Below are 115343 nucleotides of genomic sequence, written 5' to 3'. Positions count from 1 at the left end.
CACTTCCTCAACCACTTCACGATGAATGCCACCTACAGCTACGTGAACGTGAGCAAGACGGATGGCATCCAGGTGAACACCACTTCGCCTCATGCAGCTACGGCGAGCCTCGACTATAAGTACAACAAGAAGAACTACCGACTGGGCGCCACCTTCTCGGCAAGCTACATGGGTGAGAAGAAGTTTGATGTGCAGGACCGACTCTCTGTAAACGGTGAGAGCCACGATGCCTACTTCCGCTGCCAGTTGCCTCAGTATGTATTGTGCAACCTGTCAGTGATTCAGACCTTCTGTAATAAGGTGAAGGTGACGGTGGGTGTGGATAACATCTTTAACTATGTGCCAAAGACCCTGGGTTCGGGCATCACCATGTTTAACGTGCCAGCCACGGCAGGAGCCAAGGCGCATGTGCAGGTGGAAGTGTTGGTAGATGAATTGGTAAAAGCATTTAGAAAGAAAAAATAATGAAGAAAGCATTGCTATATATAATAGGTATGGCAGCCGCAATGACGAGCTGCGTATCTTATGAGGCTGAGGACTTCACAGGTCATACCTTGCCCCGAAAAACAGGTTATAGCACGGGTGTTACCAACGACTGGCTCTATTTCGACCTGAAGACGGGACATCGCTATAATGTGCTGAATCCTAACCAGAGTGTCATCGCCTTTATTGATGGCAAGCCAATAGAGGAGTATTTCCATTACAACGGCACTACAAAATTGGTAAAGTATTGGAGCGAAGGTGTGCAGAAGAACATCTTCGAGGATGCAGAGCGTGATGCAAACGGCGATACCATCTTTACCAAGAATCAAGCTACAGGCAAGTTAACCTATAAGACGGTGAAGTGCCAGGCAAGCAGCATTATGGTGATGGAGAACATGGAGGATGACCCCAATACGATGGCTTATTCTGCTACGGAGTGGGACCTTGCCTTTGATGGTTACCAGCTGCGAACCAACAGTGGAACAAGCGGCATAGGCAAGGGCGGTGCTGCCGACCTGGGCTATGGCGAATATGACAAGTGGACGAGCAAGGCGCAGGTGGATGCTTATCTGGCTGAACACAACATGACTTTCGCCGTGGATGATTCAGCAAGCGTCTATGTCACCATGTCGCAGAACGACTGGAACAAGTATTGCATCGCCAACAAACTGGATATGAAAGAGAACCCTTGGTTCGACCCGAACAACGGACCTGCCAAGCAGTTGGTAAGCGGCAATCCGGTGCTCGAAAAGGCAATGACCTTCTCTGGTCCACCTCCAGTATATACTCCTTCTTTCCATACCTACGTAATCCGTTCGTGGGATGGCGAGAGATATTACAAGCTCCAGATTATCTCCTGGTATGATGCCAATGTGCAGATAGGTGATGAGGGAGGAAGAATCAGTTATTACTTAGACGAACTGAAATAATTCAACTGTTCATGATAGGGCAGATGTCTCTTCTTCTTACCTATAAATAGGTATTTTCGGGCGAATACCTACTTTTTATGGTGCCCAAAATTTGGTGGTTTGCCAGATAATACTTAAATTTGCACTCAGAAATCAGATCTGAAATAAGATCAGAAATAAGAAATGTTTAATGTAATTAAAAGTATTATAGTATTATGATTATCGAAAATGTTCATGCAAGAGAAATCTTGGATTCTCGTGGCAATCCTACAGTAGAGGTTGAAGTTTCATTGAAGTCAGGTGTCGTAGGTCGTGCATCGGTTCCTTCTGGTGCATCAACTGGCGAGAACGAGGCTTTGGAACTTCGTGATGGCGACAAGAACCGCTATGGCGGCAAGGGTGTCTTGAAGGCAGTTGAAAACGTGAATCAGGTAATTGCTCCTGCTTTGGTTGGCTTCTCTGCCTTGGAGCAGCGTGCCATCGATTATAAGATGTTGGAACTCGACGGCACCAAGACCAAGTCTAATTTGGGTGCCAATGCCATCCTCGGTGTTTCTCTGGCTGTGGCTCATGCTGCTGCTGAGTATCTCCACATCCCATTGTATCGCTACATTGGCGGTTGCAATACTTACACCCTTCCTGTTCCTATGATGAACATCATCAATGGTGGTGCTCACTCTGATGCGTCTATCGCCTTCCAGGAGTTCATGATCCGTCCTGTGGGTGCTCCTTCCGAGAAGGAGGCTATCCGTATGGGTGCAGAGGTGTTCCATGCCTTGGCTAAGCTCCTGAAGAGCCGCGGTCTTTCTACTGCCGTTGGTGATGAGGGCGGTTTCGCTCCTGCACTCGATGGTATAGAGGATGCGCTCGACAGTATCTGCCAGGCTATCAAGGATGCCGGTTATGAGCCAGGTAAGGACGTGAAGATTGCCATGGACTGTGCTGCCAGCGAGTTTGCCGTTCAGGAGAATGGTGAGTGGTTCTACGATTACCGCCAGTTGAAGGATGGCAAGAAGAAGGATCCTAATGGTAAGAAACTGACTGCTGCCGAGCAGATCAAGTTCCTGGAGGAGCTGATTACCAAATATCCTATCGATTCTATCGAGGATGGTCTTGATGAGAACGATTGGGACAACTGGGTGAAGTTGACCGCTGCCATCGGTGACCGCTGTCAGTTGGTGGGTGACGACCTCTTTGTTACCAACGTGAAGTTCCTTGAAAAGGGTATCAAGATGGGTGCTGCCAACTCTATCCTCATCAAGGTGAACCAGATTGGTTCTCTTACCGAGACTTTGGATGCTATCGAGATGGCTCACCGTCATGGTTATACCACCGTTACTTCCCATCGTTCTGGTGAAACCGAGGATACTACGATTGCTGATATTGCCGTAGCAACTAACTCCGGTCAGATTAAGACGGGTTCTATGAGTCGTACCGACCGTATGGCTAAGTACAACCAGCTTATCCGCATTGAAGAGCAGTTGGGCAATAACGCAGTTTACGGTTATAAGAAGTTGAAATAGGTGCAATTATGCGAAATTGGAGAAAAACCAATTTCACCATGACATACACATTTTATAAAAAATAGAATAGATCAGATACGAAATAGATGGGCATGGATGACCGTGAGGGTTGTCCATGCATTTTTTCTTCTATGATGTGTCTGAATCTTCACATACTTTACTGGATAACTTCGATATATTTTATGGATTATGACAAACGTATTGATTAGTGCTGCCGGACTTTGCGGTGCCACGATTATCGGTGCCATTTTGGGTTTCTTCGTCAAGGAATTGCCCCATAAATGGAACGATGCTGTGTTGGGATATTGTGCCGGAATTATGCTGGCGGCTTCTACGTTGGGACTGATAGTGCCAGCCTTCGAACAGACCAGTCTATGGTGGCTGGTGGTAATCGGTGTGATGGCAGGTGCTCTGTTTCTGAACGTGCTCGATCTGGTTACTCCTCATCTTCATCACATCACCGGACTCGATCCCGAGGAGCATCGCAACAATGCCAGGCTCAGCCATGTGATGCTTTTCGTGATGGCGATAGCCCTGCACAAACTGCCAGAGGGAATGGCGGCAGGTGTGAGCGTCTGTTCTACAGAAGGAGCAACGGAGTGGGGCGTTTCCTTCGGTATCGCCCTGCAGAATATCCCCGAGGGAATGGTCATCATCGCTCCTTTGATGATGGCTGGTGTTTCTGCAGCCCGTACCTTCTTTATCTCCATCTTCATCGCCCTACTCGAAGTGGTAGGCATCCTGTTGGGTTACGGCTTGGGTTCTGCCTCTTCCACCTTCCTCCCCGTGATGCTGGGTTTTGCCGGTGGTGCTATGCTTTATGTAACGAGCGATGAGATGATTCCCGAAACCCATGCCCATGGCTTTCAGAAGCAAGCCACCTACGCTCTTCTCCTGGGCTTCATCACTTTTGTGTTGATGGAGAAATGTGTGTAGTCAGATTCTGATACCGAGGCAGGTAGTATTTCCTAAATACAGAGTGTACTTAGGTGTAGCCTTTTTTGGGAAAAAAAAGCGGAGCGTGATTTCACAACCACACTCCGCGCAAACTTAAACAACCAATAAAAGAAATAGATTGATCGTTCAATTGTTATATCTGATGAAGAGTAGCTCTTTTTAGAGCTTTTTTTATTTCGATTTGAAGATAATGACCTTAGCGGATGAAGAGAAGCTCACGATACTTAGGCAATGTCCAGAGCTCATCGGCTACTGCCAACTCCAACTTGTCAATCTGATAACGGATTTCCTCCATCTTTGGAGCTACCGTGTCATGATAAGCTATCGCCTTATCGTGCTCATTCTCAATCTTGTTGGCCACCTTGCGGGCATTTACCAACTCCTCAACACCGGTCTCGATAATCTGAGTGCGCTCGGCAATCTTCTTGATGATATTGATGTTGCGGGCAGTCAACTTCTTGCCTTCCTCGTCACCGAAGATGTCAATCATGTTCTCCACATTCTTAGCCAACTGACTCTGATAGTGAGTAGCCACTGGGATGATGTGGTTCATGCTCAAGTCGCCCATTACACGAGCCTCAATCTGAATCTTCTTGGTGTAGGTCTCCCATTTCACCTCGTTACGGGCTTCCAGCTCGTTCTTCTTCATGACACCCATGTCCTCGAACATCTTGATAGATGCAGGGTCGAGATAACGCTCGAAAATCTTTGGACAGCTCTTCTCGCAGTCCAGACCACGCTTGGCAGCTTCCTCTACCCACTCATCTGAGTAACCGTTGCCGTCGAAACGGATAGGCTTGCAGGTCTTCAAATCCTGACGAACGATATCGATGATGGCAGAAGTCTTGTCCTCACCCTTGGCAATCAACTCATCCACACGCTTCTTGAAGTCGGTCAAAGCCTCGGCTACGGCGGTGTTCAATACAATCATTGCTGATGCACAGTTAGCCTCAGAACCTACAGCACGGAACTCGAAACGGTTGCCGGTGAAGGCGAATGGTGATGTACGGTTACGGTCGGTGTTATCAATCATCAACTCAGGAATCTCAGGGATATCCAACTTCATGCCCTGCTTGCCAGCCACGGTGAAGAGATCCTTCTTGTCGGCTTTCTCAATGTGCTCGAGAAGGTCGGTCAACTGCTTGCCGAGGAATGAAGAGATGATTGCTGGAGGTGCCTCGTTGGCGCCCAGACGATGAGCATTGGTAGCGCTCATGATAGAAGCCTTGAGCAAACCATTATGCTTATATACACCCATCAAAGTCTCTGTGATGAAGACTACGAAGCGGAGGTTGTCCTCTGGTGTCTTGCCTGGACCATGGAGCAGGATGCCGGTATCTGTAGCCAGACTCCAGTTGTTGTGCTTACCAGAACCGTTGATGCCTGCGAATGGCTTCTCATGGAGAAGTACGCGGAAACCGTGATGGCGAGCTACCTTCTTCATCAAGCTCATCAAGAGCATGTTGTGGTCAACGGCAAGGTTGGTCTCCTCGAAGATAGGTGCCAACTCAAACTGGTTTGGTGCCACCTCGTTATGACGGGTCTTGCAAGGAATACCGAGCTCAAGAGCCTGGATTTCCAAATCCTTCATGAATGCCTGAACACGCTCTGGGATGGCGCCGAAGTAGTGGTCGTCCATCTGCTGGTTCTTTGCAGAATCGTGACCCATCAGGGTGCGACCTGTCAGCATCAGGTCAGGACGTGCAGCATACAAGCTTTCATCTACCAGGAAGTACTCCTGCTCCCAACCGAGATTGGAAATAACTTTCTTGACATCAGGGTTGAAGTAGTGGCAAACCTCTGTTGCTGCTACGTTTACAGCGTGCAATGAACGGAGCAATGGAGCTTTATAGTCGAGAGCCTCACCTGTGTAAGAGATGAAGACGGTAGGGATACAGAGTGTATCGTCGATGATGAATACAGGCGATGTAGGATCCCATGCTGAATAACCGCGAGCCTCAAAAGTAGAGCGGATACCGCCAGATGGGAAAGATGATGCATCAGGTTCCTGCTGAACGAGCAACTTACCTGAAAATTCCTCGATCATACCACCCTTGCCATCGTGCTCGATGAAGGCATCGTGCTTCTCGGCAGTACCTTCTGTCAATGGCTGGAACCAGTGGGTGTAGTGGGTTACGCCATTCTCGTCAGCCCACTGCTTGATGCCTTTGGCTACGGCGTTGGCGATGTTACGGTCGAGACGAGCTCCGTTGTCGATGACATCTACCAGTTTCTCATAGACATCTGCAGGGAGATACTTGTACATCTTCTGTCGGTTGAATACCTTCTTTCCGAAGAATTCACTTGGTCGCTCGCTAGGAGCGGTTACCTCAACAGGCTTTCTCTTGGAAGCCTCTGAAACAGCTTCAAATCTTAAGTTGCTCATACCTTATATATTTTAAAATTTTTGATATTCAATGTTTAATAATCTGTTGGAATGTTTATTTTCCCAGCCACTTGGCAATTCTCTCCATGGCTTCCTTGCAGTCCTCATGCTCGCCGAAGGCGGTGAGACGGATGTAGCCTTCGCCTGAAGGACCGAAACCTACACCTGGTGTGCAGACTACGCTGGCACCATAAAGCATCTCTTCGAAGAATTTCCAGCTAGGTGTGTTGTTTGGCGTCTTCACCCAGAGATAAGGTGCATTCTCGCCGCCATATACTCTCAAGCCGAGTTTCTGGAGTTCGGCTCTCATGAAGTGGGCATTCTCCATATAGTAATTGATGGTTGCCTTCACCTGTTCCTTACCCTCAGGGGTGTAGATGGCTTCGGCAGCACGCTGGCTGATATAGCTTGTACCATTAAACTTGGTGCACTGGCGGCGGTCCCAGATAGGATTCAATGCCACTTCCTCACCTGCCAATGTCTTTGCCTTCAACTCTTTAGGAACGATGGTGTAACCACAACGCACACCGGTGAATCCGGCAGTCTTCGAATAACTGTGGAATTCTATCGCTACCTTTCTGGCCCCACGAATCTCGTAGATAGAATGAGGAATTGATGGGTCGGTGATATATGCCTCGTAGGCTGCATCATAGAGGATGATGCTCTCGTTCTTGATAGCATAGTTTACCCATTTTCTGAGTTCTTCTTTCGAGATGACCGTACCCGTAGGGTTGTTTGGATAACAGAGATAAATCATGTCCACACGGTGGTCTGGAATCTGAGGGATGAAATCATCGCTCTCATCGCAAGGCATGTAGGTTACGTTACTCCACTTGCCATTCTCGAAGACTCCGGCTCTACCTATCATCACGTTAGAGTCTATATAAACCGGATAAATCGGGTCGGTAACGCCGATGTTGTTATCCCATCTCAAAATCTCCTGGATATTTCCTGTATCACTCTTGGCTCCATCGTTTACGAATACCTCGTTGGCGTCAAGATGAATGCCACGTGGCAGGAAGTCGTTCTTGATGATAGCCTCTCGGAGGAAATCATAACCTCTTTCCGGTCCATAACCTCTGAAAGAAGCCTGTACTGCCATCTCATCCACCGCCTTGTGCATTGCCTTGATGACGGCAGGGCAGAGAGGTTGGGTTACGTCACCGATACCTAAGCTGATAACTTGCTGCTTAGGGTGAGCAATCTTGTAGGCTTTCACCTTCTTTGCGATGTCGGCAAAAAGATAATTGCTTGCCAACTTCAGGAAATGTTCATTTACTAATGCCATATTGTTGTTCTCCTTTTATTGCGATCTTTAAGAATTGTCTTTTCAGATATTTCTCTTAGACCATTATTATTTAAGTTTGCGTTCTTTTTATTTTAATGTTAAATGCTAAATGTTTAATGTTAACTTCGTGAATGCAGCTAAATTTCTCATTTCTCATTTTTAACATTTCTCATTCCACCTGAATCTCACCCTCGAATACGAAGGCTGCAGGACCAGTCATATATACGTGTTCGTCTTCCTCGTTATATTCGATTTGCAAAGTTCCTCCATCCATCACGATACTGCTTTTTCGTCCAGCACGCTTGGTAAGGAATGCGGCTACGGCCGTGGCACAAGCCCCTGTTCCACAGGCCATTGTTATTCCGCTTCCTCTTTCCCAAACTCGTGTTCTAATGATGTCTGTATCTGTCAATTGTGCAAATTCGATGTTACAGCGTTGAGGAAAGGCTTGGTCTCTTTCGAGGATTTTTCCATAGTGGGCGATGTCGATAGTATCGATGTCATCCACGAAAGTTACGAAATGTGGATTTCCCATACAAACGTAAGTGCCTTCAAAGATTCTTTCGTCTGCAGCAAGTACAGAAGGACCTATGAATTGCTCAGGATTTTCCAATTTGGGTTTCAGCATATCTACTGTTACCGAATCTACAATTTGATGATTATCCTGAATATGCAATTTCAATATCTTGATGCCTGATAGTGTTTCAAGCCGTATGGTGTCTTTTCGGGTCAATCCTTTTTCATAAAGATATTTTCCGATACAGCGACTTGCATTACCACACATCATGGCTTCAGAGCCATCAGCATTGAAGATGCGCATGGAGTAGTCTGCTCTTCTGCTATCCTTTGGTTTGCCGATAAGAACCAGTCCATCGCTTCCAATACCTGTGTGATAAGCACTCCAGGCTATAGCTGCCTTTTCTGGGTCGGGGATGTCGTACAACTGGGTATCTACATAAATGTAATCATTTCCAGCTCCATGCATCTTTGTGAAATGAACTGTTTCTTTCATATTGTGTTGTCCTTTAAGTTTGATACTTCTCGCATGAATCCTGGTTTCTCTTGCATGAGATCAGAACCTATATGCGATTGATAATCTCTTCATTCTCTTGTTTTATCCCTTTAAAGAAGTTAAATTCTTTTGCGGAAATTAACATAGTGATAGTCATTTTGTTATTTTGATGACTATTTGCTTGTTTACGACTGCAAAGATACGACGTTTTGTCGAAAAACAAAGAAAAAATAATCTATTTTTATCAACTATTTTATGAGTTCTTTTGATTTGTAAGCAATAGGGTATTTAATTCTTTCAGATTGAAAGTGATTTTGTTTTATATGTGATAAAATATCAATAGAATAATTGCTTGTAGTGTCTTTGTGTTCTTTTATATCGAGTTTTGCTTGCAAAATGTTGGTATTTTGGGGTTAATGTAGCTCAAAGTGTAAGGCCAAATCTGCGAAAATCCACGAGTAATCATCTGTGGAACAAGAATGTTCCGTAAACTCTGCGTAATCCGATGAATAAAAACTATGAAGAAACGAAAAAGAGAGTGTGCCATAAGTTCATGACACACCCTCTTTTTCGTAGAAGTGGAGCTGGAGGGAATCGAACCCTCGTCCGCACAAGGAAACCATACGCTTTCTACACGCTTATTCCAGCCTTTGATTTTCGAAGTATGACAAGACCTGGACCACCAATCATACCCTTATCCTCTAAAATTTCACCCGAGCATCGAGGCCTACCCGAGCTATTTCCGATTTACCTGCACCGCTTGACCAACAAGATTCGGAACTACATCCGTTGAGCGATGTCCCGTTCCATCACCTAGTGACGGAATAAAGCTAATCTACTGTACTTCGATTAGGCAGCGAGAGCGTAGTTATTTTCGCCAATTAATTTTTTGTTCACTAAGATTTAGGAGGTAGCCAACGAGCCTCCGCGTGCTTACGTACCATTTCATCTCGCCGTCAAATCCAGTCAACCCCGAATCTGTCTTTTCTCAATGACGATACCAAAACATCCCAATCCATAAGCCTGAAACTCTTGGATTGGGATGCAAAGATAAAGCGATTATTTGAAATCTCCAAATATTTTGCTACTTTTTTTGTTAGAAACCATAAAATATCGCTCTTTTATGCGATTATAGTTCCTTGATTACTTCTTGGTAGCTCTGATAAAGAAACCTATCAAGAGGATATAGGCTATGAGCGAACAAACCTCTGACATAGGGTTGACCCACCAGTTTTCTGCGATGCTGGCTTCAATGCCGCCAAATTTGAGCAGCGCACTTACTACACCCATCAGGGCACCACCGGCAATAAAACCGCTGGCGATGAGTGTACCCTTTTCGCCGCGTTCATTATTCACCTTAGCATCCTTAGAGCGGGAAGTTACATACCAGTTGATGGCACCACCTACCAACAGTGGGACATTCAGCTCCAATGGAATGAACATACCGAGCGCAAAAGCCAATGCTGGAATCTTGAAATAGGTGAGTACGATGGCGATGACTGCACCGATGCCGTAGAGTACCCAAGGAGCACCCACACCGTTCATCAATGGGTCGATGACGGCAGCCATGGCATTTGCCTGAGGAGCAGCGAGAGAACCGGATGCAAAACCGTAAGTCTCATTCAGAAGCATCATCACACCGCCTACTGTTGCAGCACTTACCAGAGTACCGAGGAATTTCCAACCCTCCTGTTTTTTAGGAGTGGTACCAAGCCAGTAACCTATCTTGAGGTCGGTGATAAATGAACCTGCCACTGATAATGCGGTACAAACCACACCACCCATGATTAGCGCTGCCAACATACCGCCTGGGCCTTTCAATCCTACAGCCACCATCACTACAGAAGCGAAGATGAGTGTCATCAGGGTCATACCTGATACAGGATTAGAACCTACGATGGCAATAGCATTGGCTGCCACGGTAGTAAAGAGGAAAGCGATAACAGCTACCAGCAGGATGGCGATGACGGCGAAGAGGAGATTGCCCTCCATCACACCAAACCAGAAGAAGAGGAAGGTGATGAGGATGGTTACAATCGAACCGATAGCGATAATCTTGAAAGAAATGTCACGCTGAGTACGCTTCACATTTTCGTCCACATCGCTCTTGCCCTTCAGTTCTTGTGCTGCCAAACCTACAGCGCTCTTGATGATACCCCAACTCTTGATGATACCGATGATACCTGCCATGGCAATGCCACCGATACCGATACTGCGGGCGTACGCTCTGAAGATTTCTTCAGGACTCATAGCTCCTACGGTCTTCACGATACTTGGATCCCAGGCACTCAGCACACTGTCGTGGAAAGCAATGCTCATACCTGGTACGATCAACCACCATACGACGAGTGAACCCAAGCAGGTGTAGAAGGCATATTTCAAACCGATGATGTAACCCAGACCGAGTACGGCAGCTCCAGTATTCACCTTGAATACGAGTTTTGCCTTGTCAGCAAGGTCGCAACCCCAACCGACTACACGGGAAGTAAAGTTTTCGTTCCACCATCCTAAGCTGGCAACGATGAAGTCATAGAGACCACCTACCAGACCAGCGATAAGCAAAGGTTTTGCCTGATCGCCGCCCTTGGCACCACTTACCAGTACCTGTGTGGTAGCAGTCGCTTCTGGGAAAGGATACTTGCCGTGCATATCGCTTACGAAATACTTGCGGAAAGGTATCAGAAACAAGATGCCGAGCACACCACCGAGAGCCGAAGCCATGAAAATCTTCATAAATGAAGTTGTCATGTCTGGATACTTTGCCTGCAGGATATAGATGGCAGGTAAGGTGAAGATAGCACCTGCTACCACAGCTCCTGAACAGGCACCGATACTCTGGATGATGACATTCTCGCCAAGAGCCTTGCTGCGCTTGGTAGCGGTGCTGACACCTACTGCGATGATAGCGATAGGAATGGCTGCCTCAAAAACCTGACCTACCTTCAGACCCAGATAGGCTGCGGCGGCAGAGAAGATGATCGCCATCACGATACCCCAAGTCACTGACCATCCGTTCACCTCAGGATAAACTTTGTCGGGCGACATCAGCGGCTTGTACTCTTCCCCGTCTTTCAGCTCTCTGAAAGCGTTTTCGGGGAGGTTCATTTCTTCTTTCATTTTTTGTAATGTTTAATGTTGAATATTAAGTTGTTGTATGTTATTTTTCGATTCTAATAATATACTCACTCATGAAACTTGCTCCTGGCTGGAGGCGGTTCATCAGATATTTGTCTTTAAATTCGCCTTCAAACTCTGCCCAGTCGCTCAATCCATACCATGGTTCGATGCAGACGAATGGAGCATGCTTGCCTGTTGGATTCCAGATACCTACGGCAGGAGTCTTGAATTCTAATGTTACGTGAGGTTCACCCTGTTCGTTGAGAATGCTCACCTGCTTTACCTGGCTCTTGTCGAAGATTACCGCATCCTCTGCAAATGTCTCCTCGTTTACTTCCCAGATACCCTTCTCAGTTTTCACGGTCTCCTTAGCCTGGCGGTCGATGCATCCGCTCACGTTACCATACAGGCGAACAGGTGCTTCGTTGTCGAGCTTCAGGGTAGCCTTCATCTCCTCGCCCTTCTTGCAACCTGGAACCAGGAATGCTGGGTGACCGCCAATCTGGAACATGATTTCCTTGTCATCGGTGTTTTCTACATGCCAGATAACGTGAATCTCGTTGCCTTCCAGACGGTAAGAGATGGCAAGATTGAAATGATAAGGATAATTCTTCAGGGTCTCCTCATTATCGATGAGGGCGAAGGTGAGACGGTCAGCAGTTTTGCCAACCAACTTGAACTCTGTATCACGGGCGAAGCCATGACGTGGGAGTGTATATTCCTTGCCGTCAATGCGATAGGTGTCCTTCCACAAACCGCATACGATAGGGAAGAGGATTGGTGAGTGGCGATTCCAGTACTTCTCGTCACCATCCCAAAGATATTCATTACCATTGGCATCCTTGATACTCTGAAGTTCTGCGCCGAGAGATGAAATCTCCAATGTGAGCTGATCGTTTTTAATCTGTTCCATTTTCTTTTGTTTTTTAGTCTTTAATGTATGTTTAAACTTTATTGTTTAATTCTTTGTTGTTTATATTTTAGATTCATCTATATGAATGCATTTGCCCTTGAAAGTATCCTTATGACACTTTCAAGGGCAAAGATACTACTTTTTTTCGTAAAAGAGATAAAAAATGAATTATTTTTCATTTTATCTATCATTCTTCTTTCTATTTGCCATTTTCTTTCTGGTTTTCTATTTGTCAAATCCACAGTCGGCTTGCGGAATTGCTTCATCATGGTCGTTGAGATACAGCAGAGGCTCTGGATGATAGCCCGAATTTGCTACGGAATATCTGTCTATACGGTATCGGGTGGCAATACCGCCGAGCTGTAGCATCGTGTGGAAGGCAGAACGGCTGCTTTGTATCTCCTTATGTTTATTCTGGGAGAGAGCCGCATCTACTCTTGGTTCCTGATGCTCATAACTCCTTGATGTCCAAATCAGGAAAGGTACGTCCAGTTCATAATGCGAAGCACGTGGCGCGGCATGTAGGAAGAGTTTCCTGCTGTCATCGAAGATATTCTCTCCGTGGTCGCTTGTATAGAGCATGGCACTCATGCCGCCTTTCTTCTGCAGACGTTCGATGATGCTGTGCAATACGTAGTCGGTATAGCGGATGGTATTGTCGTAAGCGTTCAACAGGTCGCGGCGGTTTTCTGCTTTGGCATCACTCTGGCTGTCTGGCAGGAAATGCGCCATGTTTCGCGGATAGCGTTCCATATAGTTGAAGTGTGATCCGTATGTATGGAGCACGATGAAGAGTTTCTGATGTTTTCTGCTCAGTATCTGGTCGAGAATTGGCAACAGGTCTGCATCATAGACATTGCCTTTTTCGTCCATCTTGGCCAGTTTCCCCTGCCCGTACATTTTGTCGAATGTTTGACCATACGTCTTGTCGAATGCCTCGTTTCTGTCTCCGGTCTTGATGAAAGCCCATTCGTCAGCCTGTTCACCCAGGAAGTCGATGAAGGAGTGGTTGGGGAGTTGATTGCTTAGGAAAACGGTATGAAAACCGGCTTCCCTGAAGGCTGCCAGGATTCCCTTCTCGTGGAACAGACGCTCGAAGTCGCTGGCTGAGGCTGCCGAAAGGAGCATCGGCACGCTCTTGTGGGTTGTGTTCGACTGGGTTGTCACCTTGTCGAATGCCACGAGTCCTGCTGTCTTGCTGAGCAGTGGATTGGTATCACGTTGGTAACCATAGAGGCTGAAATTGTGTGCTCTGGCTGTTTCGCCCACTACCATCACATATACTTCACTGGAATCGGCTGGATGGGTAGAAGTGGCATTGAATCGGAAATTCTGGGAGGCTTCCTGATAATTTACTGAGGCGTTGTTGCGCTGCACGGCTAAGCCGAGATTGTAGAACACATTGGCAGGGTAGAGCTGATCCTGTAACTTGTAATCATCTGAAAACCAGTATGTAAAGCCCAGGAAGAGCAGACCTGTTATAGTTGTTGAGGCTCCCCATTTATGCATTCTTCTCTGCCAATTGCTCGATAGTGGAGCCCACCGTTTGCTTCTGATGGATATGATTCCTAAGATGAGCAGCGGTAGATATACGATGAATACTCCGGCCACGGCTGGTACCAGATTGTCGAGCAGTTCCATAGCCTCACCAGGATTGGTGGTCACGAGGTTGAGGAACATATCCACGGCTATCACTCCTTTACCGAAGAGGTAGAGGAGTACCAGTTGGAATGCTGCAAAGAAGATCAGGATGAAGCATATCCATATCATCTTGCCCGTTTTCTTGTAGAGTGACATCAGTAGCATATAGATGCCCAATGGCAGTATGATATTGGTGGCACTCGCCCAGAGTGACAGGCGCTCCGTGATACAGAGAGCGATGTTGGGCAACAGTAGTGCCAGCGTCGCATAGATATAGAGTAGCTTATTGAAATTGTCTTTATTGATAAAGTTCATTATTTTTTTTGATTAAAATGCCTCGTTGATACTAAACAGGAATCCAGATTGTCCTGCTTTTCCGAATCCGTAGTCAAGGCGTACATTTACATTCTTCTTGAATTCCCAGCGGTATCCCAATCCGTAGTTAGGCAGGATGTGTCGGGAACGGATGTTGCTGAACTTGCTGAATACGGTTCCGGCACCTACCCAGATGGTCAGACTGTTGCGCTTCCATATATGTTGGCGAAGTTCCACCTGCGCCTCTATCTTATGTTTGTCCCTATATCGTCCTTCGTAGTATCCGCGCATGGAGTTGCTGTTGCCCAAGAGAGCCATCATGCCCCAAGACGGGTTGCCGAAATTGAGCATTGTACGGAAATCCTCTGCCAGGATGGCGCCCTTCCATACTTTCTGGTAGGCATCCACTTGTAGTTCGGTGGTACTGAAAGCATAATCGTTGCCCATGAACCGTGGTCGGAAACATTGGGTCAGATTGATGTAGAGGCCCTGATGTGGGTAGGTAAGCACATCTCTTGAATCATAGACGGCAGAGAAACCGGCACCTAAATTCCAGGTATGCCTGTCCATGCCGTTGAGCAGTTCTGGTCGTTCTACGTTTTTACCTATCACATAGTCATAGCTCACCATGGGACCGATGTAGAAGTTGCTTCCCAGGTGGAAGAGAAAATTACCCTTGATGCGGGCTTGCCATCGCTTCATCTCACTTTTGTTACTGTCGTCATTTCCCATGTTGTATCCCATGCCCCAGTAGTCGCAGGGAAAGGAATAGAAATAGACGGTATAGTCGGCACGATACTTATCCTGTGGAAAAATGTGGGTACCCCTGATGCCTAACATGTAGAATCCTACAGTGCTTACATCACTGAAGAGAGACACGTTGGAAGGAGGCAGGATCGTATCATTGGGGTTGGTACGATAGAGTCCTGCAGCCACAAGTCCTAACCCTAGTTTGGTGTCGGTACTGTAGTGTGGACCGCCGATGATGCTGAAGTCGAATTTCTTATGCTTCTTGTTTTTGTTGGCATCATTGAAATAGTCGAGAAATCTCGTTATGAGAGATTTCTTTTTCTCAGAAGTATGGAGGGTATCAGACTCCTCGGTAGTCATCACATGGATGCTGTCTTCTGGAAGATAATCTGTTATCGCTTTGGCACAAGAAGGTTCTGACAAAGCAAGCCAGATGAGGCACATGAGTAGATGCTTCATGAAACTATTTTTCCTAAATAAGATATTGTTGCTTCTTATATATATAATAAGGTGTGGGACGCGATTAATAAACGAGTCCCACATTGTCTATCCAGAATGTGTTTCCTGGAGTTCCGATATATGCTCCGCCATGAGAGGAAGAGAACTGTAATACGAGATGAGTTGGAGTTTCATTGGCAGCTGCCCATCCTACTTCCTTTACAGGTACGCTCTTGCCCTTGCTGTTGCGTGCATAGTCGGTAGTACGAAGTCCCATAAGAGATGCATTATATCCTGCCATGTGGCGGATATCGCCATAATGTATCTCGTAAGTGGCATTTTCCACCCATCCACTGGTACTCTTGCCATATTTCACCACTACGGTACCTACGCGCTTGGCGGTAATATTGCCTCTGGCATCCTCATGACGTTTCTGCAGATAAAGGAGAGTTACGGCATAGTCATGCCCCGCTACGGTAGAGGCACTGCTGAACCCCGTCTGCTTGATGCGGTTAGGACTGGTGCTGAGGTGAGTCTTGTAGTCGTATCTCAAAGCCTTTGGACGGGCGGTGAAAGGAATACCCCAGTTGATAGCCTTCGGACCATCCTTGGTACCCGTGATAGGTTCACGTACATCGCCCAGAAAGAGAGAACCGGCTGCCAGTACCTTGATGTTGATAAGGCCGAGCACCTTCACCTTCTCGATATGGGTGACGAGTTTGGCACAATGGCCATGACCGGCGTGGGTATCACGATATACAGAGCAGTTGGTCTTGTAGATACCGGATACATGAGCCAGGACATTGGAGGTTCCCCAAGGAGAGCCGCCTTTGTTGGTATATGGGTTGTTGCCAGAGAGCGACATGTTGGGACCTACCTCATAGAGCGTCTTTTGGTTGCCACCAATAATTCCTGATTCCTTAATACTTCTTGTTACCCATTGATCCATGTTTCCATACTTAAATGGAACAAATTTACCCGCACCCTGTGCTCCCATTGTTATGGTTGAACAGAGTGTCATAGCTAAGATTAATCTTTTAAATTTCATACTGTAACTTTTATTACTTTTGTATTTCGGCTGCAAAGATAGAAAAATATTTTTGTATTTCGAGTTTTTCTATAGAAAAAAATGCAGAAAAGAATGAATCTGTAGCCAAAAAGGTAAATCTCCAGTGGATATATGTTTACTTGATGGAAAATGATGGATTTTTATGGGAACATCGGGTAGTCGTCAAAGTTTGGTTTGCGCTTCTCCAGGAATGCCTTACCACCTTCCTGAGCTTCATCCATCGTGTAATAAAGCATGGTGGCATCTCCAGCTAGTTCTTGAATACCAGCCTGTCCGTCAAGTTCTGCATTCAGACCTGCCTTGATCATGCGGAGGGCGAGAGGAGAGCGTTCCATCATGATTTCTGCCCATTCCACACAGGTATCTTCCAGTTGGTCGAAAGGCACTACCTTGTTCACCATGCCCATTTCTTCTGCTTCCTTGGCAGTATATTGCTTGCAGAGGAACCAGATTTCGCGTGCCTTCTTCTGACCTACCATGCGGGCAAGGTATGAAGCACCGAAACCGGCATCGAAACTGCCTACTTTTGGACCTGTCTGGCCGAAGATGGCATTCTCTGATGCAATAGTCAGGTCGCACATGACATGGAGCACATGACCGCCACCGATGGCATAACCGTTTACCATGGCGATGACTGGTTTTGGCAAGCGGCGTATCTGCATCTGCACGTCGAGTACGTTGAGACGTGGTACTCCATCGGAACCCACATAGCCACCACGGCCTTTCACGTGCATGTCGCCTCCCGAACAGAATGCCTTGTCGCCTGCTCCTGTCAGAATCACGACACGGATGCCCTGGCACTCACGGCAATAGCTGAAGGCTTGTGATATCTCCCAGGTGGTGAGTGGGGTGAAAGCATTGCGGTAACGCTCACGGTTGATGGTAATCTTTGCGATGTGATTGTATTCTTCGAAGATGATTTCCTTGAAATCAAATCCTTCTATTTTCTTCCAATTTCTCATATGTTATGAATGTTTGTTCTAATTCTCATGGATGGGATTGAATGTATCCCGTTTTATAAACTTTTGAAGTAATCTTCCAGTGCCCGGTTGTCTGCATCGATGTCGGTGAATACTTCGAGAAGCATCGGTCTCTCTGAGTCAGAATGGATGAGTTGGTCAATACCATACTTCATCGTTTTCATATTGTCTGCTCCCAGATAGGTGATATCGTTTGCCTGACAGATGTTGACAGCTGAAGTCTGGTGTTCTGCCATCACGAGGTTTTCTCTGGCTGCACTTTCCTTCAGTCCTTTGAACTTGCCGAAGATGGCGCCACCGCCATTATTGAGTACGATGATGCGGAGACTGCCGTTGAGGTTCTGGTTCCAGAGGGCATTCTGGTCGTAGAAGAAACTCAGATCGCCCAGGATGCAGAATACCTTCTGTTGTTTTTTGGCATCTGGATGATGATATTCCGAGAGATAGATGGATAGTCCTGCTGCTGCGGAGAGTGTTCCCTCGATACCATTCACGCCTCTATTGCAGAATACGTATTGATGCGCATAGATACAACCCAGGCGTATTGCCATACTGTTGCCATAGAATACGCGGCATTCTCTGCTGTCCTTCTTGGAGTTGGCATGAAATTCCTGTTCAAAATACCTGACGGTAGCCATGCTGCTGTATTCCGGTTTATAATCGTAGGCGTGCCGTTTGGCATGTCGTAAGGCTGTCGTCCAGAGGTCCCGGTAATCATTCACCTCATCTGGATATTTCTGCTCGTAGGAGGTCATGGCATCTGCCAGCTGATGCACATTTGCCTGGAAAATCCGGTCGGTTCGCATGAAGGTGTCGATATAGTCGCCGTCCTTGCTCACTCGCCATACCTGTGCCTTTTGGGCTGCTTTTCTCAGAAACTGCTTGAGTCGCTTGCTGACGATGTTGCCGCCTGTATAGAGAATGAAGTCTGGCAGGTAGGCTTCTTCATCGAAATCCGGGTCTTCTGCTTTTTTGACTTCTATCTGATAGAGTACTTCTTCAAAGTTAGTCATCAGTTGGGATGTCGAAAATTTCCTGTCAGCAGGATCCTTACTGTCGAGTCCCAAAGCGGTTGGTTCACAGAGTATGACTGCCCAGTTCTGAATATTCTTGATGCCATAGAGTATGGAGGCAGGATAGTCTTGTCCGATGACTATCATCGGCTTTTTGGCTTCGAGAAAGTCAAGCAGATCGCCATAGTGGAAATCTCCGCTCCACATTCCCGAACGGATGTAATCCACTTTATGGGCTTGTGGCAGTTGACGGCATGTAAACTCATAGAGGGGTTCCGGTATCGGAATATTGATGTGTACCGGTCCTATCTTGCGGTGTTTGCAGTCGATAAGGGCTTCGTTGACCAAGCGCTCACAAAGCCATGCCTGTTCATCGTGCATGCTGTTGATAGCTTCGGCATTTGCAGGCAGGCATCCTTCTTCGCTATGAATGCGAGGAGTGATAATAGGCAGGTTCACGCTCTTGTTGACCATTGTTCCGAAAACATCCGGTTGTGGAAGGGTCTGCCCATCTTGTTGCCCGATCCATGCGCCCGGCCGGTCTGCTGAGATGAAGATAACTGGCAGTTTCTGATAGTATGCTTCTGCTACCGCTGGGTATAGGTTGAGTAATGCAGAACCAGAAGTGACGCATACTGCTACTGGGTCTGGACAGGGTGAAGGGTCACCCAAGGCCATTCCTAATGCTACGAATCCCGCACTTCTCTCATCCGTTACGGGATAACAGGTGATGCCGTCTATCTCATTGAGGTTATGCACCAGAGGTGCGTTGCGACTGCCCGGACATACCACAACTCTCCTAACTCCATGTCTTTTCAGTACACTGGTCAGTATATTTACATTCTCAATATTGCTAAACACGAATCTGCTTTTTTTAATGTATGATTACTTGATGATAACAGCTCTCATGGTTCCTAATTTTGCCTCTGTTTCTTCCCATTCCTTCTGCATTTCACTTTCTGCAAGCAGTCCTCCGCCTGCATACAGTTGGAAGTTGCCACCCTGGTGTATATTCATGCATCTGAGTGAAACATAGAGTTGGGTTTCTCCCGAAGGCATGAGGGGACCCACGAATCCGCTGTAGTATTTGCGGTTGATACTTTCATGATCCAGGATGTATTGGCGGGTTTCTTCCTTGGGAATACCGCAGATAGCTGGGGTAGGAAAGAGTGCATCCAGTACATCGCCTAAGCAGTCGGTATCTTCCAGTCGGAAGAGAAAATCAGTACGAAGATGGTAGAGGTTGGCAGCCATTGTGGTGAAGGGACCTTCCTTGCTGTATTCATCCGTAAATTCTGAAATGACTTCCTCGATGTAGTCGGTTACGTACTGCTGTTCTTCCTGTTCCTTCTTCGTCCAGTCTGTTTTTTCTCCGGCATGTGTACCAGCCAGGGCCATGGTCTTGAATTCGCATCCGTTTCCACTGAGCAGTATTTCCGGCGTTGCCATGAGCCATGTGCCCGATTGGGTTGTGGAGATGAGCGCGATAAAGAGGCGTGGGTATATCTGGCAGGCCTTCTTGAAGAGTTCTTCTGCCTTCAGTCCTTTGGCTTCAGGTGATTTCAGGTGTGAGCAGCGAGCCAATACGATTTTGTCGAATATTCCCTTGGTCAGTTGCTGATGGAAATCTTCGAAATCTTTCTGGTATGCTTCTTTCTCGCTGACAGATTCTGGAAAATGAATCTTCTTATTGTCTGTTGTTACTTCCTGGATAGGGAAGTGCTTGACCACATCGGGGCGCATCAGGAGAATAGGACATTCTTCCGAAGGCATGAAAGGGGCGATGACGAAACCATGTTTCCCATTCAGTTCATTGACGGAATTGAGTTTTTCGGGATCATCATCATGCTGCATCACCAACGTATAGTGATCTTTATAGGGGAGTCGATAAAATGCAAATGCTGACATGCTGTTTTAGTCCTCCTGATTGGTTGATGGGTTTTCTGTTGCTTGCATAGGGGTATCATCTTCCTGTAGCGGTTTATCCTCAGCATCCTGCAGGTTTACCTTCTTTCCGCTGTCTTTTTTAGGAGTGAAGACGTAGTTGGTTACCTGTACAGTACAGATGATGTCTCCAGCTGAGTTCTTGATATCTATTTTCCATGTATGCAGGGTTCTTCCCTTATGGATGAGCTTACCGAATGCAGTAACGGTATCGCCCTCAGAAACTGCCAGAACATGGGTACCGCTTACGTTGATGCCCACGGCTATTTGGCCCGGACAAAGTGCCAACGAACCTACACCTGCCAGATTTTCTGCCAGTGCAAGTGAGGCACCCCCACTGAGGAATCCGAAAGGTTGCTTGTTTCTTTCATCCACTTTCATGGTGGCTTGGAGCGTGTCAGGCTCTGGAGTTGATATAAAATGCATTCCGAGGGTCTGGGAAAGACCATCTGTTTTTTCTATTCTATCAATAAAATGTTCTATATTCATAGTCTTAATTCCTTTTTGGTTCTGTTTAAAGGCAAAGATACAACAAATAATTGAAATAGGGAGAGAAAAAGAAGAAAAAATCATTAATAAAACAAAATATGCCATCAAAAATGAGAAAAGATATTTACATCTTTGTAAAGGACAGGACATTTATCTGAAGCGCTTCTTTTCCGAGAGTCATGACCCACTTTTATTTTTCCCTGTCCAGGGAATCAATTTTCATGATATCATTTTATTCATCTTTTTTTGTCGGTTTTCTTCATAGTAATAAAAACTATGAAGAAAAAAGTGGACCTGAGAAGCATTTTAAGCAACCCAGGTCCACTTTTATAATTGAGTCTTGTTCTTTTTGATGAAATAAGGCTCTATTTGATTTCTACTTCATGCAAATCCACAAATTCGCCGTTCTTCTTCTTTCTTTCCACAAGCATATTGAAGAGCTTGCGCTTGCGGTTGTCTGCAATAAAGCGGCGGAAGAAGACATTCGGAATGGCTACACCCAGAGCGATGCAGATGATAGCAAGCGATGCCTTGATGGCATTGTTCATACCTACCGTAACCTCACCTACCACACCGTGCATATCAATGAAAGCAAAGAGTGCACGATACATCAATACACCCGGTACCATAGGGATTACACTTGGAATCGTGATACACTGGTGAGGAGTGTGGAACCAGTGACGGGCCTTGATGACAATGATACTGATGAGGGCTGAACCTGCCAATGAGCCGATGCTCAAACCCATATCCAGACCGATATTGCCATTGCTTGGACCGAGGTTCACAAAGTTACGGAAACATACGGCGATGATACCTCCTACGGCTACTGCTGGCAACAGTCTTCTCGGAATACTGAAAATGGTAGAGAAACCCATAGCTGATACGGCTGCTGCGATGGCAAATTCCCAATATTCGTGGTGAGGAGTCATGGTGAGATCCGTCACAAAGTTGTCGATGTGACATACTTGGATGGCAAATGCAATACCGAATGCCATAGACAGAACCATCAGCAACGTGTTGAGTGCTCTTACCATACCCACCTCGATATATCCATCGAGCATATCACTCACAAAGTTGATCAGTGGCACACCCGGTACGATAAAGAGGGCACACGCCATCAGTGGATGCCAAGGAGTAGCAGAATGCATGAAATCTGGCAGGCTGTTGGCAATGCTTGGATTGAGCGAAAGGAAAGAGGTGAGCCATGCGATGAGAGTAGCAACAAATGCTGAGATACCGATAGCCACATAGTTATTGCAACCTTTGGAAGGCAGGAACATACGAAGGCGGAAACCGAGGATGGCTGCCAATGAACAATAAAAGAATGCTGGCCAGTCACAACCGAACTGAATGCAGAATCCACCGCAGGCAAATCCACCGCCGATGGCTACCTGCCAAGGGGTGAAACTGCGTGGAGTTGCCTTTACCTCGTTGAGTGCTGCCTCATATTGGTCGAGCGAATAGTCTTCCTTGATGGCACGCCAGGTCAACTTACTGATCATTGAAATGGATGTCAGGTTGATGCCGTGCTTCTCGCAGCGCTGGAACTTAGAGAACGAGTGCTGCTCGTCACTATAGTTCACCATCAGGACGTTCCAGTTGATGTAGAGATGCAGGTATTTCTCGTCGAGTCCTAAGAAAGCAGCAGCTCGTTTCATTGTGCGCATGATGCGTGAGGTGTCGGCTGCGCTCTCCATGAGGATGCTTCCTGTACGGAGCAGAAGGTCGAGTTTTCTACGAAGTTCGGCCTCGGAAATCTCCATACACTTGCAGTTGTCTTTCTCGTTACCACACTTGCATGTCTTGTTTTCTTCTGAATTGGCTAAGATTGCCCCTAATTCATTCTCCTTTTCCATGAATGTCTTTTTTTATCCTTAATAATCTTTTTATAAAGTGGGTCCGTTTTTATCCGAACACGAAAATAATAATCTGTATAGTTACAATGCGCAGGAACATGGCAAATGGATATACATTCGCATAGCCTACGGTTGGTGAATCGGCTGAGGTCTGTTCTCTTACGTATGCCAAAGCCGATGGGTTCGTGTTGGCGCCAGCCAATACGCCAAGCAGGGTGAAGTAATTGATGTGGAACAGGTAACGGCCGATGATACCGCCCAACAGGATTGGAATCATGGTGATGCCGATGCCATAGAGAATCCAGATCATACCCTTCTCGGTAGCCACCGTCTCAATGAACTGCTCTCCTGTACCGAGTCCAACACATGCCAGGAAAATACAGATACCTATCTCTCGCAACATGAGGTTGGCGGATATCGTATTGTAAGTCACGAGGTTGTACTTCGGACCGAAATAACCTATCAGGATGGCTACTACCAATGGTCCACCGGTCAGTCCGAGACGCAGGTTCTCGTTGATGCCTGGGATGAAGAAAGGAATATTGGCAACGATACAACCGAGCATGATACCCAAGAAGATAGGAATCAGGTTCGGGTAGTTGAGTCGCTTCATCTGGTTACCCAATACTTTTTCTGTATGACTGATGGCGAGTTCTGTACCTACTACGGTAACACGGTCGCCCAATTGAAGTTTCAAATTTGGTGTGGCTATTAGATCGACGCCTGCACGGTTTACACGAGTGATGTTGGTACCTAAGTTAGAGCGAATCTGCATCTGTGAGATGGTCTTTCCGTTGATGCCTGGCTTGGTAATACGAATACGGCGGGTAATCAGCTCATTACCAAACTCCTCCCATGCCATATCTATTTTTTCACCGCAGAGTGCGATGAGAGGCTCCTGTACAGTAGGGTGAGCCACAACATAGATGATGTCGCCCTCGTTGAGTACAGTCTGTCCGTTGACCATTTCCTTGTTGCTGTCGTTGTCAGGACGGTGTATCTGCGAAATCATGAAGTCACGGTCCAAGATATGGCGTACCTCTTTCACGGTTTTACCAAAAATCATTTTGTTGGTAATCTTCACAGAGAATGTGTTGAGGGTCATAGCTTCCAGATGTCCGAATCCGCGCTTAGCCTGTGCTTCTTCTTCATTCTTGTCGATGCGGAGCGCAAATCGCAGGATGACGAAAGAGAGGATGACACCCAGTACACCCATCGGATAGGCGATGGCATAGCCGGCTGCGATGGACGGAGCATCGATATGGCGCAAATCGCTGAATGCCTGTTGTGCCGCACCGAGACCAGGTGTATTGGTTACTGCTCCAGAGAGAATACCTGCCATCGAAGTGATAGAGGTGTCAGAGATGGAGTAGATGCCGAGCGTGGTGATGATACTCAGGGCAATGACGATGATGCTGAGCAGGTTGAGACTCTTGCCACCGTTCTTGAAGGAAGAAAAGAAACTTGGTCCCACTTCCAGACCGATGGAATAAACGAAGAGTATCAGACCGAACTCTTTGAGGAAGTGGAGCAGGTGCTCATCCAGATTGAGCGAGAAATGCCCAAAGATAAGACCGATGAAGAGAATCCATGCCAAGCCAAGGGAAACACCTTTCACCTTAATCTTGCCGAGACTCAAGCCCAGTGTGATGACCAATGCAAGTATCATGACAGAATGGGCTACACCGCCTCCCCAAAGGTCAGGGAAGCCGTAAAATAGATTTCTTAAGATATCCATAACTACTTGTAAAATTGAAAATTCGAGTGCAAAGGTACTAATTTTTATTTATTTATAGTTAGGTATCGCACTTTTTTTGTAATTTTGCACGCAATTAATTCATAAATAAGAAGAAATGACTGAAAATATCATAGACAAGCGTATTGCGGTGCTGCTTTCGGGCGGAGTAGATAGCTCAGTGGTGGTATGGGAACTTACCCAACTGGGTTTGCATCCCGACTGTTTCTATATCAAGATCGGTCCGGAAGAAAAAGAAGAGTGGGACTGCTCTTCTGAGGAGGACCTGGAGATGGCTACTGCCGTGGCTCGCAGATATGGTTGTAAACTCGAGGTGGTGGATTGTCATCAGGAATACTGGAATGAGGTTACCCGATATACAATGGAGAAGGTGAAGGCTGGATATACGCCTAACCCGGATGTGATGTGCAACAGACTCATCAAGTTCGGTGCGTTTGATAGAAAGATGGGACACAATTATGACCTCATCGCTACAGGTCACTATGCCCAGACCGAAATAGATGAGAATGGGGATAAGTGGCTCGTTACCAGTCCTGACCCGGTGAAAGACCAAACCGACTTCCTGGCCCAGATAGAGAGTTGGCAACTCAAGAAGGCTATCTTCCCAATCGGTCATCATATCAAGAACGAAGTGCGTGAAATCGCAGAAAGAGAACATCTCATCAATGCCAAGCGCAAGGACAGTCAGGGCATCTGCTTCCTCGGACAAATCAACTATAATGACTACATCCGCCGCTACTTAGGTGACCTGCCGGGAGATGTCATCGAACTGGAAACAGGCAAGCGCATCGGTGAGCACAAGGGACTGTGGTATCATACCATTGGTCAGCGTAAGGGACTGGGCTTCGGCGGCGGTCCTTGGTTTGTCATCAAGAAAGACGTAGAGAAGAATATCCTCTATGTGAGTCATGGCTATGACCCTCAGACAGCCTATAAACAGGAGTTCCCGCTGCATGATTTCCATTTCCTGACTCGCGAAGTGCCGATGTCACGGGTCACATTCAAGATCCGTCATACCCCGGAATATCATCCTGCTACCATCGAAAAACTGGAGGATGGCAGATGGATGATCCACTCGGATGAGGCTATTCATGGAGTGGCTCCTGGACAGTTCTGTGTGGTTTATGATGAGAATCACCACCGCTGTTACGGTTCGGGAGAAATCACGGTTTAGGACGATAAAACAAAAAATGTACGTGAAAAATTTGGTTTTCTCCTAAAAATAAGGTAATTTTGCAAACTAAAGAGAGAAAATAATATATGGAGAATATAAATAATATAAGAAATTTCTGCATTATTGCACATATAGACCATGGTAAAAGTACCTTGGCAGACCGTTTGTTGGAGAAGACCCAGACGATTAAGATCACAGAGGGTCAGATGCTCGACGATATGGATTTGGAAAGAGAGCGCGGTATCACAATCAAGAGCCACGCCATCCAGATGGAGTATCAAGCAAAAGATGGACAAACATACATCCTCAATCTCATTGATACTCCGGGACACGTCGATTTCTCCTACGAGGTTTCTCGTTCCATCGCTGCTTGCGAGGGAGCGCTCTTGGTCGTAGATGCCACACAGGGTGTGCAGGCACAGACCATTTCCAACCTATATATGGCTATAGATCATGACCTGGAGATTATTCCGGTCATCAACAAGATAGATATGCCTTCGGCTATGCCGGAGGAGGTAGAAGACGAAATCGTTGATCTCATTGGTTGCGAGCGTGAAGACATCCTCCGTGCGTCGGGTAAGACCGGTGAGGGTGTAGAAGATGTTCTTGAGGCTGTTGTCAATCGTGTTCCTCATCCAGAGGGTGATGACAAGGCACCTCTTCAGGCTTTGATTTTCGACTCCGTGTTCAATTCCTTCCGTGGTATTATCGCTTACTTCAAGATCGAGAATGGCGTCATCCGCAAGGGTGATAAGGTGAAGTTCTTCAATACGGGCATGGAATATGATGCTGATGAGATTGGAGTACTCAAGATGGACATGATTCCTCGCAAGGAATTGGGTACCGGTGAGGTGGGTTACATCATCTCTGGTATCAAGAATGCGACCGAGGTAAAGGTGGGTGATACCATTACCCATATCGCACGTCCATGCGAAAAGGCTATTGCTGGTTTCCAGGAAGTGAAGCCGATGGTCTTTGCGGGTGTCTATCCGATAGACCCGAGCGATTATGAAAACCTTCGTGCTTCGCTGGAGAAATTACAGCTCAATGATGCTTCCCTTACCTTCTCGCCAGAGAGTTCGGTGGCCCTGGGCTTCGGTTTCCGTTGCGGATTCCTCGGTCTGCTCCACATGGAAATCGTGCAGGAGCGATTAGACCGCGAGTTTAATATGGATGTCATCACCACGGTGCCTAACGTTTCCTATATGGTATATGACAAGCAGGGCGGTGAGAAAGAGGTTCACAATCCTTCGGGATTGCCTGATCCTACGATGATAGACCATATTGAGGAACCCTATATCCGTGCCACCATCATCACGGCATGTGACTATATCGGTCCTATCATGAAATTATGTCTGGATAAGCGAGGCGAACTCATCAATCAGGAATATGTGAGTGGCAATCGTGTGGAACTGCATTTCATGCTGCCTCTCGGTGAGATTGTCATCGACTTCTATGATAAATTGAAGAGTATCTCGAAGGGTTACGCTTCCTTCGACTACCATATCGACTGCTTCCGCCACTCTGATCTGGTGAAGCTCGACATCCTGCTCAATGGTGAACCAGTGGATGCCCTGAGTACACTGACCCACCGTGACAATGCAGTGGCTTTCGGTCGCAGAATGTGCGAGAAACTGAAAGACCTGATTCCACGCCAGCAGTTTGATATTGCTATTCAGGCAGCTATCGGAGCGAAGATTGTGGCGCGTGAAACCATCAAGCAGGTACGTAAAGACGTTACAGCCAAATGTTATGGTGGTGACGTGAGCCGTAAGCGCAAATTGTTGGAGAAGCAGAAGAAGGGTAAAAAGCGTATGAAACAGATTGGTAATGTAGAGGTGCCTCAGAAGGCTTTCCTCGCAGTACTCAAGTTAGACTAACCATACAATATTATAAATTTCCCTCATCTGTAGAGCATATGGGGGACCAAAATAAGGAGGATTGTAGAAATGCAAGAATTTAAGAACATGCCCCTGACGCGAGATATCGCAAGAGAGCTTGCCCGTAAGTACAGTACCATGACTTACGATGAATTAGATGTGCTGGAGAGTCTGCTCGTTCCTATCAAATATGGTAAGGGCGAAAAGATTCTTCAAGAGGGTGAGGTGTGTCGAAACATTTCATATATAGAGAAAGGATTAGTACGCCAGTTCTATTTTAAGAATGGTAAGGAAGTGACCGAGCACCTGGGTGTAGATCACTCTATATTCATGTGTATCGAGAGCTTGTTTAAGGAGGAACCTTCCCGTTTGCAGGTGGAGGCACTGGAACCTACATTGGTCTATGCTTTGCCGAAGGCGAAACTGGAGGCTGCTGCTATGCGCAATGTCAATATCCAGATGCTTTATCGTAAGATTCTGGAAGAGAGCTTGATTCAGTCGCAGATTCATGCCGATTTGGTCCGCTTCGAGTCTGCGCCTAATCGCTATAAGCGACTTTGTGATCTGAGTCCGCAGGTGGTGCTCCGTGCTCCGCTTACCTACATCGCCAATTATCTTCAGATGACACCGGAAACGTTGTCACGTATCCGTTCTGGTGTCCTTTTATAAGATATGTTATATGAATATCAAGAAATGAAAAAGAGGGTGTGTCATAAGTACATGACACATCCTCTTTTTTAATGTTTATTTCTTGATGTCTTATTCTGCAGTATAGAGGAAGCGCTTGATACTCTTCTTAGGAGTCTTCTCAAACTCTTCGTCGTGGATGCGAATCTCGCTGATCTTGCTGTAGGCAGGAATCATGGCGTTGAGCTCCTGACGGTTCTGCTCCATAATCTCCTCCAACTCTTTTCTACCCAAGTTCAAAGACTGCGCTTCGTCGAAATCTGGATGAACCAGACCGATGAGCTTGTTGCCCTTCTGAACCACTACGCTTTCGCTGACGAGCGCCAAAGAGTTGAGCTTATCTTCGATTTCCTCTGGATAGATATTCTGCCCCGATGCACCCAAGAGCATGTTCTTGCTGCGGCCTTTGATGAACACATTGCCATCACCGTCCATCGTGCCGAGGTCGCCTGTATGATACCAGCCTTCCTTGTCGAGGGTAGTAGCTGTAGCTTCCTCGTTCTTGTAATAGCCGAGCATCACGTTAGGACCCTTTGCCAAAATCTCGCCTGGTACATTCTCTGGGTCTGGACTGTCTATCTTCACCATCATGTTTTTGGCAGCCTTACCACATGAACCTGGTACGAAGTGCTTGTAGTCCTCATAGCAGATGATAGGAGCACACTCTGTGGCACCATAACCTACGGTATATCTGAAGCCGATGCTATGCAGGAAACTCTCCACTTCCTGGTTGAAAGCAGCACCACCGATGATAATCTCATAGAAGTTTCCTCCAAATGCCTGAGTCACCTGATCGCATATCTTCTCGCGTACCTTCTTGTTGATGACAGGCATGTGGAGAAGCATGCGCATGCGGTTGTTCTGTATCTTAGGGAAAACTTTCTTGCGGATAATCTTCTCGATAATCAGAGGCACAGCGATGATAACGGCTGGCTTGATGCGGCTGAATGCCTCGGCGATAATAGCCGGACTTGGGATGCGGGTGAGGAAGAATACGTGGCAACCGGTGATAAACTCAAACAGGAACTCAAATGCCATACCATACATGTGAGCCATCGGAAGGATGCTGATGATAGAGTCGCCAGACTTGACCTCCTTCGGCAATACGTGCTGGGCGAAGTCGATGTTGCTCCAGAGCGCACGGTAAGGTACCATCACACCCTTGGAGAAACCGGTGGTTCCGCTGGTATAATTGATGAGCGCCATCTCCTCTGGATTCTCATCTATATAATAATGTACGTGTTCCTTACGGAAATACTTAGGGAATTTGATACCGAACATCTCGTTGAGGTGCTCACGGGCATAGGTCAACTTGTCTGTGCGGGATACCACCAGTGAATAGTCTGGAATGTAGATGATACCTTCCAAACCAGGCATCTTAGTAGCATCAACCTGGGTAGCCACAACATCACCCACAAAGAGCAGTTTGGCATCGCTGTGGTTTACGATGTTGTGAATCTGGTCTGGCATAAACTCATGCAGGATAGGTACTGCAGTAGCACCATAGGTGAGGGTAGCAAGGAATGCTACAGCCCAGTTGGCACTATTGCGACCGCAGAGGGCAATCTTGTCACCTTTTACCACGCCTGAGTTTTCAAACATGATGTGCAATTTCTCGATTTTGCGAGCCACATCGTGATACTGCAAGGTTGCTCCCTTGTAGTCTGTTAGTGCATCCATATCCCAATGGTCTATGATGCTTTTCTGGATAAGTGCATTAAAGCTAGGTATTTCCATACTCTTCTTGCTTTTACTATATCTGTTTCAGCATGCTTCGTTTGATTCCTTTCGCAAAAGGATTAGATAGCATCCTGGTATAGATATCGTTTAATTGATTTCTTTGCTGTTTTCTCGAATTCCTGGTCGTGCAACTGAATGCGCGACAACTTGGCAAATGTTGGTATTTTTTCGTTCAGTTCCTTGCGGTTCTGTTCCATAATGTTCTCTAAATCTTCCTGGGTGAATCCCAACGTGTTGGCTTCGTCCATATCTGGATGTACAAGACCTACAAGTTTGTCCCCCTTCTGGAGCACGATGCTTTCGTTTACCATTGCCATCGAGTTGAGTTTGTCCTCTATCTCTTCTGGATAAATGTTCTGTCCGTTAGGACCTAAAAGCATGTTCTTGCTGCGGCCCTTGACGTAGAAATGTCCGTCCTCGCTCATCGTGGCAAGGTCGCCGGTATGAAACCATCCATCCTTGTCAATTACAGCATCTGTAGCCTCCTGGTTTTTGTAGTAACCTTGCATCACGCAGATTCCCTTGCATACCAGTTCGCCCGGTACATTTACAGGATCTTTGCTGAGCACCTTTACATCCAGGTGGTTCACGCTTACACCGCAACTGCCTGGCAGATAGTCTTCTGTATTGGCAAAAGTGATGAATGGAGCTGTTTCGGTGGTTCCGTAGCCCATGGCGATAGGGAAGCCGATGCTGGTGAGGAAACTCTCAATCTCCTTGTTGAGCGGTGCTCCGCCCACGACCACCTGACAAGCTTTGCCGCCAAATTCTGATAGTACAAAATCGCGGATTTTCTCCTTGATGCGCTTGTTGATTACTGGCATATTCATCAGTAATCTCACACGGTTGGTCTGTATCAATGGGAATACGTGCTTTCTGATAATCTTGTCAATCACCAATGGTACGGCGAAGATGATCTCCGGCTTCACTTCCTTGAAAGCCTCTGCGATGAGGGTAGGACTTGGCACACGGGTAAGAAAATAAATATGATGACCTTCTACCATGCTGAAGATGACGTCTGCCATCAGTCCATACATGTGTGCCATTGGCAGTGATACCAGGAAGTTGCAGTTTTTGCTGAGTCTTGGTGCAATGGTCTTCAACATATAGTCCAGGTTGCCCCAGAGTGCACGATAAGGAATCATCACACCCTTCGAAAAGCCTGTAGTACCGCTGGTATAGTTGATCATCGCCAATTCCTCTGGCTCATCTACGTGGTATTTTACGTGCTCAGGACGGAAATACTTCGGATATTTATGACCAAAGATGGCGTTGAGATTCTCGCGGGCATAGGTCAGCTTCTCTGAACGTGAAAGGACAAGCGAGAAATCGGGTAGGTAGATGACACCTTCAAGAGAAGGCATCTCATCTGTATTAATCTCCGTTGCTACAACATCACCTACGAAAAGCAACTTACTCTCGCTGTGATTGACGATGTTGTGAATCTGTTCTGGTTTAAATTCGTTTTGAATGGGTACGACTACTGCGCCGTAGGTAACAATCGCCAGGAAAGCTGCTGCCCACTGACTGCTGTTTCTACCGCAGACGGCTATTTTGTCGCCTTTCTTCACACCGCTGTTCTCAAACAGGATGTGGAGCTTCTCTATCTTTCTTGCAACATCATGATATTGTAATGTAGTGCCCTTGTAATCAGTCAGTGCGTCCAATTGCCAATTCTTGATGATGCTCTTCTCTATGTACGAGTTAAAACTAGGTATTGCATTCATTGCACAATTATCAAAATTTTGTGCAAAGATACCATAATTTCTGCACAGTACAAAAAAAAATGTGCACAAATTTCCAAAACGGATTAAAAAAATGTAGTTTTATTCCATAATTGCCCTCATTTTAATAAATAATACAAGCAAATGAGAGTAATTATGGAATATCTGATATTTTTTCTTACTCATATCTCATGCTCTTGGCAGGATGGATATGGGAAATCAAATAGCTTGGGGCTACCAGCATGAAGACACAAATCAGGAGAGTTGCGATGTTGAGTGCTACAATGAACAGCCAGTTGAATTCCACTGGTACCGTACTGACATAGTAGGTCTGGGCATCCAACTTGATGAGTCCGGTATGTTTCTGGATGGCCAAGATAGACAATGCTATAAGGTTTCCGAAAACAAGACCCTTGCTGATGATAAACACGGCAAACCAGAGGAAGGTATGGCGGATCGTTTTGTTGCGGGCACCCAATGCCTTCATCACGCCTATCATGGAAGTGCGCTCTAAGATGATAATCAGCAATCCGCTGATCATCGTGACACCTGCTACGGCTAACATCAGGCCTAAGATAACCCATACATTCAGGTCCATCAGGTCGAGCCACTGGAATATCTGTGGGTTCAGATCCTTGATGCTTCCGCTACTGTAGGTTTCTCCATAGCGATCCACGGTTCGGTTGACGTTCTTCACATAGTAGTCTTCTGTTGTCTGCAACTGGTTGAAGTCTTTGACGGTAATCTCGGCACCGCTCGCCTGGTCTTCTTCCCATCCGTTGAGTTTTACGGCAGTATAGAGGTCGGTATAGACCATGATTTCGTCAAACTTCTTCAGATTGGTCTGGTAAATGCCTGAGATGGTGAACCGTCTGGTTCTCACACCGTTATTGTCGATGAAATAGGCGAAGATGCGCTGTCCGGTCTTCAGTCCCAACTTATCTGCCATTAACTGGGAGACGAGAATCTGGTTGTGACTTGCTTTGTCATCAAACTTAGGAATGCTTCCTTCCACCATGTTCTGGTGGATGAATGTAGAGTCGAATTCCGGTCCTACGCCTTTGAATCCAACGCCTAAGAAGTCATTGTCAGTTTTCAGAATACCCTCTTTCATGGCAAATCGCTGTATGTGTTTCACGCCCGGTGCCTTCTTGAGGACTGTCATCATCGAGTCGTCCATCACCACTGGGTATTGGTTCATCTGCTGGAGGGTCATGAAGTCAGCCACTTGGATATGACTGCCGAAACCGATCACCTTGTCGCGGATGGTATGCTTGAAGCCTAACACCACGCATACAGAGACAATCATCACTGCCAACCCGATGGCAACACCGGCTGTGGCAATATGAATAGCAGGGCGAGAAACTTTACGTTTGTCGCCCTGTTCACTATATAATCTCTTTGCTATAAATAGAGGAAAATTCATATTTTTCTTTTGTAATTATCAAAGTCCTTCATCTTCTACTCTTCCTGGATAAGCTTCCAGTGCTTTTGCCAAGACGAGGAGAGCACGCTCCAAGTCGTGCTTCTTCAGTACATAAGCCATACGTACCTGGTTGCGACCTGCTCCCGGAGTAGTATAGAAACCAGAGGCTGGGGCCATCATCACGGTCTCGCCCTCGTATTCAAACTCTTCAAGACACCAGCGACAGAACTTGTCAGAATCGTCGATAGGCAACTTGGCTACGGTATAGAAGGCTCCCATTGGGATAGGAGAATAGACGCCAGGGATGCGGTTGAGTCCATCAATCAGACACTTACGGCGCTCTACGTACTCATCATAGACATCACGATAGTACTCCTCTGGTGCATCAAGAGATGCTTCTGCTACAATCTGACCAATGAGTGGAGGAGAGAGACGTGCCTGACAGAATTTCATCACGGCCTTGCGAATCTCTGCATTCTTGGTAATTAGGGCTCCAACACGGATACCACACTCGCTGTAACGCTTGGATACAGAGTCGATGAGCACGGTGTTCTGTTCGATACCCTCCAGGTGCATGGCACTGATGTAAGGACTACCTGTATATATATATTCACGGTAAACCTCATCAGAGAAGAGATAGAGGTCATACTTCTTCACGAGGTCGCGAATCTGGTTCATCTCACGTCGGGTATAGAGGTAACCGGTTGGGTTGTTTGGGTTACAGATCAGGATGGCACGGGTGCGCTCATTGATGAGTTCCTCAAACTTCTCCACCTTAGGCAAGGAGAAACCTTCCTCGATGGTGGTGGCGATGGTGCGAATCTTGGCACCCGCAGAGATGGCAAATGCCATATAGTTGGCGTAAGCTGGTTCTGGCACGATAATCTCGTCGCCAGGGTTCAGGCAGCTCATGAATGAGAAGAGCACAGCCTCAGAACCTCCCGATGTAATGATGATATCATCGGCAGTTACGTTGATATTGAATTTCTTGTAGTAATCCACTAACTTCTCTCTATAGCTCAGGTAACCCTGGCTTGGAGAATATTCCAGGATGGTACGGTCTATGTGCTTCAATGCATCCAGACCGCATTGAGGTGTAGGAAGGTCAGGCTGACCGATGTTGAGGTGATACACCTTAACCCCACGTTTTTTTGCTGCGGCAGCCAAAGGAGCCAACTTTCTGATTGGTGACTCTGGCATTTCGATACCGCGTACTGAAATTTCAGGCATCTTATTTCTTTCTTTTATGAACTGTTGATATGTGAAATTCGCCTTATCTTCCATCGGATGATGTTGGCATTTCTACATTTGGATGCAAAGGTAATCAATTTCGGCGAAAATGGAGAAAGATAGCTAAAGATTTTTAGTTTTTTCATAAAAAACGCTTATGAATCTTGTTTATTTGTTTTCTTTTTTATAACTTTGCATTGTTTTTTCCGTATTAACGGGATTTGTAATGTTATATAAATAGTAAGGTATATTATGAGATCAAGAACAGGTACTTGGTTTACTACCAAGGTAAAATATCAGAAGACTCAGGAAGATGGTACCGAGAAAATGGTATCTGAAACCTATGTAGTGGATGCGTTGAGTTTTACAGAGGCTGAGAGCAGTATCATCGATGAGATGTCTGTCTATGTAAGCGGTGAATTCCACGTTTCCGGTATCACCAAGTCTGCCTTCGGAGAGATTTTCTTCAGTGATGTGGATGATGATGACAAATGGTATAGAGCCAAACTCCAGTTTATCACCATTGATGATAAGAGTGATAAGGAAAAGCGTACCAACGTGGTTTACCTCGTACAGGCTAAGTCGCTTGCTCGTGCCTTGAGATACATCGATGAGGTGATGGGCAAGACGATGATTGATTACGATACAATCGGTATCAACGAGACGCCTATTATGGATGTCTTTGAACATCAGGTTGCTTCTGAGAAAAAAGAGGAGAAGAATGATGTTCCTGAATACGAACAGGAGAATAAGTAAATGGAATATGACGTAAAGGGAAATCTCCGAGAGGTCCTCGGCAACTTGCCTGAAGGCGTTCGCCTCGTTGCCATCAGCAAGTTTCATCCCAACGAATATATCGAGGCTGCTTATGAAGAGGGTCAGCGTGTCTTTGGCGAAAGCCATGAACAGGAACTGGCTCGTAAGGTGGAGTCGCTGCCTAAGGATATTGAGTGGCATTTCATCGGTCATCTTCAAACCAATAAGGTGAAGTACATCGCTCCTTACATCGCTATGATCGAGGCTGTGGATAGCCTGAAACTGCTGAAGGAAATCAACAAGCAGGCTGCCAAGCACGATAGGGTGGTTAAGGTTTTGCTTGAACTGCATATTGCAGCGGAGGAAACCAAGTATGGCTTAACCCTCGATGCCTGCCGCCAACTCTTGGAGGAAGGTGAGTGGAAAGAGATGAAGAACGTGCAGATTTGCGGTCTGATGATGATGGCATCTCATGTCGATGACCAGCATCAGATTGCCAGCGAGTTTGATACGGCTGCCCGTTTCTTTGATGAGGTCAAGGCTAAGTACTTCGCTGATTGTCCTGCATTCTGTGAGCGAAGCTGGGGAATGAGCCACGACTACCAGTTGGCTGTCCAGCATGGCTCTACGATGGTTCGCGTCGGAACTACAATCTTTGGTCCGAGAGTATATTAGGCTTATTCTAATCTGCAATAAAAGACGGAAAGATTCGTAATCATAGATGTGATAAATGACGCATCCGTATAATGATAGATGCAATAAAAAATGATGAAAGATTCATCAGAATTGAATATAATAAAAATAAAGTCCTGCGGATGATATAAACCGCAGGACTTTTTTATTGTATTAGTTGAATATGTATCTTACAGAGAACTGGATAGAATAGGTAGAACTGAAACTTGTCAAATTGGTATAAGTCTTGTCCAAGATGTTCTTTCCATTCTTCTGGAAGTTGAATGCTTTTGTCTTTGAGTCGTACTTCAACAACTGCATGTTGTTTACGCTCTTGTAGAGACCCCAACTGCTGTGGAGCAGGTTAGCCAGGTTCTTGATATCAACACCAAATTGCAGGGTGTTCTTCTGACCGGCTACCTTGAGGTAGAAGTTCTGGTTGAACTTGAAATCCAACTGATGGTGCCATGGCATGATAGCGCCACCACGCTCTGTATATTTGCCCTTACGATCCTTCAGGTAAGAATCCTGGTTGATGTAAGCCCAGAAATCATCACGCTGGTCATCTGCACTGTAGGTCACGTTACCTTTTTTATCCTTTACATCTGCAAAGTTCCAGTCGTCGAGGTCGCGACGTGAAGCAGGAACGTACAACAGACCGTTTGAACCATAGTCGTTTACTACATTTGAAGATAAGATGTAAGAGTAGCGTGCACAGCTATAACCACCGGCATAACCCAAGTTCATACCCTCGTAGATCAGACCCACCTCTGTACCGAAATGCTTAGCGTAGTCTTTCTTGTAAGAAGCAGAAACGATCACACGGTGAGGAGCTACGTATGTACCCAAACCGGTTTCCATGTCATTATTACCGTTGATAGAGTAACGGTTGTTGTAGTATGCAGAAGAAACCTGATCGCCTACGCCGTCACCGTAAGAGCGAGCTTTTGAGTGAGTATAGGATGCAGAGATGTTGAGACCGAAGTCAAATCTCTTGGCAAGCGATGTGGTGATAGAGTAATAATATGCCTTATGACCTGCATTGGTAATCATGTAAGGGTTGTTACCATTTCCGCTGGCTGTGTAGTAGCGGCGGGTATCACCAGGAGCCAAAGTGATGGTTGATTCTCCATCCCAAGAGTAGTTCAGGTTGGTCACAGTTGCTGGGTTGAATTCACGGCTGTAGATACCCTCTACAGAGAAGTCAATACCGCCAGGCAACTTCGCGTCGATAGCCAAAGAACTCTTCCATGTTGCGTTCATCTTCAAATCCTTGTCGATGATGGTAGGAGTAGAAGGAGCTGCTGCGTTCTCACGACTTGCAGGAACCGTGAGGTCCTTCAACTGGTCAGCACGGTTTACATGGAAATTAGGCTGACCGTATGCTGCTTCGTTGGCCTTATTATAATAATAGGTGTATTGACCACAACCGGCATTACCCACTGCAGATACGAGCCATACAAATGGTAAACGACCTACGAAGTAACCTGTACCACCACGGAGCACGAGCTTCTGGTCGCCAAGAACATCCCAATTGAAACCTACACGAGGTGAAACGGTAATCTTTGCGTCTGGCAACTGGTCTGTATTATAGCTATAATACTTGCCGTCGTTGGCTCTGTACTTCAATGCACCGAAAGCCGCATTGTAGTTGTTCTTCAACTCAGGATAGATAGGCAACTCGAATCGCAAACCTGCGGTGAGGCGGAAACGGTCAGAGAAATTGATCTGGTCCTGAACGTAAGCAGAGAACTGGTTGTATTTCATCTTAGCCAAGAACTGGTCGCTGCCATCCATAGGGAAGGTAACGCCGTATGCTGCTGGTTTTCCACCTGCCATGAAATCTTCTGGAGAAGAATATACGTAGTAACCTGCTGAAGCGGCACCGAATCCATTGGTAGCCTCGTTGGTCTCATACTGCACACCAGCGATGAAATTCTGGATACCTACTGCCCATGTTGCTTCATCAGTAGCCACGAATGTCTTCACCTGACGGAGGTTACCCTCTGTGAATGGGTCTGGACCTAAGCCCATGTAAAATGCGCCGTCCTTCAGAATATCCACTGTTGGGAACATTCCTCCAAGATAGGTACGAGGCTCATCCTGGTAAGAGTATGTCAAGCGAAGGGTGTTGTTCCATCCACCCCACTTAGAATTCCATTCACCAGCTACAGAGGTAAAGTTCTTTTCCTGATAGTAACGGGCACTCTCGAAATAAAGACCTGAGTTAGCTGTACGACCAGACTGTGACTTTCCGCCTGAGATGGTGATGCCATCAGATGTTCCACCAGGATAAATCTCTGAATCCTTGAATGGAGTGGTAGAACTGGAAGGACTGTTGGAATCCTTGTCATGGCTTTTGGAGAAGCGGAGATTCACCTTGTTAAACTTGTTGATGTTCCAGTCTAAACGAGCCAGGAACTTGTAAGAAGGTGTGTCGAGAGAATAACCCTGGTAGCGACCTGGGTTGTAACCATACTTGCTCTGGAGGAACTGGAGCATATTGTCCATGTCGCTCTGCAAAGGACGGTGTACGGTACCGGAGTTTGGCTTCCATGCGTCGGTTGCACTCATTCGGGCTGTACCTGAAGGACCGGCTGAGATGTTTGCCTGATATTCGCCATTCGCAAAGAAGAAGAGTTTGTCCTTAATGATAGGACCTCCCAAACTGACTCCCCATGTGGTAGAGTGAGACTGGAGACGGTTCAACTCGTAGTCGGAAACCTTGTCGCCACGGAGATGAGAGTTGGTGGTGTACATATAGGCTGTACCCTTAAACTGATTGGTACCACTCTTGGTAACTGCACTGATGGCACCTCCTGTAAATCCGCTCAGACGTACGTCATAAGGAGAGGAAGATACGGATACCTGATCCAATGCATCCAGAGAGATAGGTGAACCATTACCAGGAAGGTTGCCGCCGATACCGAAAGCATTGTTGAATGCAGCACCATCGACAGTCACGTAACTCTGGCGGTAATTACCACCACCCACAGCGAAACCGCTGCCAATCTGGGCACCCTGTGGAGTCAACTTCAAGATGTCGTTCATGCTACGGCTCACGGTAGGAATGCTCTCTATCTGTCCGGCGTTGATACTGGTAGTAGCACCAGCGCGGTCTGTACGCATGTTGTTGTTGCGGGAAGCAGATACAACAACTTCTTCGAGCAACTCGGCATTCTCTTGGAGCGTTTCGTCCAATACGGTGTTTTGTCCCAAAGGCAAGTTTACACCCTTCAAAACCTTAGAAGAGTAACCGATGTAGGAAACTTCCACTTTGTAAGGACCACCAGGTTGCAAACCCTGGATAGAGTAACGGCCATTGGCATTGGTGGTTGCTCCATAAACAGTACCGGAAGGCTCGTGGGTTACTTTGATGGTAGCACCAATGACGTCCTCATTGTTGGCAGTAATCTTACCACTCAGACTTGATGTGGTAATCTGAGCCATTGCCTGTGATACGAAGAAAATCAGCAAGGCAAAGAGTAAATGCAATTTTTTTTGCATACCTTATAAATAATTAGTTAATAATGTTTTGGGGCTAAAATTTCTGTCGATTTTAACCTCCATTTTCAAATATGCTGCAAATTTATATAATTTTTTCCGTATTCTTGTTAAGAAAATGTGAAAAAATTGCCTCAAATCCTAAAATATACACTTTTGTTACCATTTTGCGACATTTTTATGGTTCTTGTCTCTTTCCGCCTTTTTTCTTTTACAATCCATTTTTTTTCTGCATATTTAGCATAATTATGCAACAAATTCATATAAAGAATCAAAAAATGATGGCAAAATGATAAATAATTCAAGAAAAATGCTACGATATGAAAAATATTTCGTATTTTTGCAAATAGTTTAGTTCAAATAGTGAATAAATTGCATAGTTTAATTTAAATAGTGAATAAGATGATACTGGACATTGACATGCTGAGAAGCTTCTATGCTTCGTATTCTGAAAGTGTAGCTCAGGCTAAAGCTACGGTAAAACGACCTCTTACTTATGCCGAGAAGGTGCTTTTTGCTCACCTTTTCGACCCTTCACAATTGCGCCCTTATAAAAGAGGTGTGGAATATGTTGATTTCCGACCTAATCGTGTGGCGATGCAGGATGCGACGGCTCAGATGGCTCTTCTTCAGTTCATGAATGCGGGTAAGGACAAAGTGGCCGTACCTGCCTCTGTTCATTGTGATCACTTGATTCGTGCGGATGTGGGGGTAGAAAAAGACCTTCCTGAGGCGTGCAAGACCAATAAGGAGGTTTATGACTTCTTGAAGTCTGTTTCTCAGAAATACCATATCGGCTTTTGGGGGCCGGGTGCTGGTATCATCCATCAGGTGGTACTTGAAAACTATGCCTTCCCTGGTGGTATGATGGTGGGTACTGACTCTCATACACCTAATGCCGGTGGACTCGGAATGGTGGCTGTTGGCGTTGGTGGTGCGGATGCCGTGGATGTTCTTACCGGTCAGCCTTGGGAACTCAAGATGCCTCGTCTCATCGGTGTTCATCTTACTGGTAAACTTTCTGGTTGGGCTACTCCTAAGGATGTAATCCTCGAAATTCTCGGTATTCTTACCGTGAAGGGTGGTACCAATGCCATTCTCGAATACTTCGGTGATGGTCTTGACAGTATTTCTACTACTGGTAAGGCAACAATCTGTAATATGGGTGCAGAACTGGGTGCTACCTGTTCTATCTTCCCATTCGATGGAAATGCGGATGAGTATCTCCGTAAGACTGGCAGAGCGGAGATTGCTTCTCTTGCCCAGCAGAATGCGGCTGAACTCCGTGCTGATGATGAGGTCCTTGCCAATCCGTCTGCTTTCTATGATCAGATTGTGGAAATCGACCTCTCTAAGGTAGAACCTCATCTCAATGGTCCGTTTACGCCGGATGCGGCTACTCCTATCTCTCACATGAAGGCGAAAGGTCCTGCCAATGATTATCCGATGGTGGTAGAAGTGGGATTGGTGGGCAGTTGTACCAACTCTTCTTACCAGGATCTCGCCCGTGCTGCCAGTGTGGCTCGTCAGGCTTATGAGAAGGGTATTCAGGTGAAAGGTCAGTTGATTATCAACCCGGGTTCAGAACAGATCCGCTATACTGCTGAACGTGACGGCATCCTCGATGATTTCAAGAAGATCGGTGCGCTGATCATGACCAATGCCTGTGGTCCATGTATCGGACAGTGGAAGCGACATACGGATGACAATACGCGCAAGAATGCCATCGTTACTTCTTTCAATAGAAACTTCCGCCGTCGTGCTGATGGCAACCCGAATACTTACGCCTTTATCGGTAGTCCTGAATTGACGGTAGCACTCACCATCGCCGGTCGTCTTGACTTTAATCCTGCTACGGATACCTTATTAGATAAGGATGGCAACAGCGTGAAGTTGGATGTGCCTACTGGTTTTACTTTCCCTCCTAAGGGATTTGCAGTAGAAGATAAGGGCTTTATCGCACCGAGCGAGGAAAATGCCAACGTTGAGGTGGTGATTGCTCCGGATAGCAACCGACTCCAGAAACTCGCTCCGTTTGCTGCCTGGGATGGTAAGGATCTGATCGATATGCCGCTGCTGATCAAGACGGAGGGTAAGTGTACAACAGACCATATCTCTATGGCTGGTCCTTGGTTGAAGTTCCGTGGACATCTGCAGAACATCTCCGACAACCTCCTGATGGGTGCCGTGAATGCTTTCAATGGTGAGAGCAACAAGGTGAAAAATCAGTTGGATGGCAAATACGTGGAGGTTTCTACTGCTGCCAAGGCTTATAAAGCGCAGAATATCAGCAGCATCGTAGTGGCAGAAGATAACTATGGTGAGGGTTCTTCTCGTGAACATGCTGCGATGGAACCTCGATTCCTCAATGTGAAGGTGATTCTTGCCAAGAGCTTCGCCCGTATCCACGAGACCAATCTGAAGAAGCAGGGTATGCTTGCGCTTACTTTCTGCAACAAGGATGATTATAATAAGGTACAGGAGGACGATCGTATCTCTTTGACTGGTCTCAAGGAGTTTGCACCGGGCAGTCATCTTACCATCACCCTCAAGCACAAGGATGGCTCTGAGGATAGCTTCGAGGTAGAACATACCTATAATGATACGCAAATCGCCTGGTTCAAGGCTGGTAGTGCATTGAATTTTGCTGCGCAGAAATAACATTCTAATTTGGATAATTATGAACAAGGAATATTTGATATATAAATTAAGCGATGAGGTTAAAAACTCATGCAAGATTGACAAGGAGGCATTCACCAAATTCAATGTGAAGCGTGGTCTTCGCAATGAGGATGGTTCGGGTGTGCTCGTCGGTTTGACCAATATCGGTAATGTGGTGGGTTATGAGCGTGATGAGCAAGGTAAATTGAAACCTACCGAGGGTAAACTCTACTATCGTGGCTATGAATTGGATGACCTTGTAACTCCGCTTCTCAAGGAGAAACGATTCGGTTTTGAGGAGGTGGCTTTCCTTTTGCTCTCCGGTCAGTTGCCTGACAAGGAGGAACTGGAGGCTTTCAAGGAACTCATCAATGATAATATGCCGCTTGATCACCGTACCATTACGCATATTATTGAACTGGAGGGTAGCAATATCATGAACATCCTGGCTCGTTGTGTGCTCGAAATGTACACTTTCGATCCAAATCCTGATGATATCAGTCGTGACAACCTGATGCGCCAAAGTGTAGAGTTGATTGCTAAGTTCCCTACTATCATCGCATACGCATACAATATCTATCGTCACTCTGTACAGGGTAGAAGTTTGCATATCCGTCATCCACGTGAGAACCTCTCTATTGCAGAGAATTTCCTCTATATGATGAAGCATGAGAATTATTCTGAACTGGATGCGCGTATGCTCGACTTGCTCCTGATTATCCAGGCTGAGCATGGTGGTGGTAACAACTCTACCTTCACCGTACGTGTTACTTCTTCTACCCGTACGGATACCTACAGTTCTATTGCTGCTGGTATCGGTAGTTTGAAGGGTCCTCTTCATGGTGGTGCCAATATCAAGGTTATCAATATGTTCCATCATTTGAAGGAAGCGATCAAGGATTGGACGAATATCAGTGAACTTGATATCTATTTGAAGCGAATGCTCAACAAGGAGGCTTATGACAAGACCGGTCTGATCTATGGTATCGGTCATGCTGTCTATACTTTGAGCGACCCACGTGCAGTGGAGTTGAAGCGCCTGGCTGGTGAGTTGGCTAAGGAAAAGGGTAGAGAGGATGAGTATAACTTCCTGAAACTCATCGAACAGGAAGGTATCAAGTGCTTGCAGGAACATCGTGGTGGTAGCAAACCGGCTTGTGCCAACCTCGACTTCTATAGCGGTTTCATCTATGAGATGATTGGTTTGCCACAGGAAATCTATACCCCAATCTTCGCCATGGCACGTATCGTGGGTTGGACAGCCCATCGCATCGAGGAACTGAATTTCGAAGGTCGCCGTATCATCCGTCCTGCTTATAAGAATATTTTGGGAGAGTTGGATTATACGCCGCTCAAGGACAGATAAAACAATTATTTATCTCGCAAGAAAAGTTTTTGCACGCTTTTCTTGCGAGATTTCTTCATTTTTAGTACCTTTGCACCCATATTTCAAACATTAATATAGAATTTATACTCTTATGGGAGGCATATTCGGAACGATTTCCAAGAAAAGTTGTGTCGCAGACCTTTTCTACGGCACTGATTACAACTCACATCTCGGCACACGCCGAGGCGGTTTGGCAACCTACAGTCAGGATAAAGGCTTCGTGCGCTCTATCCACAACCTCGAAAGCTCTTATTTCAGAACCAAGTTTGAACCTTCATTAGATAAGTTTGAAGGGGCTACCTCTGGTATTGGAGTCATCAGCGATACGGATGCACAACCGCTCATCATGAACTCTCATCTTGGCCGATTTGCCATCTGCACAGTGGCAAAGATTGCCAACAAGGATGAACTTACCCAACATTTGCTGAAGAAGAACATGCACTTTGCTGAGATGTCTTCCGGCAGTACCAATCCTACCGAACTTGTAGCTTTGCTCATCATTCAGGGCAAGACTTTCAAAGAGGGTATCGAGAATGTGTATCATCACATCAAGGGCTCTTGTACCATGATGATTCTCACCGAGGATGGTATCATCTGTGCCCGTGACAGTTGGGGACGCACGCCGCTCATTATCGGCAAGAAGGATGGTGCCCATGCTGCTTCCAGCGAATCCACTTCTTTCCCTAATCTCGACTATGAGACTGAGTATGAGGTGGGTCCGGGAGAGATTGTGCAGATGACTGCTGATGGTCTTGAGCAGCTGAGACCAGCCAATAAGAAGATGCAGATCTGTTCTTTCCTGTGGGTTTATTATGGTTTCCCAACTTCTACCTACGAGGGACGTAATGTGGAGGATGTGCGCTTTACCAATGGTTGCAACCTCGCCAAGACCGACGATGTGGAGGTGGATTGCTGCAGCGGTATTCCTGATTCGGGTACGGGTATGGCTATGGGTTATGCTGCGGGTAAGGGTGTGCCTTACCAGCGTTGTATTGCCAAATATACGCCTACTTGGCCTCGTTCGTTTACTCCAAGCAACCAGAGTATGCGCTCTTTGGTAGCTAAGATGAAACTGATACCTAACAAGGCGATGCTCAAAGGCAAGCGAGTTCTTTTCTGTGATGACAGTATCGTAAGAGGTACCCAGTTGCGTGATAATGTGAAGGTTCTTTTCGATCAGGCTGGTTTGAAGGAATGTCACATGAGAATCGCCTGTCCTCCATTGGTTTACGGTTGTCCGTTTATCAACTTCACTTCTTCCAAGAGCGATATGGAATTGATTACTCGTCGTATCATCGAGAAGTTTGAAGGCGATGCCAATAAGAATCTCGATAAATATGCTACTACGGGTTCTCCTGAATATCAGAGAATGGTGGACGAGATTGCGCGTCAACTCGGTTTGACCACTTTGAAGTTCAATACCATCGAACAGTTGATTGAGGCGATCGGCTTACCGAAATGCCAGGTCTGCACTCATTGCTTTGATGGCAGTAGCGACTATACGCTGCATGAATTTGCAGATGAGGAATAAAAAAATGAGGGTGTGTCATGGTCTTATGACACACCCTCATTTTTTTGATAGGGCGTTTATTTCTGTTTCCGTAGAATAATCAGAGTTACACCGGCAAGAATAGCAACAATACCGAGCGCAAGCTGCAGGGTAAAGGATTCTCCAAAAATGCAGACGCCAATCACGACTGCGGTAACAGGTTCCAAGGCTCCCATGATGGCAGCAGGGGTACTGCCGATGAGATTGATGGAAATCGTCATGAAGAAGAGCGAGAGTACCGTTGGCAAAAGAGCGAGTTGGGCTGCACAGAGCCACTGCTTCGGTGTTTCCAACATTTGGAAATTCTCACCCGAAATCCACGTGAAAAGGGCAACGGTTATCAGACCGAATACCAATATCCAGAAGGTGAATTTGACATTCGACATGGTGTTGTTCTTCCACTGGTTGATGGAGATGATATAAATGGCATAGAGCAGGGAGGAGGCCATCACAAGGGCAAACCCCGCTGTGCTCAACTTGGCGTTTCCATCTCCCTGATAAAGAAGTCCGACGCCTGAAACGGCGAGAAGAATGGCGATGGTACTGGTCCAGGTGACCTTCTCATGGAAGAAGGCGGTCATCAGAATTGCAGTCATGATCGGATAGACAAAAAGCAGGGTACTCGCGATTCCTGCTGCCATATAATGGAAACTGACATAGAGCGTGGTGGAAGAGAGGGCGAAGAAACTGCCTAAGCATGCCAGACGGATGGCATGACCCCACTTGATGGCAAAACTTTCACGGCGTACCAGTAAGACGATGGCAAACATGACTACTGCTAAAAGGTAGCGATAGGTCAGGACGGAACCGGAAGAGAATCCGTCATGGTAGAGCTCTAAGGTACCCAATGGGTTGGTACCATAACAAACGGCGGCAATGATACCCGCCAGAAAACCTTTAACTTGATTACTGTTCACTTTTTTGTTTTTTATATTGTTGGTTCATTTTGGGCTGCAAAGGTACTCATTATTTTGATAAAAAACGCTTTTATTCCAGCATTTTTCCTTTTTTTGTATTTTTCTCTTTGTGCTTCGGGTGAAAAGTTGTACTTTTGCCCCCAAATATCGGTTCTTTCATTGAAACCGGTGATGGTTTAAAGATAAAAAGTTGTATTATGGAACCCATTCGTAAAATCGAAAAGGTGAGCCTGAGAAATCTCCACATGGAGGATTATGACCAGCTCGCTAAATCTTTCAAGCGTATCTACGCTGATTCTGACGTGTTCTGGACACGCCAGCAAATCAAGAAACTCATTACTATATTTCCTGAAGGTCAGGTTGTCATCATCGTGGATGATAAGATTGTAGGATGTGCCCTGTCTATCATCGTTAATTATAATATGGTGAAGGGTGATCATACTTATGCGCAGGTGACTGGTAACGAGACTTTCAATACACATGATCCTAATGGTAATATTCTCTATGGTATTGAGGTGTTTATCCACCCTGATTACCGTGGCTTGCGATTGGCACGCCGTATGTACGAGTATCGCAAGGAATTGTGCGAAAAGTTGAATCTGAAGGCAATCATGTTTGGTGGTCGTATTCCTAACTATCATAAGTATGCGGACCAGATGCGTCCGAAGGAGTATATCGAGAAGGTGCGCTCCCGTGAAATCTACGACCCGGTACTCACGTTCCAGTTGAGCAATGATTTCCACGTCCGTCGTGTCATCCGCAATTATCTGCCAAGTGATGAGGAGAGTGAACACTGCGCCACACTGTTGCAGTGGGATAATATCTATTACCAGCCACCAACGGATAGTTTTGTAGATAGAAAACCTACGGTGCGCATCGGATTGGTTCAGTGGCAGATGCGTCCTTATGCTTCTGTGGATGATCTCTTTGAACAGGTGGAGTTCTTCGTGGATTCCGTGTCTGACTATAAGAGTGATTTTATCCTTTTCCCAGAATACTTTAATGCTCCGCTGATGGCGAAGTTTAATGACATGGGTGAAGCGCAGAGTATTCGTGAAATGGCTCAATATACGGAACAGATCCGTGACCGTTTCCGTGAGTTGGCTATCAGCTATAACATCAATATCATCACGGGTTCTATGCCACTGGTAAAGGAAGACGGGGCACTTTATAATGTGGGTTTCCTCTGCCGCAGAGATGGTAGCGTGGATATGTATGAGAAGATTCATGTGACTCCAGATGAACAGAAATGTTGGGGATTGACAGGCGGTAGCAATATCCAGACTTTTGATACCGACTGTGGCAAGATTGGTATTGTCATCTGCTATGATGTGGAGTTCCCTGAACTCTCCCGTCTGATGGCACAGGATGGTATGCAGATTCTCTTTGTACCATTTATGACCGATACGCAGAATGCCTACTCTCGTGTGAGAGTCTGTGCACAGGCGCGTGCTATCGAGAATGAGTGTTATGTGGCGATTGCAGGTAGTGTAGGCAACTTGCCTCGTGTGCATAATATGGATATCCAGTATGCACAGAGTGCCGTATTTACACCATGTGATTTTGCCTTCCCTAATGATGGTAAGCGCTCGGAGGCGACACCGAATACGGAAATGATCCTGATTTCGGATGTAGATTTGAATCTTCTCAATGAGTTGCATACGTATGGTGCTGTTCGCAATATGCGCGACAGACGCAAGGATCTTTATGAATTGAAAAAGAAATAATGTACAAGATAGAGATATCGGAGCGGACGCTCCATTTCAAGGTGCCGGCAGGAACATCAAGAGGCGTTTATACCACCCGGCATAGTTTCTTCCTCACGCTATCCTCGGATGAAGTTCCGGGCGTGAAAGGTGTGGGCGAATGTGCTACGCTCCCGGATTTGAGCTGTGATGCGAAACCGGAATATGAGGCGACGCTGCGACAGGTCTGTCAACTGGTGGAACAGATGGGACGTATTCCGTATGATATGATTCGTGCCTATCCGAGCATTACTTTTGGATTGGAATCGGCATTTGCAGACTTCTTCCATCAGGTAAAGGTGGCTGCAACTGCTGATCCTTCTTCTGTCGCCTTGCAGACATTTGCTGTTCCGGCTTGGGCAAATGGCTTGGGAAAATTGTATGATACGCCTTTTGCACGCGGGGAAGCGGGGATTACCATCAACGGACTCGTGTGGATGGGCTCTTACGATGAAATGTTAGGAAGACTGGAGGAGAAACTGAAAGAGGGTTTCCATTGCGTGAAACTGAAGATTGGTGCCATCGACTTCCTGAAAGAACTGGATCTGGTCAAGTGTATCAGAGAGCGCTATTCCAAGGAGGAGGTGCAACTGCGTGTGGATGCCAATGGTGGTTTCTCTCCGGAGAATGCGATGAGTCGCCTGGAAACATTGGCAAGATACGATATTCATTCCATCGAACAGCCTATCAAACAGCATCAGTGGCCTAAGATGGCTGAACTCTGCCGGGAAACTCCGTTGCCGATTGCGCTTGATGAGGAATTGATCGGTGTCAATGTCCGTTCGATGAAGCAGGCGCTGTTGGATACCATCCGGCCGCAATATATTGTTTTGAAACCTTCGCTCCATGGAGGTATGTATGGATGTGAGGAATGGATCTCCCTTGCCCGGGAAAGAGGAATTGGGAGTTGGATCACATCCGCTTTGGAAAGCAATGTAGGACTGAATGCGATTGCCCATTTCTGTGCTAAGGTCTATGGAGAGGAAGCGTATGGCGCTGAGGCTCCTATGGCACAAGGACTTGGAACAGGGAAGTTGTTTGAGGATAATTTGCCGAGCCAATTAGAGATTCGGGGAGAAAAATTGTTTTTTCTTCCCTAAGTCTCCTGTTTTTCTTTTTGAAAACAATAAAAGGGAATACGATGCACTTGAAGGATTTTTTAGAGATATGGGAAAATGAGGAGGATAGGGTGCTGGTGCATACCAGTGGCTCTACCGGTAAACCGAAGGAGATGTGGGTCGAGAAGGATAAGATGAGAAACTCGGCTCGCATTACCTGTGATTTCTTGGGGATTCAGTCCGGTGACTCCGCATTTCTCTGTTTGCCTCTCGATTATATTGCAGGCAAAATGATGACGGTGAGAAGCATCGAGAGAGAACTTCGGCTCGTTTGTGTCGAACCCTGTGGTCATCCACTCTCCAATGAAGCTCTTCAGCAGGCTACTGCTGTTGATTTCCATACTTCATCTTCCTGTTCTGCTGCTACGATTTTAGCGAGAGGTATCGATTTTGCTGCCATGGTACCGATGCAGGTATTCAATTCGCTCAGCGTACCAGAAGAAAGGGAAAGGTTGGGGAGAATTAAAAACCTGATCATTGGGGGTGGAGCCATTGATGAGGCACTCGCTGCTGAATTGATGACTTTGCCGGAAGAGATAGCGGTTTGGAGTACTTATGGCATGACGGAAACACTGTCGCATATCGCCTTGAGACGACTGAACGGACCGGATGCGAGTGAGTGGTATCATCCCTTTGATAGCGTAAAGGTGGAAGTGAACCAGGAGGGGTGTCTTGTGATTGATGCCCCCTTGGTTTGTGCAGAAAAGTTAGTGACCAATGATATAGCCGAACTGAAAGTGATGGATGCTTCCGAGTCATGGGGTAGCCATCGGGTTGCCTTTCGTATCAAGGGCAGGAAAGATTTTGTAATCTGTTCCGGCGGTGTGAAAATCCAGATAGAGGAGGTGGAGAATAAACTCCGCCCATTTCTCCAGTCTCCGTTTATGATAACGAAGAAGAAGGATGAAAAGTTTGGGGAAATGGCTGTACTCGTCTCTGAGGATGTGGATTTGGATGAAGTAGAACGGGTTTGTAAAGAGCAACTTCCTAAATTCTGGGTGCCGAAACTGTTCATACATGTTGACAAGATACCGATGACGGAAACGGGAAAAGTAAAAAGAGGTGGCTTTTTCGAAAAAAATATTACCTGCTGTTCCTAAGGCTCCGATGTCCCTCATCTTTGTATTGTAGATATGGGCAAGGAGGTAACCGTATCAGCCTTCGAATATCTGCCAAGAGCCGAAGAGGGTGCTCCAGGTAGTGTGAAGAGTTTCAAACTCTTTATCAAAAAGTAAAATGGGGCGCAATCCAGCTCCAACTACCTATAAATGATGATTTTTGAGGGGAAAGTGGATGTTTTAACACAAATCCTTCTCTTAATTCGAAATAAAATTGTAATTTTGTAGTCCCATTCCTAACAAGGGGAATCGGGACTGCATTTTTTATGTAGTTTCCGATGGGTCCCACAAGCAGGAATCAGGCTTAATTCATCAACAAAAAATAAGGAAAAGGTACATGATAAAGAAAGAGAAAATCGCTATCGTCGTTGGTATTGGTGCAGTTATTGGTATCGGAATTACATTCTTGGCAGCTGTAGGGCTTGGCAAGAAGAAAGGCGCGGCGTATCTAAAAAAGTGCCCTTTTAAGAAATAAACCCAGTCACAATTCTGTGATTGGGCTTTTTTGTTTCTGAAAATTTGTATTCATTATTATAATTATTAACTATTTTAAATATAAAGGAACATTGATTATGAGAACAGAATGGAGAGGTTTCAAAGGAAACAAGTGGCAATCTGAGGTCAATCTTCGTGACTTCATTCAGAACAACTACACCAGCTACGACGGCGATGAGACGTTCTTGGCAGAACCTACCCAAGCTACTGATACCCTTTGGGGTATGTTGAAGGAACTCCAGAAGCAGGAGCGTGCCAAGGGTGGTGTGCTGGATATGGAGACTGAGGTAGTATCAGGATTGACAGCATACGGTGCAGCCTACATCGGTGAGGGCACCAAGGACTTGGAGAAGGTAGTGGGTCTTCAGACTGATAAGCCCTTGAAGCGTGCTTTCATGCCATACGGTGGTATCAAGATGGCAGAACAGGCTTGTACAACATACGGCTATGAGCCATCTGAGAAGCTCCACGAGATTTTCCACAAGTATTGCAAGACTCACAATGATGGCGTATTCGATGCTTATACTCCAGAGATGAAGCTCGTTCGCCACAATCATATTCTTACAGGTCTTCCTGATACTTACGGTCGTGGCCGTATCGTAGGTGATTATCGTCGTGTTGCTCTTTATGGTATTGATTTCCTGATTGCAGAAAAGCAGAAGGATTTGAATCAGATGGGCGACCGTGAGATGATTGACGAGGTCATCCGCCTGCGCGAGGAGGTTGCTATGCAGATCAAGGCGCTCAAGGGCTTGAAGGAAATGGCTGCAAGCTATGGCTTTGATATCAGTCAGCCAGCTCAGAATGCACGTGAGGCTGTACAGTGGTTGTACTTTGGTTACCTCGGTGCAGTAAAGACACAGAATGGTGCTGCGATGTCTGTAGGTCGTATCTCTACTTTCCTCGATATCTATTTCGAGCGTGATTTCCAGGAGGGTACTTTGACTGAGGCTGATGCACAGGAGTTGATCGACCATTTGGTCATGAAGTTCCGTATGGTGAAGTTCGCACGTATCCCTTCTTACAACCAGCTCTTCTCTGGTGACCCAGTATGGGCAACACTTGAGGTAGGTGGTATGGGTCAGGATGGCCGTTCTATGGTTACAAAGAACGACTTCCGTTTCCTCCACACCTTGGAGAATATGGGTCCTTCACCAGAGCCAAACCTGACTGTATTGTACAGCGCTCGTTTGCCAAAGGGATTCAAGCACTATGCTTCTTTGATTTCTGTGAAGACAAGTTCTATCCAGTACGAAAATGATGATGTAATGCGCCCAGTATGGGGTGATGACTATAGCATCTGCTGCTGTGTATCTGCTACACAGACCGGTAAGGAAATGCAGTTCTTCGGTGCTCGTGCCAACTTGGCTAAGTGCTTGACCTATGCAGTTTCTGGTGGTGTAGATTCTAAGACCCGTGAGCAGTGTGGTCCTAAGTATCGTGCTGTAGAGGGTGATGTATTGACATACGAGGAGTTCATGCCACGTTTCATGGATATGATGGACTGGTTGGCAAGTGTTTATGTGAAGACATTGAACTTGATTCACTATATGCACGACAAGTACTTCTATGAGGCAGCAGAGATGGCACTCATCGATACCGATGTACGTCGTACCTTTGCAACAGGTATTGCAGGTTTCAGCCACGTAGTAGATTCTATCTCAGCTATCAAGTATGCGAAGGTAAATATCATCCGTGATGAGACCGGTTTCCCATTGAGCTTCAAGACAGAGGGTGACTTCCCACGTTATGGTAATGATGATGAGCGTGCTGATGAGATTGCAGTATGGTTGCTCAAGACCTTCATGTCTCTCATCAAGAAGTATCACACTTACCGTGATTCAGAGCCTACAACCTCTATCCTTACGATTACATCCAATGTAGTATATGGTAAGTACACCAGCAATATGCCTGATGGTCGTCCTGCCGGTGCTCCTTTGGCTCCAGGTGCAAACCCATCATACGGTGCTGAGAAGAATGGTCTCTTGGCTTCATTGAACTCAGTAGCTAAGTTGCCTTACGAGTATGCGCTCGATGGTATTTCTAATACCCAGACCATCAGTCCAGGTGCTCTCGGTCATGATGACGAGGAGCGTGCCCAGACTTTGGTAGGTGTAATGGATGGTTACTTCAATCAGGGTGCTCACCACTTGAATGTGAACGTATTTGGTGTAGATAAGCTCAAGGACGCTATGGAGCATCCTGAGAAGGAAGAATACCAGAACTTCACAATCCGTGTCAGTGGATATGCAGTTAAGTTCATCGACTTGACCCGTGAGCAGCAGCTCGACGTAATCGCTCGTCAGGCTCACGAGAGACTCTAAATATGCATAAAGGATTTGTTCACAGCATAGAAAGCTTTGGTTCGGTAGATGGACCAGGCATACGTTTTCTGATATTTCTGCAGGGATGTCCGATGCGCTGTCAGTTCTGCCATAATCCTGATTCCTGGAAAGTGGGAGTGGGAGAGGAATGGACTGCAGATGACTTGCTCGACAAGGCGGAACGGTTCCGTACTTACTGGGGTGACAAAGGTGGCATCACGGTGAGTGGCGGCGAGGCATTGTTGCAAATCGACTTCCTGCTGGAATTGTTTGAGAAAGCGCACCGTCGTGGTATCAATACCTGTCTTGATACTTCTGCACAGTTGTTTACCCGTCAGGGGACTTTCTTTGAGAAGTTTGAGCGACTGATGGAGGTGACAGACACGATACTCCTGGACATCAAACATATTGATGATGAGGAGCATCGTAAACTGACCAAGCATTCTAACAGGAATATCCTGGATTGTGCTCGTTATCTGAGTGATATCCGGAAACCAGTTTGGATTCGCCATGTACTCATCCCTGGTATTACAGATAAAGATGAGTATCTGGAGCAGTTGAGTGATTTCCTTCAGACATTGGATAATGTGGAACGCATAGATGTCCTTCCTTATCATACCTTAGGAATCTATAAGTATGAGAAGTTAGGCATTGACTATCCGCTCAAGGATGTCAATCCACCTACTGCAGAACGAATAGAGAATGCTAAGAAGATCTTAAGCAAAAAAGTTTTTTAAAATAAAATGAGTGAGGGGCGCAACAAAAGTTGCGCCCCTTTCGTCTATATGGAAAATGAGTTAAAAAAATGGGTCGTTTCAGCAACGGCTTACTTTACGAATCATATTTAAATTTTAGGAAACGATGAGAAGATTGAAAAAAGGCGGCATACTTGTTATGCTGGCAGTTATGATGGGAACAGCAACGATATCTTGTTCCTATTCAAATGGGATCATGAGTAATGGAACGATAGACAACGGAAACCTACATTTTGTAGAGGCGGATCTGACAGAGAAGCCATTTACAAAAATAGAGGTAGAAACCATAGCAGATGTCTATTATGTACAGAATAATGGAGATCAGCAGAGTGTGCGTTTCGACTTTACTCACATCAAGGATGATAAGCTTCGGAAGCAATTTGAGGATAAAGCCGTGGCAATCTATCGCGAAGGAAAACTGAAGATTGGCTTAAAGAGCAAGATAACAGGTGTCAGCAAACTCGATTCCGGCAGTCGTATGCGAGTATATATCACGTCACCAGATTTAGTGAAGATCACCTTAGAAGGAATCGGAACCTTCCATTCAGACGCTATCAATTCAGATGTATTTGACATCGACAATGAAGGAGTAGGAAATATAGAGATTAAGAATCTCCTGGCGAATCGAGTAGGGATTGATAATGAGGGAGTAGGAAGTGTCACCGTCCTTCGTCTTCAGTCAGATGATGTGAACATCGACAATGAAGGTGTCGGCAATGTAAAAATCGGTCATTTCAAAGGTGGCAGGTTAAAGATAGACAATGAAGGTGTAGGCAAGGTTGAAGCCCAAGTAGATTGTGAATCGATCCATGCCATGATAGAAGGCGTCGGCAATATCAAGCTATCAGGAGTAACCAACAGCTTGACAAAAGAAAAAGATGGCGTCGGCCGCTATCAAATATCCGATTTAAAAATAGGAAAGTAAAATCTTCTGATGGAGAGGCAGACTTGTCTCATCCATCAGAAAACGAAGATAAAATTGAACTGTTGCTGCTTATATTATAATAGGTGTAAACCGAAAATATGATTCATCATTAAAATATAAGCATTATGGCAACAGTAAAGTGAAATTTTTAAGAACTACAGACAGAAAATGATAAAATCTGATACGTAATCCAACTAATTTTCGTATTTTTGTAGCGAGTTTGCACTCTTATAAGAAGAATGCGCAACGAATGTAAAATAAAGATACATGCGCAAAGACAGTAATGTCTGATACTCATAAATGTGATTAAGATGATGCACAATAAGGACGAATTGATCAGGCTTTCACAACCATCATGTATGGTTGTAGCTGAGGACATAAAGTAGAGCAGAATTTATGAAACCGGATGGTACGAGTTCTTTTTCTACAGCCGACGAGAAACTTGTTTCTCCAGAGGGCAACCACGTTACTGAGCAAGAAAACAAATCTGGCTCAGAGGTAAAGAAGTGTCATCAATCTGACGAAACCACATGGTCATATCTCTTTGTGCATCATAACAAAGTGAAGGGCATGGAAGCGCAGTTGACCAAAGACGGCATAACCTATTTTGTGCATAAAACTATCAGGTATTTCAAGAAAATGGGCAAGCAGAAAGTGCAGCACAAAGAGATACCAACCGTTAGCGGACTTGTCTTCTTTCAAGGTCATCCTAAAGAGATACAAGCCTATCTTGACAATTATTTCCCCTATGCTCATTTGTGCAAGAATTGCAGCACAGGCAAAGTGGCACAAATGCGTAATCTGCAAGAGCGAGAAGCTCTCATCGACCGCTACTTCCACCCTGTGAAAACAGCTAATGAGGTAGCCGTCCAAGCCGAGAACATCGACTACCTGCGAGAATATGTGTTGGCAGAACTTGCACAAAAACGCATGGACATCAACAAGGCATGGAGCACCTATATCTTTATCATCAAAGAGATAGGTTATTACTATGCCCCATTCATCGAGCAGTTCAAAGAAAACCTCGACCCCATCATGAAGATGGGAGCCAAGATTCTCCAAGAAATAGATTCTATACTCGACAGTCCAACATTGGATAAAGACACAAGGGACAGGTATCAAAGCGAGCATGAAAAATTGATGCTGGATTATGACTATCTATTCTAATCACAATTTTCTATCCACCCGAAAAGTGCATGAGCATCCAAGCAAGGACACTCCTTCGGTGTAGTCCCAGGCAAGTCTCGATGCCCCACAATCTTCGCTTTCGGGAACAACTTGTGAAGCCTCTTCAAGACATCACCGATTCTTTCCGTCTGCTCAGGCGTACGAGTATCGCATGGTTTACCATGTTCATCCAGACCACCCTCATAGCAGATGCCGATAGAACAGCGGTTGTAAGGTCTCGCATGCGCCCCCACTTCGAGCAAGAAGCGATGTTGCGTCATTGTCCCATCCTTACGGATATAAAAGTGGTAGCCAATGTCATAGAAGCCACGGCTCTTGTGGTCACGGCGAAGCTGTTCCACACTATAGTCCTGATTGCGTCGGGTAGCCGAACAATGCAACACCAAGAATTTTACGGAGTCGGCAGACATCATCATTTTGCCGTCTTCCACTCTGGCGAGGAGTGTGCGTTCATTACGCACCAGCTCCTCCCCAATACTCAAAGGAAATTTATCATTAATCATCCCCATTTCAGAAAAGTCATTTGTCATTTCTCATTTAAAACAGGTTCGTGCACGAACTTACTCCCAGCGCTGTCAGCGCAGCAATAAGGGCCTGAACGATAGCGTTCATGATAGAAATCCAAGAAAACTTTTTGGAACCATTGTTGAAATTTTCATTTTGATTACTCATATACATATTTAATTAATTAGTGAAACATCATTTTGAAAAAAAGAACTTGTTAGCGGTAGCCGCACCCGACACGAAGTCGGGCACGTCAAAGTACTTACTTGAGGTCATAGTCCCCCTCGTCAGTTCCGCTTCCGGTGTTGCCACCAGCAGGAGTATTACCGCCGGATGGAGTAGTGCCACCAGGAGTATTATCACCCTTGTCAGTAGGGTTGTTGTCGCCATTCGGGTCGTTATCTTCGCTGTACTTCACGAGACTGATGCGATTAGGAATCAGGTCGTAGGTACGCTTGCCATTACGATCCACGGAGAACGAAGGACGGAAGCCTGGCATGATGCTCTTCACCAAGTTGGCATTCGCCTTCTTAGGTTCAGACACCGCCTTGTTGGTGATGAAGCGGAGATAAAGAGTACCGAAACCAAGAAGCTCGATGTTGTAACCCTTGGCAAGGTTTTCCACCACATAGTAGGCATAGCGGTCGAGTACCGCCTTCACATCAGCCGTGGTTGCAGTAGATTCCGTAGAAATCTGCTTAGCCACCTCTTCGGTAGTCAAAGTACCGTAACTTACAGGACGAACAGAATAAACAGTTTGACCCTTTTTCTCACCCATGGTAAGGGTGCGAGGAAACACTTTGTAAGATTTACTCATAGTTTGAAGTTGTTTAAAAAATTAATACTAAATATATTTGCTTCATTCCGAACAAGGACTGTTGAGTGCACCCAGGTGTCGAATTCTTCACTCTTCACTCTTCGTTCTTCGTTTAGCTGGTGCAAAGATACAACATCTGCTCAGGGGCATCTGTCGAAGTGCGTCGTTGAATGTCGTTCTTTAGTGCAACCTAACGATGCGCTTTTATACACCTTAATGATGCGCATCATTAGCACTTATAAAAGCGCATCATTAGCACCTAACAATGCGCATCATGAGAGTTCATTAAAGCACATCTTCAATAGAGCATGCTGGTTCGCCCAGAAATTCCTCAATAAGTTTCACCTCACGGATGGTGAGAATCTGCTTGCGGTCGAAGTTTCTGCCCTTGGCGGTCAGGAGTTCATACAGTTCCACACAGCGTTTAATTTCGCTGGTCAGACGGCGCACGGCATTCGCAGGTTCGCAGTCGGGGAAATACATCATCGCCAAGATACGGCGAGTATAAGTTGCTTTTAGCTTCATATACCTTATTATATTATATAGTAAAACATGTTTATCAGTCAACTGATTATGCTGCAAAGATATACTTCTTCGAAAATCACGTGATGCACCTATGAGTGCATCATTCTTAACTTCTGCTTACTGCTTTTAAAAGCTTTTAACAAAAACCATCGGAAAATCATACCCTCTGTTTTAGTCAGGACGCGATGTTCGATAATTCACGGTATGGAAGATGGAAAAGCAGGCGAATGGAGGGGCGAATAGGTGGATAGCCACCGCTGCCGAAGAAATTCGCCAGATAGAGAAGAGATGGGGTTTCACTTCCATCCGTCAGTTTTCCAAATTTCTACAGATGAATCCCCGTACCCTTTCGAAGTTACCCCATCACGATGGCACATTAACTTTGGAGAGCATTGCGAATATATACACGAGGCTCGTACTATTACGGAATTTGAAATTTGTGGGCACCGAGCTAAAGGAAGAGGAGCAACTCTTAAAAGACTCCCTGTTACGCATCATGATGAGTGCAGCCACCGTCCCTCAAACCCTGAGAGACGATGTAGTGGATGAACTTGAAAATCAGCTATAGCTCCCCTGCGGTCCCATCCCGCATAAGAAACCTGGCGAGGGCTCTGATGCCCCGCCAACCTTAGAGCGCAGCGGTTGAGAGCGACGGGTAGGAGCGGTTACATCCCTTGTCCTTTTGGAAAGGGCGAGGGCTTGGGAGTGGGTTAAGGCCCCCCTCTTCGCGAGGGCACTGAAAAAGGTGCCTGTTTTTGGAAAAACAAATAAAAAAGCAGCCAGTTACTGTACTTCTGAGCAGTTTTCAGACGGACAGATTTTAAATCTATTCTGCCTGACACAATGGCTTAGATACCTTTATAACGACTTACAGAGGGTTATATGAGGGCATATTCATGAGGATATCCTCTCTCTTATGCTTTATGCATTAATTTGAGGATTCTTTTGACATTTGCAGCGAAAATAGTCAATGCGCCCTGCATTTCCATGCACGACAAACCATATGACAGTGCTCTATCATATCCAAGGGTATTCTTAAGTTCCGAGTTCTTGGCCTCTATCTTGTATCGTTTCCTCTGAAGTTGAGCAAACTCAGGTGTCTTCTGATATTCAAGTAATTCTTTCTGAGCTTCAGTCTTTATTGTTACGTTAAAGCACTTAGATTTTGCTCCAGGTCTATAGCAGCCATTACGCAGAGGACAGACTTTACATTTGTCGATATCGAAGAAATAACGGAATCTATCGTTCTTATGAGCTTTATCATTTGTACGGAATTCCCTAGACTTCCTTACAGCCATATGTCCTGCAAGACAAACATACATATCTGCATCTTTGTTATATTCAAAATTGAGCGTATTTTGGCGATTTCCTTTTTCTACTAAAGGATTCAATGGAGCTGCCAATTTTATATCTTTGGATTTTGTGAGTTCTATGTTTGATTTACTAGCATATGCAGTATCTGCAACAATAGCATCAATCTCCATTCCTGCAGATTCAGTCTTTTCTATGAGTGCTGGCAACTGCTGTCCATCGCCCTTTCCGCCAGAAGTGACGGTAGCTGCGGTGATAATTCTTTCATCACTCATTGCTATATGCGTCTTATAACCAAAGAATGAAGAATTTGCTGTCTTATGCCCAATGCGAGCATCTTCATCTTTAGAAGTTATACTGCGTATCTCTGCATCCTCAATAGTTTCTTTCAGCATATTGAGACGCTCCTTGACTGCAGGCATATTGGCAGTTGCAGCGTCAGCTTCTACTGTAGCAACAATCGCCTTGGCAGCTTTCATGATAGAAGAATACTTCTTCTCTTCAGGAAGCTCTGGCAATACCATACTATCATCTACAGAATTTACGACTTTACCTTTGCATCCGAATTCTTAAAAATCAGAATTATGGAAACAAAGGAATATTTCGAAAAGGTGATGCAGGACTTTAACCAGAATCGTAGAGGTCGAAACATGCGTCCTTGGCTGATTTTCACCAAGCTCTAACAAAAGAGTTGGAACTAAAGACTGCTGCCTTGGAATCAGCTGTGGCTTCTTTGAAGGACGCGAATAAGGCAATAATGCAGGAAACCTTAAAAATCAAGTCAGAAACAAAGAAACTTCGTGAGGAAAGAGAACGGATGAGTGAGGAGTTGTTGCAGAAAAAGCGTGAGATAGACCAGTTGAAAACTCGCAGAAAATGAGAGAGTTAGCAGATGGTGCGCTATAGCCTCCGCCAGAGTTTTAGTCAGCCAGCGGAGTCTGTGCCCGCAAGGGGCTGGCTGGGAGGGCTTACGCAACAGAATTGCGATTACTTGTCGGCTGGCGCTTTGAGTTGTGCGATAATGGCAGTATTACTCTAGATACCATAGAGAGCTGGGGAAATGAACATTTACGCACTTAAGCTGATGGGGACGACAACAAATTCTATAAATATCTAGATATCTGGAAAACACAAAAAAATTAGATTTTTTATTTTAATTATATACGATAAGATGGGTAGGGCTTCTGATGAAGTTCTGACTATCTTGTTGGCTTATCTTCTTTTATAAAAAAAGATACAATATAACTTTTGAAAATACTGTTAGGTGTCACTGCTTGTAATATAGCGGGGATGCTATATTCATTATATGCCTTTATATGAAGAACTTCAAGCTATTTGATTACCAAGAGGATATGAAGGAACGGATTGAAAAGGCGTTGCACCTTCATCGGTCCGTAATGGCACAAATGCCGACAGGTACAGGAAAAACGGTTCTACTCGCTTCGGTCGTAGAATCGTTTTTGAGGGAACATCCCTCAAAGACTGTTTGGATTGTTGCTCATCGTAGGGAATTGGTTTCTCAGATAAAAGACACTTTGAATAAGTTTCTTTTGAATTTCAATTTTTTCGAATCACCCCGTCCCTCTTTCCAAAGAGGGCTCCACCTCTCACTCAAGCCCTCTCTCCTCAGAAGAGAGGGATGTAACCGCTCCTACCCGTCGCTCTGAACCGCTTCGCTCTAAGGTTGGCGGGGCATCAGAGCCCTCGCCAGGTTGTGCGGGATGGGACCGCCTTGCTGGTGGGCTTGGTGGTGGGCTTGGTATAAGTTCTGCTTCTGACAATTTGATAGAAAAGCCGTTGCTTTTTCATATAAACAATGAAGCCTGTCAGATTTTCTCTGGCAGGCTTCATTGTTTATATGAAACTTTCTTTTATGTTAGAAATCCCACTTGGCGCCTAAGCATGGACGAACCATGAAACCGGCATTGGAACCGAAATTGTTGCTGATCTCTACTTCGCCTCCTACGCTGAGATTGTTGCAGCCGAAGTGCTGACCTACATTATACCAAAGCTGAGGCTCTGATGTGAAGACGGTGTGCTCGGGGGTGTAAGCTACTTCGCCCTTATCGTTATATTTCAAATTGCCATGCTTGTCCTTGAATGAACTGTGGTTCTCCCACCAGAAATCGGCAAAACCGCTAAAGTTCAGACCTTTTACGCCAAAGATGTCCTTGCAACCCCATACTGCTGTAAACTGCATTGGGACATTCTGGTCTGTTTTGCGAATCGTCTTATAGAGTGCCTGGAGTGTCAATGTGTTCTTGAAACTCTTGTCGTGCATGAAATACTCTACACCGAAAAGCCATGCATTGTTGATGGGATAATCCTTATAAATACCACCATTATACTCGGCATGGAGACTTAAATTCTTCAATTTAGTGTTCTGCCAAAAGTTGAGGGCGCGAGAAATCTCGGTATAAGTTCCACCTTGTGACATGTTGTGCTCGTATTTTTTGCCCGTATTTGGGTCTGTCATCTGATTCAGATTGAAATCATGATCCACGAAGAAATAGGTGTTACCCCATTTGTCCTGCTTGAACATTTCAAGGGTGAGGGTTACGAACTTACGGTCTGTACCGAAATCATACAGGACCTGTGCGTTGGTTTGTGCCTTTGCGAATCCGCTAACCAACAAGGTGGCAATCATCAAAAATAAACTTTTCATGTCGTCGTATTATTCTTTGTTTTGAAAAATTATATAAATTAAAATTAATTTTCTTCTTTTTTTTTCGACTGCAAAGGTATGAATATTATTTAAAACGACAAAGTATTGATGTGAAAATTTGGAATAATCGGGGAAAAACATTACTTTTGCAAGGGTTTTTCCAGTAGAATTGGAATTTAAACGTGTTTTTTATTAAAATAATCATTGACTTAAACATAGACTTTATGGGATTTTTTAAGCGTTTTTTTGGCGGCAAAAGTGAGTCGTCTGAAGATAAGAAGGAAGATCAGTCTGCCAAGAATTTCGAGGTGCTGAAATATGATGGTGTGCGGGCGATGCATCAGGGACAGATGGATTATGCCATCAAGTGTCTGACCAATGCTTTGCAGGCTAAACAGGTAGATGAAGAGGGGGATGCTTCCAAAGAGGACCAGGAGGTTTTGGAGGTGCGTGATTTTCTTTCTCTGGCTCTTATCCAGAAAGGTGAACTCGCGCAGGCTTATGATCAGCTTCGCAAATTGTCGGAGGCTCAGCCGGATAACAAGCAGATTTTTGTTCGTATGGCTGAGGTGACTTATATGATGGAGGATTATGGGGCGATGTCACATGCCTGTGAGAAAGGGATGCTCATCGACAAGGATGATGCTCACCTGCTGTTCCTTTATGCCAAGGCTTGCCTGGGACAGGGTGATGTGATCAATACCATTGCCATGCTGACGAAGAGTATTCTTTTGGCTGAAAAACTGCAGGAGGGTTTGGCGCAGGCGGTACAATCCAGATTGCTGCGTGGTGAAACGCTTTTGAAGTTGGGCGATGTGAAGGGTGCTGAGGAAGATGCTGCCTGGCTTCTTGAACAGTTGGAGGAGCCTGTTGAGGAGGTGCTCCTCCTGGAGGCTCGTATTCTGCTGGCTCAAGGAAAGATGGATGATGCTATCTCCTATTATAATAAGGTAATAGACGTGAACCCATTCTCTGCCATCGCTTTCAAAGAGCGTGGTGCGATCTATCTGGCCAAGGGTGACAAGGTGAATGCGGAGAAAGATATGCAGAGTTACCTGGAAATGAATCCTCAGGAGGCTGATGCTGTGACCGGTGAATTTAAAGCCGAAGGTAAGGAACATTGCAGATAAAATACAAGTTTTGTAGATAAAAAACGTATTTTTATGATAAAAATCGGTTGAAAGTAGGGAATTTATCGAAAAATATAAGCAAAATGTAGAAAAAACTATCAATTTGTTTGGTGGTATCAGAAAAAAACACTACTTTTGCAAGCGTATAATATCAAACAATTAAAACAAGAAAGAATATGAAGTTTAATGCGTACTATTTTAGCTTTTACTTTTACTTTGCAAGCAATTGTAAAGCGGGAAGTTGCGTGTAAATTTCAACTTAGGATATAAGATTAAGAAATCTATCGAAACGGTCCCGCTCTATATGGAGCAGGACCGTTTTTCGTAAGAGTCTTCTTCTGGATGAGTCTTGAGGATATTCAAACTAATAAAAGAAAAAGAGGCAATGAAGAGAATAGCAATACAAGGTGAGTTAGGATCATTTCATGACATTACTGCGCATGAGTATTTCGAGGGCGAGCAGATAGAGTTGATTTGCTGTGCTACCTTCGAAGAGGTGTTTGAGAACATCAAGCGTGATCCTACTGTCATCGGCATCACTGCCATCGAAAATACCATTGCTGGCAGTTTGCTTCACAACTATGAGTTGCTACGACAGAGTGGTACTACTGTGGTGGGTGAGCATAGGCTGCACATCGAACATAGTATCTGTTGTCTTCCGGAGGATGATTGGAGTACGCTCCAAGAGGTTCACTCTCATCCTGTTGCTTTGATGCAGTGCGGTAAGTTTCTTGCCAACCATCCCGACTTGAAGGCGGTGGAGGCTGAGGATACGGCGGGTTCGGCTGCTTATATTGCTAAACACCATGTGAGAGGGTGGGCGGCTATCTGCTCTTCTTATGCTGCTCAGATGTATGGCATGAAGGTGCTGCAGGAAGGTATCCACGATAATCCGCACAATTTTACCCGTTTTCTCGTGGTTTGCAATCCGCAGAAGGCTGCACTGCTTCGTCCGATAGAGAAAGCCAACAAGGCGAGCATCGTGTTCAGCCTCTCTCACGACAAGGGTTCTCTCTCCAAAGTGCTCACCATCTTGAGTTTCTATGATATCAACCTGACGAAGATTCAGTCTTTGCCTAATATCGGACACGAATGGGAGTATCTCTTCTATGTCGATTTGACTTTCGACAACCTTACCCGATACCGCCAGAGTATTGATGCTATTACTCCTCTGGTGAAGAAAATCAAGGTGTTGGGTGAATATGAGGAGAAAGAGTGAAGAATTCGTATGCTCTTGCAATTTTACATGAAACATTGAACATTAAAAATAAACATTAGATAAAATGATACAGCCAGCGAATAGAGTAACGGAAATTCAAGAATACTACTTCAGTAGAAAACTGAAGGAAGTGGCCAAGTTGAATGCCGAAGGAATGGATATTATCAGTCTTGCGATCGGTAGTCCGGATATGCCTCCTTCTAAGCAGACCATTGATAAATTGTGTGAGGTGGCACAGCGTCCTGATGCACATGGTTATCAGCCTACCGTGGGCATACCTGAGTTGCGCAAGGCAATGGCGGGTTTCTATAAGCGATGGTATAATGTGGATCTTGACTGGGCTACTGAGATTCAGCCGCTTATCGGTAGCAAAGAGGGAATCCTGCACGTTACGCTTGCCTTCTGCAATGTGGGCGATGAGGTGCTGATTCCAAACCCTGGTTATCCTACCTATACTGCCATTAATAAGATATTGGGTACCAAGATTACTTATTATGATCTGCGCGAGGATAATGGATGGCAACCGGACTTTGAGGCTTTGGAGAAGATGGACTTGAGTCGCGTGAAGTTGATGTGGACCAACTATCCGAACATGCCAACGGGTGGAAATGCCCGCATGGAAACTTACGAAAGATTGGTGGAATTTGCCAAGAAGCATGATATCGTGGTGGTGAATGACAATCCTTATTCGCTTGTGCTGAATGAGCATCCGATGAGTATCATGCAGGTGCCAGGGGCAAAAGAGTGCTGTATCGAGTTCAACTCTATGAGCAAGAGCCATAATATGCCAGGATGGCGTGTGGCGATGATCTCCAGCAACAAGACTTTCATCTCCTGGATCTTGAAGGTGAAGAGCAATATCGACAATGGTTCGTTCCGTGGTATTCAGTTGGCTGCTGCTGAGGCTTTCAATACGAATAGCGATGAATGGCATCATGAGTATAATATCGTGAACTATCGCCGTCGCCGTGATATCGCAGAGGAAATCATGAAGGTGATGGATTGTACTTTCGATCCGAATCAGGTGGGTATGTTCCTCTGGGGAAAGATACCGGAGAAATATGCTGATGTAGAGGATTTGACGGAGAAGGTGCTCCATGAAGCCCGTGTGTTTATCACCCCTGGTTTTATTTTCGGAAGCAACGGAAAACGCTATGTCCGTATCAGCCTGTGTGCTAAGGATGAGAAAATGAAGGAGGCGCTTGAAAGAATCAAGAGTGTGTTTGAAAAGAAATAAAAACAATTAAAATATACGACTATGGAATTAGAATTAGAACCATTGAATTTTCCTAGTGATCAGGAACGCCCTTGTGTGATTGCAGGTCCATGTTCTGCAGAGACAGAAGAGCAGGTTATGACAACAGCAAGACAGTTGGCTGCCAAGGGTTGCCATATGTTTAGAGCTGGTGTATGGAAGCCTCGCACCAAACCAGGCGGTTTTGAGGGAAATGGTGAGGCTGCTTTGCCTTGGATGAAGCAGGTGAAGGAGGAAACCGGTATGCTGACTGCTACTGAGGTGGCTACACCTGAGCATGTGGAGCTGGCCTTGAAGTATGGTATCGATATTCTATGGATTGGTGCACGTACTTCTGCCAATCCTTTTGCGATGCAGTCTCTTGCTGACAGTTTGAAAGGCGTGGATGTACCAGTATTGGTGAAAAACCCAGTAAACCCTGATTTGGAGTTGTGGATCGGTGCTCTCCAGCGTATCAATCAGGCTGGTATCAAGAAGTTGGGTGCTATCCATCGTGGTTTCTCCAGCTTTGATAAAAAGATTTATAGAAATCTTCCTATGTGGCAGATTCCTATTGAGTTGCATCGCCGTATTCCACAGTTGCCTATCATCTGTGATCCAAGCCATATCGGTGGTCGTCGTGATTTGATCGCTCCACTTTGTCAGCAGGCAATGGACCTTGGTTTTGATGGCTTGATCGTGGAGAGTCACTGCCAGCCTGATGATGCTTGGAGTGATGCTAAGCAGCAGGTTACTCCTGATGTTCTGGATTACATCCTGAGTCTCTTGGTGGTTCGTGATGAGCATTATTCTACTGAAGGTCTGCATCAGTTGCGTGGTCAGATTGATGAGTTGGACAACCAGTTGATGGATCTCTTGGCTAAGCGTATGCGTGTTTGCCGTGAGATTGGTACTTACAAGAAGGAGCACAATATGACCATCGTACAGACCAACCGTTACAATGAAATTCTGGACAAGCGCGGTGCACAGGCTGCCCTTTGTGGTATGAGCTCTGAGTTTGCTGCCCAGATCTTCGAGCATATCCATGAGGAAAGTGTTCGCCAGCAGTTGGAAATTTTGAATCAGAAGTAATATTTAAGTGAAGAGTGAAGAACGAAGAGTGAAGAATTAAAATGAGAATATTAATCATGGGAGCAGGTAAGATGGGAAGTTTTTTCATCGACCTGCTCAGCTTCGATCATGAGGTGGCAGTGTATGAGAAGGATGCTAAGCGCCTTCGTTTTACCTACAACTGTTACCGTTTCACCAAGATGGAGGAAGTAGAGATGTTTCGTCCGGAACTGGTCATCAATGCGGTGACGGTGAAATATACTTTGTCTGCTTTCGAAGAGGTGTTGCCTCATTTGTCGAAGGATTGTATCATCAGTGATATAGCTTCCGTGAAGACGGGTTTACAGGAGTTTTATGAGAAGAGCGGATTCCGCTATGTCAGTACGCACCCGATGTTTGGTCCTACGTTTGCCAATCTGAATCAACTTTCAGAGGAGAATGCGGTCATCATCAAGGAGGGCGACTACATGGGCAAGATCTTCTTTAAGGACTTGTATCAGAAGTTGGGATTGAGCCTGCATGAATATACTTTTGATGAGCACGACCAGACGGTGGCATATTCGCTGAGTATTCCTTTTGTCAGCACCTTTGCCTTTGCGGCTGTGATGAAGCATCAAGATGCACCTGGTACTACCTTTAAGCGCCACATGCAGATAGCCAAGGGTGTGTTGAATGAGGATGATTATCTCTTGCAGGAAATCCTTTTCAATCCTTATACTTCGGGACAGGTTTCTCAGATACGTGAAGAGTTGGCAGAGTTGATAGATATCATCGATCACAAGGATGCCAAACGCATGAAGCTCTTCCTGACGAAGATTCGTAACCATGTAAGGGAGGATATTGAAATCAAGGAGCATTGATGATTCGTAACTTTGCACCCGCAAACTATCTAAATGAAGAGTAGTGAAGTTCAATATCAAAAAAAGAAAAATATTATGAGTGAACAGATTGAACAACAGAATAACAAGGCTACGGATGCTCCTGTTTCTGCTGCCAATGAGCCAGCAGCTGCTTTCCAGGTTGTAAACGAGGGCTTTTCTACCCGTGAGGCAATCGAGGAGGCTAAGCGTTGTCTTCATTGTAAGGTCCCACAGTGCCGTAAAGGATGTCCGATAGAAAATGACATTCCTGAATTCGTACACGAGTTGTCGATGGGTAATATGGGAGCTGCCATGTCTATCATCAATGAAAAGAGTAACTTGCCTGCTATCTGCGGACGTGTTTGCCCTCATGAGAAGCAATGCCAGGGTCATTGTGTCTTGGGCAAGAAGGGTAAACCGGTACAGATTGGTAAACTGGAGCAGTTTATTGCTGATTTCGATACGAAGATGAAGTTGTCTCGTGAGAAACTTCCTCAGAAGACTCGTGGTCGTGTGGCTGTCATCGGTTCGGGGCCGGCTGGCTTGTCGGTTGCCGGTGATTTGGCACGTCAGGGCTTCAATGTAACCATCTTTGAAGGTCAGGCTGAACCGGGTGGTGTCTTGATGTATGGTATTCCTGAGTATCGTCTGCCAAAGAGTGTGGTGCGCGATGAGGTGAGCAAGATCGAGGCATTGGGCGTTCAGTTTATTACCAATTGTATGGTAGGCGAGAACAATGTAACTATTGACAGTCTTTTCCGTGCAGGATATGATGCGATCTTTATGGGAACGGGTACGAATGTGCCTCAGAATATGGATTCTACTCCTGGAAGCAAGTTGCATGGTGTAAGTCAGAGTACTTATTTCCTCCATAATGTGAATGCTTACAATGAGGGTGCCCTGACACGAGATATGGTGCCTTTGCGTGATGGCGAGAAGGTGGGTGTAATCGGTGGCGGTAATGTGGCCATGGATGCTGCCCGTACGGCTATTCGTCTGGGTGCTGATGTGACAGTGCTTTATCGTAAGACTCAGGAGGAGATGCCTGCTATTCAAAGCGAATATGAGGATGCTGTGAAAGAAGGTGTGAAGTTTGAGTGGAAAACTACTGTTGAGGCTTTCCTGAAAGGTAAGAACGGACGCTTGGGCAGTTGTGTGCTGAATACTCCTGATGGGGAGAAGGTAGAGAAATTTGATAGAATCTATCTGGCTATCGGCTCTCGTCCTGCAAACCGTATCGTTTCTACTACAGCTGGTATTGAGGTGGATGAAAAGGGCTATGTCAAGGTCGTAGATCGTCCGTTTGGTATGACTACCCGCCGTGGTGTCTTTGCTGGCGGTGATGTGGTGCATCGTCCTCAGACTGTGGTCTTGGCCATGAAGGCTGCCAAGGAAGTGGCTCAGGGTATTGCTCAGTATGTGGATGCCATCAAGTTGCTTGAGGAGGCTAAACGTATTGAGAAAAGTGGTACTACTGAGGTTGAAAATGAATAAGGAATTCTCTATCATATCGTGATTGATAGAATCGTATATAAGAGCAAGGCGTTTTGGCGACCTTGCTCTTTTTTTTTAGTTTGTGTTTTCTCCCTTAATTCTCCTTAAACTTTTTAAACTTCTGTGTTTATGTTTGGTCGTTTTCAAGTAATTATGTACTTTTGTGATAACTAAAAGTTATGATTATGAAGAGATTGATTATATGGTTCTTGGTGACATTCATGATGTTCGTGGAGGTGATGGCGCAGAAGACGTGTGTTGTTGCCAATGCGGAGGATCATGTGCCTATCAGGGAGGCTCTTATCCATACCAACAATAACCATTGGGCGCGTACGGACTATCGGGGATACTGGTCTATGAAATATCAGTTTGATAGTGCTACGGTTTCTAAGTCGGGCTTCTTGAAGACGACTGTTTATCTGAAGGAATTGCCTGATACGGTTTTTCTGATTCCTGAGAGTACACAGTTGGGAACTGTGGAAGTCTGGGGTAAAGACCAGCAGCATGTCAAGGATATGGAAGACCAGGTGCAGCAGGCTGCAAGTATGATAGGTTCTGGAACTACTGGTATCGGTATTGACTTGGGGAATATGTTGGACAGTCGTGGTCGTCGCGACCAGAAACATCTGCGAAATGCCCGGAAAATATTGGGTGAATATGACAAGAAAGACCCGATAGTCTCTGCCTATGAACAGGCTACGGGCAAGCAGATACAGCTTTCTCCTCCCGGTATGAAAAAAGAAGAGGAAAGTGTCCCGGAATTGGAGAAAAATGAAAAGGAATCCCTGAAATAGAGGTGATAAAATGGCTATAATATACTCGATTGCCCAAAAAACAAGGCATGATGTTCTTGAATTGGTGTTTTTTATGATAAATTATACATGGAATTTCGGAAAAAAGTTGTAATTTTGTAGCCAAAATATAAAGAAGAATTAAACATGTTTGAAAATTTAAGTGATAGATTAGAGCGCTCTTTCAAAATATTGAAAGGTGAAGGTAAGATAACTGAAATCAACGTGGCTGAAACCATGAAGGATGTACGTCGTGCACTTTTGGATGCCGATGTTAACTTTAAGGTTGCCAAGGAGTTTACCAACTCTGTGAAGGAAAAGGCGCTGGGTATGAACGTGCTTACTGCCGTGAAGCCAGGACAGTTGATGGTGAAGTTGGTACACGATGAGCTGGCCGAGTTGATGGGAGGCGAAGAGGCTCCTTTGAAGCTCGAAGGCCATCCTGCCATTATCCTGATGAGTGGTTTGCAGGGTTCTGGTAAGACTACCTTCAGTGGTAAGCTCGCTAATATGCTGAAGACCAAGAAGGGAAAGAAACCATTGCTCGTAGCGTGCGACGTATATCGTCCTGCTGCTATCGACCAGTTGAAGGTGGTAGGTGAGCAAGTGGGAGTTCCTGTATATGCTGAGCCTGACAACAAGGATGTATGCGTGATTGCTGATCATGCCATCCAGCAGGCTAAGACCAATGGCAATGATGTGGTCATCGTCGATACTGCCGGCCGTCTTGCCATCGACGAGCAGATGATGAATGAGATCAGTAATCTGAAGAATCATTTGCACCCGGATGAAACCTTGTTTGTTGTTGACTCCATGACTGGTCAGGATGCTGTCAATACAGCGAAGGAGTTTAATGATCGCTTGGATTTCAATGGTGTTGTACTTACCAAACTTGATGGTGATACCCGTGGTGGTGCTGCGCTCAGTATCCGTACTGTGGTAACCAAGCCTATCAAGTTTATCGGTACTGGTGAAAAGATGGAAGCCATCGACGTGTTCCATCCAGCCCGTATGGCAGACCGTATCCTCGGTATGGGTGACGTCGTTTCACTCGTAGAGCGTGCACAGGAGCAGTTTGACTTAGAAGAGGCTAAGAAGTTGGAGAAGAAGATTCGCAAGAATCAGTTCGACTTCAATGACTTCTATGCTCAGATTCAGCAAATCAAGAAGATGGGTAATATCAAGGATTTGGCCAGCATGATTCCTGGAGTCGGCAAGGCTATCCGCGATGTTGATATCCCTGAGGATGCTTTCAAGGGTGTGGAGGCTATCATTCAGAGTATGACTCCTAAGGAGCGCTCAAATCCTGGCATCCTGAATACCAGTCGCCGTCAGCGTATCGCCAAGGGTTCTGGTACCAATATCCAGGAGGTGAACAAGCTCATCAAGCAGTTTGATCAGACTCGCAAGATGATGCAGATGATGACTGGCAACAAGATGGCACAGATGATGAGCCGCATGAAGGGTATGCCAGGTATGCCTAAGATGCCGGGAATGTGATTAAATACTTAACATTTAATATTGAATCAAATGCAGCTAATCGACGGAAAGGCGACGGCAGCCGCCATCAAGGAACAGATAGCCGAGGAGGTGAAGCAGATAGTAGCGCAAGGTGGCAAGCAACCTCATCTCGTGGCCGTGCTCGTGGGGCACGACGGAGGTAGCGAGACCTATGTGAAAAACAAGGTCTTGGCTTGTGAAAAGTGTGGATTTAAATCTACGCTAATCCGATTTGAAGATGACGTAACAGAAGAGGAACTTCTGGCTTGCGTTGACAAACTCAATCAGGATGATGATGTGGATGGATTCATCGTACAGTTGCCTTTGCCTAAGCATATTGATGAACAGAAGGTGACGATGGCGATAGACTATCGCAAGGATGTGGATGGTTTCCATCCTGTCAATGTGGGTAGAATGGCAATCGGTCTTCCTTGTTTCATTTCTGCTACTCCATTGGGTATTCTTACCTTGTTGCAGCATTATCATATCGAGACCAGTGGCAAGAAATGCGTAGTGCTCGGACGTAGCAATATCGTTGGCAAGCCTATGGCTCAACTGATGATGCAAAAGCAGTATGGTGATGCTACGGTAACAGTCTGTCATTCTCATTCCAAGAACTTGAAGGAGGAATGTCGTGAGGCTGATATCATCATCGCTGCTATCGGCAGACCGGATTTCGTAACGGCTGATATGGTGAAGCCGGGTGCAGTTGTAATCGATGTGGGTACAACGCGTGTACCGGATGTAACTAAAAAGAGCGGCTTCCGTCTCAATGGTGATGTGAAGTTTGATGAAGTAGCAGAGAAATGTTCTTTCATCACACCGGTTCCTGGTGGTGTAGGACCGATGACGATTTGTTCTTTGATGAAGAATACCCTTGCTGCTGGCAAAAAAGAATATTATAAGTAGGGGGTGAGGTCTGAGTCTGATAGCTATTACAGACAAGGCTGACCCATACTAAGAAGAAATACAAGTATCAAACAACTTATACTTGTAAGCGAAACAAGTAAGCTTAACAAATACTTGATTTTTTATAACTCTCTAATTTGGTCGGGGGCAGGGCGCAGTGATGCACTCGGCCCCCTTTTGGTAGATATATCTCTTATTAAAAACATAAATCAATGAATATGAACCATAAAATTTTATTGGCTTCTACAGCTATACTTTCCTTTACCTCGTTGATGGCGAGTGGCAAGTTGAATCCTAAGGTGGGTAATCCTGCCTTCTGGGATGAGCAGAATGCCCCTGCCTATTCCGTGATGGGTAAGGATACAACCTGTCAGGTGTTCTTGTATTCTCCTGATCCTACCCAGGGATTACATTTAGCGTATCTGACAGATAATGAAAAATGGATTGATGTGGGACAACTTTGTGCTTCTGATTATGGTCCTTGGGGATCGGGGAAGAAGATGTACAGTCCCTCTGTTGTACAGGCCAATGATGGTACTTGGCGTGCCTTGTGGAGTGTGGGGGAATCATTTCCGCAGTTTGCTGTGGCTTATTCCGAAGATTTGGTGACATGGCGTCCGCAGGATTATCCCATTGTGGCCGAGAAAGGTGTGAAATCACCTGTTGCTTACCAGATGGATGATGGTAATTTTGATATCTATATCAAGACGGCAAAGGGAAAACGCTATGTGCAGGCTTCTCAGGATTTCCGTACTTTTGTGGAAGATTCCTTGGAAGCTTCTGCCGATGAAATCCTATGGGATAAGGATTCGGTACTGATCAATGGTAAAATGCAGAAGGGTGATGAGTTTGAAATACCTGCTGTTCACCTGAATTATATCCGTGCTTGGTTTAAGGCCTTGGATGAGGAGAATCGGGAAAATAACCGTCAGATTCCAAAAAACAATCAAGAACTGGCTGCGCTTGTCAAGGAATATAATGACAGACTGGTTGACATGCATGGTGAAAAGGCTGTTCTTACCCAGATGGATGAGAGCGACAGGATAGAGGCGAAGTTGGTGGTTGACGGAAAACAAACGAAGCGTATCTCAGATAAGTTGATTGGTATTTTCTTTGAAGATATCAGTCGGGCTGCTGATGGCGGACTGTGTGCCGAACTTCTTCAAAACGGTGATTTTGAATACAACAAGGATGATAGAAAGCATTCGTGGAATGCAACGACTGCTTGGCAGGGAGTGGACTTGTCTTCTGTTTCCGTAGAAAACGGAGTGAGCAAAAATAATCCTCACTATGCGGTGTTGGGTGCTACACCTATTTATAATATAGGATGGGATGGCATTTCTATCCTGCGAGGTGCTCGTGATGCGAAGAAGGAAGGAAAGCATGCTGCTTCTTATTATGACGTGAGTTTGTATGCTCGTTGCCTGAATGGAAAGAATAAGCAACTCATGGTAGCTTTGGTTAATGAAGCGGGGGGTGTTATATCACAGGCTAAGGTGAAGGTTGTTGGCAATGAGTGGTCTGAATATAAGGCGCAACTGGCCATTACTGATAAATATCAGGGAAATCTCGAAGAGGGTAAAGGCATCCGCTTGGCCCTTATTCCAAAGGGAGAGACTCAGGTGGGTATTGATCTCGTGAGTCTGAAACCTCATGATACTTATAAAGGTCACGGACTCCGCAAGGATCTGGCAGAGAAAATCGCAGAACTCAAACCGAAGTTTGTACGCTTTCCTGGCGGTTGTATGTTGCATGGACAGGGTCTGGACAATATCTATCATTGGAAGGAAACGGTAGGACCTTTGAAGGATCGCAAACCAGCCAGAAATATCTGGAATTATCATCAGACCAGACAACTCGGTTTCTATGAGTATTTCCAATGGTGCGAGGATATGGGTGCAGAGCCATTGCCAGTATTGGCAGCTGGCGTACCTTGTCAGAATTCTCAGTCTAATGCGCAAGGACTCTGCGGTCAGCAGGGAGGTATTCCGATGGAACAGATGCCACAGTATGTACAGGATGTACTCGACCTGGTGGAGTGGGCGAATGGAGATCCTGCCACTTCTTCATGGGCCAAGATGCGTGCTGATGCAGGACATCCGGCTCCTTTCAATCTGAAGATGATTGGAATCGGAAACGAAGACCTGATTTCTACGACATTCAAGGAACGTTATCTGATGATATGCAAGGCCTTGAAGCAGAAATATCCTGATATCGAGGTGATAGGAACGGTAGGTCCTTTCCATTATCCTTCTTCAGATTATATGGAAGGTTGGAAGATTGCTAAGGAAAACCGACTGTATATAGATGCGGTAGATGAGCATTATTACGAAAAACCAGGTTGGTTTATCAATCATCAGGACTATTACGACCATTATGACCGTAGCATGCCTAAGGTATATCTCGGTGAATATGCAGCCAATGGAAACAATGAGGTGGATCGTGCCTTGGCAGAAGGTATTCATCTCTGTAATGTGGAACGTAATGGCGATGTGGTGGAAATGACCTCTTATGCACCTCTGCTTTGTAAGGAAGGTTATGCCAACTGGAATCCGGATATGATGTACTTTAATAATAATAAGGTACGCGCGACTGAAAGTTATCACGTGCAAAAGATGTTCTCTGTTCATTGTGGCGATGTTTATATAGCTTCAGATTTACAGTTGCCTGAGGTCTTGAAACGCTATGTAGGTGTCAGTGTCGTGAAGGACAGTAAGTCGGGAAAGGTTTGGTTGAAAGTTGTCAATGCCTTGCCACGAACCCTGAAGTTGAAGCTTTCTGGTTTGACTCAAAAAGAAATCGAAATAGGTCCTCGTCAATCGAATGTTTGGTCCTTGTAGATTTTTTTCTGAAAGGATATTTTGTGTGAGATGTGTATATATATCTAAAACCGATATAAAATATGCAAGAAAACCGATATGATTGTTCGAAAAAGGAATGAATATTGGCTTTTTTGCATGTTTTATAGGGTGAAATGTAAAAAATAGAGGAAAATATTTGGTAGTTAAAGTTTTTTTTTATTACTTTGCACTCGAATAAATATTTGTGCAGTATTTGCATGAAGAAATATAATGATATTATTTAACAAATTTTAGAGAGACATGAAAAAGTTAGTTTTATTGTTTGCTGCCGTAGCTATGGCAGTATCAGTATCAGCTCAGACTGTTACTGAAAGCAAGACTTTCGACAACTTCTACATCGGCGTTAATGGCGGTGTAATGACAAAGACAACAAATCACAGTTGGTTGAATAACCTCAACTCTAATGCTGGTCTTCGTATCGGTCGTTGGTTTACTCCAGTATTCGGTTTGGCTGCTGAGAGCAATGTTTACTTCAACGATCACAACGCATATCCATCAAAGACTACTGTTCGTTATATGAACACAAGCTTGATTGGTACTGTAAACTTGAGCAACTGGTTTGCTGGTTACAAGGGTGAGCCACGTACATTCGAGGTTATCCCTGTTTATGGTCTTGGTTGGGCACACTCTTTCGGTACAGCAAATAACTGGAATGCTTTGACTTCTAAGGCTGGTATCGATTTCGCAGTTAACTTCGGTGCTGACAAGGCATGGCAGTTCTATGTAGAGCCATCTATGAACTGGGCTTTGAATGGTGATGGTTATGAGGGTGTTGCTTATGACATCAACAAGTCTGGCTTCCAGTTGAACGCTGGTTTCATCTACAAGTTCAAGAACTCTAACGGTTCTCACAACTTCACAATCGCTCAGCTCCGTGATCAGTCTGAGATCGATGGTTTGAACAGCCAGATCAACGACCTCCGCAACGATTTGAATAACAAGGATTCTCAGCTCTCAGCTAAGGACAAGCAGATCAAGGATCTTCAGAACGCTCTTGACGAGTGCAACAAGAAGCCTAAGTATGTAAAGCCAGCTACAGCTACAAACTTGCAGCCTACTGTATTGTTCCAGCAGGGCAAGTTTAATGTAGAGAAGAGTCAGATGCCTAACATCGAGTTGATTTCTCAGTATATGAAGAATCACCCAGAGGCTAACATCGAGATTAAGGGTTATGCTTCTCCAGAGGGTCCTAAGGAGTTGAATCAGAAGCTTTCAGAGAAGCGTGCTGAGGCAGTTAAGAATGTATTGGTAAAGAAGTACAAGATTGCTGCTGACCGTTTGACAACTAAGGGTATGGGCGCAACAGACAAGCTTTTCAAGCAGGTTGAGTTCAACCGCGTTTCTACTTTCAACGACAACAGCGTTGCTGAGTAATAAATGCATTGATTAGATTTTTTTATCAAACATATAAATCCTCAAGGTTTTTGCCTTGGGGATTTTTTTGTTCCATCTGATGTTACTTTCTGTTCCATCGGATGTTTTTTCTGTTCCTGTAATTGTATGTTCATAATTGATGTGAGGTACAACCCAAGGAGGAGTGAAATAATATAGAAAATTTAGGTTATAGTTTTTGTATTTTTAGTTTATTTGAATGCTCAATTCTAACGGAAATGTGTAGTTTCTGTAATAAATCGAAAGTAAATCGTTGGTTTATGTTACGAAATTCGCAATAAAATGAAAGTTTATGTGAAATTTGTTGGTTATTACATAAATTCTCAGTATCTTTGCAGTCAAAATTGAAAATATAAAAACAATATGAAACATCCATTAAGAAGTAGCGTCTGTACTGAAGGCAGAAGAATGGCAGGTGCCCGTGCACTTTGGGTAGCTGCAGGTATGAAACATGAGCAGTTTGGCAAACCAATTATTGCTATTGTGAATAGCTTTACACAGTTTGTGCCTGGTCATACTCATCTTCATGAAATCGGTCAGATAGTCAAGAAGGAAATTGAGGCAATGGGTTGTTATGCAGCCGAATTTAATACCATCGCTGTAGATGATGGTATTGCTATGGGTCATGACGGAATGCTTTACTCTTTGCCAAGCCGTGACATTATCGCAGATTCTGTAGAGTATATGGTCAATGCTCATAAGGCTGATGCCATGATTTGTATCTCTAATTGTGATAAGGTGACTCCTGGTATGCTCATGGCATCTATGCGCTTGAACATTCCTACTATATTCTGCTCTGGCGGCCCTATGGAAGCTGGTCGTTGGAAGGGTGAGAATGCTGACTTGATTACAGCTATGATCAAGGGTGCTGACACCAGTGTTTCTGATGAGGAGATGAAGCAGATAGAACAATGTGCTTGTCCTGGTTGTGGTAGCTGTTCGGGTATGTTCACTGCCAATTCTATGAACTCGCTGACTGAGGCTATTGGTTTGAGTCTCCCAGGAAATGGTACAATCTTGGCAACACACAAGAATCGTATCCAACTCTTCAAGGATGCTGCTCGTCAGGTAGTGAAGAATGCTTATGCTTATTATGAGGATGGTGATGAGAGTGTTTTGCCACGTAATATTGCAACACGTGATGCTTTCCTCAATGCAATGACTCTCGATATCGCAATGGGTGGTAGTACCAATACGGTGCTTCATCTTTTAGCAGTAGCTCAGGAAGCTGGTGCTGATTTCAAGATGGAGGATATCGATCAGTTGAGCCGCAAGGTTCCTTGTCTCTGCAAGTTGGCTCCAAATACTCAGAAATATAGTGTTCAGGAGTGCAATCGTGCGGGTGGTATCATGGGTATCCTGAATGAGTTGAACAAGGGTGGCTTGATCAATGGTAGCGTAAAACGTGTTGATGGAAAGACACTTGATGAGCAGATGAAGAAATATGATATCACAGGTTCTGAGCTTGATCCAGAGGCAGATAGAATCTATCATTCTGCACCTGGTAGAAAATTCTCTACCCAGATGGGTAGTCAGGATGCTCAGTGGGAAAGTCTTGATACTGACCGCGAGAATGGATGTATCCGTGACTTGGAACATGCTTATACAAAGGATGGTGGTCTGGCTGTTCTCTTCGGTAATATCGCTCAGAATGGTTGTGTAGTGAAGACAGCGGGTGTGGATCCTGTACTTTGGCACTTTGAGGGTCCTGCGGTTTGCTTCGATTCTCAAGAGGATGCTTGTGAGGGTATTCTTGACGGAAAGGTTAACTCCGGTGACTGCGTGGTTATTACTCACGAGGGTCCTAAGGGTGGTCCAGGTATGCAGGAGATGCTGTATCCTACTTCTTACATCAAGAGCCGCCATTTGGGCAAGGAGTGTGCCCTGATTACTGATGGTCGTTTCTCTGGTGGTACATCCGGTTTGAGTATCGGTCATATTTCTCCAGAAGCAGCTGCCGGTGGTAATATCGGTAAGATTAAGGATGGTGATATCATTGTCATTGATATTCCAAGTCGTTCTATCAACGTGAAGTTGTCAGATGAAGAATTGGCAGCCCGTCCTCAGCAGCCTTTGAAGCGTAACCGTGTGGTAAGCAAGGCTTTGCGTGCATACGCTCAGAGTGTAAGTTCTGCAGACAAGGGTGGTGTCAGAATCATTGATTAAGATGAAAATATATAGTTTTTGAAATCTTCAGTAGAAAGGTAATGGGAAGTTCTGCTTGGATGATATAGAGTGGAATTTTCCCATTCCTTTGAAATAAATATAATAATAATGGCAAAAGAAGTAATAACAGGAGCAGAAGCGTTGATGCGCTCCCTGAAAGCTGAGGGTGTAACAACCATTTTCGGTTATCCGGGGGGAAGCATCATGCCAGTGTTTGATTCACTGTATGGTTACACGAGAGGAGAAAATAAGGTGTTTGATCACATCTTGGTACGTCACGAGCAGGCTGCTGCTCATGCTGCACAGGGCTATGCTCGAGTCAGCGGCGAAGTGGGCGTGACACTCGTGACCAGTGGTCCTGGAGCAACAAATACTTTGACTGGTATTGCTGATGCCATGATGGATTCTACACCTATCGTGGTTATTGCTGGTCAGGTAGGTGTAGGCGCCTTGGGAACGGATGCGTTCCAGGAGGTTGATCTGGTGGGTGTTACCCAACCTATCTCTAAATGGGCTTATCAGATTCGTCGTCCTGAGGATGTGGCTTGGGCTGTGAGCCGTGCTTTCTATATTGCCCGCAGCGGTCGTCCAGGTCCTGTCGTTCTCGACTTTACCAAGAATGCCCAGATTGCTACTTGTGAGTGGGAACCTGTGAAATGTGAGAAGGTTACCTCTTACAATCCTTATCCTGCCATAGATGCCAAGGCTGTAGAGGAGGCAGCTGAATTGATCAATAATGCCAAGCGCCCATTTGCGCTGGTAGGTCATGGCGTGGAATTGGGTGGTGCTCACAATGAGTTGATTGAATTTCTGGAGAAGGCTGATATTCCTGCAGGTCGTACGCTGCTCGGTCTTTCTGCTTTACCAAGCAATCATCCGTTGAATATGGGTATGCTCGGTATGCACGGTTCGTATGCTACCAACATGAAGACTCAGGAGTGTGATGTGCTGATCGCTATTGGTATGCGTTTCAGCGACCGTATTACTGGTGTTCCTTCCAAATATGCTAAGCAGGCTAAAATCATCCATCTGGATATAGACAAGGCTGAAATTGACAAGGTCATCAAGACGGATGTTGCTGTGATAGGTGACTGTAAGCAGACTTTGCCGGCAATTACCCGTTTGCTGAACAAGAATGTTCACCGTGAGTGGAGAGATTCATTCGAGGTTTATCGCCAGCAGGAGCAGGAGAAGGTAATCGAGAAGGATATCCATCCTACAGAGGGTCCTCTGCTGATGGGCGAGGTGACCAATGTGGTAACGGAAGCTACCCATAATGAGGCTGTTCTCGTGAACGACGTAGGTCAGAACCAGATGATCAGTAGCCGCTACTTCAAGTTCACCAAGAAACTGAGTATTGTTACCAGTGGTGGATTTGGAACTATGGGATTCGGTCTTCCTGCTGCTATCGGTGCAACCTTTGGTGCTCCAGACAGAACCATCTGCTGTTTCTTCGGTGATGGCGGTTTCCAGATGAATATCCAGGAATTGGGTACGATCATGGAGCAGCAGGCACCTGTGAAGATGATTCTCCTGAACAACAATTATCTTGGCAATGTACGTCAGTGGCAAGACCTGATGTTTGAAGGCCGTCGCTCCTTTACCCACATGCTGAACCCTCGTTATGAGGAAATAGCCAAGGCTTACGGCATTCCTTACGATGTGGTCATCGACCGCAAGGATCTGAAGGCGAAAGTGGAGAAGATGATTGCTACCAAGGGGCCTTACCTTCTGGAGTGCGCCATCAAGGAAGATGAGGACATCGTTCCGATGACCTTGCCTGGCAAGAGTGTTGATGAAATGCAGTTGGAACTTCATTACTAAAGTTCTCGATTCATATATATATATAATTAAGGTGTAACCAGCATTTTACAAAGTAAAGTGTAACAGACATTTTAGAAAGGAAAAATAAGATGGACAATAATAGTGACAAGAAATTATATACATTGCTTGTTTATTCAGAGAACATTGCGGGTATCCTGAATCAGATTACCGCAGTATTCACCCGCAGACAAGTAAATATCGAGAGCCTGAACGTATCGGCCAGCAGCATCAAGAATATCCACAAATATACCATTACGGTATGGAGTGATCCTGAGCAGATAGAGAAAATCAATAAGGCGATAGAGAAGAAAATCGATGTCGTGAAGAGTGATTACTATGCGGATGATCAGATTTTCATCCATGAGGTGGCTCTTTTCAAGATTTCAACTCCTGTTCTGCTGGAAAACCCTGAGGTTTCCCGTACAATCCGCAAGCATGATGCTCGTATGATGGAGGTTAATCCAACTTACAGTACGGTACTCTTGGCTGGTTTGACAGAGGATATTGCAGACTTGTTCCATAAGTTGAACAGTTTTGATTGTCTCTTGCAATATACCCGCTCAGGCCGTATTGCAGTCACAAGAAGTTTCGATGAGCCTATCTCAGATTATCTGAAGCAGAGTGCGGAGGAATAACAGAGATAGAGAAATATAGGGATAAGCGGGCTACGATCGTAAGACAGTTGTTCTACGGTTGTAGCTCGTTTGTTTTTATGAACGCCGTTAGCAGAAGAAATTCTCGGTCTTTTCTTTGGCATTCTCAATAAAAAATTGTAGATTTGCAAAGAATTTAAAAACAAGAAGGCATTTTTTTCGTATAAGATATGGAATTATTAAGTAAAGTAGGAAGATACGAGTTTCTTTCGGAACCTTTTCATTGTGACTTTTCCAGTCACCTGTTTATGGGGCATTTGGGCAATCATTTGTTGAATGCTGCCGATTTTCATAGCAACGACCGTGGTTATGGCATGAACTATCTCATGCCACGACATAAGACCTGGGTGCTTAGTCGCTTGGCCATTGAGATGACCGAGATGCCAAAGTCGTATGACAAGTTCTATGTTGAGACCTGGGTGGAGAATGCCATGAAGTATTTCACAGCCCGTGATTTCAAGATATGTGGTAAGCTTGCTGCTGATGAAGAAGAGGAGAAGGTATATGGCTATGGCAAGAGTGTGTGGGCGATGATAGATACTGAGACCCGACAGCCGGTAGATATATTCTCCATCCATGATGGACTTATCAAGGAGTATATCGAGGAAGAGAAAGAATGTCCTATAGCAGCCAGTTCTCGTGTCAAGATGTCTGCCGATGCCAAGTTTGTGCGCAGTATCGACACCTATTATAATGATGTAGATGTCAATGGACATATCAATTCAGTGAAATATATCGAACATATTCTTGATTTATTCGACTTGGATTACTACAAGACCCATTTTTTGCAGAGATTTGAAATTGCATACGTGGCAGAGAGTCATCAGGGCGACCGTCTCAATTTCTATCAGGAGGAAGTAAATGAGGGAGAATATTGCATAAAGATAACAAAAATCTGCAAAAATGACGCAAAAGAAGTCGAAGTTGTAAGAAGTAAAGCGAAATTTGTAAAAAAGTGAAAGAAAAATTTGGTAGTTTCATATTGATTTATTACCTTTGCACCCAGATAAGAAAATAAACCCAGAGCCGCCCTCTTGGATAGGGGGTGGACGGATCAAACAGGCATTCTTTGGATAAGAATTAGCTCGCATCCGTATGGACAAGTTAAACCCGCGGCTCCACAACGGCAAGCCGCACAAAAAAAAATAATTATGGCAGAAATGAATTTCGGTGGCGTAATGGAAACTGTTGTCACCAGTCATGAATTTTCATTGGAGAAAGCACGTGAAGTATTGAAGAACGAAACTATCGCAGTTATCGGTTATGGTATTCAGGGTCCTGGTCAGGCTTGTAACCTTCGCGATAATGGTTTCAATGTCATCGTTGGACAGCGTCAGGGTAAAACCTATGAGAAGTGTCTGAAGGATGGTTGGGTTCCTGGTAAGACTTTGTTCTCTATCGAGGAAGCTGCAGAAAAGGGTACTATCATCTGTATGTTGCTTTCTGATGCCGGTCAGATTGCTTGCTGGCCAAAAATCAAGCCACACCTCACAGCAGGTAAGACTTTGTATTATTCACATGGTTTCGCTATCAACTGGAGCGATCGCACAGGCGTAGTTCCACCTAAGGATATTGATGTTATCATGGTTGCACCTAAGGGTTCTGGTACTTCTCTCCGCACAATGTTCTGCGAGGGTCGTGGTTTGAACTGCTCTTACGCTGTATATCAGGATGCATCTGGTAAAGCAGAGGAAAAGACTATTGCATTCGGTATCGGTATCGGTGCAGGATATTTGTTCAAGACTACATTCCAGCGTGAGGCTACTTCTGACCTTACTGGTGAGCGTGGTTCTTTGATGGGTGCTATCGAGGGTCTTTTGGAGGCTCAGTACGATGTACTTCGTGAGAACGGTCACTCTCCATCTGAGGCTTTCAACGAGACTGTTGAGGAGCTGACTCAGAGCCTTGGCCCTCTCTTCGGTGAGAAGGGTATGGATTGGATGTATGCTAACTGTTCTACAACTGCACAGCGTGGTGCTCTTGACTGGGCTCCTCGTTTCCGTGAGGCTATCAAGCCTGTTATGGAGTGGTTGTATTACTCTGTTAAGACTGGTAATGAGGCTCAGATTTCTATCGACAAGAACTCTCAGGCTGATTACCGTGAGAAGTTGAACGCTGAACTCGAGGCTATGCGCAACAAGGAAATGTGGCAGGCTGGTGTTACAGTTCGTAAACTTCGTCCAGAAAATAACTAATTTTTTTCTCGTACATAATGTTGGAAAGGGAATGGTCCGCGAGGGGTCGTTCCCTTTTTGTTGTTTATCTCTTTTTGTTGTTTATCTCTTTTTGTTTTGTTTATTTTTTTTGTTAGTTTTACAGATAGATATAACTGCCGTCTATATGTATCTGGTTTTCTGATACCAGCATTTCTAAAGCATTTTCTAACTGCTGGCTCGGTACTTGTATCTCTCTTAATTCTGTAATGTGGTGTTTCTTTTGATCACCTAATATCTGGAGAATACTTTCTTTTGCCTTTTCAAACATCTGTTTGGCTACAGAATCGTTGTCTTTGTGTTCCAGACAGACATCGCATTGCTTGCAATCCTCCTTGGTTTCTTCTCCGAAATAGCGTAAGAGTTGTCGTGAACGGCAGATAAAGTCTGTTTGTGCATATGCTATCATACTGTTGATACGTTTTACGAATTGTTCTTTTCTGTTTTCGTATGCTTCTTGGGTGATGACGACCTTATCTCCATCAATTCTATCCCGGGTATAGGTGATATACGGGATTTTTCTACGAGGAACGAAAGTGATGATATGTTTGGTGGCAAGGCATTTCAATGCGAAATATACCTGCTGGATACTCAATTCTGCCTGTTGGGCTATCAGAGATTCGTCGATATATACGAAGTCTGTGAAGAGTCCTCCGTAAACGCGTAGGAGGGACGTGACAACCTGGTCTTCATTTTCTGACAGATTATCCAGTAGATAAAGGTCGCTTCTGTTCAGGTTGAACATGAGGCGGGCTTTCCCGTCGGGATTGTCTTCGTAATGAATGTAACCACACTGTTCCAGTATTCTCAAAGCAGCATCTACTTTTGTAGGGTAATACTTATAGATATAGCTGAATTTCTCTATGTTGAATTCGAAAGTTTTTCCGCAACCGCTCCCCACACCTATTTGGAAGAAATAGGCGAGGTGTTCGTAGATATCCCTGATTAGTTCTTTCTCAGGAAAGGTATCGTTGATGCGTTTGGTCAGTTTGCGTTCGTCGCTGGCATCATAGAGTAGTACTGCGTATGATTTGTTGCCATCTCTACCCGCACGACCAGCCTCCTGGAAATAAGCTTCCAGAGAGTCTGGGCAATCTATATGGATGACCATTCTCACATCGGGTTTGTCGATACCCATACCGAAGGCATTGGTAGCAACCATCACTCTTATCTGATCTTCCTGCCACTCTCTCTGTCGTTCATCCTTTACGGCAGGGTCAAGTCCTGCATGATAGAAAGTGGCAGGGATGCCGTTCTTATTGAGGATTTCTGCTATTTCCTTCGTACGGCGGCGGCTTCTAACATAGATGATGGCAGAACCCTGTACACATTTCAGGATATGAACCATTTCGCCATGCTTGTCGGTCGTAATGCGTACAATATATGCCAGGTTTTTGCGTTCAAAACTCATTTTGAACACATTCTTTTCTGAAAACTGGAGTTGGTTCTGGATATCATCTACGACTTCTGGGGTAGCCGTGGCAGTAAGTGCCAGGATAGGTGTTCCCGGTTTCAGCTTTCTGATATCTGAAATCTTCAGATAAGAAGGACGGAAATCATATCCCCACTGACTGATGCAGTGGGCTTCATCCACTGTGATAAAGCTTACTTTGATGTGGCGTAATTTGGTCTGGAAAATATCCGTAGAAAGTCTTTCTGGAGAGACATACAGAATCTTGACTCCGCCAAAGATACAATTCTCAAGTGTCTGTATGATTTCACTTCTGGATCTGTCGGCATAGATAGCATCTGCCAGGATACCGCGTTCCTTGAGGTGGCTAACCTGGTCTTTCATGAGGGCTATGAGGGGCGTAATCACGATGCAAACGCCATCCTGGGCGAGTGCAGGAACCTGAAAAGTGATGGATTTTCCACCACCAGTAGGCATAAGACCGAGGGTATCCTTACCCTGTGATATACTTTCGATAATGTCTCTCTGTATGCCACGGAAGTCAGGATACCCCCAGTATGTTCGCAATATCTCTTGAAATTTATCTGTCATTTAGTCATTTGGGTCTGTTGGAGTCAGAAATCAGGAGTTTTCCTATTTCTCACTGTTGTTCGGACGGATATCCTCAATTTGCAGTTGTACCTGATTCTTCTTGAAGATATTGTCTTCTATGGTATATACAATGTCGAAACTCCGTTTGCTCTTGATGTATCGTGCAGCGGCACTTTGTCCGAAGGCAATGCCGTTGACCACGTTGCTCGACTTAGAGTCCACAAGTTCCAGCTTGATGTGCTCCTGTTCCCTTCCTACTACTTTGCTTGTACCATAGTCATACACTTTGGTCGTGCAGAATATCGGCTTTTGATTGCCTGGTCCAAAAGGTGCAAACCGTTTCAGGTCACTGTACAGGTGCTTGGTGATGTCTTTGAAATCAATCTCCGCGTCAATATGAAGCAAGGCTTCTGTCTGCTCTGGAGCGATATGTTCCTCTACATATTTCTGGAATCTTTCTCTGAATTCTTTTACCTTATCCCATTTCAGAGTAAGTCCGGCAGCGTATGTATGTCCACCGAAATTCATGAGAATATCGCGGCAACTCTTGATGGCAGAATAGACATCAAAGCCCGTAACACTGCGTGCTGAGCCTGTGGCCATGTCACCATCTTTGGTCAGAACGACGGTAGGGCGGAAATAGATTTCCGTGAGTCTTGAGGCAACAATGCCGATGACTCCTTTTTTCCATCCTTCATCGTAGAGCACAATACTGGAGTTGTGCTTCTGGGTTTCGAGTCTTGACACGATACCATTGGCTTCCTCCGTCATCTGCTTGTCGATGTCCTTACGTTGTTCGTTGTATTCATTGATGTGTTTTGCCATGCGGATGGCAGTAGCAAAATCTCTTTCTACCAGCAGGTCAACGCTCAGTTTGCCGTTTTCCATTCTTCCTGAAGCATTGATGCGTGGACCAATCTTGAATACGATGTCGCTCATTGAGATCTCTCTGCCATTGAGTCCGCAGATATCAATGATGGAACGCAAACCGATACTTGGATTGGTATTGAGCAACTTGAGACCATGGAAAGCGAGGATACGGTTTTCTTCCTCAACAGGCACGATGTCGGCAGCGATGCTTACGGCACAGAAGTCGAGCAGCGGGATGAGTCTGGAGAACGGAATGTTGTTGTTCTTGGCGAAAGCCTGCATGAATTTAAAGCCTACGCCACATCCGCAAAGGTGCTTGAACGGAAAGGTATCGTCAGGACGCTTAGGGTTGAGAATAGCCACAGCAGGAGGCATCACCTCGTCTGGTACGTGGTGATCACAAATGATGAAATCTATGCCAAGAGACTTGGCATATTCTATTTCCTTGATGGCTTTGATGCCACAGTCAAGGATGATGATCAGTTTTACACCTGTCTCGTTGGCAAAGTCTATTCCTTTCTTGCTGACTCCGTATCCCTCATCATATCTGTCGGGGATATAGTAATCGATGTTGGAATAGAATTGCTGCAGGAACTTATAGACCAAAGCTACGGCAGTGCATCCATCTACGTCGTAATCGCCATAGACAAGGATGCGCTCCTTGCGTCCCATCGCATCATTGAGGCGGTCAACGGCTATGTCCATATCCTTCATGAGGAATGGATTGATCAGGTCGGCAAGCTGGGGTCTGAAAAAACGTTTGGCTGCCGATTCTGTCGTAATGCCTCTTTGGATGAGAAGCTGTCCTAAGATAGGGCTGATGCTTAGCTTTTCGCCCAGTTCCTTTGCTGCTTTTTCTTGCTCTGGTGTAGGTGCTTCATAATTCCATTTAAAATGCATCTTAATTATTTTTTATTTCTGCCGTCAAAGTTACAAAAATAAAACGACAAATAGAAATGTTTTAACTTGAAAATAGCAGAAAAAGCATGAATTATGCAAAAAAAGGCAGCAAACCTGATGGATTGCTGCCTTTTTAAAATATTTATCTAAGTTTCTTTTCTTCCTGTTATCCTTAGATTCCGAGTTTTTTGCGGATATCCTTAGGGATGGCATTCTTGTTTACCATGAAGTCCATAGTCTTGTATGCTACGAATGCCTTGGTCATGTACCAGGTTCCCTTGTAATCGCCATACTCACCCCATGAGTTCTTCACCATGTAGTACTCCTTACCATTCTGGTCCTTTGCGATACCATAGATGTGCATACCGTGGTCATCGGTAGTCTCCCAGTTATCGAAAGCTTCCTGACGCATCTGCTGTGTTGGTACAACCTCAGGAGCGTTGACACCCAGTGAGTCGAACTTCTCTTTCTTCTCGTCTTTTGAAAGCTTGAACCAGTGGTCTGCATCGGTGCCTGCCATAGAACGAACCTTCTTTACATCGTAAGCGATACCGAGACCTTTGCGAGTGAAACCATCCTCTGTTACGTCGCCACCCCAAGCTATAGTATAACCGTTGTTGACTGCGTTGTCGATAATCTTGCAGATGTCTTCCATTGGAACGTTGTAGCTCATAGGCCAGCGCCAGTTGTCCTGTACCTCAACAGCAAACTGACTCCACATTGGGTGGTGGGTATAGCTGGTGATGGTTACATAGTCATCGAGATTCAAACCGAGGCTCTCGCAGAATGACTGTGGAGTATATTGCTTGCCCTGATAGGTAAACTTCTCTGGAGTCTTACCGATGTAAGAGTCGATGATGCCCTGAAGACCGCTCTTCCAAGCAGAAGAAATTTTCTTAGCATTGCTCTTGGCAACAGCTTCTACGTATGGAGTCATCACATCGAAGAACTCACCGAAGTTGGCAAGTGAGTCACCTGTCAATGTACCTGGTGCTGGCATTGCATTCTCTGGTACGATACCATAGTGCTTCAAAGCATACAGTACATCGTATGCGCTACCGCCCTGTGAGAAGCTCACGTCACCGTGCATTCTGACAGCCATTGTGGCGCGGTCCATGTATGTCTTGTTGGCAACGAACATCTCGCTCAAGTCGTATGTCTTGCCTGTCTTCTTCAAAATCTCGCTCTCAAAATAGCTGAGCGTAGAGTAAGCCCAGCACGTACCACTGCGGTTCTGATCCTTGATGCTGGTGATAGGGTTTTCCTTTACCACTGTAAATACTGGCTTGTTCTTTGCGATAGCTGCTGAATCAGTAGCGGTCTTTGCGCTTGCACCTGTGGCAACCAATGCCATCAATGCTGCTGCGATCAATGTTTTCTTCATTAAAATTTCTCTTTATATTAATAATGTTGTTCTTTCTTTTCTCTCTCTTCAAGGGAATTGCTTATCTGTTGGCTGCCATGTAGTCCTCTACATCCTTTGGATGATAAGGGATGCGGTCTTTACCCAAGAATCTGCAACCGTCTTTGGTGATGAGTAAATCGTCCTCGATACGGATACCTCCGAAGTCCTTGTAGGTTTCCAACTTGTCGAAGTTGAGGAACTCTGCGCAATGACCTGAAGCCTTCCAGTCGTCGATGAGGGCAGGGATGAAATAGATTCCCGGTTCATCTGTTACTACGAAACCTTCTTCGAGGCGGCGACCCATGCGCAGGCAGTTGGTACCGAACTGTTCCAGGTTAGGACGAACTTCCTCATCGAATCCTACATTGATCTGGTCGAAATTCTCCATATCGTGTACGTCCATTCCCATCATGTGACCTAATCCGTGAGGCAGGAACATGGCATGAGCACCAGCCTTGACAGCCTCTTCTGTATCACCCTTGGCAAGTCCTAACTCCTTGAGCTTATCAAACATCAGGCGGCATACTGCAAAGTGAACATCTGCGTATTTCACACCAGGCTTGGCAACTTCGAGTGCATAGTCGTGGCAAGCCTCAACGATAGAGTAGATTTCCAACTGGCGCTGGGTAAACTTACCGCTTACTGGCATGGTACGTGTATTGTCAGAGCAATAGTTGTTGATGGTCTCGGCACCAGCATCGCAAAGAGCCAGTCTGCCAGCTTCCAGAATGCTCATGGAAGGATTGCCGTGCATAATCTCACCATGCTGACTGAAGATAGTAGGGAAACTGACCATTGCTCCATAAGAGTTGGCAATTCCGTCAACCTGTCCGCCTACAAATTTCTCTGTTACTCCTGGACGAGTCAACTTCATGGCAGTGGTATGCATCTTGTAACCAATAACAGCAGCACGTTCCAGTTCCTCGACTTCCTCAGGAGTCTTGGTAGAGCGCATCTTTACCACAGCCTTGATGAGATCCATAGAGGCCTCTTCCTTTTGCTGGTTAGGGTGGATGCCGAGGAGGTCGAATATCTGGAGCTTGATGTCAAAGCGATAAGGAGGCAGGAAATGTATCTTGCGCTTCTTAGACATGGCATCATTGCAGATAGTCTTCAGAGATTTCATAGGTGCAGAGTTGTGGACACCAACCTGTTCTGCCAAGTCGTGTACGCTTTCCACGCTGCCATACCATACGATATCTTCTATATCTATGTCGTCACCGATCAATGTCTCGATGTCGTTGTCAATGTCGATTACACCTACCAGACCATCGCGCTGCTGTCCGAAATAATAGAGGAAAGTAGAGTCCTGACGGAATGGATAGTATCCATTGTTAGGGAAATTACAAGGTGAATTGTTATTTCCGAAAATCAAAATTACGCCTTCACCTACAAGCTTCTTAAGCTCTTGGCGGCGCTGAATGTAAGTGTCCTTACTAAACATATTTTTAGTTTTTTGTTATATTTTGGTGCAAAGTTAGTGATTATTTCCCAAAAAATGCTTATCTTTGCAAGCAAAATCGTATAAAAAGTGAGAATTTATAAATAATTAATAATAAAAGCCCGCTTTTTGTGCAAAAATGAATAAAAAAAACAGGTAAATGGTATGAAGATAGAAAGAAAAACGGGACTGGTCTTGGAAGGAGGCGGAATGAGAGGTGTGTTTACAAGCGGGGTACTGGATGCCTTCATGAAACACGATTTGTATTTCCCATATACGGTGGCTGTTTCTGCAGGTGCTTGCAATGGTATGTCGTATATCAGTCGCCAACCCCGTCGTGCCCGTATTTCCAATATCGATTACTTGGATCGGTATGAATATATCGGTCTTCGGCATCTGGTTACTCAAGGTTGCATCTTCGACCGCCGGTTGCTTTATGATAAATTTCCCAACCAGTTGTTGCCTTTCGATTTTGATACTTTTTTCCAGCATGCGGAAGGTTTTGAGATGGTAACGACCAATTGTCTGACGGGGCATGCCATGTATCTTTCTGAAACTCATGATAAGCAGCGTGCTCTGGATATCGTCAGAGCTTCAAGCAGTTTGCCTTATGTCAGCAAGATTGTGAATGTGGATGGTATCCCGATGCTGGATGGTGGTATCGCCGACAGTATTCCTGTTCAGCATGCCATCGATATGGGATATGAGCATAATGTGGTGATACTGACCCGCAACAAAGGGTGGCGTGATCATGGGAAGGATCGCAAGATACCTTATTTATATAAGAACTATCCTCGCCTTCGTGTTGCTCTGAGTCATCGTCATAAGGTATATAATGAACAACTCCAACTTGTAGATGATCTGGAGGCCGCAGGCAAGATCACATGTATTCGCCCGCTTCGTCCGCTTGAGGTGGGACGTATTGAGAAAGATACTGTCAAATTGGAACGGTTATACGAAGAAGGCTTCACTTTAGGTGAAGCCTTCTGTAAGGAGTTTATTTGAATTAAACGTAAATTCCCAATATTTTTTGGAGGTTTTTCTCTCTTGTTGCTCCCATGATGAGGAACAAGTCTATCAGCCACCAGATTCCACATCCTCCACAGGTTATGAGTTTTAGTATTCCGATAATCACATCACCGATGTAGATACGGTCGATTCCTAAGGAACCTACGAGAACAGAGAGAATGATAGCTATGGTTGGATCTTTGGATTGAGCCAGATAGATACTGGCGGTATTATAATCCATTTCTAACAGTTTTTCTCTGAGGATACCCAAAGCTTCGTATGGCAGTTTGCTGCCATATATAGCAATCAGTTGATCAACTTGTAGATTGTTCATAAGCTTGACATTAAATGTTGAGAATATTTCTTAGTACAAACCAGATGCAAAAAGAATAGACGTATATCCAGACAGCAATTTTACCTTCGAAAATACTTGTCATTTTCTCTTTTAATTTCCCATTCGGTAAATAATATGTTGCTATGATGATAAGCGTATAGGGGAGGGCGTATATTAAATAATAGTTATAGTGACAGGCTTTTAGTACATCTCCATTAGTGAGGGCATGTAAGAAACGTTGTATTCCACATGCAGGACAACTAAGTGTGGTTATCAGCTTAAAAGGGCATTTAGGCCAAAACCAATAGTTGCTTGGATTGAAGCTGTACAGTAAACTGAGTGCTACTATAACTATTAATAAATATGTGTACTTGTTTTTTGCAATTTGCCTGAAACGCTTACATGCCAAGCATAGCAAAGATGGTTGCACCATAGACTAACAAGTAGATTATGTTGATAACCAAACCGATACCTATACCGATAAGACTCCATTTCTTAGCCTCTTGTGCTGCTAAATTAGCCGCTTCATATTGCTTTGCATAATAAAGGCCATTTACCTTACTTGCCTTAACGATACCTACAATACCAAGTGGCAAGCAACAGCAGATTGTGCAGATGATAGCAAGTACAAGATTGTTGTCTGGTTTTGGAGGCATAGGTGTGCTGACCTGCTGTTCAAAATTGTTTTGTTCCATAATTGTGTACGAGTTAGACCATTTCTTTTTTAGTTACTAGAAATGTAGTCTGGTCTTTTCGCTACTTTCTAGTTTTTATTTACTTTTACTTTTTTGATTTTTGTCTTATTTAGAAAATTGAGTTACTCTGTTTTAGATTGTTCTTTTTTATTGAAAGATTTGCTCCGAAATATCTTTATTCTTCTAATAAATCAGGGCGCAGGCGTCTGGTTCTTTCCATGGCCTGATCAAATTCCCATTGGCGAATCTTAGCCTCATTTCCGCTCAGCAGTATCTCTGGAACTTTCCAACCCTTATAGTCTGCTGGTCGGGTATAGATAGGGGCTGCAAGAATGTCGTCCTGGAAACAGTCGGAGAGAGCGCTTTGTTCATCGCTGATGACTCCTGGAACCAAACGGATTACTGCATCAGAGATAATGGCTGCAGCAAGTTCGCCACCTGTCAATACGTAGTCGCCTACAGAAATCTCACGGGTGATGAGATGGTCTCTCACTCTTTGGTCAATACCCTTGTAGTGACCGCAGAGGATGATGAGGTTGCCTTGCATAGACATCTCATTGGCAATCTTCTGGTTGAAAGTCTCTCCGTCTGGAGAAACATAGATGACGTCATCATATTCGCGTTCAGCCTTGAGGGCAGTAATGCAGCGATCGATAGGTTCGCATTGCATCACCATGCCGGCACTTCCTCCGTATGGATAGTCATCTACTCGTTTCCATTTATCTAATGTATAATCGCGCAAGTTATGGAGATGAATCTCTGCGAGACCCTTCTTCTGTGCACGTGCCAGGATAGACTCATTGAAGAATCCCTCCAGCATTTCCGGTAATACAGTGATAATATCTATTCTCATATTGAATGCAAAGATAATATAATTTGAGCAAGTAGCCAAATGATTCTGCTATTATTTTCATTTGGAATGTATTGCAAAGAATTATATACGTCTTACTTGATGATAACCTTCTTCTTTCCGATGATGTAAACTCCCTTGGTGAGCTGACTAACATCTGTGCCCAAGTAGCGTCCATCGAGGGTGAAGATACGTGTATCCTTCTCCTGATTCTGCTGGATGACAGGGCTGTCGATGCCTGTAGCAAAGTCCTTGAGATAATCGAAGGTAATGACGCCGTCGGTCTCCTTGATGTTGTAGAAAGGCTTTTTCAATGTGCTGTTGTTGAGTTCGACACTCAAAAGTTCGGTCTTATTTTTTTTAGTACCTGGGAATGGATCGCCTTGGAGACTTAAATTGTATTGATCGTCTGTCCATTGCTTTCCTTTACCATGGTTGTAGTCTGAGATTACATAACCATCGGCAGGAACAATCATGACATTGGGTTTGCCTATTTCATTGTTGAGTCTGTTATTAAGGCTGACTGTAGGGTAAGGGTAGTCGATGCGCCAAACTAACATACCGGTAGTATTGAAGGCTTTGGTTATTCCCCTCCACCAACCATCTGTCTGGATATTTTGGATAAGGAGATATTCGTCATTCTCTCCATTGATCTTGTAAGCTTTTCTGTCGCTGGCATAGGAATTCAAGATTACCTGTTTTGCATCATCTCCTAATTCTACAGGAGTAGTCCAGCCCATTACATCCATTTCCCATGGGGAATATGGAGTAGGAAAATAGCCGCTATATGTATATTCTCCTCCGTCCATCAAATCCCAGTATTCTGGGTTTTGGTTATCTACTCTTGATGCCTCAACTGTAGGATAAAGGTCTGGAAGTCCCATTGTATGGCTGAATTCATGACAGAAAAGTCCGATACCATTGAGCAATTTCATACCATTGAACTTCTCCTCCTCTACAGTAGGAGAAGCATTCAACTCGTTGTTGATACCATATCTGCAAATCCTCTTACCATTCAACTTGAGCAAGTTGTTGGTTCCCGGCTCATAGAATGCGTTAGTGCCTGATTTTGGCCAAAGACAATCAGAACTGTTGCCACCGAGACTCTCGCTATAACCTGCATATATGACATACACCAAGTCAACATAGCCGTCATTATTTTGATCGTAGTCTGCAAAGTTGACCTTACTTGATACGCTCTTGCAAGCTTCGGCTATCATTTCTGCAAAATTTACATCGGTAGCTTTACCAATATTTCCACCATAATATGCAGAATTCTTACTTACGGTAACGGGACCTACGATGTCAAACTGAGGAGTGAACTTTCCCTGACTCATATCATTGAAGTACTGGGATACACTGCCGTAGTTTACCATTCCTTTTGTAACATAAGCATTATTGGCTTCAGGTGCTGCTTCTCCTTCGGCTCCTTTAAGATAATGGGTAAATGTGGCAACAGGATCTGATGTCTTGAATTTGACATCCTGAAATTCTACCAGAATGACCAAAGCCTTCGGTGAATCGGTATGAGGGAAATATGCAGGAGTTACTGTGCCGATAGGTTTTGCAAGTGCCTGAGGCTCTGCATTGAGCAAGTTGAGGAACTTTTCCTTGTTCTGGTTATTAATGACCTGTTCTTCCACAGTTCCACGTTCACCAGCATTATGAGCCAACTGTGGGGTTGCTTTCAGTGTTCCGTCTTCCTCCACCTGTGCTACATAATAGTTGCTGCCCACTTGTACGAGAAGTACATCGTCTGCGGTACTGTACCAGCTGAAGTGTTCATCACCATGAAGGCGAATGGTCAGTTGGCTGCCATCACTCTGGGTAATGGTGGTGAGTTCTGTATGCGCTTTTGCAGCAAAGCCGCTTGCGATGCCCATCAGAGCAAATACAATGCTAAGTAAAATCTTCTTCATATAATGATTTTTAATTATTAATGCTAATTTCGTTTGATTGATGCTTTATTTGAATGCTAAATGATAACTTTATTTGTTTGATAGAATTCTTTATTTGAAATAATATTGTCCCTTCTTCAGGGTCTGGTGACCAAACTCGATGGCATGGTGCGGACAATGGTGGTAACAATTGAAACATGTGAGGCAGTCGTCATGATGCAGCCATACAGGCATTTTCCCTTTATCGCCATCAATATCTCCAACGGGACAGACATGGGCGCAGATGCCACATTTCACACATTTGTCTGCTGTGACGTGAAAACGCTTGTCTGTAATGAGAACTTTTTCAAAGAAACCACCCACAACCTTGGTGAAAAACCATGGAATAGGACCTTTTACCAATCTGCAGATACCTTCCTTACGATTGAAAATCTCCTCGCTGATTTCTTCCAGTTCCAAAGCAGACTTCTCCTTTTTCCGAATCTCCTTTTCCTTCGGATCGACATCCATGAAAGGTAATCCTACGTATGATTCGGGCATGATGAGAGAGAAGGAAGAGGCTACCTCATGCACTCCGATATTCGATAAGGAAGAATTGGAGGCAATCGTTTCGTTGAGATTCTCTATGGTCAGTCCGATACTGTCACCAGCCGTACAGACTGCATAGGCGTAAACGGGGCTTGGAACTGGCGATTCATAGTTGGGGTGCACTTCTTCAGTTGGTAGATTGACCTGAAGTTTAGCTATAAATTCCCTGACAAGTCTTGGAACCCTCCAACCATGAACGGGGAAAACGAAACCAAGCCGTTCACCTTTTTCCAAGATGAACGGCTCAGTATATTGGGCGCCTGATTTTTTGATGAGCCTCATTTCTTCGGCAATATCAATCAGTCGCTCATGTGTAGCTGTTGCCAATTTGATGGCAGCCCAGCGGGTATTTCCTGTACCAGAAAAATAAAATATCATTTTTTAGTTTCAGTGCAATCAGATTTATTTCTGTTCTTCCACCATGACACCCTCGATGTAAAGGCGTGTCATCTCAACGTTGCCATTGCTACGAACGGTGATAGACTTCTTGAAATGACCAGGGAACATACCCTTGCCATTGTATGTTACAGTAATCTGACCTTTCTGGCCTGGTGCGATAGGCTGCTTGGTATAGGCTGGAATAGTGCAGCCGCAACTGGCGATGGCCTGATTGATAATCAATGGCTTATTGCCTACGTTTGTGAAAGTGAAAGTAGTCTTCTGTACTGGAGACTTCTCACTGAAGTTGCCAAAGTTGTGTACCACTCTGTCAAACTTGATTTCTGCCTGTGCGCTTGCTGTTGCTACCATGGCAACAAGCATTGTCAGCGCTAAGATAAATCTTTTCATATCTTTGATTTTATTTATATTCAACTTTTTATTTGCATATTTGGATGCAAAGTTACGCATAAAGTTTAGTATTCTGCTACTTTTTTACAATATTTTATACTTAATCATGCGATATTCTATTTTTTATCAAGCAATTGAGCCAGAAATTGTCCTGTAAGACTCTTCTTGCATTGCATCACTTCCTCTGGCGTACCGGCAACAACCAGGTTGCCACCCTTGTCACCTCCTTCAGGACCGAGGTCGATGATATAGTCGGCGCATTTGATGACATCAAGATTATGCTCGATGACAACCAGTGAGTGCCCTCTCTCAATGAGTGCATTGAAAGCATGAAGCAGTCGCTTGATATCATGGAAGTGCAGACCGGTGGTTGGCTCGTCGAAGATGAAGAGGGTAGGTTCCTGATCTTCCTTACCGATGAAGAAGGCAAGTTTGACACGCTGGTTTTCTCCACCAGAAAGCGTACTTGAATTCTGTCCGAGCTTGATATAGCCTAATCCGACTTCCTGCAAAGGGTGTAAACGGCTGACGATGACGCGGCAGGAATCGAAGTCACCATTATTGTGCTGGTTCTTCTCATCTGCAAAGAATTCGATAGCTTCGTTCACGGTCATGTTGAGCACATCATTAATATTCTTACCTCCGTATTGTACCTCAAGGATATCGTGCTTGAATCGTTTGCCTTTGCATGCTTCGCATTGCAAAACCAGGTCTGCCATGAATTGCATTTCGATTGTTACATAACCTGCTCCCTTGCACTCTTCACATCTTCCTCCCTCAGCATTGAAGGAGAAATAGGCAGGAGTGAATCCCATCTGTTTTGACAACGGTTGGTTGGCAAAGAGCGAACGGATGGCATCGTATGCCTTCAGATAGGTGGCAGGGTTGCTGCGGGAACTTTTACCGATAGGGTTCTGATCCACAAACTCCACATGCTTGATGGCGTTGACATCGCCTTCTAAGCCTAAGTGCTCGCCTGGCGCATCTGCCACCAAGTCTAAATGACGGCGCATGGCAGGGAAGAGGATTCCCTTGATGAGCGAACTCTTGCCGGAACCTGAAACACCAGTCACCACTGTAAAAACATTGAGTGGCAACTTGACGTCGATGCCTCTCAGGTTATTCATTCTGGCACCCTTGATTTCGATGAAACGGTTCCAGGCACGATGGCTTGTTGGCGTTTCTATCTTTTCATGATGGGTGAGATACTTGATGGTGTAACTATCAGGGTATTTCTCCAAGAGTTTCTGCTGGGCTTCCTTGTCGGTAGTAGAATACTCAGAAGCAGGACCGGCATAAACCAGTTGACCGCCCAGACGACCAGCATCCGGACCGATATCTATCAGGTAGTCGGCAGCCCGCATGATTTCCTCGTCATGCTCTACGACGACTACCGTATTTCCTAATTGCTGCAATTCTCTCAGCACCTTGATGAGTCGTGCTGTATCTCTGCTGTGAAGACCGATGCTTGGCTCGTCGAGAATATAGACACTTCCTACAAGTGAAGAACCTAAGTTGGTGGTCAGGTTGATGCGCTGGCTTTCACCTCCAGAAAGGGAGTTGGAAAGACGATTGAGCGTGAGATAACCGAGTCCCACATCCAGCAGAAACTGCAGGCGGTTTGTAATCTCTGCCAAGAGTCTTTTGCTCACGCATTTCTCGTGTTCGGTCAGTTCCAGTTTGGTAAACCAGATCTTGAGATTGGTGATAGACATCTCCACGAGTTCAGTAATACTTTTGCCGCCAATTTTCACATAGTTAGCTTCTTTCTTTAAGCGAGTGCCGTGGCAATCTGGACAAATCGTCTTGCCGCGGAATCTGCTGAGCATCACGCGGTACTGTATCTTATATTGGTTTTCCTTCACCATTCTGAAGAATTCGTCAATGCTCACCCTGTCGTGTGGCTCACGATTCTTCTCAGAAGGAAGACCATGCCAAAGCCAATCTTTCTCCTTTTGAGAGAGTTCGAAGTATGGTTTGAAAATAGGGAAATTATAGGGCTCTGCTCTGCGGATAAATTCCTTGAGCCACATACCCATCTTTTCTCCTCGCCAGCAAACCACACAACCGTCATAAACACTCAGGGAAGTATTTGGGATGACGAGCTTTTCGTCGATGCCGATTACGCTTCCGTAACCCTCGCAGGTAGGACAGGCACCCAGAGGAGAATTGAAGGCAAACATATTGTCTGACGGTTCCTCGAAGGTCATTCCATCTGCTTCAAAACGGGTCGAAAAATCATAGGCAATCTTACTTGGCAAGAACAGGAGGCGGCAGGCGCCATCTCCTTCGTAAAAAGCTGTTTCGGCTGAGTCCATGAGACGGCTGATATCATCTTTTTCTTCACTTACAGAAGAACGGTCTATCACGAGAAAGATTTCCATGCCTGTTTCAGTCATCAGCTTTTTGAGCTTTTCGTCAGAGGCTTCAAGAAGATCCCTCATGCTTACTTCTGGCGAAAGCATCTCGCCGCTATTGGCTTTATCCAGAAAGTCTTCGATGCGTTCAAACTCATTTTTCACCAAAATACGTGCATATCCTTCCTGAATATACATCTCCAGTTGCTTGCTGAGGCTTCGTCCCTCAACGATGTGAAGAGGGGAAAGGATGACAAACTTGGTGCCCTTGGAATATTGGCGGGTACAAGCTAAGATGTCTTCTGTAGTATGGCGCTTCACCTCCTGACCGCTGATAGGAGAAATAGTTTTTCCTATGCGAGCATAGAGTAATCTGAGATATTCGTAAATTTCAGTACTGGTACCCACGGTGGAACGTGGGTTACGGGAAATAACTTTCTGTTCGATGGCGATGGCAGGTGGCAATCCCTTGATGAAGTCACATTCTGGTTTGCTCATTCGACCCAAAAACTGTCGGGCGTATGAAGATAGAGATTCCACATAACGGCGCTGACCTTCGGCATAGAGTGTGTCGAAAGCCAGCGATGACTTACCGGAGCCAGAGACACCCGTGATGGCAACAAATTTGCCCTGAGGTATCTTGACATTGATGTTTTTGAGATTGTTAGCCCTGGCTCCTTTGATCTCAATATATTTATCTTTTGCCATTTTTTACTTTTTTACCTTTTTACTTTTTTACCCTTTTACCTTTACTCATGATGATAAGGTTCACCTTTTATAATGGTACACGCGCGATAGAGGGCTTCTGTGAAGATGAGGCGCACCATCTGATGCGAGAAAGTCATCTTGGAGAGGGAAATCTTCTCGTTGGCACGCTCATAGACTGCCTGCGAGAAGCCATAGGGACCACCAATGATGAAGACAAGTCTTCTGGCAGTAGCCTGCTTACGTTCTATCCACTTGGCAAATTCGATGCTGCGGAATTCCTGACCATGTTCGTCCATCAATACAACGGTATCTGAAGGTTGCAGGAGTTTCAATATCATTTCCCCTTCTTTTTCCTTCTGCTGCTGTTCGCTGAGGCTCTTCGTATTCTTGAGCTCAGGAATAGTCGTAATATTGAAAGGCATGTAGTGGGTGATGCGCTCAGCATAGTCCTTGATGCCTGCAATAAAATGCTTGTTTACGGTCTTTCCGACCAATATCAGTTCAGTCTTCATTATTGTTCTTTATTCTTCACTCTTCGTTCTTCACTTTCTCCTCGTCCCTGTAATATCCCTTTCCGATTCGTTTTGGATTCTTCGGGAACCAGCCTTTCTCGCATCGCTCTCTCTGTTCAAAGAGTTCACCGATGCTCCACAGGCTTGAGGCACCTACCACACCTAAAATGGCAGAGAAGAGCACATTAGCAATCAGGAAGGCTGCACCGATGCAGACAATGCCTGCAACGAGAAATACCCACCAAAACCGGGTGCCCGTATAATATTCCGTCTTCATCACGATAGGATGAAAGATACCTATTATTAAAAAGGTGGAAATGGCGATGATAACGCCCGTATAATAAATTTCCATATCTTTAAATTCTTAAATTTTTTATCCAATTATTACTATAAAACAGATACAATATTGCTAAATATCAGCCTTATTCTATTTTCATTTCCGTTTCAAAGTGCAAAAATACAAAAAAAACTCCAAACTTGTTGGGTTTATGAAATAATTTATATATCTTTGTACTCAAATTATTAATAACATATATATAATCAGACTATGGCTAATAACGCAGAATTAATCAAGCAGTGTGAAGAAAGAGCACAGCAGTGGCTCGCTCCCGCTTTTGACGAAGAAACACGTAATGAAGTAAAGGCAATGCTCGAGGCTGAAGATAAATCAGCTCTCGTTGATGCTTTCTATCAGAACTTGGAGTTCGGTACTGGTGGCTTGCGTGGTATCATGGGTGCAGGAACCAACCGTATGAACAAGTATATTGTAGGTATGGCTACTCAAGGCTTTGCCAACTACATCCTCAAGGCTTTCCCAGGTGAAAAGAACCTCTCTGTAGTGGTTGGTCATGACTGCCGTAACAACTCTCGTCTCTTTGCAGAGACAGTAGCAGCTATCTTCTCTGCCAACGGTATCAAGGCTTATCTCTTTGAAAGCCTCCGCCCAACACCAGAGATTTCTTTCGCTATCCGTGAACTCGGTGCTAAGGCTGGTGTGAACGTAACTGCTTCTCACAACCCTAAGGAGTACAATGGCTACAAGGCTTACTGGAGTGATGGTGCTCAGGTTTTGGCTCCACATGATACGGGTATCATTGAGGAGGTGAACAAGGTTACTATCGATCAGGTGAAGTTTGAGGCTAACTGGGATTTGATCAAGATTATCGGTGGTGAGATGGATTATGACTATATGACTGCTGTTCATTCTGCCATGATCGACCAGGATGTCATCAACCGTCAGAAGGATCTCAATATCGTTTACTCAGCTATGCATGGTACAGGTCGCGTCATCGTTCCTCTCTGCTTGCGTTCATGGGGCTTCCAGAATATCAATGTAGTTCCTGAGCAGATGGTTGTAGATGGCAACTTCCCAACAGTTGTTTCTCCAAACCCGGAGAATGCGGAGGCTATGACTCTTGGTATGAAGCTCGGTACTAAGTTGAATGCTGACCTCGTAGTAGCTACCGACCCAGATGCAGACCGTCTTGCTATCGTTTGCCGCGATGACAAGGGTGAGTGGATGATCATCAATGGTAACCAGACTGCCATGATGTTCTGCTACTATATCATTGAGAACAAGAAGAAGTTGGGCAAGTTGAAGCCAACAGACTTCCTTGTAAAGACCATTGTAACTACAGAGGTAATTGCTGAGATTGCAAAGAAGAACAACGTAGAGTTGCGCGACTGCTACACTGGTTTCAAGTGGATTGCACGCGAGATTGCTATCTCTGAGGGCAAGCAGCAGTACATCGGTGGTGGTGAGGAGAGTTTCGGTTTCTTGCCATACGATAAGGTACGTGATAAGGATGCTCCTGCATCTATCTGCTTGATTTGTGAGATTGCTGCCTGGGCTAAAGATCAGGGCAAGACTCTCTACGATCTCTTGATGCAGATCTATGCAGAGTATGGCTTCAGCAAGGAGTTCACTGTAAATGTAGTTCGCCCAGGTAAAACTGGTGCTGATGAGATCAAGCAGATGATGGCAGACTTCCGTGCTAACCCTCCAAAGGAGTTGGGTGGCAGCAAGATTGTAACTTGGAAGGACTACCAGAGCTTGGAGGCTAAGCATGTTGATGGTAGCGTAGAGAAGCTCAATATGCCTACAACAAGCAATGTACTCCAGTGGTTCTGTGATGATAACACCAAGGTGAGTGTTCGTCCTTCAGGTACAGAGCCTAAGATTAAGTTCTATATCGAGGTAAAGGATCCTTCATTCAAGTGCGCTGGTTGCTACAACCGTTGTACAGCAGCTGCTATGGAGAAGATTGAGGCTATCAAGAAGAGCTTGAACTTAGATTAATTCGTAGATTTTTATATTTCCGGCGAGAGGTCATCCTGACTTCTCGCCTTTTTGTATTTTATGCATGATGATTCGGCAAAATAGGCTATAAAGCAAAAGTGTTGTGATTGCCAAGTAAGTATTGAAACTACTATAATAAGGAAACTCCCCAGATTCATCAGGAATCTGGGGAGTTTATATATAAATCAAATATACTTTCAAATAGGCGGTGCTATTTTTCAAATAGATGTGTTATTTGCATATTACTTGCTCAAATTAGCAATGGTAGCAATCATGGCTGCGATGCTTGATATACTTGTACCGAGACTCATCGTTTCTGCGATACTCATCTTGCGCTTCAACTTGGCAGGAACTACAATTTCACAACCAGGTTGAACTTTAGCACCATGACCAACTTTGGCAACCTTACCATTCATATAGATGATATATGACTTGCTCTTGATGGCATCAGAAGCAAAACCACCAGCTTGGTCTATGTAGTAGCTTGCCCGTTTGCCCTTTTCGTAGGCAACAGTATTGGCATACATCACAGCACCATTGATTTTTACAGTTCCTATATATTGTGGAACAACCAGACGGTCTCCTTCACGCAGTACCAGGTCGTCATCACATCCAGGATTCTTGAGTGCAGCAGCTAGGTCAATTCCTACAGGATATTCATCTGGAACATTGAATTTCTCCAATTCTGCGTTCTTAGCTCCTTCAGCTACCTGTTGGAGATTACCACTGTTGCTGCTTGCTGCCAGCTGGAGGAGATTCTTCTGCTGTTGCTCACGCTGCATCTTCAGAACAGCTTCCATGCGGTCTTTCTCTGCGCTGTTGGCTCTACGGATTAAGCGTGCTCCCTTGATATATGCCTCATTGGTTGCTCCACCTGCCTTGTAGAACAGGTCGCTTATGCGGGAATTACGCTTGGTAAGCGTATAAGTTCCAGCAAACATAACCTCACCCTCGATGCTCACATTTTCCAGTTCGTTGTAAGCAGGACTCTTGCGGATGGAAACCTCGTCGAAAGGCATCAGGACAAATCCAGGAGTGCCATCAATGACAAAACCATCCTTTAAGGAGAGGGTGAATGTCTGGGCAATCAAGCTATCTGGTTTCAATGCCTTGGCATCAGAAACGCGGCGGCTTACGTTGACATTCACGGTGGATGCCTTGTCGGTCAGACCACCAGCCTGAAGAACGAAGTCTTCGATAGTTTCATTGTCGGCGTATTTATAGGTTCCAGGATACTGTACCTCGCCGCGAATTGTGATGGTTCGCTCTATCAGTTTATCCTGTCGGGTAGGGATGAAGAGCACATCATTCTCCTTCAACGGAATATCTGCCACCTTTCCACTCATGATACCTGCGATATCCATACTGATAACTTCCAATGTGCGGTCTGGCTTCATTCTGTGCATGACCGCTCTATTGGTGAATGCATCCTCAGTAAGACCTTCTGCATGTTCTACCAGAGAACGAACGCTGTTAATCTGTTCGCCGATATTGTACATACCTGGACGGAATACAGCACCCTTGATTTCTACCGTATTGGCATATCTTGGCAGGATGGAGTCAACGCTTACTGAATCGCCATCAGCGATGTGGAAACTGGCAAAATCGAATTCGTCAACATTGAATACGGCATATTCTCTTCCTGTCTTTCTGTTCACACGTACCGATTTCTTATAAGCATCACCGGTGAAGCTACCGGCATATTTGAGCAGTGAATTGATGCTCTCGTTCTTTTTCATCTCATAGAACATCGGGCGTTTTACCTTACCCGTGATGTTGACCAGACAGTCGTATGGACCTACTACAATCACATCATTGTCTGCGAGTCGTACATTGCCTGTCAACTTGCCATTGAGGATGTAGTCGTAGATATCAACTACAGTAACCAACCTGTTGTTTCTATATACCTTAATATTACGGAGTGTACCCAGGTCGTTGGTTCCTCCAGCCATGTAGAGGGCATGAAAAACGGTAGCGAAGGCAGAGAGAGTATAGGTTCCTGGAGCCTTTACTTCACCCATCACATTGACCATAATGGTCTTGGTCTGGCCTACTGTCAACTTGATATGGCTGGAAGAATATCTGCTACCTAACGTACCGCGCAATCTTGCATTAGCCTGAGCAACGGTGAGGCCGCTGACATTCACCGGACCATACCCCTCGATGGTAACAGTTCCATCTGGAGAAACAGTACTCTCGATGGTTTTCTGGGAAGCACCATAGATGTCGATGATGACAGCATCACCAGGACCCAAGCGGTAGTTCTGTGGGGTTGCGATATTCATGTTAGGCTCAAAGCTCAACTCCTTATTATTAAAGATGTCGCGGCCGAAGACCTTCTTGCGATTGTATCTCTGTTCTGCCAGCAAATGACGAAGCAACTGGGTTGAATCAGGGTAGATACCATACATCTCGTTCTGCATGTCCACATACTCCTCGTCCTGATTATCGTAAGTATGCTTATAGGAGAAATCTCGCTGGCCTTTGATTCTATAGTTGCTATAGTTACTGGCCTCCTTATCAGCCTCTTTCCCATAATCATCACGAGTTTTACCGTTGTTGGTACGTAGGCGAGATCCATTTGATGAGACTTTTCCTGTAGCACTGGCAAGGCCGCCCAGTTTGGCTTCCTTTTCATAGCGAGTGCGTACACGTCGAATCTGAGAAATATCAACACCGCGTTGCATCAACTTGGTGACGATTTGTGCATTCGAGGTTCCAGAGTTGTGCTCCTTTACCACAAATTGCATCACTTGGTCGTCGGTCATGCTGGAAGATTGAGCCATGGCTACTGATGAGACCATGAAAAGCATGAGCGAAAAGATGATTAATTTCTTCATTTCACTATTAGTTTTGTTCTGTTTCTTATATAATAACTCAAAAATTTGCAATTTGTTGTAAATTTAGAGCTATTTCTTGAAACCGAAAATTCGTTTGATGAATTTCTTTACGACATTTTCTTTCTTCTGAGGGTTGACAATTGGAGTTGGTTTGCGAGAATTTGATTTCTCGTTAGCCTTCTTCTGTGCAACGCCTCTTCCTCTTCCGTTGCTGCCAGGACGTACGTTCTCTGGTGCATTGCTGCGCTGGTTGTTGTTGCGCTGTTCACTGGTCTTACGATTATCCTGTCTGTTACGGTTGTTTCTATTGTTGCGCTTTCCGCCTTGTCTTGTCTCACCTTCCTGCTTGCTTTCGGCATTCTGCTGACGGTTATTTCTTGATTGCTGCTTGTTGGCGTTCTGCTGCTTATTGGCGTTCTGCTTGTTTGCATTCTGCTGCTTTTCGGCATTCTGCTTATTTGCATTCTGCTGTTTGCCGTTTCTGTTGTTTGGCTTGTTTGCAACCTGTTCGCCCTGCTGCTCACCTTGCTGGCGAGGAGCCTTTTCCTGACGGTTGTTCTGTTTGTTCGGCTTGCGCTTGTGTGCAGTCTGGTCGCGGTCTTTCTGGCGGCGGCTCTTTGCACTGGTCTTGCCGTTACCATTGTTTTTACCTGGTTTCTTAGGCTTGTCCATCTTGACATACTTAGGACCTTCGCCACACTCTGCAGGCAATGGCATCTTTTCTACCACTTTTTCCAGGAACTTTTCTATCTGCTGGAACCAGTAGATATCCATTTCCGTAACCAAGGTAATGGCTCTTCCGTCTCTATCTGCACGCGCGGTACGACCGATGCGGTGTACATAGTCTTCTGTGTCGTGCGGAACATCGAAGTTGATAACTAATGTGATATCATCGATATCGATACCGCGGGCAACAATATCCGTAGCAACCAGCACGTCAATCTGGCCGCTCTTAAATTTGAACATGATGTCATCACGTTCTTGCTGAGAAAGGTCGGAGTGCATTTCGCCACAGTTGATCTTCTGTTGCTGTAGTGAAGCAGAGAGCTGTTTCACCTTTGTCTTACTGCCGCAGAAGATAATGACGCGCTTCAGGTCACCAGCCTTGAAGATATCCTTGATGATGCTCATTTTCTGGGCCTCATAGCAGACGTATGCTTCTTGTTTGATTTTCTCGGCAGGCTTGCTGACAGCAAGTTTGATTTCTACAGGATTCTTCAGCAAGCTCTTCGCCAGTTCCTCGATCTTGGTAGGCATGGTTGCTGAAAACATGATAGTCTGGCAAGACTGAGGCAATTTCTTGGCGATGGTCATGATATCCTCAGAGAAACCCATGTCGAGCATGCGGTCTGCCTCGTCAAGGATAAAGAAACTTACCTTACTTAAATCTACATTTCCCAGACTGATATGGGTGATGAGTCGGCCAGGAGTAGCTATTACTACATCAGCACCCATACGGAGACTCTTCAATTCCTGGTCGTAGCGGTTGCCGTCATTGCCACCATATACAGCCACGCTGCTCACTCCCTGCAGATAGTAGCTGAATCCCTGCATGGCCTGGTCTATCTGCTGTGCCAGTTCTCGGGTAGGTGACATGATGATGCAGTTGATGGCATCTTCAGGGTATCCACCGTCATCCAACTTACTCAGAATAGGCAACAGATAGGCGGCAGTCTTACCGGTACCCGTTTGAGCCACACCAAGAACGTCATTACCTTTCAATATCTCAGGAATACATTTCTCTTGAACAGGGGTGCATGTGTCGAAATGCATGTCATATAACGCATCAAGCACATTGTCATTTAAATCTAATTCGTCAAAATACATTTATAATCTCTTTATTATTATATATAATAATGTGTAGGTCTCTCTTGAAATAAGTGATGACCGTCATACATTATCTATTATTATATGATACAATCTTACATTATCTCGGTGCATTGCGATAGCAGAAATATGCTACGACGGCAAAGAGGATATTTGGCATCCATGCAGCAAACATAGGTGGGAAGTTGGCTTGTATGGCAAAGGTTGCCGATACGGTCTGAAGCATGATGTATCCGAAACTCAGGGCGAGTCCCACACCGAGTGCCATACCCATTCCTCCCTTGCGCTTCTTGGCAGAGAGGGAGAGACCGATGATGGTCAGGATAAAGGAGGCAAAGGATGCTGCTATTCGCTTGTGGTATTCCACCTGATATTGCACCACATTGCCGGAACCTCGGTCTATCTGCTTGTTGATGTACTCCTTCAATTCTGGACTGGTAAAGGTCTCCTGCTGTCCCTTGGAATATACCAGGTCGGTTGGTTCCATGGTTATCAGCGTATCTTTCTCAGCACCGCTGGTAATATGTTCCTTCATACCTTGCAGCTTACGCACCTTCCAATTGCTGATTTTCCAATGGTACTTGGAATCTGAGATGGTATCGTACTGTACCTCCATCGCAGTAAGGTGGCTGACCAGCTTTTTCTCCTGAAATTTATCCAGACAGAAACCATATCCTCTTTTGGTCGTATTGTCGTAGTGCTGGATGTATGCGATGACTCCACGGTCCACCTGCAACTGCACATTGTCTGCAGACGTGTTCTTGGCCTTTTTCTTATACATGTTTTCAAAGTTCTGTCTGATGACGGTACCATGTGGTATCACGTATGCAGACAGCGAGTAGGAGAGTGCAGAGAGCATGACACACGTCAGCATGTATGGTCGCATCAAACGCTTGAAGGATGTTCCGGAAGCGAGGATAGCGATAATTTCTGAATTGCCAGCCATCTTAGTCGTGAAGAGGATGACGGCAATGAATACAAACAAGGCACTGAACAAGTTGGCGAAGTATGGCACAAAGTTGGCATAGTAATCGAAGATGATGGCACGCATAGGAGCATGATTCTCCGAAAACTTGGCCAGATTCTCATTGAAGTCGAATACGATGGCAATGGAGATAATCAGTGCGATACTGAAAAAATAATATCCCACGAACTTCTTGATGATGTACCAGTCTAATCGCTTGATATATCTGAAGAGGTTGAGAAGCCTGAGTACTCTCAGGAATCTCAACTTGTGGGCGGTCCATTTCGCGGCCTTTACGAGCCATGCGAAATGTTTGCCAAACCATCGCTGAAACTTGTATCTTCTGCGATGTTTCCTTATTTGTTTAAAATTTTTCATTATATTTCTTTAAATTCTTCGTCCTAATTGGTCGATGATGGAACGCTTCCACTGTACGAAGTCGCCCTGCTCGATGTGCTGGCGTGCATCTGTTACCAGTCGGAGATAGAAGGCGAGGTTGTGGATGCTGGCAATCTGCATTGCCAAAAGCTCCTGTGCTTTGAAAAGGTGGTGGAGGTATGCCTTGGTTGTTATGCGGTCGATATCGCAACCTTCCGGGTCAACAGGGCTGAAGTCCATTTCCCATTTCTTGTTACGCATATTCATGGTGCCATTGTAGGTGAATAGCATGGCGTTTCTTCCGTTTCGGGTAGGCATAACGCAGTCAAACATATCAACTCCTCGTTCGATAGCTTCCAGAATGTTCTGTGGAGTACCTACTCCCATGAGGTAGCGAGGCTTGTCCTTAGGAAGAATCTCATTGACCACCTCTATCATCTCATACATCACTTCTGTTGGTTCACCTACGGCAAGACCACCGATGGCATTTCCGTCAGCGCCCTTGTCGGCTACATACTTAGCAGCTTCTCTTCTCAGTTCAGGGAAGGTACATCCCTGTACGATAGGGAAGAGACTCTGGTTGTAGCCATAGAGAGGTTCTGTCTCATCGAAGCGCTTGATGCAACGGTCCAGCCAGCGCTGGGTCAACTCCAAGCTTTTCTTTGCATACTGGAAATCACTTTGTCCAGGAGGACATTCATCAAATGCCATCATGATGTCGGCACCGATGATACGCTCTGTATCCATGACATTCTCTGGAGTAAAGATGTGTTTACTACCGTCAATGTGAGAACGGAATTCGCAACCTTCTTCTCTCAGTTTGCGGATGCCAGTCAGTGAAAATACCTGAAAGCCACCGCTATCTGTAAGGATAGGACGGTCCCAGCCATTGAAACCATGCAGACCGCCAGCAGCCTTGATGACCTCCAGGCCCGGACGGAGGTAAAGATGGTAGGTATTGCCTAAGATAATCTGTGCCTTTACCTGTTTGCGAAGCTCGTCAAAATGTACGCCCTTTACAGAACCAACAGTTCCTACGGGCATGAAGATAGGAGTCTTTATCTGTCCGTGGTCTGTGGTGATGATACCGGTACGTGCATCACTTGCTTTATCTGTTACTTGTAGTTCAAACTTCATGATAGTCTTGATGTTATTTGTTGTTTTCTTCTTCTTCTTCGATGGTGAAATCGACAGGATTCTCCACCTTTTCGTCAGTGAGTGCAAACTTCCATACATCAGCAACATTCTCTACATAGTGGAATTCTACTCCCTTGCGGTATTGCTCAGGAATTTCCTCTATGTCTTTCTGATTGGCCTGACACATCACGATATCTGTGATACCAGCTCGCTTGGCAGCTAAGATCTTCTCCTTGATGCCGCCTACAGGAAGTACCTTTCCACGGAGCGTGATTTCGCCCGTCATGGCTGTATTCTTGCGTACCTTGCGCTGAGTCAGGGCAGAGGCGATACTGGTTGCAATGGTGATACCGGCAGATGGTCCGTCCTTAGGAGTTGCACCCTCTGGTACGTGGATATGGATATTCCAGTTGCTGAATATTCTGTAATCAACTCCGAGCAGGTCGATATGTGCCTTGACATATTCGAGTGCAATCACGGCAGATTCCTTCATCACGTCTCCGAGGTTACCTGTCAGTGTGAGTTTTCCAGCCTTGCCCTTGCTGAGAGAGGTCTCGATGAAAAGAATTTCGCCTCCCACGGAAGTCCATGCCAATCCGGTAACGACACCCGCATAAGCATTGCCCTGATAGATGTCACGGTTGAACGGAGGATTGCCCAAGAGGGTTGCTGCCTCGGCTGGGGTGATGTTGGTTGTTTCCAACATGTCCTCGTAAGCCAATTTGAAAGCCATTTTGCGTAAGGCTTTGTTGATCTGTTTCTCCAACTGTCGCACACCGCTTTCTCGGGTATATTGCTCGATGATCTTCTCAATGGCAGCTTTTGAGAACTTGATCTTTGGAGTATATTTCTTGAGACCGGTATTCTCCAACTCTCTCGGAATCAGATGACGCTTGGCAATCTCTACCTTCTCCTCTGTGATGTAACCACCTACTTCAATGAGTTCCATACGGTCGAGCAATGGACGTGGGATAGAACTCAGGTCGTTGGCTGTGGCTATGAAGAGAACCTTCGACAAATCATAGTCAATATCCAGATAGTTATCATGGAAAGCCTTGTTCTGTTCCGGGTCGAGAACTTCCAGCAAAGCCGAAGAAGGATCACCATTAAAGTTGGCCTGTGAAATCTTGTCAATCTCATCAAGGATAAAGACAGGGTTGGCGCTACCAGCCTTCTGGATATTCTTGATGATACGACCAGGCATGGCACCGATGTAAGTGCGGCGATGACCTCTGATTTCAGCCTCGTCGTGCAAACCGCCAAGAGAAACTCTCACGTATTTACGGCCCATCGCTTGTGCAATGCTTTTGCCGAGACTGGTTTTACCAACTCCCGGAGGGCCATAGAGGCAGAGGATAGGGCTCTTCAGATCATCACGTAAAGCTCTTACAGCGAGGTATTCCAGAATGCGCTCTTTCACCTTTTCCATGCCATAATGGTCTTTATCCAAAACCTTTTTGGCATGTTTGAGACTCAAGTTATCTATCGTGCAGTCATTCCAAGGCAAATCTACCATTGTCTGCAGGTAGTTGATCTGTGTAGAATAGTCAGGACTTTGCGGATGCAAGGTGTCGAGTCGCTTGAATTCCTTATTGAATATTTTCTCTACATTCTCATTCCAATTTTTACTCTTGGCTTTTTCAAGAATCTCTTTCTTCTCAGGGCTCATGTCGTTTCCGCCGAGCTCTTTCTTGATGTTCTTGAGCTGTTGTTGCAGGAAGTATTCACGTTGCTGTTCGTCCAGATCATTCTTTGTTTTCTGGCGGATGTCAGACTGTATGTCAAATAACTGTTTGAGTCTGTTCTCATATTTGAGGGCTTCAAACATGCGGTCTGTCATACTATTCATTTCCAGCATCTTGATCTTTTCCTCTATGCTGAAAGGCATGGATGACAAGATGAAGTTTGTGCGTATCAGCGGATTGGATATAGAGTTGATTGCATACTCTGCATCATCAGGTATCTCATCGCTGTCTTGAATCAACTTGATGGTTTGAGAGAATAGAGACTTTTGCAAAAGTCTGAATTCCGTATCTGTTTTTTTAGGCCATTCTTCAGAAATACTTTCCACATATCCGCTATAGAATGGTTGTTTTGTTTCGAGACTTTTCAATTTGCATTTCCCCAATCCTTGTACTACGATAGTGATCTGTCCATTTTGCTGACCAGGAAGTTCTACCATTTTGATGAGACGGCAGAAAACACCAGTTTCAAAGAGGTCTTCCTTTTCAGGATTATCCAGATTGGCATCCTTTTGAGTAAAAGCGCAGAAAATAAGATCGTCGTTTTTCTGTTTGAGATAATCTACAACTGCGATACTTTGCTTCCTGCCAAGTATGATAGGGGTGAGAACGGTAGGGAAGATCACTAAGTCTCGGGTGCAGATAATTGGATACGTCCCGGATTCTCTATCTTTTAGCAATTCCGTAATGTCGCCTTCAAAATCGGCAATCATGTGTAATTGATTATTTTTAATATTGTCCATATTCTGTTATAAATGCATTTTGACTTGCAAAGATAGCCTTTTTTGGTGAATTTTGGGTTGAAAGATACAAAATTTAATATTATAATGTGTAATTTCTTTCTTTATAGACTGTTTTTTGCTGAAAAGTAAAATATATTGCGTGTTTTTTCGTTAGAAAATTAAATGAAGCATGAATTTAGAATATGACAGGTTTTCGATTTAAACAGTTTGAGATATTACAAGACCGTTGTGCCATGAAGGTGGGAACGGATGGTGTGTTGTTAGGAGCATGGGCTTCTGGCGGAACTCGTATTCTCGATATCGGATGTGGTACGGGGTTGATAGCCTTGATGATGGCTCAGCGTTTTCCTGCTGCCCAGGTGGTAGGTATTGATATTGACGAAGAGGCTTGTGGACAGGCAAGGGAAAATGTGGCAGTCAGTCCTTTTGGTGATAGAATTGATGTAGCTCATTGTCGGTTGCAGGATTATTCCGGTGAGGAATTTGATGCGATAGTCAGTAATCCTCCGTTCTTTCTGAATAGTTTGAAAAATCCGGATAGCAAAAGGGCAATGGCTCGACATGCTGATACCTTGCCATTTAGGGATCTCTGGCAAGGTGTAAAACGCTTACTTTCTGAAAATGGAATTTTCTCGGTTGTACTGCCTTCTGACGTAAAGGAGAATTTTGTGTCAGAAGCCTGTATGTCAGGATTTTACATTGTTAGACAATGTGCTGTGAAGACGATAGAAAGAAAGCAGCCGAAACGCTATCTCCTGGCCTTTTCCAGACATAGAAACGGTGAACTGGAAAATGCCACGGAAATCATGATGAATCAAGATGGAAATCGTAGCGAATGGTATGCGAAAATAACTGACGAGTTCTATCTTTAAACGCATCGCCTTTAAGGGGTGGTTTAAGATGGTTATATGCGTCTATTTAAATATTTAGTTTGCGTTAAATATTCAGTTTGCGCTGCACAAGTTTGCTTAAAGCCTCCACTTTTTTGCTTTGCTTGTTGAAGTCATCACGCATGGCATTCAGGTCATTAAAGAACTCTGTAAATGCCGTTTGGATGGCATTGGGCTTGCGGGCATTCTTGTCAGCGTATGGATTGACTATCATCTTGATGCCTTTTTCTTCAAGATGTACGTCAATTTCTGTTCCCGACATCACTGGGTCGCCATCATAGTGGATGACACCCGGTTGGCTTCGGGTGATATGAAGTTTCTTGCAACGGAAACTTTTTATCTTAGAGTTCTTGTCCAAAGTCTTGTTGAACATGTCGAAACTAACCTGTGGAGCTTCGAGTACATCAAAAGGTTCCATGATGATGACGTCCATCAGTCCGTCGCTCATGGAAGCTTGAGGGGCAATGTATGCATTATTGCCGTATTGGGAGGCATTGGCACATGAAATCAGGAAAGCCTTGTATTGTTTCGTACCAGTCTCGTCCTCCAGTGTATAAGTTTCTGGCTGGTATTTCAAGCCTTCTCTGAGGATATTCTCAGCATAGCTGATAGGACCACGCTTTCCGCTTTCTGCAAATTTCATGCTGACAAAGGCGTCAAATCCCATGCCGCATGTACAGAAGAAAGGATATTCATTGATGACTCCATAATCAAGGTCATGAATTTCGCAATGATTGATGATCTCAATGCTTTTTCTCAAGTTCATTGGTATCAGGAGATGGCGTGCCAGCCCGTTGCCCGAACCGCAAGGGATGATGCCTAACGCAGTATCAGAATGGACGATGGAGCGAGCCACTTCGTTGATGGTTCCGTCGCCACCTACAGCCACAACGATATCCACATGGTTGTCCTTTGCTTCGGTGGCAATCTCCGAAGCATGTCCAGCTCTTTCTGTCATCCTAATCTCGTACTCGAAAAGCTCTTTGTTCAATGTTGACTCTATCAGGCTTGGAATGGCAGCCTTGCTGCTGGTGCCAGAAATAGGGTTCATTATGAATACTATCTTTTTCTTCATCCAAAGCAATATTTTTGTAATATGGTTTTGCAAAATTAGCAAAAATCCATAAAAAAACAGGTTTTTATCCAATAAAAAAACGCTAAAATGTAACTTTCTTAGAAAAAAATAGGATTTATAAGTTCTTTTTTGTATCTTTGCAGCCTGAAACAATTGAAAATAATAAAGTACACCTATTAATAATGGGACAATTACAAGAAAGATACAAGAATTATCGTGAACCACAGAAGTATATGGCTGCCGGTGTGTACCCATATTTTCGTGAGATCACAAGTAAGCAGATGACAGAAGTTACTGACATCGATGGTCACAAGATTTTGATGTTTGGTTCTAATGCTTACCAGGGCTTGACTAATGATCAGCGTGTAATAGATGCAGCTAAGGCTGCTCTCGACAAGTATGGCTCAGGCTGTGCTGGAAGCCGTTTCCTTAATGGTACTCTCGATTTGCATGTCCAACTCGAAAAAGAGTTGGCTGAGTTCATGGGTAAAGATGAGACTCTTTGCTTCTCAACAGGTTTCTCTGTAAATCAGGGTGTGTTGGCTTGCGTTGTAGGCCGTAATGACTATGTGATTTGTGATGACCGCGACCACGCATCTATCGTAGATGGTCGTCGTCTCTCATTTGCTACACAGTTGCACTACAAGCACAATGATATGGAAGACTTGGAGCGTGTGCTCTCTAAACTTCCTCAGGAGGCTATCAAGCTGATTGTTGTGGATGGTGTGTTCTCAATGGAGGGTGATTTGGCTAACTTGCCAGAAATCGTGAAGTTGAAGCATAAGTACAACTGCTCTATCATGGTAGATGAGGCTCATGGCTTGGGTGTGTTCGGTAAGCAGGGTCGTGGTGTCTGCGATCATTTCGGTCTGACAGACGAGGTGGATCTCATCATGGGTACATTCTCTAAGAGTTTGGCTTCCATCGGTGGATTTATTGCATCAGACAAGGATACAATTAATTTCCTCCGTCACAATTGTCGCACCTACATCTTCAGTGCATCTAATACTCCAGCTGCTACAGCTGCAGCTCTTGAGGCACTTCACATTATCCAGAAAGAACCTGAGCGTTTTGAGAATCTTTGGAATGTAACCAACTATGCTTTGAAACGTTTCCGTGAGGAAGGATTCGAGATTGGTGAGACTGAGAGTCCTATCATTCCTCTCTATGTTCGTGATGCAGAGAAGACATTCGTCGTAACAAAGATGGCTTATGATGCAGGTGTATTCATCAATCCTGTGATTCCTCCAGCTTGTGCTCCTCAGGATACTTTGGTTCGTTTTGCCCTGATGGCAACTCATACCAAGGAGCAGGTAGAAAAAGCTGTTGTAATCTTGAAGAAAATTTTCGTAGAAGAAGGTATTATCAAGTAATCCTTATATTATATATAATAAGGTATAATGATAAAGGTCAAGTTGGACAGTTCCTGTTTAGCTTGGCCTTTATTTTTTCTTTTTTCAACATTAAATAAAGTACGATGAAATCATTAAAGGAATTATATAGAATCGGCAAGGGTCCTTCGAGCAGTCATACGATGGGACCTCAGCGTGCAGCAAAACTCTTTCTACAGCGTTGCGGTAATGCTTCTTCGTACGAAGTGACGCTTTACGGCAGTTTGGCTGCTACAGGAAAGGGACATATGACAGATGTGGCTATTGAGGAAGTTATCCAACCCTATCATTCTGTCAAAATCATCTGGGAACCTCAGACGTTTCTTTCTTTTCATCCCAACGGAATGAAATTTGTGGGAAAGGATGTTGATGGCGATATCCTGGATGAATGGACGGTGTTTAGTATTGGTGGAGGTGCGCTTTCTGAAGGCAATGGCGACCAGGATGAATTGGGTGCCAAGGATGTGTACGACCTGAATAAGTTGGGTGATATCCAGAACTGGTGCTACGAGAATGGTCGTTCGTATTGGGAATATGTAGAGAAGTGCGAGGGACCGGAAATCTGGGATTTCTTAGCTAACATCTGGAAAACGATGAAGGAGGCGATAGAAAGAGGACTGGAGCATGAAGGTGTGTTGCCAGGACCGCTGAAGTTGCCTCGCAAGGCTGCCAATTATTATACCAAGGCGAATGGTTATCGTGCTTCCTTGCAGAGTCGTGGACTTGTTTATGCTTATGCTTTAGCAGT

General features: G+C 45.1%; 86 protein-coding genes, 1 other RNA gene and 3 pseudogenes (2 of these 90 only partly in view). 43 read left to right on the top strand and 47 right to left on the bottom strand.

Going from position 1 to position 115343, the window contains the following annotated elements; all coding sequences use genetic code 11:
* The 4 genes and pseudogenes from KUA50_RS06880 to KUA50_RS06865 all read left to right on the top strand — a co-directional run.
* Positions 1-465: pseudogene (locus KUA50_RS06880) on the top strand (TonB-dependent receptor domain-containing protein) (its annotated part extends 102 nt beyond the left edge of the window); the annotation flags it as partial.
* Positions 465-1412 carry an HmuY family protein gene (locus tag KUA50_RS06875; RefSeq protein ID WP_218456708.1) on the top strand — a complete coding sequence of 316 codons (948 nt, stop codon included), beginning with the start codon at positions 465-467 and terminating at the stop codon, positions 1410-1412. The pseudogene KUA50_RS06880 and the gene KUA50_RS06875, both read left to right, overlap by 1 nt.
* Positions 1413-1606: 194 nt before the next feature.
* Positions 1607-2914 carry a phosphopyruvate hydratase gene (gene eno / locus KUA50_RS06870; protein WP_218456707.1) on the top strand — a complete coding sequence of 436 codons (1308 nt, stop codon included), beginning with the start codon at positions 1607-1609 and terminating at the stop codon, positions 2912-2914.
* A 189-nt stretch (positions 2915-3103) separates the two neighbouring features.
* Complete coding sequence (locus KUA50_RS06865) at positions 3104-3850, top strand: ZIP family metal transporter (protein ID WP_218456706.1); 747 nt, start codon at positions 3104-3106, stop codon at positions 3848-3850.
* A gap of 217 nt (positions 3851-4067) precedes the next feature.
* On the opposite strand, the gene KUA50_RS06860 is transcribed toward KUA50_RS06865, so the two are convergent.
* From KUA50_RS06860 to KUA50_RS06790, 15 genes and pseudogenes are all read right to left on the bottom strand, one after another.
* On the bottom strand, positions 4068-6257 hold the full coding sequence (locus KUA50_RS06860) for a glutamine synthetase III (RefSeq protein WP_118116350.1): 2190 nt from the start codon (positions 6255-6257) through the stop codon (positions 4068-4070).
* Between the two features lie 55 nt (positions 6258-6312).
* Entirely contained in the window at positions 6313-7545 is a 1233-nt protein-coding gene (locus tag KUA50_RS06855) for an LL-diaminopimelate aminotransferase (RefSeq protein ID WP_218456705.1), read from the bottom strand.
* A gap of 169 nt (positions 7546-7714) precedes the next feature.
* Entirely contained in the window at positions 7715-8557 is an 843-nt protein-coding gene (gene dapF, locus KUA50_RS06850) for a diaminopimelate epimerase (RefSeq protein WP_218456704.1), read from the bottom strand.
* 576 nt (positions 8558-9133) lie between these two features.
* Positions 9134-9531, bottom strand: a transfer-messenger RNA (tmRNA) gene (gene ssrA / locus KUA50_RS06845).
* Positions 9532-9700: 169 nt separating this feature from the next.
* Entirely contained in the window at positions 9701-11674 is a 1974-nt protein-coding gene (locus tag KUA50_RS06840) for an OPT family oligopeptide transporter (protein ID WP_022110034.1), read from the bottom strand.
* 40 nt (positions 11675-11714) lie between these two features.
* Positions 11715-12587, bottom strand: a complete 873-nt coding sequence (locus tag KUA50_RS06835; protein ID WP_218456703.1) for an aldose 1-epimerase family protein — start codon at positions 12585-12587, stop codon at positions 11715-11717.
* 225 nt (positions 12588-12812) lie between these two features.
* Positions 12813-14543 (bottom strand): lipid A phosphoethanolamine transferase, encoded by a 1731-nt coding sequence (locus tag KUA50_RS06830; protein ID WP_218456702.1) that lies wholly within the window; start codon positions 14541-14543, stop codon positions 12813-12815.
* Between the two features lie 12 nt (positions 14544-14555).
* Positions 14556-15653: a BamA/TamA family outer membrane protein gene (locus KUA50_RS06825; RefSeq protein ID WP_256624224.1), complete on the bottom strand. Its 1098-nt coding sequence runs from the start codon at positions 15651-15653 to the stop codon at positions 14556-14558.
* Positions 15654-15816: 163 nt separating this feature from the next.
* A complete protein-coding gene (locus KUA50_RS06820) occupies positions 15817-16752 on the bottom strand; it encodes a PCMD domain-containing protein (protein ID WP_413777452.1) in 936 nt (311 codons plus the stop codon).
* Between the two features lie 188 nt (positions 16753-16940).
* Positions 16941-17762 carry a 1,4-dihydroxy-2-naphthoyl-CoA synthase gene (gene menB / locus KUA50_RS06815; RefSeq protein WP_218456699.1) on the bottom strand — a complete coding sequence of 274 codons (822 nt, stop codon included), beginning with the start codon at positions 17760-17762 and terminating at the stop codon, positions 16941-16943.
* Positions 17763-17815: 53 nt separating this feature from the next.
* Entirely contained in the window at positions 17816-19654 is a 1839-nt protein-coding gene (gene menD / locus KUA50_RS06810; protein WP_218456698.1) for a 2-succinyl-5-enolpyruvyl-6-hydroxy-3-cyclohexene-1-carboxylic-acid synthase, read from the bottom strand.
* Positions 19655-19678: 24 nt separating this feature from the next.
* Positions 19679-20701, bottom strand: a complete 1023-nt coding sequence (locus KUA50_RS06805; RefSeq protein ID WP_218456697.1) for a chorismate-binding protein — start codon at positions 20699-20701, stop codon at positions 19679-19681.
* 111 nt (positions 20702-20812) lie between these two features.
* Positions 20813-21226, bottom strand: a pseudogene (locus KUA50_RS06800) (PaaI family thioesterase); the annotation flags it as partial.
* Positions 21227-21591: 365 nt separating this feature from the next.
* Positions 21592-22989 (bottom strand): threonine/serine ThrE exporter family protein, encoded by a 1398-nt coding sequence (locus tag KUA50_RS06795; RefSeq protein WP_134842407.1) that lies wholly within the window; start codon positions 22987-22989, stop codon positions 21592-21594.
* A gap of 142 nt (positions 22990-23131) precedes the next feature.
* Entirely contained in the window at positions 23132-24820 is a 1689-nt protein-coding gene (locus KUA50_RS06790) for a putative transporter (RefSeq protein ID WP_218456696.1), read from the bottom strand.
* Between the two features lie 115 nt (positions 24821-24935).
* Here KUA50_RS06790 and mnmA point away from each other — a divergent pair, with 115 nt between their 5' ends.
* From mnmA to KUA50_RS06775, 3 genes are all read left to right on the top strand, one after another.
* Positions 24936-26012, top strand: coding sequence for a tRNA 2-thiouridine(34) synthase MnmA (gene mnmA, locus KUA50_RS06785; protein WP_218456695.1), 1077 nt, complete (start codon positions 24936-24938; stop codon positions 26010-26012).
* 86 nt (positions 26013-26098) lie between these two features.
* The gene (gene lepA, locus KUA50_RS06780; RefSeq protein ID WP_218456694.1) at positions 26099-27892 is read left to right on the top strand and encodes a translation elongation factor 4; all 1794 of its coding nucleotides are present in this window, start codon (positions 26099-26101) and stop codon (positions 27890-27892) included.
* An 87-nt stretch (positions 27893-27979) separates the two neighbouring features.
* Positions 27980-28561 carry a Crp/Fnr family transcriptional regulator gene (locus KUA50_RS06775; RefSeq protein WP_413777445.1) on the top strand — a complete coding sequence of 194 codons (582 nt, stop codon included), beginning with the start codon at positions 27980-27982 and terminating at the stop codon, positions 28559-28561.
* A gap of 90 nt (positions 28562-28651) precedes the next feature.
* Here KUA50_RS06775 and KUA50_RS06770 read toward each other — a convergent pair whose 3' ends face one another.
* The 4 genes from KUA50_RS06770 to KUA50_RS06755 all read right to left on the bottom strand — a co-directional run bounded on the left by KUA50_RS06770 (position 28652) and on the right by KUA50_RS06755 (position 34699).
* On the bottom strand, positions 28652-30316 hold the full coding sequence (locus KUA50_RS06770) for an AMP-binding protein (RefSeq protein WP_218456692.1): 1665 nt from the start codon (positions 30314-30316) through the stop codon (positions 28652-28654).
* Positions 30317-30378: 62 nt separating this feature from the next.
* A complete protein-coding gene (locus KUA50_RS06765) occupies positions 30379-32046 on the bottom strand; it encodes an AMP-binding protein (protein ID WP_218456691.1) in 1668 nt (555 codons plus the stop codon).
* Between the two features lie 175 nt (positions 32047-32221).
* Entirely contained in the window at positions 32222-33469 is a 1248-nt protein-coding gene (locus tag KUA50_RS06760) for an ABC transporter permease (RefSeq protein WP_218456690.1), read from the bottom strand.
* A gap of 18 nt (positions 33470-33487) precedes the next feature.
* Complete coding sequence (locus KUA50_RS06755) at positions 33488-34699, bottom strand: pyridoxal phosphate-dependent aminotransferase (protein ID WP_022110017.1); 1212 nt, start codon at positions 34697-34699, stop codon at positions 33488-33490.
* Positions 34700-34951: 252 nt separating this feature from the next.
* Between KUA50_RS06755 and KUA50_RS06750 the strand changes: the two genes are divergently transcribed.
* Entirely contained in the window at positions 34952-35455 is a 504-nt protein-coding gene (locus KUA50_RS06750; RefSeq protein WP_022110016.1) for a DUF4494 domain-containing protein, read from the top strand.
* Entirely contained in the window at positions 35456-36130 is a 675-nt protein-coding gene (locus KUA50_RS06745) for a YggS family pyridoxal phosphate-dependent enzyme (protein ID WP_218456689.1), read from the top strand.
* 171 nt (positions 36131-36301) lie between these two features.
* Here the strand turns inward: KUA50_RS06745 and KUA50_RS06740 are convergent, their stop codons facing one another.
* On the bottom strand, positions 36302-39634 hold the full coding sequence (locus KUA50_RS06740; RefSeq protein ID WP_218456688.1) for a TonB-dependent receptor domain-containing protein: 3333 nt from the start codon (positions 39632-39634) through the stop codon (positions 36302-36304).
* 399 nt (positions 39635-40033) lie between these two features.
* Between KUA50_RS06740 and KUA50_RS06735 the strand changes: the two genes are divergently transcribed.
* From KUA50_RS06735 to KUA50_RS06725, 3 genes are all read left to right on the top strand, one after another.
* A complete protein-coding gene (locus KUA50_RS06735; RefSeq protein ID WP_218456716.1) occupies positions 40034-42292 on the top strand; it encodes an aconitate hydratase in 2259 nt (752 codons plus the stop codon).
* Between the two features lie 19 nt (positions 42293-42311).
* Complete coding sequence (locus KUA50_RS06730) at positions 42312-43658, top strand: citrate/2-methylcitrate synthase (RefSeq protein ID WP_218456687.1); 1347 nt, start codon at positions 42312-42314, stop codon at positions 43656-43658.
* 112 nt (positions 43659-43770) lie between these two features.
* Positions 43771-45210: an amidophosphoribosyltransferase gene (locus KUA50_RS06725; protein ID WP_218456686.1), complete on the top strand. Its 1440-nt coding sequence runs from the start codon at positions 43771-43773 to the stop codon at positions 45208-45210.
* A 56-nt stretch (positions 45211-45266) separates the two neighbouring features.
* On the opposite strand, the gene KUA50_RS06720 is transcribed toward KUA50_RS06725, so the two are convergent.
* Positions 45267-46145 carry a DMT family transporter gene (locus tag KUA50_RS06720; RefSeq protein ID WP_218456685.1) on the bottom strand — a complete coding sequence of 293 codons (879 nt, stop codon included), beginning with the start codon at positions 46143-46145 and terminating at the stop codon, positions 45267-45269.
* Positions 46146-46342: 197 nt separating this feature from the next.
* On the opposite strand from KUA50_RS06720, the gene KUA50_RS06715 reads away from it, so the two are divergent.
* The 8 genes from KUA50_RS06715 to KUA50_RS06680 all read left to right on the top strand — a co-directional run bounded on the left by KUA50_RS06715 (position 46343) and on the right by KUA50_RS06680 (position 55792).
* Complete coding sequence (locus KUA50_RS06715) at positions 46343-47872, top strand: carbon-nitrogen hydrolase family protein (protein ID WP_118116298.1); 1530 nt, start codon at positions 46343-46345, stop codon at positions 47870-47872.
* The gene (locus KUA50_RS06710) at positions 47872-48990 is read left to right on the top strand and encodes an o-succinylbenzoate synthase (protein ID WP_218456684.1); all 1119 of its coding nucleotides are present in this window, start codon (positions 47872-47874) and stop codon (positions 48988-48990) included. The genes KUA50_RS06715 and KUA50_RS06710 overlap by 1 nt, the downstream gene beginning before the upstream one ends.
* A 41-nt stretch (positions 48991-49031) precedes the next feature.
* Positions 49032-50108, top strand: coding sequence for an AMP-binding protein (locus tag KUA50_RS06705; RefSeq protein ID WP_218456683.1), 1077 nt, complete (start codon positions 49032-49034; stop codon positions 50106-50108).
* A 355-nt stretch (positions 50109-50463) separates the two neighbouring features.
* Positions 50464-50601 (top strand): hypothetical protein, encoded by a 138-nt coding sequence (locus tag KUA50_RS06700; protein WP_167639520.1) that lies wholly within the window; start codon positions 50464-50466, stop codon positions 50599-50601.
* Positions 50602-50698: 97 nt separating this feature from the next.
* A complete protein-coding gene (gene pflB / locus KUA50_RS06695) occupies positions 50699-52945 on the top strand; it encodes a formate C-acetyltransferase (RefSeq protein ID WP_218456682.1) in 2247 nt (748 codons plus the stop codon).
* Between the two features lie 2 nt (positions 52946-52947).
* Complete coding sequence (gene pflA / locus KUA50_RS06690; RefSeq protein WP_218456681.1) at positions 52948-53682, top strand: pyruvate formate-lyase-activating protein; 735 nt, start codon at positions 52948-52950, stop codon at positions 53680-53682.
* 214 nt (positions 53683-53896) lie between these two features.
* Positions 53897-54625 (top strand): GIN domain-containing protein, encoded by a 729-nt coding sequence (locus KUA50_RS06685; protein WP_218456680.1) that lies wholly within the window; start codon positions 53897-53899, stop codon positions 54623-54625.
* A 396-nt stretch (positions 54626-55021) separates the two neighbouring features.
* Positions 55022-55792 (top strand): hypothetical protein, encoded by a 771-nt coding sequence (locus KUA50_RS06680; protein ID WP_218456679.1) that lies wholly within the window; start codon positions 55022-55024, stop codon positions 55790-55792.
* On the opposite strand, the gene KUA50_RS06675 is transcribed toward KUA50_RS06680, so the two are convergent.
* The 5 genes and pseudogenes from KUA50_RS06675 to KUA50_RS06655 form a co-directional block, all read right to left on the bottom strand.
* A complete protein-coding gene (locus KUA50_RS06675) occupies positions 55789-56316 on the bottom strand; it encodes an N-acetylmuramoyl-L-alanine amidase (protein ID WP_218456715.1) in 528 nt (175 codons plus the stop codon). The two genes, KUA50_RS06680 and KUA50_RS06675, sit on opposite strands and share 4 nt — an antisense overlap.
* A gap of 34 nt (positions 56317-56350) precedes the next feature.
* Positions 56351-56425: a smalltalk protein gene (locus KUA50_RS16855; RefSeq protein ID WP_413777451.1), complete on the bottom strand. Its 75-nt coding sequence runs from the start codon at positions 56423-56425 to the stop codon at positions 56351-56353.
* A 154-nt stretch (positions 56426-56579) separates the two neighbouring features.
* A complete protein-coding gene (locus KUA50_RS06665) occupies positions 56580-57134 on the bottom strand; it encodes an HU family DNA-binding protein (protein WP_218456678.1) in 555 nt (184 codons plus the stop codon).
* Positions 57135-57419: 285 nt separating this feature from the next.
* Positions 57420-57659, bottom strand: coding sequence for a DUF4248 domain-containing protein (locus tag KUA50_RS06660; RefSeq protein WP_134844396.1), 240 nt, complete (start codon positions 57657-57659; stop codon positions 57420-57422).
* 914 nt (positions 57660-58573) lie between these two features.
* Positions 58574-59521 (bottom strand): annotated as a pseudogene (locus KUA50_RS06655) (transposase); the annotation flags it as partial.
* A gap of 140 nt (positions 59522-59661) precedes the next feature.
* On the opposite strand from KUA50_RS06655, the gene KUA50_RS06650 reads away from it, so the two are divergent.
* Positions 59662-59850, top strand: coding sequence for a hypothetical protein (locus KUA50_RS06650; RefSeq protein ID WP_218456677.1), 189 nt, complete (start codon positions 59662-59664; stop codon positions 59848-59850).
* A gap of 436 nt (positions 59851-60286) precedes the next feature.
* Positions 60287-60637 carry a DEAD/DEAH box helicase family protein gene (locus tag KUA50_RS06645; RefSeq protein ID WP_218456676.1) on the top strand — a complete coding sequence of 117 codons (351 nt, stop codon included), beginning with the start codon at positions 60287-60289 and terminating at the stop codon, positions 60635-60637.
* A gap of 209 nt (positions 60638-60846) precedes the next feature.
* On the opposite strand, the gene KUA50_RS06640 is transcribed toward KUA50_RS06645, so the two are convergent.
* Positions 60847-61635 carry a DUF5020 family protein gene (locus tag KUA50_RS06640; protein ID WP_218456675.1) on the bottom strand — a complete coding sequence of 263 codons (789 nt, stop codon included), beginning with the start codon at positions 61633-61635 and terminating at the stop codon, positions 60847-60849.
* Positions 61636-61859: 224 nt separating this feature from the next.
* Between KUA50_RS06640 and KUA50_RS06635 the strand changes: the two genes are divergently transcribed.
* The 16 genes from KUA50_RS06635 to ilvC all read left to right on the top strand — a co-directional run bounded on the left by KUA50_RS06635 (position 61860) and on the right by ilvC (position 82934).
* Complete coding sequence (locus KUA50_RS06635) at positions 61860-62765, top strand: tetratricopeptide repeat protein (RefSeq protein ID WP_218456674.1); 906 nt, start codon at positions 61860-61862, stop codon at positions 62763-62765.
* A gap of 385 nt (positions 62766-63150) precedes the next feature.
* Positions 63151-63984: a prephenate dehydratase gene (locus tag KUA50_RS06630; protein WP_022111264.1), complete on the top strand. Its 834-nt coding sequence runs from the start codon at positions 63151-63153 to the stop codon at positions 63982-63984.
* A gap of 64 nt (positions 63985-64048) precedes the next feature.
* Positions 64049-65221, top strand: a complete 1173-nt coding sequence (locus KUA50_RS06625) for a pyridoxal phosphate-dependent aminotransferase (RefSeq protein WP_218456673.1) — start codon at positions 64049-64051, stop codon at positions 65219-65221.
* A gap of 21 nt (positions 65222-65242) precedes the next feature.
* Positions 65243-66310 (top strand): bifunctional 3-deoxy-7-phosphoheptulonate synthase/chorismate mutase type II, encoded by a 1068-nt coding sequence (locus KUA50_RS06620; protein WP_118117106.1) that lies wholly within the window; start codon positions 65243-65245, stop codon positions 66308-66310.
* 41 nt (positions 66311-66351) lie between these two features.
* On the top strand, positions 66352-67149 hold the full coding sequence (locus KUA50_RS06615) for a prephenate dehydrogenase/arogenate dehydrogenase family protein (RefSeq protein WP_118117107.1): 798 nt from the start codon (positions 66352-66354) through the stop codon (positions 67147-67149).
* A 75-nt stretch (positions 67150-67224) separates the two neighbouring features.
* Complete coding sequence (locus tag KUA50_RS06610; protein WP_256624218.1) at positions 67225-68643, top strand: NAD(P)-dependent oxidoreductase; 1419 nt, start codon at positions 67225-67227, stop codon at positions 68641-68643.
* Positions 68644-68828: 185 nt separating this feature from the next.
* Positions 68829-69437, top strand: a complete 609-nt coding sequence (locus tag KUA50_RS06605) for a hypothetical protein (RefSeq protein ID WP_256624217.1) — start codon at positions 68829-68831, stop codon at positions 69435-69437.
* Between the two features lie 144 nt (positions 69438-69581).
* Entirely contained in the window at positions 69582-70934 is a 1353-nt protein-coding gene (ffh, locus tag KUA50_RS06600; protein WP_218456672.1) for a signal recognition particle protein, read from the top strand.
* 30 nt (positions 70935-70964) lie between these two features.
* Entirely contained in the window at positions 70965-71843 is an 879-nt protein-coding gene (folD, locus tag KUA50_RS06595) for a bifunctional methylenetetrahydrofolate dehydrogenase/methenyltetrahydrofolate cyclohydrolase FolD (protein WP_218456671.1), read from the top strand.
* Positions 71844-72061: 218 nt separating this feature from the next.
* On the top strand, positions 72062-74683 hold the full coding sequence (locus KUA50_RS06590) for an alpha-L-arabinofuranosidase C-terminal domain-containing protein (RefSeq protein ID WP_256624216.1): 2622 nt from the start codon (positions 72062-72064) through the stop codon (positions 74681-74683).
* A gap of 261 nt (positions 74684-74944) precedes the next feature.
* Positions 74945-76078 (top strand): OmpA family protein, encoded by a 1134-nt coding sequence (locus KUA50_RS06585; RefSeq protein ID WP_218456670.1) that lies wholly within the window; start codon positions 74945-74947, stop codon positions 76076-76078.
* Positions 76079-76459: 381 nt separating this feature from the next.
* Positions 76460-78262, top strand: coding sequence for a dihydroxy-acid dehydratase (gene ilvD, locus KUA50_RS06580; protein ID WP_218456669.1), 1803 nt, complete (start codon positions 76460-76462; stop codon positions 78260-78262).
* Between the two features lie 108 nt (positions 78263-78370).
* Positions 78371-80086, top strand: a complete 1716-nt coding sequence (ilvB, locus tag KUA50_RS06575; RefSeq protein WP_218456668.1) for a biosynthetic-type acetolactate synthase large subunit — start codon at positions 78371-78373, stop codon at positions 80084-80086.
* Between the two features lie 89 nt (positions 80087-80175).
* On the top strand, positions 80176-80721 hold the full coding sequence (gene ilvN / locus KUA50_RS06570; RefSeq protein ID WP_022111276.1) for an acetolactate synthase small subunit: 546 nt from the start codon (positions 80176-80178) through the stop codon (positions 80719-80721).
* 188 nt (positions 80722-80909) lie between these two features.
* The gene (locus tag KUA50_RS06565) at positions 80910-81698 is read left to right on the top strand and encodes an acyl-[acyl-carrier-protein] thioesterase (RefSeq protein WP_218456667.1); all 789 of its coding nucleotides are present in this window, start codon (positions 80910-80912) and stop codon (positions 81696-81698) included.
* 192 nt (positions 81699-81890) lie between these two features.
* On the top strand, positions 81891-82934 hold the full coding sequence (gene ilvC / locus KUA50_RS06560; protein ID WP_118117152.1) for a ketol-acid reductoisomerase: 1044 nt from the start codon (positions 81891-81893) through the stop codon (positions 82932-82934).
* A 118-nt stretch (positions 82935-83052) separates the two neighbouring features.
* Here ilvC and KUA50_RS06555 read toward each other — a convergent pair whose 3' ends face one another.
* The 4 genes from KUA50_RS06555 to KUA50_RS06540 form a co-directional block, all read right to left on the bottom strand.
* Positions 83053-84954: an ATP-dependent DNA helicase RecQ gene (locus KUA50_RS06555; RefSeq protein WP_218456666.1), complete on the bottom strand. Its 1902-nt coding sequence runs from the start codon at positions 84952-84954 to the stop codon at positions 83053-83055.
* A gap of 42 nt (positions 84955-84996) precedes the next feature.
* Positions 84997-86724 carry a single-stranded-DNA-specific exonuclease RecJ gene (gene recJ / locus KUA50_RS06550; RefSeq protein ID WP_218456665.1) on the bottom strand — a complete coding sequence of 576 codons (1728 nt, stop codon included), beginning with the start codon at positions 86722-86724 and terminating at the stop codon, positions 84997-84999.
* 172 nt (positions 86725-86896) lie between these two features.
* Positions 86897-88108 (bottom strand): aminopeptidase C, encoded by a 1212-nt coding sequence (locus tag KUA50_RS06545; protein WP_134843850.1) that lies wholly within the window; start codon positions 88106-88108, stop codon positions 86897-86899.
* Positions 88109-88169: 61 nt separating this feature from the next.
* Positions 88170-89573 (bottom strand): aminopeptidase P family protein, encoded by a 1404-nt coding sequence (locus tag KUA50_RS06540; RefSeq protein WP_218456664.1) that lies wholly within the window; start codon positions 89571-89573, stop codon positions 88170-88172.
* Between the two features lie 162 nt (positions 89574-89735).
* On the opposite strand from KUA50_RS06540, the gene KUA50_RS06535 reads away from it, so the two are divergent.
* The gene (locus tag KUA50_RS06535; protein ID WP_218456663.1) at positions 89736-90575 is read left to right on the top strand and encodes a patatin family protein; all 840 of its coding nucleotides are present in this window, start codon (positions 89736-89738) and stop codon (positions 90573-90575) included.
* Position 90576: 1 nt separating this feature from the next.
* Here KUA50_RS06535 and KUA50_RS06530 read toward each other — a convergent pair whose 3' ends face one another.
* The 10 genes from KUA50_RS06530 to KUA50_RS06485 form a co-directional block, all read right to left on the bottom strand.
* Positions 90577-90912, bottom strand: coding sequence for a TM2 domain-containing protein (locus tag KUA50_RS06530; RefSeq protein ID WP_218456662.1), 336 nt, complete (start codon positions 90910-90912; stop codon positions 90577-90579).
* Positions 90913-90922: 10 nt separating this feature from the next.
* The gene (locus KUA50_RS06525) at positions 90923-91345 is read right to left on the bottom strand and encodes a DUF2752 domain-containing protein (protein ID WP_218456661.1); all 423 of its coding nucleotides are present in this window, start codon (positions 91343-91345) and stop codon (positions 90923-90925) included.
* Complete coding sequence (locus KUA50_RS06520; protein WP_256624215.1) at positions 91311-91607, bottom strand: CD225/dispanin family protein; 297 nt, start codon at positions 91605-91607, stop codon at positions 91311-91313. Before KUA50_RS06520 ends, KUA50_RS06525 begins: the two co-directional genes overlap by 35 nt.
* A gap of 175 nt (positions 91608-91782) precedes the next feature.
* Entirely contained in the window at positions 91783-92460 is a 678-nt protein-coding gene (gene trmD / locus KUA50_RS06515; RefSeq protein WP_118117118.1) for a tRNA (guanosine(37)-N1)-methyltransferase TrmD, read from the bottom strand.
* A gap of 92 nt (positions 92461-92552) precedes the next feature.
* Positions 92553-94376: a M6 family metalloprotease domain-containing protein gene (locus KUA50_RS06510; protein WP_218456660.1), complete on the bottom strand. Its 1824-nt coding sequence runs from the start codon at positions 94374-94376 to the stop codon at positions 92553-92555.
* 90 nt (positions 94377-94466) lie between these two features.
* Positions 94467-95321: an EFR1 family ferrodoxin gene (locus KUA50_RS06505; RefSeq protein ID WP_218456659.1), complete on the bottom strand. Its 855-nt coding sequence runs from the start codon at positions 95319-95321 to the stop codon at positions 94467-94469.
* Between the two features lie 24 nt (positions 95322-95345).
* Entirely contained in the window at positions 95346-95732 is a 387-nt protein-coding gene (locus KUA50_RS06500; protein ID WP_218456658.1) for a DUF1573 domain-containing protein, read from the bottom strand.
* Positions 95733-95848: 116 nt separating this feature from the next.
* On the bottom strand, positions 95849-98797 hold the full coding sequence (gene uvrA, locus KUA50_RS06495) for an excinuclease ABC subunit UvrA (RefSeq protein ID WP_218456657.1): 2949 nt from the start codon (positions 98795-98797) through the stop codon (positions 95849-95851).
* Positions 98798-98838: 41 nt separating this feature from the next.
* Positions 98839-99309, bottom strand: coding sequence for a 23S rRNA (pseudouridine(1915)-N(3))-methyltransferase RlmH (rlmH, locus tag KUA50_RS06490; RefSeq protein ID WP_022110981.1), 471 nt, complete (start codon positions 99307-99309; stop codon positions 98839-98841).
* A 16-nt stretch (positions 99310-99325) separates the two neighbouring features.
* Entirely contained in the window at positions 99326-99661 is a 336-nt protein-coding gene (locus KUA50_RS06485; protein WP_022110980.1) for a DUF4491 family protein, read from the bottom strand.
* 195 nt (positions 99662-99856) lie between these two features.
* Here KUA50_RS06485 and KUA50_RS06480 point away from each other — a divergent pair, with 195 nt between their 5' ends.
* The gene (locus KUA50_RS06480; RefSeq protein WP_022110979.1) at positions 99857-101608 is read left to right on the top strand and encodes a phospho-sugar mutase; all 1752 of its coding nucleotides are present in this window, start codon (positions 99857-99859) and stop codon (positions 101606-101608) included.
* Between the two features lie 242 nt (positions 101609-101850).
* Here KUA50_RS06480 and KUA50_RS06475 read toward each other — a convergent pair whose 3' ends face one another.
* From KUA50_RS06475 to lon, 5 genes are all read right to left on the bottom strand, one after another.
* On the bottom strand, positions 101851-104448 hold the full coding sequence (locus tag KUA50_RS06475) for a polysaccharide biosynthesis/export family protein (RefSeq protein WP_218456656.1): 2598 nt from the start codon (positions 104446-104448) through the stop codon (positions 101851-101853).
* Between the two features lie 69 nt (positions 104449-104517).
* Positions 104518-106275, bottom strand: a complete 1758-nt coding sequence (locus KUA50_RS06470; RefSeq protein WP_218456655.1) for a DEAD/DEAH box helicase — start codon at positions 106273-106275, stop codon at positions 104518-104520.
* Between the two features lie 100 nt (positions 106276-106375).
* Complete coding sequence (locus KUA50_RS06465) at positions 106376-107617, bottom strand: LptF/LptG family permease (protein WP_218456654.1); 1242 nt, start codon at positions 107615-107617, stop codon at positions 106376-106378.
* A gap of 9 nt (positions 107618-107626) precedes the next feature.
* Positions 107627-108754, bottom strand: a complete 1128-nt coding sequence (tgt, locus tag KUA50_RS06460) for a tRNA guanosine(34) transglycosylase Tgt (RefSeq protein WP_022111288.1) — start codon at positions 108752-108754, stop codon at positions 107627-107629.
* Positions 108755-108767: 13 nt separating this feature from the next.
* Positions 108768-111239, bottom strand: coding sequence for an endopeptidase La (gene lon, locus KUA50_RS06455; RefSeq protein WP_218456653.1), 2472 nt, complete (start codon positions 111237-111239; stop codon positions 108768-108770).
* Between the two features lie 182 nt (positions 111240-111421).
* Between lon and KUA50_RS06450 the strand changes: the two genes are divergently transcribed.
* Positions 111422-112111, top strand: a complete 690-nt coding sequence (locus KUA50_RS06450) for a tRNA1(Val) (adenine(37)-N6)-methyltransferase (RefSeq protein ID WP_218456652.1) — start codon at positions 111422-111424, stop codon at positions 112109-112111.
* Between the two features lie 64 nt (positions 112112-112175).
* Here KUA50_RS06450 and KUA50_RS06445 read toward each other — a convergent pair whose 3' ends face one another.
* On the bottom strand, positions 112176-113204 hold the full coding sequence (locus KUA50_RS06445; protein WP_022111291.1) for a diacylglycerol/lipid kinase family protein: 1029 nt from the start codon (positions 113202-113204) through the stop codon (positions 112176-112178).
* Positions 113205-113386: 182 nt separating this feature from the next.
* Here KUA50_RS06445 and spt point away from each other — a divergent pair, with 182 nt between their 5' ends.
* Entirely contained in the window at positions 113387-114577 is a 1191-nt protein-coding gene (gene spt, locus KUA50_RS06440) for a serine palmitoyltransferase (protein WP_118117131.1), read from the top strand.
* Between the two features lie 104 nt (positions 114578-114681).
* Positions 114682-115343: the 5' portion of an L-serine ammonia-lyase gene (locus tag KUA50_RS06435; protein WP_218456651.1), read on the top strand. The gene runs 553 nt beyond the window's last position; the window shows 662 of its 1215 coding nt (coding positions 1-662); the start codon lies at positions 114682-114684; the stop codon falls past the right edge of the window.

Source organism: Segatella hominis (assembly GCF_019249725.2).
In the GTDB taxonomy this organism is placed as follows: Bacteria; Bacteroidota; Bacteroidia; order Bacteroidales; family Bacteroidaceae; genus Prevotella.
This window is presented reverse-complemented; position numbering and strand designations above follow the sequence as displayed.

Excerpts from the sequence above, each read along its gene's own strand:
- KUA50_RS06875 (WP_218456708.1), top strand. The coding sequence starts at position 465 with ATGAAGAAAGCATTGCTATATATAATAGGTATGGCAGCCGCAATGACG.
- eno (WP_218456707.1), top strand. The coding sequence starts at position 1,607 with ATGATTATCGAAAATGTTCATGCAAGAGAAATCTTGGATTCTCGTGGC.
- KUA50_RS06865 (WP_218456706.1), top strand. The coding sequence starts at position 3,104 with ATGACAAACGTATTGATTAGTGCTGCCGGACTTTGCGGTGCCACGATT.
- KUA50_RS06860 (WP_118116350.1), bottom strand. The coding sequence starts at position 6,257 with ATGAGCAACTTAAGATTTGAAGCTGTTTCAGAGGCTTCCAAGAGAAAG.
- KUA50_RS06855 (WP_218456705.1), bottom strand. The coding sequence starts at position 7,545 with ATGGCATTAGTAAATGAACATTTCCTGAAGTTGGCAAGCAATTATCTT.
- dapF (WP_218456704.1), bottom strand. The coding sequence starts at position 8,557 with ATGAAAGAAACAGTTCATTTCACAAAGATGCATGGAGCTGGAAATGAT.
- KUA50_RS06840 (WP_022110034.1), bottom strand. The coding sequence starts at position 11,674 with ATGAAAGAAGAAATGAACCTCCCCGAAAACGCTTTCAGAGAGCTGAAA.
- KUA50_RS06835 (WP_218456703.1), bottom strand. The coding sequence starts at position 12,587 with ATGGAACAGATTAAAAACGATCAGCTCACATTGGAGATTTCATCTCTC.
- KUA50_RS06830 (WP_218456702.1), bottom strand. The coding sequence starts at position 14,543 with ATGAACTTTATCAATAAAGACAATTTCAATAAGCTACTCTATATCTAT.
- KUA50_RS06825 (WP_256624224.1), bottom strand. The coding sequence starts at position 15,653 with ATGACTACCGAGGAGTCTGATACCCTCCATACTTCTGAGAAAAAGAAA.
- KUA50_RS06820 (WP_413777452.1), bottom strand. The coding sequence starts at position 16,752 with ATGACACTCTGTTCAACCATAACAATGGGAGCACAGGGTGCGGGTAAA.
- menB (WP_218456699.1), bottom strand. The coding sequence starts at position 17,762 with ATGAGAAATTGGAAGAAAATAGAAGGATTTGATTTCAAGGAAATCATC.
- KUA50_RS06805 (WP_218456697.1), bottom strand. The coding sequence starts at position 20,701 with ATGTCAGCATTTGCATTTTATCGACTCCCCTATAAAGATCACTATACG.
- KUA50_RS06795 (WP_134842407.1), bottom strand. The coding sequence starts at position 22,989 with ATGGAGATTTCCGAGGCCGAACTTCGTAGAAAACTCGACCTTCTGCTC.
- KUA50_RS06790 (WP_218456696.1), bottom strand. The coding sequence starts at position 24,820 with ATGGATATCTTAAGAAATCTATTTTACGGCTTCCCTGACCTTTGGGGA.
- mnmA (WP_218456695.1), top strand. The coding sequence starts at position 24,936 with ATGACTGAAAATATCATAGACAAGCGTATTGCGGTGCTGCTTTCGGGC.
- lepA (WP_218456694.1), top strand. The coding sequence starts at position 26,099 with ATGGAGAATATAAATAATATAAGAAATTTCTGCATTATTGCACATATA.
- KUA50_RS06775 (WP_413777445.1), top strand. The coding sequence starts at position 27,980 with ATGCCCCTGACGCGAGATATCGCAAGAGAGCTTGCCCGTAAGTACAGT.
- KUA50_RS06770 (WP_218456692.1), bottom strand. The coding sequence starts at position 30,316 with ATGGAAATACCTAGCTTTAATGCACTTATCCAGAAAAGCATCATAGAC.
- KUA50_RS06765 (WP_218456691.1), bottom strand. The coding sequence starts at position 32,046 with ATGAATGCAATACCTAGTTTTAACTCGTACATAGAGAAGAGCATCATC.
- KUA50_RS06760 (WP_218456690.1), bottom strand. The coding sequence starts at position 33,469 with ATGAATTTTCCTCTATTTATAGCAAAGAGATTATATAGTGAACAGGGC.
- KUA50_RS06755 (WP_022110017.1), bottom strand. The coding sequence starts at position 34,699 with ATGCCTGAAATTTCAGTACGCGGTATCGAAATGCCAGAGTCACCAATC.
- KUA50_RS06750 (WP_022110016.1), top strand. The coding sequence starts at position 34,952 with ATGAGATCAAGAACAGGTACTTGGTTTACTACCAAGGTAAAATATCAG.
- KUA50_RS06745 (WP_218456689.1), top strand. The coding sequence starts at position 35,456 with ATGGAATATGACGTAAAGGGAAATCTCCGAGAGGTCCTCGGCAACTTG.
- KUA50_RS06740 (WP_218456688.1), bottom strand. The coding sequence starts at position 39,634 with ATGCAAAAAAAATTGCATTTACTCTTTGCCTTGCTGATTTTCTTCGTA.
- KUA50_RS06735 (WP_218456716.1), top strand. The coding sequence starts at position 40,034 with ATGATACTGGACATTGACATGCTGAGAAGCTTCTATGCTTCGTATTCT.
- KUA50_RS06730 (WP_218456687.1), top strand. The coding sequence starts at position 42,312 with ATGAACAAGGAATATTTGATATATAAATTAAGCGATGAGGTTAAAAAC.
- KUA50_RS06725 (WP_218456686.1), top strand. The coding sequence starts at position 43,771 with ATGGGAGGCATATTCGGAACGATTTCCAAGAAAAGTTGTGTCGCAGAC.
- KUA50_RS06715 (WP_118116298.1), top strand. The coding sequence starts at position 46,343 with ATGGAACCCATTCGTAAAATCGAAAAGGTGAGCCTGAGAAATCTCCAC.
- KUA50_RS06710 (WP_218456684.1), top strand. The coding sequence starts at position 47,872 with ATGTACAAGATAGAGATATCGGAGCGGACGCTCCATTTCAAGGTGCCG.
- KUA50_RS06705 (WP_218456683.1), top strand. The coding sequence starts at position 49,032 with ATGCACTTGAAGGATTTTTTAGAGATATGGGAAAATGAGGAGGATAGG.
- KUA50_RS06700 (WP_167639520.1), top strand. The coding sequence starts at position 50,464 with ATGATAAAGAAAGAGAAAATCGCTATCGTCGTTGGTATTGGTGCAGTT.
- pflB (WP_218456682.1), top strand. The coding sequence starts at position 50,699 with ATGAGAACAGAATGGAGAGGTTTCAAAGGAAACAAGTGGCAATCTGAG.
- pflA (WP_218456681.1), top strand. The coding sequence starts at position 52,948 with ATGCATAAAGGATTTGTTCACAGCATAGAAAGCTTTGGTTCGGTAGAT.
- KUA50_RS06685 (WP_218456680.1), top strand. The coding sequence starts at position 53,897 with ATGAGTAATGGAACGATAGACAACGGAAACCTACATTTTGTAGAGGCG.
- KUA50_RS06680 (WP_218456679.1), top strand. The coding sequence starts at position 55,022 with ATGAAACCGGATGGTACGAGTTCTTTTTCTACAGCCGACGAGAAACTT.
- KUA50_RS06675 (WP_218456715.1), bottom strand. The coding sequence starts at position 56,316 with ATGATTAATGATAAATTTCCTTTGAGTATTGGGGAGGAGCTGGTGCGT.
- KUA50_RS06665 (WP_218456678.1), bottom strand. The coding sequence starts at position 57,134 with ATGAGTAAATCTTACAAAGTGTTTCCTCGCACCCTTACCATGGGTGAG.
- KUA50_RS06660 (WP_134844396.1), bottom strand. The coding sequence starts at position 57,659 with ATGAAGCTAAAAGCAACTTATACTCGCCGTATCTTGGCGATGATGTAT.
- KUA50_RS06645 (WP_218456676.1), top strand. The coding sequence starts at position 60,287 with ATGAAGAACTTCAAGCTATTTGATTACCAAGAGGATATGAAGGAACGG.
- KUA50_RS06640 (WP_218456675.1), bottom strand. The coding sequence starts at position 61,635 with ATGAAAAGTTTATTTTTGATGATTGCCACCTTGTTGGTTAGCGGATTC.
- KUA50_RS06635 (WP_218456674.1), top strand. The coding sequence starts at position 61,860 with ATGGGATTTTTTAAGCGTTTTTTTGGCGGCAAAAGTGAGTCGTCTGAA.
- KUA50_RS06630 (WP_022111264.1), top strand. The coding sequence starts at position 63,151 with ATGAAGAGAATAGCAATACAAGGTGAGTTAGGATCATTTCATGACATT.
- KUA50_RS06625 (WP_218456673.1), top strand. The coding sequence starts at position 64,049 with ATGATACAGCCAGCGAATAGAGTAACGGAAATTCAAGAATACTACTTC.
- KUA50_RS06620 (WP_118117106.1), top strand. The coding sequence starts at position 65,243 with ATGGAATTAGAATTAGAACCATTGAATTTTCCTAGTGATCAGGAACGC.
- KUA50_RS06615 (WP_118117107.1), top strand. The coding sequence starts at position 66,352 with ATGAGAATATTAATCATGGGAGCAGGTAAGATGGGAAGTTTTTTCATC.
- KUA50_RS06610 (WP_256624218.1), top strand. The coding sequence starts at position 67,225 with ATGAGTGAACAGATTGAACAACAGAATAACAAGGCTACGGATGCTCCT.
- KUA50_RS06605 (WP_256624217.1), top strand. The coding sequence starts at position 68,829 with ATGAAGAGATTGATTATATGGTTCTTGGTGACATTCATGATGTTCGTG.
- ffh (WP_218456672.1), top strand. The coding sequence starts at position 69,582 with ATGTTTGAAAATTTAAGTGATAGATTAGAGCGCTCTTTCAAAATATTG.
- folD (WP_218456671.1), top strand. The coding sequence starts at position 70,965 with ATGCAGCTAATCGACGGAAAGGCGACGGCAGCCGCCATCAAGGAACAG.
- KUA50_RS06590 (WP_256624216.1), top strand. The coding sequence starts at position 72,062 with ATGAACCATAAAATTTTATTGGCTTCTACAGCTATACTTTCCTTTACC.
- KUA50_RS06585 (WP_218456670.1), top strand. The coding sequence starts at position 74,945 with ATGAAAAAGTTAGTTTTATTGTTTGCTGCCGTAGCTATGGCAGTATCA.
- ilvD (WP_218456669.1), top strand. The coding sequence starts at position 76,460 with ATGAAACATCCATTAAGAAGTAGCGTCTGTACTGAAGGCAGAAGAATG.
- ilvB (WP_218456668.1), top strand. The coding sequence starts at position 78,371 with ATGGCAAAAGAAGTAATAACAGGAGCAGAAGCGTTGATGCGCTCCCTG.
- ilvN (WP_022111276.1), top strand. The coding sequence starts at position 80,176 with ATGGACAATAATAGTGACAAGAAATTATATACATTGCTTGTTTATTCA.
- KUA50_RS06565 (WP_218456667.1), top strand. The coding sequence starts at position 80,910 with ATGGAATTATTAAGTAAAGTAGGAAGATACGAGTTTCTTTCGGAACCT.
- ilvC (WP_118117152.1), top strand. The coding sequence starts at position 81,891 with ATGGCAGAAATGAATTTCGGTGGCGTAATGGAAACTGTTGTCACCAGT.
- KUA50_RS06555 (WP_218456666.1), bottom strand. The coding sequence starts at position 84,954 with ATGACAGATAAATTTCAAGAGATATTGCGAACATACTGGGGGTATCCT.
- recJ (WP_218456665.1), bottom strand. The coding sequence starts at position 86,724 with ATGCATTTTAAATGGAATTATGAAGCACCTACACCAGAGCAAGAAAAA.
- KUA50_RS06545 (WP_134843850.1), bottom strand. The coding sequence starts at position 88,108 with ATGAAGAAAACATTGATCGCAGCAGCATTGATGGCATTGGTTGCCACA.
- KUA50_RS06540 (WP_218456664.1), bottom strand. The coding sequence starts at position 89,573 with ATGTTTAGTAAGGACACTTACATTCAGCGCCGCCAAGAGCTTAAGAAG.
- KUA50_RS06535 (WP_218456663.1), top strand. The coding sequence starts at position 89,736 with ATGAAGATAGAAAGAAAAACGGGACTGGTCTTGGAAGGAGGCGGAATG.
- KUA50_RS06530 (WP_218456662.1), bottom strand. The coding sequence starts at position 90,912 with ATGAACAATCTACAAGTTGATCAACTGATTGCTATATATGGCAGCAAA.
- KUA50_RS06525 (WP_218456661.1), bottom strand. The coding sequence starts at position 91,345 with ATGGTGCAACCATCTTTGCTATGCTTGGCATGTAAGCGTTTCAGGCAA.
- KUA50_RS06520 (WP_256624215.1), bottom strand. The coding sequence starts at position 91,607 with ATGGAACAAAACAATTTTGAACAGCAGGTCAGCACACCTATGCCTCCA.
- trmD (WP_118117118.1), bottom strand. The coding sequence starts at position 92,460 with ATGAGAATAGATATTATCACTGTATTACCGGAAATGCTGGAGGGATTC.
- KUA50_RS06510 (WP_218456660.1), bottom strand. The coding sequence starts at position 94,376 with ATGAAGAAGATTTTACTTAGCATTGTATTTGCTCTGATGGGCATCGCA.
- KUA50_RS06505 (WP_218456659.1), bottom strand. The coding sequence starts at position 95,321 with ATGATATTTTATTTTTCTGGTACAGGAAATACCCGCTGGGCTGCCATC.
- KUA50_RS06500 (WP_218456658.1), bottom strand. The coding sequence starts at position 95,732 with ATGAAAAGATTTATCTTAGCGCTGACAATGCTTGTTGCCATGGTAGCA.
- uvrA (WP_218456657.1), bottom strand. The coding sequence starts at position 98,797 with ATGGCAAAAGATAAATATATTGAGATCAAAGGAGCCAGGGCTAACAAT.
- rlmH (WP_022110981.1), bottom strand. The coding sequence starts at position 99,309 with ATGAAGACTGAACTGATATTGGTCGGAAAGACCGTAAACAAGCATTTT.
- KUA50_RS06485 (WP_022110980.1), bottom strand. The coding sequence starts at position 99,661 with ATGGAAATTTATTATACGGGCGTTATCATCGCCATTTCCACCTTTTTA.
- KUA50_RS06480 (WP_022110979.1), top strand. The coding sequence starts at position 99,857 with ATGGCTAATAACGCAGAATTAATCAAGCAGTGTGAAGAAAGAGCACAG.
- KUA50_RS06475 (WP_218456656.1), bottom strand. The coding sequence starts at position 104,448 with ATGAAGAAATTAATCATCTTTTCGCTCATGCTTTTCATGGTCTCATCA.
- KUA50_RS06470 (WP_218456655.1), bottom strand. The coding sequence starts at position 106,275 with ATGTATTTTGACGAATTAGATTTAAATGACAATGTGCTTGATGCGTTA.
- KUA50_RS06465 (WP_218456654.1), bottom strand. The coding sequence starts at position 107,617 with ATGAAAAATTTTAAACAAATAAGGAAACATCGCAGAAGATACAAGTTT.
- tgt (WP_022111288.1), bottom strand. The coding sequence starts at position 108,754 with ATGAAGTTTGAACTACAAGTAACAGATAAAGCAAGTGATGCACGTACC.
- lon (WP_218456653.1), bottom strand. The coding sequence starts at position 111,239 with ATGGACAATATTAAAAATAATCAATTACACATGATTGCCGATTTTGAA.
- KUA50_RS06450 (WP_218456652.1), top strand. The coding sequence starts at position 111,422 with ATGACAGGTTTTCGATTTAAACAGTTTGAGATATTACAAGACCGTTGT.
- KUA50_RS06445 (WP_022111291.1), bottom strand. The coding sequence starts at position 113,204 with ATGAAGAAAAAGATAGTATTCATAATGAACCCTATTTCTGGCACCAGC.
- spt (WP_118117131.1), top strand. The coding sequence starts at position 113,387 with ATGGGACAATTACAAGAAAGATACAAGAATTATCGTGAACCACAGAAG.